The following is a 115343-nucleotide window of genomic DNA, read 5'->3' as shown; positions in this document are numbered from 1 at the left end:
CCACTGAAAAACTTCGATGGCGTCGATCCTAGTGCGTGGGCTCAGGCGCTGTCTTGCGCGCGTGCACGCAAAGAAATTTGTTTGACGTAAGCCTTGGGTGACTGGCCGGTATGCTGGCGGAAACAGCTGTAGAACGCCGACAACGAATTGAATCCGGCAGCGAACGCCAGTTCATCGACACGCAGCGGTGGCGTGGCGCCATCCAGTGCCGCGAGCAAGTGTTGCAGGCGCGCCTGGTTGACGTAGCGGTAGAAGCTCTGGCCCAACACCTGGTTCAACAGATAGGAAATCTGGTTACGGCTGTACCCGCACTCCTTGGCCACCCGTTGCAGGTCGAGCTCCGGATCAAGATACGGCTGCTGGCGCTGGAAATACTGCTGCAGGTCATCGGCCATGAAGCTCAACTGGCGAGGCGACAGGCCCAGCCGGCTGACCGCCGGGCGCTGGCCGGGGGTGGTTTTGCTGACGGGTTGCTCATGCACCAGCGAAGCGTATTCATTGACCCGCCAGATCAGCCCGTCCTTGACGGTGATCGCCTCGCTGGCGCGAAACGACACCAGTCCTTCACCACCGCGCAGGGTGATGCGGTACTGAATGAAGGCGGTGTTGCCGTCCAGTCGAATACGGTCGGAGTGCTCCAGCGCTTCATCCGGATCCCGGGGCATGCTGCTGCGCACATAGTCGCGCAGTTCGGCCAGGCCCATGACCCGGTTCTGGAAAAAGTCGTTGTACTGGACTTCAGGGTGATAGAGCGCCATGACGCCGTCCAGGTCCCGGTGTTTCCAGCGCAAGTGATAGCGCATGACCGTCTCGCCCGTGGCCTGGGTTTGCAGCGGGCCATCATCCTCGGCGTGCATTGAAAATCTCGACGGAAAAAACCGAGCTTGCCCAACTTCCGCTTTGTCTTCAACGACTAAACGGATGCGGGCTTCGGGCCGCCAATATCAAGCAAGCGTGACTTGAATCAAAAAAAGGGTGGCAATCGCCAAACGACCTGAAAAACCACATTCTTTTCACATCCGGATGCTACTTTTAAAGACTGTCACTGGTTGAGCCATTGAAGGTTCTTTCCTCCTACCATGAGCTAAAGGAAGCGCTCGATACTGAAGGCGGGCAACACATGAATAGAGGGTTCAGTAAGGTTACGTTTCCAAACGCCTGCCAGCTGATGCGCTGGCATTTCCATCCCATGGGTTTCGAGGCGAGCATGGACGCGCCGGGCAGCATGATTGCCCGTCTTTTCGATCGTGCCACTGGCGAGACCATGATCGCCATTGCCGGTATTCCTTGCTCCACCGTCATGAATGCCACGGATGTAGAACGAATAATCGAAGCGGTGGAGGATGAACTTGAAGCCTTCGTTCCACCCCAGGCCCTCAGGAGCTATGCCTGAAGCCTGTTCACCCCCCCTGTAGGAGCGAGCTTGCTCGCGATGGTCGTTAACGATAACGCGTATTTACTGGCTAAACGCGGCGCTCTTGAGTCCATCGCCGGCAAGCCGGCTCCTACAGTGTCTCGATTCAGGCGGTGCTTTGGCTTTTACGATGATCGACAAAGAACGCCTTGCCCTTGCCGATCCGGTCGGACGCCTTGGGCATATTCGCGGCCTGGGTGTCTTGCGCATCGACGTACCAATAGCAATGGCTGACGGCACGGGTAATACCCACGTATGCCAGGCGCAGGATCTCGTCCTTCTGGGCATTGTCGTAGGGTTCGCTGTCACCGGCCTTGCCCAGGCCCGCCATCCGGTAAACCTGATTCTTGTAGGGCGAACTGGTCAAGTGTTGGCAGTCGCCCAGTAAAAACACCGCATCGGCCTGGAGGCCCTTGGCACTGTGATACGTCAGTTGCTTGAGCCTGCGAGCCTCATACGGCAAGCTCGAATCAAGATTAACTACAGGCTTAATATGCTCTTCTATCAATGACTTATCGCTACTTTTTCGATAAAGCATCAAGATTGAATCACCCTTTCGGTAATGCTCCATCAGGCGCTGCACCATGCCCTGGTCATCTCGATCAAGGACGTTCACCGGCAGCAATGCCTTGGGCTCACCGCTGGCCTTGGCTTTCTTCCCGGCAATCGCCGGTGCTGCGCGCACGATGTGCTCGGCGGCATCGATGATGTGCTGGTGGCTGCGGTAGTTGTCGCTGAGCATGACCTTGGTGGTGCTCGGCGACGGGAACTCCTTGTTGAACTCCATGAAATAGCTCGGCGAACTGCCGCGCCAGCCATAGATGGATTGCCAGTCATCGCCCACACAGAGCAGCGAGGAACGCTGGGCACCGCGCCCGACGTGCATGGCCGGCCCACGACTGCGGATCTCCGCCAGGCTGGCCCTGATCCAGGAGACGATTTGCGGCGAGACGTCCTGGAATTCGTCGATCATCAGGTGTGACAACGGCCGCAGCAGCTCATCACTGAGCAGCTTGAGGTTTTCCGGCGAATGCTCGCTGAACAGGGCGAACATCCGGTTGTAGGTCATGATCGGTGGTTTCTGATCGAGCAAATGATCTTCCAGCGCCCGCCAGTAAAGGCTCAGGGCCTCGAAGAAGAACCCGTCGGGATCGTCCTTGGCGAAACTCATCTGCCCCACGGCACTGGGCACATCCAGCCCGAGGTTTTCGATGAACCCGGCGGCGGCGACAAAGCAATCGAGCAAGGGTGCGGAAGCGAGCTCGCCCTTGACCTTGTAATCGAAGCCCGGCCCGGCGCTGGCATCCCCCGCCAGAGAGGCCAGAACACGCCTTGATGACTCATAACTATCCAGCCAAATCAATGGTTTACGGCAGAAAGCTTGAAATAGGGTGCGCTTTACTGCCCATTCTGCGCGCACCGTCAGCTTGGCATTGGGCCGCGTGACCTGCGGGTTCTCCCGAGGATCGAACCCCAGCACCACCCAGGCGTCCAGCGTCGGGATGTAGCCGTGACAGTGGAATGCAGAGCCGTTGATATCGAACGACTGGCGATTCGGTTCGATGCCCTTGATGGGCCAGGCACCGGCGCGAAACCACAGGTCTTCAATGACGTCACACAACTCTTCATCACGCTTGGCCGCCAGTTCGGTGACGCCCATGCGTTTCTGCACATCGGGGTGATCCCGCTCCAGCTCCTTGAGTTGCAAGGCATGCCGGGACAATGGCTTGATCAGCTCACGAAAGCGCTCGTCGTTATTGTGCAGACGGTGATAGCAGGCGTTGAGCTGTTGGCGCTGAGCGTCGTTGATGCGCAGGTCGAACGGATTGCTGTCGACCTCCTCGTCACCCTGTGCAGCCCGCAGGCTGAGGTTCTCGAAGGCCTGCAAGCGTTCGAAACCCGCAAGACTGCGCACCATCGGCAGGATCCGCGAGTGAAAGGTGCGCACCAGGTCCCGTGCCTCCTTGAAACTGATAGCGCGGCCCCAGAGCGCAAACAGTTCGATCAGCTTGTTGATGAAGTCCTTTCGCGACTCGCGGGTGAAGGTCACCACCGTCATCGAACTGAGCTCGAAGCCCAGGTAATGGCTCAACAGCAAGATGCGCAGCACCAGCGTGGTCGACTTGCCTGCGCCGGCACCTGCGATCACCGAGGTGGACGGCGTGTCGCTGAAGATCATTTTCCACTGTGCGGCGCTGGGCTGGGCATGGGCCGGCAGCAACCGGGCCACATCTGCCTTCATGCGCTTCTTCAATTCGGCGCTCAACGGCAGGCGCCAATCGTCGAACAGCAGGTCATCGACATTCGGTGGCCGGTGTTCAGTGGAGCGCGAGTCGCGGATCAGCAGGACCTGCCGACCCTCCTCCAACCCCTCGAGCTTGCCTTCCCTGTAGCCGTAATCGACCCCGGCGCTGTGTCCGCTGCGAAAACCATCGGCCTGGCCATGCAACCACGACGCACGATGCTGAGCGTGCAGGCGGGTCAGGCTGTAACCGAAGAATCGGGCGAGCAGTCGCTTGATCAGCGGCATCTCGGCCAGGGGGCGAAGTTCAGGCGGAAGATCGGGGGTGTGTTGCGGCACGCGGACTGACTCCAGGGTGTGAGGCTGTTGAGCGCTATGGTGTCTGCATTTGCCGTCGAGTTCTAGTCAATTGCTTATGACTCATTGGCTTATGCGATGAAGTGAAGGTTGGATGAGAAAGTTCCGAGCCTATTTCATATCAAATCATTCGATGGGAATGCCGCATTTTTTACGCTTTTTATCGATTGTTGCCTGATGGATGATGCCCGTCATCAACCACCGGTATCGCATCGTGGCTCAGGCGCTTGCCCCCATGACGAACCTTTTCTGGAGACGATCATGCTTGAACTCAGACCTTTCAAAACGCTTGGCGGCGCTCACCACGGCTGGTTGGATGCGCATCACCATTTTTCGTTCGCCGAATACTACGATCCCAAGCGCATGAACTGGGGCAACCTGCGGGTCTGGAATGACGACGTGATCGCTCCCGGCACCGGTTTCCCGCAGCACCCGCACCGGGACATGGAAATCATCACCTATGTCCGTGAGGGCGCCATTACCCACCAGGACAACCTGGGCAACAAGGGGCGGACCGAAGCGGGAGACGTCCAGGTCATGAGCGCCGGTACCGGGATCGCCCACAGCGAGTACAACCTGGAAGCGACGCCGACCCGGATTTTCCAGATCTGGATCATCCCGAATGAGACCGGCCTGGCACCGTCCTGGGGCGCCAAGCCGTTCCCGAAAGGCGATCGCGAAGGTTTTGTCACCCTGGCCAGCGGCAAGGAAGGCGACGAGCAGAGCCTGCGCATCCGCGCTGATGCCCGGCTGGTGGCTGCCAATCTGAAGGCCGGTGAAACGGCTGAATACCTGTTGGACAGTGGTCGTCGTGCTTACCTGGTCCCCGCCACCGGGGTTATTGAAGTCAATGGCTTGCGTGCAGAAGCTCGAGACGGTGTCGCGGTGGCCGATGAGCAGGTGCTGCGGGTGACGGCCATTGAGGACAGTGAGATTGTGTTGGTGGACCTGGCGTGACCTGCTGAGGGCAATCGCAAAAAAGGGGCGACCGTGTTGGTCGCCCCTTTTTTATTGTTGCAGCGAATCCTTTGTGGGAGCGGGCTTGCTCGCGAAGGCGGTGTTTCAGTCAGCATTGATGTTGAAGCTGATACCGCTTTCGCGAGCAAGCCCGCTCCCACAGGGTTGAGTGTTTATTTCGCGGAAATGGCACCATCCACCAGCGTTTGCGCCTCGGCCACCAGTTGCTTGAGGTGGTCGTCGCTGACAAAGCTTTCGGCGTAGATCTTGTAGATGTCTTCCGTGCCCGACGGACGCGCCGCGAACCAGCCGTTTTCGGTCATGACCTTGAGACCGCCAATGGCCTGGTCGTTGCCCGGTGCGTGGCTGAGGATGCTCTGGATCGGCTCGCCGGCCAGTTGGGTCGAGGTGACCTGTTGCGGCGACAGCTTGCTCAACAGGGCCTTCTGCTCCGGGTTGGCCTTGGCGTCGACCCGTACCGAGAACGGTTCACCCAGTTCATCGGTCAAGGCGCGGTACGCCTGGCTCGGGTCGCGACCGGTCCGGGCCGTCATCTCGGCAGCCAGCAGGGCCGGAATCAAACCGTCCTTGTCGGTGCTCCAGACGCCGCCATCCTTGCGCAGGAACGAGGCACCGGCGCTTTCTTCGCCGCCGAAGCCCAGGGAGCCATCGAACAGTCCGTCGGCAAACCACTTGAAGCCGACCGGCACTTCGTACAGGCGACGGCCCAGGCGTTTGGCCACGCGATCGATCAAGCCGCTGCTGACCACGGTTTTGCCTACGGCGGCATCGGCGCGCCATTGCGGACGATTCTGGAACAGGTAATCGATGGCAACGGCGAGGTAGTTGTTCGGTGCCAGCAAACCGCCGGACGGCGTGACGATGCCATGGCGGTCATGGTCAGGGTCACAGGCAAACGCCACGTCGAAGCGCTCTTTCAGGCCGATCAGGCCTTGCATGGCATGGCTGGACGAGGGGTCCATACGGATCTGGCCGTCCCAGTCGACGGTCATGAAGCGGAAGGTCGGGTCGACCTGTTTGTTCACCACATCCAGGTCCAGACGGTAATGCTCGGCAATCGCCGACCAGTAGCGCACCCCTGCTCCACCCAGCGGATCGACGCCCAGGCGCAGCTTGGCTTCGCGAATGGCGTCGAAGTCGATCACGTTGATCAGGTCGGCGACATAGGTGTTGAGGTAATCGTGACGATGGGTGGTGTCGGCCTTCAGTGCCTGCTCGTAGCTGATGCGCTTGACGCCTGCGAGCTTGTTGGCCAGCAGTTCGTTGGCCTTGGCTTCGATCCACTTGGTGATGTGGGTATCGGCCGGACCACCGTTGGTGGGGTTGTACTTGTAGCCACCGCTTTGTGGCGGGTTGTGCGACGGCGTGATGACGATGCCGTCCGCCAGGCCGCTGGTGCGACCACGGTTGTAGCAGAGAATCGCATGGGAAATGGCCGGTGTCGGGGTGTACTCGTCGCCAGCGGCAATCATCACGGTGACGCCGTTGGCCGCCAGTACTTCAAGAGCGCTGGCACCGGCCGGCGTGGACAGCGCGTGGGTGTCGATACCGACAAACAGCGGGCCATCGATGCCTTGAGCTTCGCGATACAGGCAAATGGCCTGGCTGATCGCCAGCACGTGCCATTCGTTGAAACTCAAGTCGAACGAGCTACCGCGGTGCCCCGACGTACCGAAGGCAACGCGCTGGGTCGAAATGGCGGCATCAGGCTGGCCGGTGTAATAGGCCGTGACCAGTCGCGGGATGTCGACCAACAATTCTGCCGGTGCCGGTTTACCCGCAAAAGGACTGAGTGTCATGCAAAACCTCTGGAATAGAGTGGTTCAGGAAGTGAGCAGCAGTTTACTGGCAGTTTGACCGCAACGCGATGGGATCGATCCCACACAGTGGAGGTTGTTATTTTTTTGTCACTCACTCGATCGATTCCAGGCGCAGCGCATCCCCCAGCAATCCCAGCGCGGCCGCCAGGTTGTGATCACCGCCGAAGGTATGACTGAGGCGCAAATGCTGCCCATGCAGACCGTGGAGGCTGAACAGTTCGCCCGGTGCGATGACCACCTGTTGCGCCAGCAGGCGCTGGAACACACGACGGACATTGACCCGGCGCAACGAACGCACCCAGATCGTTGCACCGCCTTGCGGCTCGACTAAATGCAAGGCATCTCCCAGTCGCTCCTGCAACAACTGGGTCATTTGACTCTTGCGCTCCTTGAGTAGCCGTCGCAGCACCAGCAGGTGTTGATCGATGCGGCCGCTGCTGTACAAACGGGCGATGGCTTTCTGGCGAATCGGCGACAGTCGAAACGAACGCAGCAGGAAGTGCCGTTGCAGCTCGGCGCTCAAGTGCCTTGAAAGCAGGTAGCCGTAGGGCGCTTCCGGTCCAATGATTTTCTCGAACGCGGAAAACACCATCAGCCGTTCAGGGTCCAGCAAGTCGCGAAAACGCAGGCCACCCGGGTCGAATCCGAGTTCGCCATAACAATCGTTTTCCAGCACCCAACTGTCATGCGCGGCCAACAGCCGGGCAATGGCCTGCCTGTTTTCCTCAGGCGCCAGGCTGCCACGGGGCATGTTGAGGGCCGATGACAGCATCACCAGTCGTACCGGCTCGGTCTCCAGCAACGTTTTCAGCCGGTGCGGATCCAGGCAGCCATCTGCTTGCACAGGCCACTCGATCACCCGCACACAGGCGGCTTGAAACAAACGCAGGATCGTCCAGTCGCACGGCGACTCAACCACTACCGTGGCGTCCTTCAAGCCCAGCACGGCGATGAGGATTTCCAGGACGCCGCGCAGGTCGGCACCGATGTAGACATCATCGGCGTGCCAGTAACGCATGGGAGAGGTGGTGTAGCGTGCGGCCAGGGCGGTGCGCAGCTCGAGCTCGCCGCAGGGTTGCGAGGGCGACTGCGGCTGCCTTGGATACTGGCGCAGCATCTCTCGCTCCAGCAGCAACAAGGGACTGTCGAGCGGCTGCAACAAAGCCGGCTCATCGGCGCTCAGGACCAGCATCCCCGGACGCCTGGCATTGACATAGACAGCTTCGAGCAGATCGCTGCCGCTGTCCTGCGGGTTGAAAGACGACACTGGCAACGCGTAATAACCCGACTTGGCCACCGAAAACACGCGCCCTTCCTTCTCCAGCAGCGAATAGGCGTACTGAATGGTCGAGATCGACACATTGAGGCGCTCTGCCAGCTGCCGCAGCGAAGGCAGGCGGATGCGTGAATCCCCTTCGGACTCATTGATCAAGCTGCCCAGATACCGATAAACGGCCTGATAGGCGAAATCCGTTTCTCGTGGACCTTTCATGGCTGAAGGCCGACCGCACTGGCTGATAGTCCGCTCACCCTCAGTGACCCGCTGACCATTCATCCACCAACGTGTTGCCAGTGTCAGGATCGTCCGCTGCCTCTTGCAACGCGGCGCACTGGATCTGCGCTTCGAGCCCCCCTTCGCCGCTGCCTGGCGCCCGTTCCATGCGATAAAGCCGGCCAATCAGGCTGACGGGCAATCCGCTGACATCAATCATCCATTGCATGATCTGTTCGGCGACCGGCTGCCCCTGCATGGCCCGGTGCAACTCGGGCATGGCCACCAGCATGCCCGGATGGCACTGACGCAAGAATCGCTCAAGCCCCGCACCTTCTTCGATAAACGGCGCAAAAAGCAGACACACCAATTGTGCTTCGCTCAGGCCCAGGTTCTTTTGCGCTTCGGCCGCCGCTCGGGCACGCTGATCGCCCAGTGTCGCCGGGTTGCCGAACACCTCGATGGCCTGCTCGCACAAACGCTCGGGCAAACGCTTGCGGCGCATCATCACCAGGGCGCGTTGCAGGTATTGCGCAACACCTGTCTCATAATCGCGGCCCTGCACGAAGCTCGCTTGCAACCCACGTACGTGCGCCGAGATCGACGCGCTGACGAATTCGTTGTCGCTGATCTGCGCGGACAGTTCGTCAGGCTGGAAGCCGAGAAATTCAGTCAGCAATGACCAGCGCTCCTCCAGGTTGCTGACCAGCAGGTCGTGAATCTCGATGCAGGTGGTGCGACGGCAGGTCTCAAAGCGCTCTTCAGGACGCCATCGGGCCTGGTCGTCATCGGCATAGAACGCCTGATAACAGTCGCTGCCCAGCTCATCGAGCAATGCAAACAACCCCGCGTGGCCGGCCTCGCCCACCGGCGAGGGCTTGAGCCCTGCCTTGGTGGCGGCACGCTTCAAGCCGTCGATGAACTGTTTCTGCTGACGCGGCGTGTCACTGACGAGCAAAGCGTCGACACCACCGTCCCAGCGGGCGATTTGGCCGTAGAATTCGCCCGTGGCCAGATATCCGTCATCCCACAGATCGAACCCGCCGTGCCACGTCCGGCGATGCCCGATCAGCAGCAGGTTCAGGCGGCTGGACTCGCGACCAGCGTCGGAGATCCGCGTCAGGTGATCGAACGGCAATACTTCCCGATCATCGACCATCAGCACCTCGACCCGTGGATCGTCATAGACAAACAGTGCGCTGTTGGTCCGGTGCATGTTTTCCACGGCCGCCCGGCTTGTCCCGTTCAACCGCAACGAGGCGATGCGCAACTGAAATGTCGCTGGCGCCCGCGTGGCGATGGTCAATTGCGCCGCACGCAACAGCGCCAGGCTGTAGCAGTTGTCGCGGGCCCCGGACTGGACCGCCAACACCTTGAAATCGCCAATACGCTCCATGCCCCCCGCCGCCACTGCCAGACGCTGAATCAACAACTGCAATGCAGTGCGCTCGGCACGGGAGAAGAAACCCAGCAATCGCTGCAGCACTTGTTGATAGACATAGTTCATCGCTTGGTCGTGGATGCTGGTCATCTTTATTTACCTGGTACTCGTAAGTTCAATATCGCGCGGACAACACATTCCGCTGGACTGCCTGCACAAATGGAGTCGTCGACTTTATTGCCAAATGCTAGCACTTGAGTTTTCTGGCAATCATTTGAATTGATCGTAACAGCCCTGCTTGCGCAAACTGCAGACATGACTGTAACGCACGGCTGGCAAGGGTTTTATCAATTGGAGACAGTGTCCTAGGAAGCGTCCTACAACGTCCCACAGACACTTATCACAAGAAATAAGGAAAGAAGTTGTTGCTGTCTTTCTGGCTACTACACAACAACTAACTAAATTGGAAGCGTGCACCGAGGGCGCACATTGAAAAGTTTTAGCCTGACACCCAGCCATGACTCATTCCTTGAGATGAAAGTAATCATTCAATTATCAGGGCTTAGTGGCTGATTAGAAGCTACAGATTACGGGCAAAAACCAGTTCAGTTGCTGGACCGGCCTGCGGATCGACGGTTTTTTTAGGGGGGGGGCACAAACGAAAGAGTCCGTGCGGGCACGGACTCTTTGGGGCTTTTGCATCGGCTCTTGGGGGTAAGTGCTACGCCGGTTCGACTTGCAAGGCGACTCGCTCGCGACAAGGGCATTCGTCCATGTAGCGGTGTGCTTCGACCACCTCGGCAAACGGGAAGACCCGAGTCTTGAGCGGCAGCAGCACGCGGTCAGCGGTCAGCTGGTTGATGTCGCGCAAGGCACGTTGCAGTGCGACCTGGTCCTGGGTGATGCCCAGTTCCGGCTTGCCGGTGAAGTTGCCGATGCAGTGCACGAAGAACTGAATGTTCTTCTGGAACGCTGCGCAGGCCGGGAATGGCGTCTGGTTGCCACCTTGCAGGCCATACAGCACCAGGCTGCCGCGAGGCGCCAGCACATCCCCCAGCAACGACATCTGAGGACCGCCCAAACCATCGAAGACCACATCCACACCACGGTTATCGGTGATCTTGTTGATCCGTATCAGCAGATCTTCTTCCTCGGTGACGATGACTTTTTCGGCGCCCAGCGACAAAAGATACTCACGCTCTTCTGCCGACTTGGTTGCGGCAATCACTCGAACACCCAAGGCCTTGCCCAGTTGTACGAACGAAGGACCGGCGCAATGGCTGGCGTCGGTCACCAGGGCGAATTGCCCGGGTTTGACCCGTGCCAGGTCGGCATAAGCAAAATAGGCGACCAGCAGCGGCGTGTAATGCACGCTGGCTTCGATCGGGCTCAGTACGTCCGGGTAACGGGTCAGCGACGAGCGCGGCAGGACAATCAGTTCTCCGTAGACCGGATAGTCGTTCGGGCTTTGGGCCGGGAAACTGGCGACCTTGTCACCTATCGCCAGGTCATCCACACCCTCACCGACAGCCGTGACGATACCGGCCATTTCCTGGCCAAGGCCGGAAGGCAGATGGGCGCGGGACGACGCCAGGTTCTGGCGCCAGAGAGTGTCGTACCAACTGATGCCAATGGCCTCGACGCGCACCTGCACTTCGCCCGGTGCAGGCAGAGCCGCCGCATGCTCTTCGCATTTGAGCACCTCGGCTGGACCAAACTTGTGAAAACGGATCGTGCGGGACATCACAAACCTCGCCAAATGAACCTCTAATGCCTTGAACTCTAGCTGGGCTTTCAACCCAACACTATCAGTGGGTATTAATAGTCGACATGCCTGTCATTGATTCCGCAGCGGCTGCGACATTGTCAAATGCCGCAAGAAACCGAACCCTCCTTTGCAGGAAATCTGAATTACCCGGTGCAGAGTACCAGCCTTTCCCCTTAATATTCCTGCTGGCCATTGTTCTCATATGGCCGCCCACGTCAAGTTTGCTGACTCTGCCAGGACTCCAGATGAATCGTAATGACCTGCGTCGTGTCGACCTGAACCTGTTGATCGTTTTTGAAACATTGATGCACGAACGCAGCGTGACCCGTGCTGCGGAAAAACTGTTCCTCGGCCAGCCGGCCATCAGTGCGGCGCTCTCGCGCCTGCGCGGGTTGTTCGATGACCCGTTGTTTGTGCGTACCGGCCGCAGCATGGAGCCGTCCGCCCGGGCGATCGAGATTTTCGCCCTGCTCTCGCCGGCTCTGGATTCGATTTCCACCGCGGTCAGCCGTGCGGCCGAGTTCGATCCTGCCACAAGTACCGCCGTGTTCCGCATCGGCCTTTCGGACGACGTCGAATTCGCCTTGCTGCCCATGCTGCTCAAGCGCCTGCGTGCCGAATCACCGGGGATTGTGCTGGTGATACGCAGGGTCAACTACATCCTGATGCCAGGGTTGCTGGCCTCCGGTGAGATCTCCATCGGCGTCAGCTACACCACCGACCTGCCGGCCAACGCCAAGCGCAAGGTACTGCGCCGCAGTCAACCGAAGCTGTTGCGCGCCGACACCGTGCCGGGGCCATTGAGCCTGGATGATTACTGCGCGCGCCCCCATGCACTGGTGTCGTTCGCCGGCGACCTCAGCGGCTTTATAGATGAAGAACTGGAAAAGCTCGGGCGCAAACGTCATGTGGTGCTCGCGGTGCCGCAGTTCAATGGCTTGAGCACCTTGCTGGCCGGTACAGACATCGTCGCAACCGTGCCGGACTACACGGCCGACGCGCTGACGGCCGCAGGCGGTGTGCGCGCGGAGGATCCGCCGTTGCCGGTGCGCAGCTTTGAATTGCACATGGCCTGGCGCGGGTCGCAGGATAATGATCCGGGGGAGCGCTGGTTGCGGTCGCGGATTCAAATGTTCTTTGGGGATCCGGATAGTCTGTCCTGATCCTGTTTTGTGTGAAAGCTTGCGGCCCCTTCGCGGGCAAGCCCGCTCCCACAGGGATCACACTGTACTTGTGGGAGCGGGCTTCCCCGCGAAGCCCGCACCTCGGCTTCAAGACTGATTGATGCTTTTTCGGCAACACAGAATTGACATCAAGCCCATTGATAGCCCTCCAACCAAAGGCGCAATCTAGAGGGCTAGCCTTGGCCTTATATCATTCCGGATGATAGTTACCTTCGCCCCATTCGATTCGTGAGATACAAACCCGCCGCGCATCATTCGCCAATCTCAATACATTGGCGGATGCATCCATGGAACAGTCATTCAAACATTTGCGCTTCCCGTTGGCTTTGTTGGCCGTCGTGGTGATCAGCGCTTGCGGCAAGGCCCCGGAAACCGCCGCCTCCCTGCCCGCTGCCAAAGTCAGCGTGGCCAAGGTGCTGGAACAACCAGTCAACGAGTGGGACGAATTCACCGGGCGCCTGGAAGCGCCGGAAACCGTTGAAATCCGTCCTCGGGTTTCCGGCCAGATCGATGAAGTGGCATTCACTGAAGGCGCCCTGGTCAAGAAAGGCGACCTGCTGTTCCAGATCGACCCGCGTCCGTTCCAGGCCGAGGTCCGCCGCCTCGAAGCCCTGGTTGCACAATCGCGCGCCAATGCCACCCGCAGCGAAAACGAAGCCCAGCGCGGTGAACGCCTGCGCATCAGCAACGCCATTTCCGCCGAGCTGGCCGATTCGCGCACCAGCGCCGCCCAGGAAGCACGCGCCGCCGTCGGTGCGCTTCAGGCACAGCTCGACCTGGCCAAGCTCAACCTGAGCTTCACCCGCGTCACCGCACCGATCAGCGGCCGTGTCAGCCGTGCGGAAATCACCGCCGGCAACCTGGTGACCGCCGACACCACGCCGTTGACCAGCGTGGTCTCCACCGACAAGGTCTATGCCTACTTCGACGCGGACGAGCGTGTGTTCCTCAAGTACACCGAGCTCGCTCGCCAGGGCAAACGCGGCGCCACCACCCCGGTGTATATGGGCCTGTCCAATGAAGACGGCAACCCGCACCAGGGCGTGATGAACTTCGTCGACAACCAGGTCAACCCAAAGACCGGCACCATCCGTGGCCGCGCCGTGTTCGACAACAGCGATGGCAGCTACACCCCGGGCCTGTATGCACGCCTGAAACTGGTGGGCAGCGGCACCTACAGCGCCATGCTGATCAACGATGAAGCGGTCGGTACCGACTTGGGCAAGAAGTTCGTGATCGTGTTGGACGGCGACAACAAGACCGCCTACCGCGCGGTGGAACTGGGTCCGAAGATCGAAGGTTTGCGCATCGTGCGCAGTGGCCTGAACAAGGACGACACCATCATCGTCAAGGGGCTGCAGCGGGTACGTCCCGGCTCACCGGTCACCCCTGAAGTGATTCCGATGGCCAGCGAACAAACCCTCGCGGCACTCGCACAACAACGCCAAGCGCTGGAAGCCAGCAACCTGCCCCAAGTCGCGCCTGCCAAGGTCGCGCCGGGCACGGTTGTGAAACTGGCTGCCACGACCCCACGCGGTTAAGGGATTTTTACGATGAATTTTTCCCAATTCTTCATTTCGCGGCCGATCTTCGCAGCGGTGCTTTCGCTGCTGATCCTGATCGCCGGTGCGATCTCGCTGTTCCAGTTGCCGATCAGCGAATACCCGGAAGTCGTGCCGCCGACCGTGGTGGTGCGCGCCAACTTCCCCGGTGCCAACCCGAAAGTCATCGGTGAAACCGTGGCCGCTCCCCTGGAGCAGGCCATCACCGGCGTCGAGAACATGCTGTACATGTCCTCGCAGTCGACCGCCGACGGCAAGATCACCCTGACCATCACCTTTGCCCTGGGTACCGACCTGGACAACGCGCAGGTGCAGGTGCAGAACCGCGTGACCCGGACCGAGCCGAAACTTCCCGAGGAAGTGACGCGCATCGGTATCACCGTGGACAAGGCATCGCCCGACCTGACGATGGTGGTGCACCTGACCTCGCCGGACAAACGCTACGACATGCTCTACCTGTCCAACTACGCGATCCTCAACATCAAGGATGAGCTGGCGCGGCTGGGCGGTGTCGGTGACGTGCAGCTGTTCGGCATGGGCGACTACTCGCTGCGGGTCTGGCTCGACCCGAACAAGACCGCTTCGCGCAACCTGACCGCCACTGACGTTGTCACCGCCATTCGTGAGCAGAACCGCCAGGTGGCCGCCGGTGCATTGGGCGCTCCCCCTGCCCCGAATGCCCAAAGCTTCCAGCTGTCGGTCAACACTCAGGGCCGCCTGGTCAGTGAGGAAGAGTTCGAGAACATCATCATTCGCTCTGGCGACAACGGTGAAATCACCCGTCTGAAGGACATCGCTCGCGTAGAGCTGGGTTCCAGCCAGTACGCCCTGCGTTCGCTGCTGAACAATCAGCCGGCAGTGGCGATCCCGATCTTCCAGCGCCCGGGCTCCAACGCCATCGAGATCTCCAACGAAGTCCGGGCAAAAATGGCCGAGCTGAAGAAGGGCTTCCCTGAAGGCATGGACTTCAGCATCGTCTATGACCCGACGATCTTCGTGCGCGGCTCGATCGAGGCGGTGGTTCACACCCTCTTCGAAGCACTGATCCTCGTGGTGCTGGTGGTGATCCTGTTCCTGCAGACCTGGCGCGCCTCGATCATTCCATTGGTGGCTGTGCCGGTTTCGCTGATCGGTACCTTTGCCGTGATGCACCTGTTCGGCTTCTCGCTCAATGCCCTGTCACTGTTCGGCCTGGTATTGGCCATCGGTATCGTGGTCGACGACGCCATCGTGGTGGTGGAGAACGTCGAGCGGAACATCGAACTCGGATTGACCCCGATTGAAGCCACCAAGCGCGCCATGCGTGAAGTGACCGGCCCCATCATTGCCACGGCGCTGGTACTGTGTGCGGTGTTCGTTCCGGCGGCGTTCATCTCTGGGCTGACCGGGCAGTTCTACAAGCAGTTCGCCCTGACCATTGCGATTTCCACGGTGATCTCGGCCTTCAACTCCCTGACCCTGTCGCCGGCGCTGGCGGCGGTATTGCTCAAGGGCCACGACGCACCGAAAGACCGTTTCTCCAGGGTGCTGGACAAGATGTTTGGCGGCTGGTTGTTCCGCCCGTTCAACCGTTTCTTTGAAAAGGCCAGCCATGGTTATGTCGGCACCGTTGCCCGTGTGATCCGTTCAAGCGGCATCGCCCTGCTGCTGTACGCCGGCCTGATGGTCCTGACCTTCTTCGGATTCTCCAGCACCCCGACCGGTTTCGTACCCGGCCAGGACAAGCAATACCTGGTGGCCTTCGCCCAACTGCCGGACGCAGCGAGCCTGGACCGCACCGAAGACGTGATCAAGCGCATGTCCGACCTGGCCCTGAAGCAGCCTGGCGTGGAAAGCGCGGTGGCCTTCCCTGGCCTGTCGATCAACGGTTTCACCAACAGCCCGAACGCCGGCATCGTGTTCGTGACCCTCAAACCGTTCGACGAGCGCAAAGACCCGAGCATGTCCGCCGGTGCGATTGCCGGTGCCTTGAACGGCCAGTACGCGAACATCCAGGAAGCCTACATGGCGATCTTCCCGCCGCCGCCGGTGCAAGGCCTGGGCACCATTGGTGGTTTCCGCCTGCAGATCGAAGACCGGGGCAACCTGGGCTACGACGAGCTGTACAAGGAAACCATGAACATCATCGCCAAGAGCCACAACGTGCCGGAACTGGCCGGCCTGTTCACCAGCTACACGGTGAACGTGCCGCAGGTCGATGCCGCCATCGACCGGGAAAAAGCCAAGACCCACGGCGTGGCTGTCAGCGACATCTTCGACACCCTGCAGATCTACCTGGGTTCGCTGTATGCCAACGACTTCAACCGCTTCGGGCGCACCTATCAGGTCAACGTTCAGGCCGAACAGCAGTTCCGCCTCGAATCCGACCAGATCGGCCAATTGAAAGTGCGTAACAACAAAGGCGAGATGATCCCGCTGGCGACCTTCATCAAGGTCAGCGACACCTCGGGCCCCGACCGCGTGATGCACTACAACGGCTTCATCACCGCTGAAATCAACGGTGCGGCAGCTCCCGGCTACAGCTCCGGCCAGGCCGAAAAAGCCATCGAGAAACTGCTCAAGGAAGAACTTCCGAACGGCATGACCTACGAATGGACCGACCTGACCTACCAGCAGATCCTGTCCGGTAACACCGCGTTGTTCGTGTTCCCGCTCTGCGTCCTGCTGGCGTTCCTGGTACTGGCGGCCCAGTACGAAAGCTGGAGCCTGCCACTGGCGGTAATCCTGATCGTACCGATGACCCTGCTGTCGGCCATCACCGGTGTGATCGCCTCCGGCGGTGACAACAACATCTTCACCCAGATCGGCCTGATCGTACTGGTGGGCCTGGCGTGCAAGAACGCGATTCTGATCGTCGAGTTCGCCAAGGACAAACAGCTGGAGGGCCTCAACCCGCTGGCCGCGGTACTGGAAGCTTGCCGTCTGCGTCTGCGGCCGATCCTGATGACCTCCTTCGCGTTCATCATGGGTGTTGTGCCGTTGGTGTTCTCCAGCGGTGCCGGTGCCGAAATGCGTCACGCCATGGGTGTGGCGGTGTTCTCCGGGATGCTCGGGGTGACCTTCTTCGGTCTGTTGCTGACGCCAGTGTTCTACGTATTGATTCGTAACTTTGTCGAGCGTGGCCAGGCGCGCAAAGCCGCCAAGGTCGCCCTGAAGCTGGAGTCGCACTGATGAGTTTGAAAGCCTTCCTGCCGAGCCTGCTGGTCCTGGCCTTGAGTGCCTGTGCCGTGGGTCCGGATTACCAGACGCCCAACACCGAGGCGGCCAACATCACGGCCGCCACCGATGGCGCCGCCGGCCAGAAGAACTTTGACCGTTCGCGTTTCGAAGGCATCTGGTGGCAGCAGTTCGAAGACCCGACCCTCAACCAGTTGGTGACACAATCGCTCAAGGGCAACCGTGATTTGCGCGTCGCTTTTGCCCGCTGGAAAGCCGCACGGGCGATCCGCGATGACATCAGTAACGACAACTTGCCGGTCGTCACCAGCCGTGTCAGCAGTGACCTGGGCAAGGGCCAGATTCCGGGCCAGACCACCGACCGGGTCAACAGCGAACGCTACGACCTGGGCCTGGACATGGCCTGGGAGATCGATCTGTTCGGCCGCATCCAGCGCAACCTGGAATCGGCGAATGCCGAGCAACAGTCGCTTGAAGCCGATCTGTACCAGCTTCAGGTGAGCATGATTGCCGAACTGGTGGATGCCTACGGTCAACTGCGTGGAGCGCAACTGCGGGAAAAGATCGCCCTGGCCAACCTGGAGAACCAGCAGGAGTCGCGCAAGATCACCATCAACCTGCGTGATGCCGGTGTCGGCGATCAACTCGATGTGGAACGTGCCGATGCGCGACTGGCGTCTGTCGAAGCCAGCGTGCCGCAATTGCAGGCCGAGCAGGTTCGGGAGAAGAACCGTATCGCCACGCTGCTGGGCGAGCGTCCGGACAAGCTGACCGTGGACCTGAGCCCGAAAGACTTGCCGGCGATTGCCAAGGCTTTGCCGATCGGGAATCCGGGTGAGCTGCTGCAACGTCGCCCGGACATTCGCAGTGCCGAGCGCCAATTGGCGTCAGCCACGGCGCGGATCGGCGTGGCCAAGGCCGACCTGTTCCCGCAAGTCAGCCTCAGCGGCTTCCTTGGTTTCACCGCCGGGCGCGGTTCGCAAATCGGCTCCTCGGCGGCCAACGCCTGGGCGCTCGGCCCGAGCATCACCTGGGCAGCGTTTGACCTGGGCAGCGTGCGCGCCCGTTTGCGCGCCGCCGACGCCGATGCCGAAGGCGCCCTGGCAACGTACGAGCAGCAAGTGTTGCTGGCCCTGGAAGAATCGGAAAACGCGTTCAGCGACTACGGCAAGCGCCAGCAGCGCCTGATCTCGCTGATTCGCCAGAGCGAGTCCAGCCGTTCCGCTGCCGATCTCGCCGAGATTCGCTACCGCGAAGGCACCGCCGATTTCCTCGTGCTGCTGGACGCCCAGCGTGAACGCCTGGCGGCCGAAGACACCCAGGCCCAGGCCGAAGTCGATCTGTATCGCGGCATCGTCGCCATCTACAAGGCCCTCGGTGGCGGCTGGCAGCCTGAGACGGTCGCCAGCAATTAACCCGATGGTTTAAAGCGCTCCTTTGGTTGGCCGCAACCAACCAATTCCTTTGCCCTGCGTCTCATTCGGTCGCGGGGTTTTTTTTGGGTTCTTCACGCATTTCCGGGGAACTGTAGGAGCCAGCCTGCTGGCGATGGACTCAAGTGCGCCGCGTTTATCCAGTTCACACGCGTAATCGTTGACGACCATCGCTGCGATGCGGCGACCCGACAAGCCAGCTCCCACAGGGGACCGCGTCCGAGTCAAAACCAGCGAAAGCCCAAAAAAAGGTTCTTCACGGAACCTTTTTTACCTTTCCAGGGCAATGCAGATCCCTTGTGGGAGCGAGCTTGCTCGCGATGGACTCAAGAGCGCGGCGTTTAGTCGGTAAGCACGCGGTATCGTTAACGACCATCGCGAGCAAGCTCGCTCCTACAGAGGGCGGTTATTATTGGTCTTTGGATTTTTGGTTTTCCTGGACGGTCACGGTGGCCGTGGTCCCCGCCCTGAGTTTGTCTTTACCGGCATAGTCGGCATCGATCTCGATCCGCACCGGCACCCGCTGCGCCAGTTTGACCCAGGTGTAACTGGGGTTGATGCTGGCCAACAGGCGACCGCCCGGCAGGTTTTCCCGGTCGGCAATGGCAAAGGCAATGCTCTGCACTTTGCCGCCGAAGGTTTCGCCACTCATCAACTCGATCCTGACCCGGTCGCCCTCGCCGATCCGCGGCAACTTGGTTTCTTCAAAGTAACCGCTGACATAGAACGAATCGCTGTCCACCAGCGCCAGCAGTGGCCCCCCGGCCGAGGCGTAGTCGCCCTCCCGGGTCAGCAGGTTGGTGACATAGCCCGTCACCGGGGAGACGACATGGGTGCGCTGCAAATCAAGCTCCGACTGGGTCAAGGCCGCGATGGCCAGTTGCACGTTGGCCTGGGCCAACACCAGGTTGGCCTGATTTCGCAGCAGATCCGCCTGGGCCACCGACACATCGGTGTTGGCTTTTTCCCACTCTTCGCCGGAAATCGCCGAACGGTCCTTGAGCGTGCGCCGCCGTTGCTCCTCGCTTTGACGCTGCTTGAGCAAGGCCTCGCTGGCGGTAATGGACGCCTGGGCCTGCCCAAGTGAGGCTTTCGACACCTCGACGGCACGCTTGGCATGCTCCACCGCCAAGGTGTAACGCGCCGGATCGATCTCCAGCAGCGCCTGGCCCTTGTTCACATGCTGGTTGTCCTGCACGGCCAGGCTGACGATTCGCCCCGAAACATCGGCGGACAGGGTCACCACATCGGCACGCACCCGGGCATCCCGGGTCCAGGGGGCACGGGTGTAATGCTCCCAGGCGAACCAGCCCAGGATCAAGGCCAGCAGTACCACCGCCAGCGTCGTGAGTCGGGGAAGGATGTTCTTCAAGGCATCAGACTCCCATCACCAGTATCAACGTGGCGCAAACGCAGACGTACAACGCGCCTTCGAACAAGGCCTCATGCCAGACGAACTGCAGCACACCGAGGCGGCGCAGCACCCAGTCCAGCAACAGGAAAATCGGCAAGCCCAGCAGCAACGCCTGGGCAATCGGGGGCAGATAGGCGCCACCCACTTCCAGATCAATGGGCAAGGACAGGGTCTCCTTCAATGCCGGAGGGTTGAAAGTAGCCGCGATAACGCTCGACGAACGACACCACGATCAACAGCGCCACGCGCATACGGAACACTGACCACAAGCGCTCATGGACATCGGTATGCAGGGCATCCAGTTCGTCACCCAGGGCGTGCAGGCTATCGAGTACCCGGGTCACTTCGACCCCGGGCCGGCCAGCGACCAGCCTGCCCGTTTCCCGGACGGTGGAAAACAGGCGACTTTGCAGATCCGGACTCAACAATGCATTGTTCTGCCCCTGCTGTCTGAGCTGATTCAAGGCAATCCCCAGCGCCATGCAGGCCAGGCTGACTTGAAACCGCTCATGGGATTGTGGCTCCTGCGTTGCCGGCAGCAACCCCAGCATCATGGTCAGGCGATCAACCATGCGGCTCTCGAAAGCAAATTGCTGTTCATCGGTCGGCGCGGTTTTCAGCAAGGCGTACACCTGCTCGCCGTTCTCTTTATAGAGCCGCCTCATGCGCAAATCCGGTCTGAACGGAAAAATCAGCGCATAGACGCTGAACGCCAGCACGGTCGCGCAGGTATAGGCCCCGGCAAATTCGAACCACTGGATGGCGGTGTTTTGACCGATCCCCACGTTCAACGGACCGAGCAGCAGAAAAGTCGTGAGCCCCAGACCAATGCCGGTGCCTGTCGTGGCCGGGCTGGCCAGCCCCACTGCAACGGCATAGAGCAAGGGCGCCAACAGCAAGGCAAGCATCTCGAAATTGCTGACCATCGGCACGAACAGAAACTGCAGGAGCGCCGAGGCCACCAGTGCCAGCCCGAATCCCCTCGCGTAGCTTTGCACGGCCAGCAGCGGTCTTGGAAAGGTCGACATCAGCGAGCAAAGGATGCCCACCAGCACCATCCCGCCTCGCGCACCGTCCCAGCCGGTTTCGATCCAGATCAGGCCGCAAATCAACAGCGCGGAAAAAGCCCGGATGGCATTCATGGTCGCCAGGGTGAAGTCCAGATGCAGCGGATTTTCCCGCCCGCGAAACACGCTGCTGGCCGGTCGCCCGCTCTGGATGGCGTCACTCAATTCCAGAATCTGCTCCAGCTGCTGCAGCAGGCGAGCCTGCTCCCAGCGCAGCGACCAGGCCAGCGAGCGCAAGGTGGCCGGCAGCGGCTCGGTCAATTGTTCGGCCCTGTAGGCCAGCTCATCAAAGCGTTGTTGCAACGACGTGAAGTGATGGCGCTTGTCACTGGAAAGCGAACGCCCTTCCCGCGCCAGCTCATCGAGAAACGCCAGTTCTTCGGCCCGCAAACGTTGAATTTCCTCGGGCAACTCGCCCTCCCAACGCTCGGTCAACAGCAGCCGCTGGTGGCGCAGGGCGGTCAACCGCGCGGTCAACAACACCAGTTGGTTGCCCAGTAGTTGCACCAGGCCGTTGGCACTGCGCAACCGCGGCGCATCGAAGTACATGTGCCGGCGCACGCCCTCCAGACCGCTGATCTGGCCCAACAGCTGCATTTGTCGCTGCTGGAAATCGGCTTCGCTCTCTTCGGTGCGGATGACGGCGCTGGCATGGGTGGCCAGCAACCGGATGATCTTGTCGATCCTGGCGAAGTAGTCACGGGCCACGGCTTCAGGCCTGGCGGTCAGCAGGCTGACCAGACACACACAGGCCACCGCCAGCAAGGTCTCGGTGACGCGGGTCACCGCCAGCAGAAACATGCCGTCCTGATCCGGCACCGCCAGCAAGGCAACCACCACGGCGGTGTAGCCGCTGAGGACAAACGCCTGGGAACTGGTATAGCGCAACAAGGTGCCACCGGCGGTGCACAACGCCAGCCACAATGCCAGGGTGGTGATGAACGGCAGCGGAGCCTGGGGAAAGATCGCCATGATCAACACCGCCACGGCCGCGCCCAACGTGGTGCCGATCACCTGGCCAAAACTGCGGGCCAGCACCATGCCCCCCAGTGGCTGGCTGATGATGACCACAGCCATGATCGACCACTTGGGTTGGTCCAGATCGAACAAAAACGCCAGGTACAGGGTCAACAAACCGGCCGCGATGGTTCGCAAGGCAAACAGCAACACCCCGGGGCCGGGGTTGAGCATGGCTTTGAAGTATTGCAGCAGCGCTTGCATGGGAAAGCCTGTCGGACTGTCTCCAGCAAGCGTAGTCATTTGTGCGGCGCCTCGACAGGAATCCCTGCCGAGGCGATATTCAGGTTTACTGGTTGGCCCGCTCGCCGCTCAGAGGGAAAGCAATGCCTGTACTATTAGTTGCTGCTTTCTGCATCGGAAGTTTAACATTTGAACCATGTTTAGGAGTGCTTAGTGCAACACTTCTGCCGATGGCTGTTGGGTTGGGGTAGAAGATCTTGTTAGCGTCATAAGCGCCTAGTATTTTTTCCGGCGGAATGTCATTTGGGTAGTTGATTTCGTAGGCCTTTTTCCTAAGTTTTGAACCAGGATTAGTTGCCAGCTCTTTATTATAATACATATGAAAACCTTCTATATCTCGACCATCAACGACATACGTATATCCTCCTCTTTTGCCCCCATAATAAGCCGCCCCCAGTCTACCACCACTGTAATAAGCAGAGGTTGATATTCCCTTCCCGTCCAGACCAAGTGCGTTTGCATCTCCGCCAAAACCACCCTGCATTCCATTAATCTGCTTTATATCCGTATATTCCTTGCGCAACTTGAAGCCCTCCTCAAAAATTTCGCTTGGCGGACGCATATCCCCTCGCATGACGACCCCCCTATACACATAACCCTTTGATGGCCCACCAAAATACGTCACCCCTGTTCTATCCATTAATTTTTGCGCAACCTTCGGTCCACGATTCAATCGCATAAACTTGTTTGCAGTTCGATGATTTATAAACTTCCAGTCAACCTTTGAAAGTATCTCCAAGATATCCTTCTCCACAGGAGCGACCCATCTAGGTATTTTTTTACTGCTTCCAGAATGGGATTTTTTGGCTTTTTTTCCGATAAATATTTAGCTACATCATCTGACACACGCCCTGACGAAGCCATCCGCTCGATTACTTCATTGCCAATTTTTTGTATGAAGACTTGGGAATAGCTTTACCAGCCACTTTCCCTATAAATGGCCCGACAAGTTCGAAAATGGCTCCACGTAACGCATTGGCCTTGTGTTGCGCTGCCAGGCCCGGATCGTCCTCCAGTTCACCTCGTACATAAGTTGCCCCTACCGAGCCAAAGCCTAACAACATCGACATTCCCGCTGCTAGAGCACCAGGGCCAGGAATAAATGCGGTGCACATCGACAGCATGGCAAGTGCATCGGACACCAATGCCAAAATGGCATCTGTCATGCGCTCGGCGAAGGTTGAGGTCAACGTGTCTATGGCAGCCTTGACCTGATCACCTTGTCTTTTGTAAAGCTCCTCATAAATCGCTTCGACATCACTGTCTGGCCATCCAAACAGAATAGGTTCATAGGATAACTTTCCATCTATCTTTTTTGCGAAAAATGAAGGAAGGTTAAATATGTTAAAAAAATCCAATGGTTCCAGTTCTAATTTTTCAGGATCGATAAAACCCAGGCTGTACTTGAAGTCATATTCGCCCCGCCCCAAAAGTTCATTCAGAGCAATTCGCATGGACAAATTACCTCGCAGCTCTGGAAACTGCTCGATTGACTTCGTTCTTTGTCTCAATTCGGGAGGGTGCTCGATCACCGTGCTGTTCCCACCCAAAAAAACGAACAACCCCCCTGAATTACTCCAGTCTTGCAAATAAACGGCGTTACTCACTTTGTGAGGAGTACTGAGACCACCATCACGAATCGAGATCGTTTGCGCCTTGATCTTGCCATCAAGAAACTTCTTTGCAATATTCTTGTTTTGCGCCGTGCCCTTACCTTCCTGCAGGAATACTTTCAGGGCGCGTTCCAGTTCTTTTTGCTTGCCAACCCTCCAAAAATCAAAAACATCTGGCTGTGAAAGTATTCCCTGCGCGTGCTCGTTATACAATTCCAGAAGATCCATCTCGTCAACTTGCGCAATAAACTGCGACGTGTAACGATCAGGCCACGATATGGTAATTGATTTGCCGTTCGCTTCTTTTTTATGTTGCCCCGTAAATAATTGTGCCAGATTATATCTTTTCCTAATATGCTCTCCAGGCGTGTGCTTCTCTGGCAACCCTCGAAACCAAACTGTGAATTTGGTTTTATAATTCAGCGTTGACTTTATGTCCTTCGGCAGATTCGAACCAGCAATGGTTTCCTCGATGACTGTCCGTATAAAAACTGAAGGATCGGAAACCTTTTGCAGGCCTTCAAGCGTATTGATGAATCTGTCAGCTGCCTGACCAATCGTCATACCAGGAGCTATTTCCTCGTCCGGGCGACCTGTTGCGTGAGCGTTTAATGAGTGTTGTCCCGCCTCAATTAGCCAACGAGCAGAAGCATGTGCGGATACGCCTTTTTCATTTGTTTGCATGTTACCGCCCAGGCTTCGTTTCCTGCGCACGCCACCATGGATGTCATCAGTTTCCACCTGAGCTGAAGCATGCTCCGTGGTTGAACCTCCTCCTGAATATTCCTCGAACTCCTCGAACTCTTCGTGAGCATCGGCAGCCGCCAACTGGATAATTTCTTCGAGATAATCCTGGTAAGTTACATCGGCACTACCCTGGACGGTCTGTTTTAAAAGCGCCTCGATATCTTCTATCAGCTGTGGATCGTCGCCCGGATCAAGATAGTCGGATTCGCTGATACGCTGTAGAACCCTGGCTGCAAAGTCTGGCTGTTCATCAAGGAGCTCAGTGATGCCCTCTATTGTATTTTCATGAACAACGAATGCTTCATCAGGTTCAAAGTCAGGTTTTGAGTTCGATTGTCTTGCTTCGGCAGTTTCGTCATTGGCAGGCAGAAACCAACTGATGTAAAAGTTGCTGATCGCCATGTAGGCAACAAAGACTCCCGCGGGAACATGCGAATTGCGCTCTATCAAGTCTCCCGTTCGGCTCAGGACCGCGACGCCCGTGCTGAGCAAACGCCCACTCATTGCACTCAGCCAATTGCCCAGTTGCTCTCCCAGTGCGTCCATGTCGGGCATACGGGACCAGAATGAATCGGAGGGCAGAGCTTCGGTTGTCGGGCTGTAGACTTGTTCATTCAGCAGAACTTTAACCACATCCAGATCTTCGGCATAAGCGCTGTTCCAGGGCGTAATGCTGTTGATGGCCCGGGTTAAAACGCCGTCCAACTGTGCGGCAAACTGTTCGAACGAATGGGAGGCGGCATCGGGTTGATGTCCCGACAAATCAGCCGAGGATGCCGGCAGATCTTCGGTTGCCCCCCTGCTCGTCTGGTCGTCTTGTGTCGAAGCCGGTCGACCGATTGCAATATGCCTGCTGTCCAATCTCAACGCCCCGAACGAATCCAGCACATTGCAGACCCACAAAAGCCTGGCAGCAAAACCCTCGGGAATGCTCGAACCTTTTGTGCTGACGTTCAAGTAAAAGTCGGCGTTGCGCTCGAATGCCTGCAAGGTCGATAGCAGAGGCGTGGACTTCTCGGTGGTTGGCTTTGCATCTTGCGCGGGTTCCGATGAGTTCATCGGCGTTGAAAATGAAATCGGTCGCTCGAGCGGGCTTTCCAGCCAGCGAGGGTCGATCAGCCACTCCTGCCAAGTCTGTTTATACTCTTCAGCAGGTTTAAGCTGATTGCAGATCGCCTCTACCTCTATCGCAAAGCGGTCCGGCCACCGCACTCGCTCGCTTTGTAGCGGCTTGCGCAGTTCATCAAGGAACTTGACCAACTGCTGATGCGCGTCCTTGGGAGAAGGCCGAACAACGCACGCGTCTTCAAGCATCATCAGGGCGCTTTTGAGCACGCTTTCACCTGAACGACGAATATAGGTCCGGGCTTGCTGTGTAATTTGCTTGAGAGCCGCCCACTGAGAGTCTGTAAGCAACTCGTTGTTTGCGATTCGTTCATTCACCAGCGCTGTTAAACGATCCAGCTGAGACTGGATAAAGCCAATCACCCGCTCGGTGTTTTGTCCACTCGTAAACCTGATGTTTTCACCCAGCGCCGCCTGCCATTGGCCGGGCGGCAAATGACAAACCACATCAACTATTGTTTTCAAACGATCGTCGTTCGTCGATCCCAATTGTCGGATCGAACGAAACATTGCGTCTGCAAATAGATCGGCAATGGCTTTGCCAGTGTTCGTTTGCAAAATACCGCTTCTCAGAACAGCTAGCATTTCTTGCTCGGTAAGAGACGCCGTCTGCAATTGCGCCTTGAGTTCTGACCACTGCTGTTCGAGATCATCCTGACTGGTGAAGCGATCTTCGAAGGCGTTGCGTGCGAGCATTGGGGGTGAACTATCGACACTAGCGCCCGTGGACCTTGCAGGTGCACGACCGGACTTGTGCAGAACCAGGGGCGTGTTCTCGGTATGCCGGACCTCGTCGGAAACCAACGTTCTATTCATTTGATCGCAGGTTAAAGAGGTTGTGGATGGCGCATGAATGATGCTTGTGACGCTAGGAGGGAGAGGCACTCGGGATTTTCCGTTTCAGTTGACTCAGTCGTCGCGAGCTTAAGCACTGTCACGGTAAACAACTTGTAAAAAACGCTACTGAACCGCCCACCAGGAAGATGGCGACGGCATCTCAGAGCCACACAGGTTTGACTCCCTTCCCAGACTGATCGAAGCTGACACTCTTTTGCTGATGCCTCATCTCCCGGATTTTTGCATGCCCCAGTCCCGCCGCTATCTGTTTATCAGCCTCTTCGCCCTGCTCGTCATCGGTCTTGCATGGTTTTCCCTGCGCGATACCACCCCAGTGGTTCCCGAAGCCATCAAGCACGGTTACAGCGAAGCGCTGGCAGCGGCCCGGGGCGGTCAACCCGGTGCCGCGCGGGTGCTCTATCAGCAGTTGAAGCGTCCGGACCTGTCCCCCAAGCGCCGTGTCTGGCTACATGCCGAGCTGCCCAATTATCCAAGCTCGGTGGCCCTGAAGCTGGCGGATGCCGACTTGCAGAACGAGTCGCCCGAAGTGCGTATCGCCGCGATCAGGAGCATCAGCGCCCTGGTACCGAACGGCCAGCGCAGTCTTTTGCTGGGGCCATTGCTCGACGACAGCGAACAGAGCGTGCGGCTGGCGGCAATCAATGCGCTGCTGGGGTTGTCCCCGGACGAACTCGGCTTGTATTTCGGGCCGCTGGAGCAAGCCATCGATGCCTGGGAGCTCGTGCTCAAGAGCGAACCGCAAAGCGCCGAAAACCAATATCAACTGGCCCGGCTGCACCTGCACAACGCCGAACTCAAGCAAGCGCAACAGGCGCTGGACAACACCCTGCGCCTGGCGCCGGACAACCTGCCAGCGCTGGTGCTGCAAATCGAAGTGCTGGACAAACAGGGCCAGAACGACGCCGCCCGGCAACTATTGGCCAGGCAACTGCAGGCACAGCCCAACTCGGCCTATCTGCAACACGCCCTGGGGCTCTGGCTACTGCATCACGACCAAAGCGAATTCGCCCTGCTCGGCCTGTCCAAGGCCGTTGAGCTTGAACCCGATAACCGGGATTACCGCTACGACCTTGCGACCACGTTGCGCGGTGAGCAGGAACTCGAAGCGGCGCAGATACAGTTGCAGGAAATCGTTCAACGCCATCCGAACGATCGCAAGGCACGGGTGTTGCTGATCAACTACTGGAAGGAAAGCGGGCAGCTGCAAAACGTGCAGATCCTGACGGCACAGCTCGAACAAATGAACCCTGATGATCCGTCGTTGCAGCAGGGGCTCTGAAAGCAAAAGATTGCAGCCTTCGGCAGCTCCTGCAGGGTAGGTGTAGGAGCTGCCGCAGGCTGCGATCTTTTTGCGTTAAAAAAGGTTGAACGCTCGTCCGGGCCAGGGGTCAAGTGAAAAGGCAGCCCGTTGCGGCTCTTCGAAGTGGCTGCCTCATTGTTCCTGGCCACAAGAGGAATCTTATTTGTCTCTAACCAACGAATTGAACCGTACCAAAGCCGCCACCGGTATCGAGGGCCTGGACGATATCCTCGATGGAGGATTGTCCCGCGGTCATGTGTTTTTACTCGAAGGCGAGCCGGGAACCGGCAAGACCACGGTGGCGCTGCACTTCCTGTTGGCTGGCGCGCAAGCCGGCGAGCGTTCCTTGTACATCACGCTGTCTGAAACCGAACGCGAGCTGCGCCAAGGCGCCTTGTCCCATGGTTGGGAGATGGACGACAACGTCCACATCTTCGAGCTGACGCCTCCGGAAAACCTGCTCAATGCCGAACAGCAGCAGACGTTGCTTTACTCCTCCGACCTTGAACTGGGCGAGGCCACCCGCCAGATTTTCGAAGTGGTCGAACGGGTCAAACCGACCCGCGTCGTCCTGGACAGTCTTTCCGAAATTCGCCTGCTGGCACAAAGCTCGCTGCGTTATCGTCGGCAGATTCTGGCCATCAAACATTATTTCGTGCGTTATGACGCCACGGTCTTGCTGCTCGACGACCTGACCACCGAGTCCCTGGACAAGACCGTGCACAGCGTCGCCCACGGCGTGATTCGCCTGGAAGAGTTGACGCCCAACTACGGTGCCGAGCGACGGCGCGTGCGCGTGGTGAAGTACCGCGGCCAGAAATACCGGGGCGGCTTTCACGACTTCACCATCACCGGCGACGGCGTGCATGTATTTCCGCGTCTGGTGGCCGCCGAACATCGCGGTCAATACCTGCGCCAGCAATTGAGCAGTGGCATCCGGGAAATGGATGCGCTGCTGGGCGGCGGTATCGAAACCGGGTCCAGCACCTTGATTCTCGGTCCGGCCGGGACCGGCAAATCGCTGATCTCCATGGTGTTCGCCACCGCGGCGGTGGCCCGGGGTGAAAAGGCCGCGCTGTTCATCTTCGATGAAGAGCTGGGGTTGCTGTTCGAGCGCATGAAGAACATCGGCATCGATTTGCAGGCCCTGCAAGACAGCGGCAATTTGCTGGTCGAACAGGTGGACGCCGCCGAGCTGTCTCCCGGAGAGTTCTCCCACCGGGTCCGGCGCTGTGTCGACGAAGGTAATATCAAGACCGTGGTGATCGACAGCATCAATGGCTATCAGGCGGCAATGCCGGAAGAGAACGCCCTGGTACTGCACATGCACGAGCTGTTGCTGTACCTCAATCGACAAGGCGCCGCGACCTTCATGACGGTTGCCCAGCATGGCCTGGTCGGCGACATGCAGACCCCGGTCGACATCACTTACCTGGCCGATACGGTGATCCTGCTGCGTTACTTCGAAGCCCTGGGCAAGGTACGCCGGGCCATTTCGATCATCAAGAAACGCACCGGCAGCCATGAATCGACCATCCGTGAATACCGCATCAGCGCCCAGGGCATGACCATCGGTGAACCGCTGGAGGCCTTCCAGGGTGTACTGCGTGGAGTGCCCACCTATCTCGGGGCCAGCAACCCCTTGCTTGCGGAAGATATCCGGTGACTGCAGTGCTGGCGACACCCGAGCGCACCATCATCCTTGCGCCGCGAGGGCGTGACAGCCAGATTGCCTTGATGATGCTCAACGAAGCCGGGTTTCACGGGGTAATCAGCCAGGACCTGCCCGGACTGTGCGCCGAGTTGGAACTCGGTGCCGGCCTGCTACTGATTTCCAGCGAAGCACTGCTGGGCAGTGATCTCGAACCGTTGATCCGGCTGATTGAACAACAGCCCGCGTGGTCGGACCTGCCGATCGTGTTGATGACCCACCATGGCGGCCCGCAACAGAATCCGGCATCACGTTTCGGTCCGCAATTGGGCAATGTCACCTTCCTCGAACGGCCCTTTCACCCGATCACACTGATCAGTCTGGTCACCACCGCCTTGCGCGGACGGCGACGACAGTACGAGGCCAGGGATCGGCTGATCGACCTGAGCCAGAGTGAATTGCGCCTGCAAAACACCCTCGAAACCCTTGAGCAGCAGGTGGAAGAGCGCACTGCGCAGTTGCGTCACAACGAAGAGGCGCTGCGCCAGTCGCAGAAAATGGAAGCCGTCGGCCAGCTCACCGGCGGCATCGCCCATGACTTCAACAACATGCTGACCGGCATCATCGGCAGCCTGGAATTGTTGCGTCGACGCCTGGCCCGAGGCCGTACCGAAGATCTGGACAGCCTGATCGACCTGGGGGTGACTTCGGCCAACCGCGCGGCGGCCCTGACTCACCGCCTGCTGGCCTTTTCCCGCCGCCAGTCTCTGGATTCCAAACCCGTTGAGATGAATGCCCTGGTGATCTCCATGGATGAACTGCTGCAACGCAGCATCAACGAAAGCATTCGCCTGGACATGCAACTGGACCAGCAACTCTGGGTAGCCGAAGCCGACCCCAATCAACTGGAAAGCGCCCTGCTCAACCTGGTGATCAACGCCCGCGATGCCATGCCCAATGGCGGCAGGCTGGTGGTCTCGACCTCGAACCGGCACCTCGACGAGGACTTTGCTCAGTCCCAGAGCAATCTCGATGCGGGTGATTACGTCGTGCTCAGCGTGACCGACACCGGTTGCGGCATGGCGCAAAGCATCGTCAACCGCGCCTTTGACCCGTTCTTCACCACCAAGCCCATCGGCCAGGGCACCGGGCTGGGTTTATCCATGATCTATGGCTTCAGCAAGCAGTCAGGCGGTCATGTCGTCATCCACAGCGTCGTGGGCGAAGGCACCACGGTGAGTCTGTTTCTGCCACGCTTTGGGGGTGACCTGCCTCAGGAGCATCCGGCCAATGTCGAACGCTCGCCCTTCACCAACAATGGCGAGACCGTATTGATCGTCGAGGACGATCCGGCGGTGCGGGTGCTGGTCAGCACGGTGTTGAGCGATCTGGGTTATGCCTTCGTCGAAGCCTGTGATGGCGATAGTGCGGTGCCGATACTCGAATCGGCGCAGCGCATCGACCTGCTGATCAGCGATGTCGGCCTGCCCGGCATGAATGGCCGGCAACTGGCGGAAATCGGCCGGCAGCTACGGCCCGATCTCAGGGTGCTGTTCATCACCGGCTACGCCGAGCACGCCGCCGTGCGCGGCGGGTTCCTCGATCCGGGCATGCAGATGATCACCAAGCCGTTCACCTTCGATCTGTTGACGGCGAAGGTCCGGGAGATGATCAGCGCCTGAATGCTTACGAAAGCATGTCCTGCATCAGTTCCTGCAACTTATCCAGATCGAATGGTTTGTCCAGGATCGGCGCCTTGCGCGTGATCGGGCTGTCGGTCTCACGGATTTCCTGGGCATAGCCGCTGATGAAGATCACCTTGAGTTCCGGTCGCAGCTTCACGGCGGGTTCGGCGATCTGCACGCCGGAGATTCCACCGGGCAGGCGGAAGTCGGTGATCATCATGTCCAGGTGGGGTTTGCTCGCCAGGATTTCAAAAGCCTGTTCGCCGTTTTCGGCCTGCAATACGCGATAACCCTCGCCCGACAGGTAAGCGGACAGCACCATCAGAATCGAGGGATCGTCCTCGACAACGAGTACTACGTCTTGTGCATCTTCGCTCATGGGAAGCCTTTGTTCGGTCAATTGCTGCTGATACGACCGTGGGGTCGATCAGAGGTTGCGTTTATCTGGCTGTTTTCCTACAGCGGCAGACAAACGCGAAACAAGGCGCCCTCGCCAATCCGGCTCTGGACGGTAATTGTACCGCCATGGGCGGTCACGATCTGTTCTGAAATAAACAATCCCAGGCCCAATCCGGCGACGGCCTGCCTGGCCGATACGCGCTCGAACTGCTGGAATATGCGCGCCTGGTTTTCTTCGCTGATCCCGATCCCCTGGTCGCGCACGTCTACCAGCGCCTGGCCTCCTTCACTGTATACCTTCACCGAGACCGGGCTCTTGGCCCCGTAGCGCAAGGCATTGGTCAACAGGTTGGATATGACCTGCTCAATCCGAAATTCATCCCAGTTTCCGATCACCGGTTGCTCGGCATCGAGGGTGACCGACGTCTCGGCGGCGTCGATCTGCCGGGAAAAGTTGTGCAGCAAATCGCGAACCAGCGTCGAAAGATCGAACCGTGTCGGTCGGATCGACAGCTTGCCGGTGCGAATGCGCGAGACATCGAGCATATCCTCGATCAGGCGAATGAGGCTTTTGATCTGGCGCTCGTCGCGGTCGACCATGGCGTGCATCTTGTCCAGGGTGAAGGCGGCGGCGTTGTCCCGGGCCAAGTGCATCTTGCGCAGCTGGGTTTCAAGGATCAGGCCGTTGAGCGGCGTGCGCACTTCGTGGGCGACGATGGACATGAAGTCATCGCGCATGCGCACCGCCTGCTCCAGTTCCAGCTGGGTGTTCTGCAGTTGCTCGAGCAGGGCTTCCTGTTCGCGGCGACTTTGCTCAAGGGCCAGCACTTGTTCCTTCATCGCCTTGCTCTGGCGATACAGGTCGACGAACACATTGACCTTGCTCTTGACCGCGTGGATGTCCAGTGGTTTGTGCAGGAAGTCCACGGCGCCGCTTTCATAGCCCTTGAACGCGTAGTTCATTTCACGCCCGGCGGCGCTGACAAAAACGATCGGGATGTTCTTGGTTTTTTCGGTACCGCGCATCAACTCCGCCAGCTCGAAGCCATTCATGCCAGGCATCTGCACATCGAGGATGGCCATGGCGAATTCGTGTTGCAACAGCAGTGACAAGGCTTCGTCGGCGGACAGCGCCTTGTACACAATCCGGTCCTCACGCCTGATCAGCGCTTCAAGCGCCAGCAGATTTTCCGGCAGATCGTCCACGATCAGCAGTTTGGCCTGGATATTACTCAGCATGCGATTCGTTCCATCTCGACAAGCAGACGGCCGATGCCGCGTACAGAAAGTATGTGGTCTGGCCGGTGCATATCCAGCGCAGCCTGGGGCATGGTGGCGACCTGAGCCTCTTGCGGGTCTTGCACGATGGTGATGCCACCGCGCTGTTTGACCTGGGCCAGCCCGTGCGCGCCATCGCGGTTGGCGCCTGTGAGCAGGACTGCAGCCAGCCCGGCGCCGTAGGCATCGGCAGCCGACTCGAACAGGTAATCGATGGCGGGACGCGAATGATGCACTCGAGGCTCCAGGCTCAGGGAAAAGCTACGGTCCCGCTCCACCGACAGGTGATAACCGGGCGCTGCGAAATACAGCGTGCCGGCCTCGACCGCAGTCTTGTCGCACGCCTCCAGCACCGGCATGGCCACCCGGCGGGCAAACACATCCGCCAGCTGGCTGCGGCGTTCGTCCGGCAGGTGCAGCACGACAATGATCGGCAACACAAATCCTTCGCGCAGCGGTCCGAGGATGTTCAACAGCGCCTCAACGCCACCGGCGGAGGCACCGATCACGATCGCTTCGATAGCTGGCAGGCTCGTTGCACTGTTCATTTTTTTCGATAGATCCGTTCTTGTTTGACCAGCGGCTCGAACTCATCGCCAAAAGACGAGAAATCCGGGGTTTCCTTGCTGCCCAATACCAGGAAACCGCGATGGCAGAGGGACTCATGAAACAGTCCGAACGCACGATCCTGAAGCTTTTTATTAAAATAAATCAATACGTTACGACATGAAATTAATTGAGTTTCGGAGAACACACTGTCCGTCGCCAGGCTGTGATCGGCGAAGGTCACGTTTTCGCGCAGTGTCTTGTCGAAAATCGCGTACCCATAGGCCGCCGTATAGTAGTCGGCAAACGAACACTGGCCACCGGCCTGCTGGTAATTGGCAGTGTAGGCGCGGACGTTCTCCATCGAGAAAATCCCTTGCTTGGCTTTTTCCAGAGAGTTCGGATTGATGTCGGTCGCGTAGATGATGGTACGGTCGAGCAAGCCCTCTTCGCGCAACAGAATGGCCATCGAATACACCTCTTCCCCGGTGCTGCATCCGGCGATCCAGATCTTGATCGACGGGTAGGTTCGCAGCAGCGGCACCACTTCCTTGCGGATGGCCAGGAAGTGCGAGGGGTCACGAAACATCTCGCTGACCGGAATGGTCAGCAATTGCAGCAATTGCATGAAAGCGGCCGGATCGTGCAGGACCTTTTCCTGCAGCGCCGAGATGGTCTGGCACTCGAACTGACTCAACGCATGATTGACCCGACGCTTGATCGACGCGCCGGAGTAATCGCGAAAATCGTAGCTGTACTTGAGGTAAATCGCCTCGATCAACAGGCGCAATTCGATTTCGCTGCTGCGCTCCCCTGAAAAATGGCGCTCCACTAGATGCGTTCCATCTTCGGCAACCACACGCGGATCAGCGAAAACAGGCGGTCCAGGTCGATGGGTTTGGCCAGGTAATCGTTGGCGCCGGCTTGCAGGCAGCGCTCCTGATCGTCCTTCATGGCCTTGGCCGTCACCGCGATGATCGGCAATTTGCGCCAACGCGGGACCTTGCGGATTTCAACAGTGGCTTCAAAGCCATCCATTTCCGGCATCATCACGTCCATCAACACCAGATCGATGTCCTCCACTTCATTGAGTCGTTCAATCGCTTCCCGGCCATTGCGACCAATGACCACGACTGCGCCCTTTTGCTCCAGCGCGCTGGTGAGGGCGAAAATGTTGCGCACATCATCATCCACCAGCAGCACCTTGCGCCCTTCGAAGACCCGGTCGCGACTGCGGGCGACCTTGAGCATCTTCTGCCGGTCATGGGACAACCGCGATTCGACTTTGTGCAGAAAAAGTGTCACCTCGTCCAAAAGCCGCTCCGGCGAACGCGCGCCCTTGATGATGATCGAACGCGAATACTTGCGCAGTTCAGCCTCTTCATCGCGGGTCAGGTTGCGCCCGGTATAGACGATGACGGGCGGAAAGGAGCAGATGTCTTCGGTGGACATGCGCTTGAGCAGGTCGTTGCCGAGCATGTCAGGCAGCTTGAGGTCGATGATCATGCAATCGAAGACCGACGCGCGCAGCAGGTCCAGTGCCTCCTGCGCCAGGCCAACGGCGGTGATCTCTATGTCATCGTCGCCGATCAGGCGGGCAATGCTGTCGCGCTGCAGGTCGTCGTCCTCGACCAGCAGTACACGTTTGACCTTCTGGGTCAGCTTGGCCTCCAGGCGCGCAAATACGTCCTTGAGTTCCTCGCGGGTGGTGGGTTTGACCGCATAGCCAATGGCGCCCATGTGCATCGCCGCTTCGACCCGGTCCTCGACCGAAATCACATGCACCGGGATGTGCCGGGTTTCGGCGTGCTCCTTCAGGCGTTGCAGCACGGTCAGGCCGGAATGATCCGGAAGCCGCATGTCCAGCAGGATCGCGTCGGGGATGAACGCCTTGGCCAGGTCGTAGCCTTCGTCGGCGCCATGGGCCACCAGGCACTGATAACCCAGCTCATGGGCAAGATCGTAGAGGATGTGCGCAAAGTTCGACTCGTCCTCCACCACCAGAATGCAGCGACTGGTGAACGGCCCCTTGTGGCGATCGTCGTCGAAACGCGCAATGTCGACTTCGGCCACCAATGGCGACAGCGTGGGCGGCACTGCATTCGGCGCGGCCGCCACCGCAACGGCCCGCATCGGTTCGACAGGCTCCTCGCCCGGTTCCACGTACTGCTGCGGCATGACCAGGGTAAACACACTGCCCTGCCCCGGTTTGCTGGTCACGCTGATGGAACCGCCGAGCAGCGCGGCCAGATCGCGGGAGATCGACAAGCCCAGCCCGGTGCCGCCGTAGCGCCGATTGGTGGTGCCATCGGCCTGACGGAAGGCTTCGAAAATGCTGTCGTGCTGATCCGCCTCGATGCCGATCCCGGAATCGCGGATGCTGAACGCGATGCCGTCATTCGGCGCCGCGGCGACAGACAGGCTGACGCTGCCGCTTTCAGTGAACTTCACGGCGTTGGACAACAGGTTCTTGAGCACTTGCTCCAGGCGCTGGCGGTCGGTGAACAGCATCTGCGGCGCGTCGTCGAGCAAATCCACGTGGAAATCCAGCTGCTTGGCCGTGGCCAATGGCTGGAACAGGTCGCGCAGGCCATCGACCAGGCGTGCCACGCTGGTGTTCTCCGGACGGATTTCCAGCTTGCCGGCCTCGACTTTGGAGATGTCCAGAATGTCGTTGATCAGGTTGAGCAAGTCATTGCCAGCGGAGTAGATCGACTCGGCGAACTTCACTTGCTCGGCCGTGAGGTTTTCTTCCGGGTTTTCCGCCAGCAGCTTGGCCAGGATCAACGAGCTGTTGAGCGGCGTGCGCAGTTCGTGGGACATGTTGGCGAGGAATTCGGACTTGTACTTGCTCGAACGCTGCAATTCCAGCGCGCGCTCTTCGAGCTGGATCTGCGCCTGATTGAGTTCGGAGTTCTTCAGGTCCATGGCGTCGCGTTGCTCGGCCAGCACTTGTGCCTGCTCGGCGAGTTGTTCGTTGGTCTGCTCCAGCTCCACCTGCTGGGTTTCCAGGTGCGCCTGGGACTCCTTGAGCACCCGCGACTGTTCTTCGAGCTCTTCGTTGGCGGTCTTGAGCTCTTCCTGCTGTACCTGCAACTTTTCATTGAGCTGCTGGGTTTCGGCCAACACTTCCTGCAAGCGCTGGCGATAGCGTGCGGACTCGATGGACGTGCCGATGTTGCTGGCAATCAACTCCAGCAACGCGACATCGCGGTCATTCAGCGGACGCAGGAAACCCAACTCGATCACGCCATTGACCCGGTCGTCGTCGCTGGTCGGCACCACCAGCACACTGCGCGGCAATCCGTCACCGAGGCCGGAGGTGACCTTGAAATAATCCCCCGGCACCTCGTCCAGGCGAATCAGCCGCGCCTGCTGCGCCACCTGGCCGACAATGCCTTCATCGCTGTAAATCTGCTGCTCGCGCTCTTCCTGTTCGCGGGAAAAACCGTAGCTGGCAATGCGTCTGAGACCGCCGTGGTCTTCCCGAACATAGAGCGCCGCCACGGCGGTACCGAGGTACTGCGCGCAAAACTGCAGGATGTTGCGGCCCAGCAGGTTCAGGCTCAACTGCCCCAGCACCTGCTCGGCGAGCTCGGTCTGACCGTTGCGCAGCCAGGCCTGTTGCTCCAGGCGCTGGGCACTGGCTTGTTGGGATGCGAGATTGACACTGTAGCTTTGAGAAAGGCTGAGCAAATCGCGGCGCCCGACATACGCCAGCAAACCACTGACGCCGGCAATGAACAACAGATAGAGGCTGATACTCCAGACCGTGGTGCGCCGCACCTCATCATTGCGCGTGGTGCGCAACTGTTGTTCGGAGTCGATCACCTCCTCGAACTGCTTGCGAATTTCATCAGTCAGGCGTTTGCCCCGCCCGGCCTTCACCACCGAGCGATAATCACCGCTGCTGCGCTGCAAATCGATCAACGATTGCGCATAGCTGGCCCACTCCTGTTGCAATGCCTGCAACCGCAGCAAGCGGTCAGTCTGCACCGGGTTGTCGGCGGTCAGTTCGAGCAAGGTGTTGAGGGCCACGGCAATCCGCGGCTTGGCGGTTTCGTAAGGGTCGAGGAAGTGCTCGTCGCCACTGAGCAGGAAACCGCGCATCCCGGTCTCCAGGTCCACGGTCAGCTTGACCGCCTCATTGGCGTTATTGATCACCCGGTCGGTGTGTTCCACCCACTGGATCGTCGACAGCAGATAGGTGATCAGCGAAACGAAGAACACCGCGCTGATAAGGCCCAGCCCCAACGGCAGGCTGATATTGCGGCTCAGGAGTTTACGAAATCGTTGCTCATCAACCGAGGACGCAGAGGTCATGGGGCAGGCCTTGTCGAACTGTCAGAATGCAAGGAGTTTGCCCCAAAACTGGCACATGGATCCATTTTTCTGACATGTTTTCACACATAGGCCTACATTGCGCTGCGCCCACCTAAACGGCGGGTTATCCTTGCTGATCTGCGTTGCATGCTTTTTTGCGCCACCTCGGGAACTTGTCCGGATCTGCCACTTACTGATGCAAGAGGCCGGTGATTTCCAGCGACCGGCAATGCCAATCTTTTCAGGAAGTCCACTATGTCATCCGCCAACGCCTACACCATCCTCGTCGTCGAAGACGATGCCATCGTGCGCATGCTGATTGTCGACGTACTCGAGGAGCTGGAGTTCAAGGTGCTGGAGGCCGACGGCAGCGTACACGCGCTGGAGACGCTCAGGGACTCCAAGCAACGCATTGACCTGATGATGACGGATGTCGGCCTGCCGATCATGGATGGCCGCGAACTGGCCAAAGAAGCACGTGTCTTGCGTCCTGCCCTGCCCATTCTGTTTGCCAGCGGTTATGCCGAAAGCATCGACGTGCCCGCCGACATGCACGTGATCGGCAAACCCTTCTCCATTGATCAGTTGCGCGACAAAGTCAAAGGCATTCTCGAGTGACCTGGCGATCCACTGTGGTTTAATGCGCGCCTTTTTTGTCCCTGCCCTGTCTTCGCTTCAAGGAAATTCCGTACATGATTGAGCCCCGCGCAACCAAAGTCCTGGTCATTGGTTACGTCTGGCCCGAGCCCCGTTCTTCGGCGGCCAGCGGGCATGTCATGCAGATTCTCGAGGTCTTCCTGGAGCAAGGCTGGGACATCACCTTCAGCAGCCCGGCAGGTTTCGGCGAACAGCGCGCAGACCTGACGGCGCTGGGTATTCGTGAAGTCCCCATCGAGCTGAACAACAGCAGTTTCGACACCTTCATCAGTGAACTGGCGCCGGACATCGTGTTGTTCGATCAATTCATGATGGAGGAACAGTTCGGTTGGCGGGTCGAAAAGTATTGTCCCGATGCGTTGCGCGTGCTGGAAAGTTGCGACTTGCAAAGCCTCAGGCATGGTCGGCATCAACGCCTCAAGGAGCGCTTGAAGGCCAGTGAGGACAACAATGACTTCAGCGGTCTGTTTGCCCCGGCGTCGCGTGAAGAGTTTGAACACATGGCCAACACCGATCTGGCCAAGCGCGAGATCGCCTCGTTTTATCGTTGTGATTTGACGCTGATGGTTTCCGAAGTGGAAATCGAATTGTTGGTCGAGCAGTTCAGAATTCCGCGCAACTTGCTGCACTGGTGCCCGTTGATGGTCGATCTTCCGGGCGGCGCGCCAGTAGAGTACGAAGATCGCGCGCATTTCCTGCACATCGGCAACTTTCGCCATGCGCCCAACTGGGATGCCGTGCTCTGGCTGAAAACCGCGATCTGGCCGCTGATTCGCGCGCAACTGCCTGATGCGCAGTTGCACATCTATGGCGCGTACACCCCGCCCAAGGCCACTGCCCTGCACAACGCGGCACAGGGCTTTCATGTGCTTAACTGGGCAGAAGATGCCTTGCAGGTGATGTCGAAGACTCGGGTGTGCCTGGCACCGCTGCGTTTCGGCGCCGGCATCAAAGGCAAGATCGTCGATGCGATGCTCTGTGGAACACCCAATGTCACCACGCCAGTGGGCGCCGAAGCCATGCACGATCAAGAGCCCTGGCCCGGTGCCATAACCCGTACGGCGCGCGAGTTCGCCGACAGCGCCGTGCGGCTTTATCAGGACAAGGCGCAGTGGCTTGTCGCCCAGGCCCAGGCCCGTCACCTATTGAGCAGCCGCTACCCGCAGTCCACCCATGGCCCTGCGTTGATCGAAAGGCTGATCGAATGCCAGAGGCATTTGCCACAGATCAGGCGCGATAACTTTACAGGCAGCATGTTGCGCCATCATCAACACAAAAGTACCCAGTACATGGCGCAATGGATCGAGGAAAAAAATCGCAATCAAGCACACACCTTGTAGCGCTCGCCCATATCCCCATCAAAACGCCGACAGAATACTCACTGAATTCCGTCGGCGTTTTGCATTTCAGGGTGGCTAACCTATTCAAGGCACCGCGACGCTGTAGATAAGTAACACCACTCCCTTTGTCACTCCGGATAGTTTCGGGCTGCCTTGAACTTGAAGCCTTCAGGTTGCCAGTGCATTCAGACAAAGGAGAAACAATGACAGTCAAAAAAACGGAATTTATCTACAAACAGAACTGGATGAGCAACATCCTCGACGTAGACAGATTAAGACTCACCGATATTGTCTGGCCCTGCACCCATAACGCCGGGATGGACAAAAAAGCACCTGATTTTGATGATGTGACCGGTAACTGGACCACTTGCCAGAGCGATTCATTTGCCTGGCAACTGGCCAATGGCGCACGGGCCTTGGATATTCGCCTCGAATACGCGGAAGATCCGCAAGCGGTTTTTTACTTTCAGCACAGTGGCCATCGCTCGGGTCGGGTACTGGACGAATTAATCGAGGCAGTGCTGTCGTTTCTTGATGACAACCCGGATGAATTCCTCGTACTGGACTTTCATGAACTCAGGGATGGCAGCAAGCCTTTCGATTATAAAAAGCTCAACGACCAACTGGTGCGGCGACTCGGGATGCGGGTCATACTTCCCGCCAACAGGCATGCCACCGTGGGCGAACTCAAGCACTCCAGTACAAGTCGGCGAGTTGTCATGGCGGCGCCATTCAGGCCTGGTCTGGACGATAACTATTTCTGGCCGCGTATCCCCCACAAATGGCGCGACAGTTCATTTACCAGTTCCGGCGATCTGCGGACCTATATTGCGAGAACCCTGAAAAATGCGTCTTACGACACATTTTTTTGGTCATTGTCGGCAACTGCCTACACGCTATTTGGCGGGCCAAGGAATATCAAAGAAGAGATCAACGACTGGTTCAATACCACCGCAGACTGGGTGACGCGTTGCAGCATCATCAATACCGACTTTTTCGACACATCTGAAATTGTCCGTTACTGCTGGAGTGCCAGCAGCATGAAGGCCGTTTACGGCCCCTCACTGCACAAAACATGATCGAGGCGAGAAAACAGCAAAGTGCGCACAACTCGCGCTCGCTGGCCTGCCGCTACCCAACATCCCGTATGAAGTTGATGATTGACCGCGCGCGTCCCACGACAAAATACTTGATCGCCTTCAATCAACACTACTTTGGCGCAACTTGTTATTCATCAATCAATGCAAGGACGCATTAATGAACAATACGACCCGAGACGATTACGCACTCAATAACTGGATGAGCGCTACACCGGCAATCGATAACCTCTCGCTTGGTGAACTTACGCTACCCGGCACACACAATGCAGGGTGCGACCGGCAAGCGAGCTATCCACTGATCCCCGGCGCGCACTGGCTGGCCTGCCAGCACGATTCGTTCGCAGCTCAACTCAACAACGGTTCACGCGCACTCGATTTACGACTGGACTTTGACGGCCCGGCCACAGAGTTTGAAAAATTCCGATTCCAGCACAATGGCTATCGCTCATCTCGTAACCTGTTAGCTTTATTTGCTGCAGTGAATCTGTTTTTGCGCGATAACCCTGACGAGTTTGTGATTCTGGATTTCCATCAACTCAAGGACGGGCAACAATCGTTCGACTATGCACTCTTCAACGAGATGATGCTCCGTTATCTTGGCGAGAGAATAATCCCTACCGGCAATAGAGGCCTGCCACTTGGCGAGCTAAAGAAAATCAGCGGCAAGCAGCGAGTTCTGGTAGCGGCCCAACAACATCCGGAGTTAAATCCCGCCTGGTTCTGCGAGAAAATCGAACACAAATGGAGCGGGATTGGCGACACAAGTGTCAAGGAACTGGAGCAGCACATCACGAACGTGTTGAGGTCGCCACCTCCCCGTACCAGCTTGTGGTCACTGTCCGCCACTAGCTACTCAAAAGCTGGAGGCCCCGTCGATATCCACGATGAACTGGATAACTGGTTTGACCCCACCACCCACGACCGAAGCGAAAGGTGCAACATTATCAATGTCGATTTCATGGAGGAGTCGCAACTGGTTGCCTACTGCCGTAGCGCGAGCTTGATAAATGCCAGAAAAGCCAGAAATCCCGGATAGTACCGAAAGCCGAGAAGGCTCCTGTCAGGTTTCGCAACGTCGACAACTGGCATTAGCCCCCGCACAAGAGGCATGATCAGGACACGATAACAAGAAAAGTGTATCGACATGCCCCGTAATGCCAGAGTCACCGATCCTTCCTACGAATTGATGGACGACCACAACGGCTTGTCCATCATTTACCGCCAGCATGGTTTCCCCTGCCTGTTGGTGCGCTGGCATTTCCACAAGGAATACGAGCTGCACCTGATCGTCGCCAGTTCCGGCAAGGTATTCATTGGCGACTATATCGGCAACTTCTATCCGCAAACCCTGTTCCTGACCGGCCCCAACCTGCCCCATAACTGGATCAGCCAGGTGGCCGAGGACGAAGTGGTGCCCAAGCGCGACGGGCTTCAACAACATTTCCAACTTCAACCGGCGCTTCCAGCAGCTCAAGGGCATGACGCCTTCGCATTACCGGCGATTGGTGGTGCAGCGGCTGACCGAGCAAAACCAGGGATAGCCGCTGGTCGCAACTGGTAGTTTTGACAGTGGTTTGGCCGTGATGGGTTATCCATGCTTGCAGCAACCCAGTCATCCACATCGAGACCTCGGTCCATGCGCCTTGCCACCCCAAAAAACATCGACGAATACGCACGCTTCGACAAACCGGGAGACACCCAACAGTGGACGGGCGAAGGTGAAATAAAACAGGATGACATCATCAAAGAGAACTGCTGGTTTTCAACCCGCGCCCGTCGGGATTTTGGGCAGCAACTTGCGCCGTCGATTGACGTCCGGGTGCTGATCCGCCTCCGCGGTCTTCTTCCCGGCGAAACATTGATTGCTGAGCATCCCGCTGGTGTCCACGAGATCCAGGGGCTGCCTTTTCGTCAGCACAGCTCGTACCTGATTACAGGTGCAAAAGCCGATGCGGATGGAAAATTCTTCGTGCAGTTTAAATTGGCCACCGGACAAACCATGTCGATTGAGTCAATCCAGGTACAAGCGCCCGTGCGGCGACGCAAAGTATGGACTCGCATTTCAGCATTTCTCCATCAGTGCAAAATAGTATCAGCCAAAGTGCTGCCAACAACATGATGGGGGCCATCGGCACCGGCAATATCCGGCCCGGTGCAATCACCATGAGCCTCGGCTCGTCAGGCACGGTGTGGCCCTTGCCGATCAGCCGAATGTCGCCCCGGAGGCCGCAGTCACCACGTTCTGTTCTTCCAGTGGCGGCTGGCTGCCATTGATCTGCACCATGAACCTGACCAACGCCACCGGCCTGATTCGCGACCTGCTGGACCTCGACATCGATCAGTTCAACGCACTGGTTGCCAAAGCCCCCATTGGTGCCGAAGGCGTGAGCATGCTGCCGTTCTTCAACGGCGAGCGGGTACCCGCCCTGCCCCATGCCAGCGGCAGCCTGTCGGGCCTGACCATGAGCAACCTGACCCGGGCCAATCTGTGCCGCGCGGTCGTCGAAGGCACGACGTTCGGTTTGCGTTACGGACTGGACCTGCTACGCCACAATGGCTTACAAAGCCGCAGCATTCGGCTGATCGGTGGCGGTTCGAAAAGCGCGGTGTGGCGGCAGATCGTCGCCGACATCATGAATACCCCCGTGATCTGCACGAAACAAAGCGAGGCCGCGGCCCTGGGTGCGGCAATCCAGGCGGCCTGGTGCGTATCCTGGACAAACGGAAACGGACTCAGCCTGGCGGACTTGTGCGAGCGTTGCGTAAAACTCGACCCGGCCGGTGAAACCCTGCCGGTCTCCGACAATGTACAAGCCAGTCAGCAGGCTTATGAACGCTATCGACAGCAAGTCGCAACCCTTTGAAGAGTGAACAACTATGTACCTGGTGTGTGGCGAAGCGCTGTTCGATTTTTTCAGTGAAGACGACGCCGGCGGTCTGGCGTCCAAAGTGAATTTCAAAGCCATCGCCGGTGGCTCGCCGTTCAACGTGGCAGTGGGATTGCGCCGGTTGGGCGTGGATTCGGCGCTGTTGGCCGGGTTGTCCACCGACTACCTGGGCCGACGCCTGTTGCAGGTGCTGCAGGATGAAGGTGTGCGCCAGGACTTCCTGCTGGATTTCGCCGCGCCGACCACCCTGGCGATGGTCGCCGTAGGCGCCAATGGCTCGCCGCAATACAGCTTCCGTGGCGAAGGTTGCGCCGATCGACAGTTGAAACCGGAGCACCTGCCGGCACTCGGGCCTGAAGTGCGCGGCCTGCATATCGGATCGTTTTCCCTGGTGGTGCAGCCGATTGCCGACACCCTGTTGGCATTGGTGCGCCGGGAAAGTGGCAAACGCCTGATCAGCCTCGACCCGAACGTGCGCCTGAACCCGGAACCGGACATTGAATTGTGGCGTAAACGGATCGCGACGCTGGTGCAATTGGCCGACCTGATCAAGGTCAGCGACGAGGACCTGCATCTGTTGTACCCAGGCCAGGACCCGGCGCAAGTGATCGAGGGCTGGATGCAGCATCGCTGCCAGCTGGTGTTCCTGACCCGGGGCGGCGAAGGCGCGACCGTGTTCAGCCGGGTTCACGGCTCGTGGTCGACTCCAGCCTGCGCGGTAAAAATCGCCGACACCGTAGGCGCGGGCGATACCTTTCAAGCGGCGTTGATTGCCTGGTTGACCGAGCAGCAACTGGATTCCGTGGAGGGTGTGAAGCAACTTGGCCGCGAGCAGATTGACGGCATGCTGAAGTTTGCGGTGCAGGCGGCGGCGTTGACGTGCAGCAAGACCGGGCCGGATCTGCCTTATCGGGAGCAGCTGGATCTGCGCTGAATTCGAGGGCCACTTCGCGAGCAGGCTCGCTCCCACAGGGTTCGGGGTCGCTCATGACATTTGTGTCGACGCTTGGGCAATGTGGGAGCGAGCCTGCTCGCGATGGTCTTAACTGATACACAGGATCGCGCCCTCGCGACAGGCGGCGTTCAGCCGGGTTAACCCTCGTTTAACCGTGCGGTCCAACACTTCACTGGACCGCACGCCCTCAGACTGTTCTGACGCCCGGTGCGGCAGGTTCGACAGGCCACACATCGAACTGACTTCCCGTACGCACTGGAGATCGCTGATGAACACTCACATCCTGCTGGTTACCGTCGCCCTCGCCTACACCGCGTTTACTGGCCTGGCCCAGGCCAATGACACCGCTACCTCTCAGGCCGTGCCCTATCACTACGGCATGCCATTGCATGTCAGCAAAGTGATTTCACTGACCGAGCCAGACACCCTGGAGTGCAAAGTGGTGAAGGCCGACATGAAGTACATCGATGACACGGGAAAACCCGCAGAAATCACCTACCGTAAACTTTCCGACGCCTGCGAGAACCAAGGCTGACCGAAACGTCTGATTTGATACCTGGCAGTATTCCTTTGAGGGCTGCGGCGCTATGCTCTAGCGCCCCCCTCACTGCCCGCAAGGATTGGCCATGCAGTTTTCGTTTCGCACCTTGTCGATGTTTACCGCCGCCTTATGCCTTTTATTGAGCCTGGTCTGGGGTTTGGCACCTCAATGGCTACTGTCGCTCTGGGGTATCGAATTTTCATTCGTGGCAGGATTGGTCGCGCGCCGCACCGCCGTGCTGTTCGCAGCGTTTAGCGTGCTCTCTTACCTGGTTCGCAACGCATCCCCTTGCGCAACCCGCAATGCGCTGAGCCTCGGCTTCGTCGTCGGCTGCTGGGGATTGGCCGTGCTGGGTTTTGCCGAATGGCTCGCCGGCCATGTCGGGCCGGGCATGTTGCTGGCTGTCGGGCTTGAACTGGCGCTGGGCCTGGCATTCTTCCAGACCCGGCACGTGTCGGTGGAACTCGAAACTGCAGGTTAAAGCGCTTTGCCCAGTATGGAGTGTGGCTCGACTTCTACGTGATGCTGTCCGGAACGCAGTTGGGTAATCAACTCGTTTATTTCCCGACAACCATTGAGTCCGGAGGCATCGATGCCGGTGACATTTAGATCGAGATGATCGGTTTGCCCGTCGGCATAAACCTTCACGGTCATCAACAGATCCGGTGACAACGTGCACTCGCAACGCTTGGGTAAAAAGCTGGTTTCGATAATACGGCGAAGTTCCAAGGCAGAAAGAAACATGGCGACCCTCTCCTTTGTGAGACTGCCAATCAACATCAACGCTCGCTCGTATGCTCTCTCATATAAAAGCCCGGCAAGCTTCAAGGACAGCTACAGCATAAAACATACCCCGGATTTCGGAGTGCAGCTCATCGGCAATTCAAGGGTTTAGGTCAGTCACCTGTAAAACCTGCCGTGCAGTTTGCAATGTACGCCCCTGGCGCCCCCTGCAGTTTGCACGTTTGGCGCCGCGGGTTTGCATTCGTGCCACACGACAGTGAAAATGCCGCCCTTCACTTCAAGCAAGGAGGCATCATGAATTCTTTGGCCGTTAACGCTGGCGCTGCGCTGTTCGCACTGGGGCTTGCCAGCGTGGCGCACGCTGCCAAACTCGAAGACACCGCGCCCTATCCGAAAGCCGAGAGCGGGTTTACCCGCCAGGTGATTCACCTGGCGCCACAGCCCCGGGAAGACGACTTCCAGGTCGAGATCCTGGCCGGCAAAACCATGACCGTAGATTGCAACCGCCCTCGTCTGGGCGGCATTCTCGAAGAGAAAAACCTCGAGGGTTGGGGCTACCCCTTCTATCGCCTGGAAAAAGTCATTGGCCCGATGAGCACGCTGATGGCCTGCCCGGACGGCACGAGCAAACAGGGTTTTGTGCCAGTGGTCGGTGACGGCTTCCTGCTGCGTTACAACAGCAAGCTGCCGCTCGTGCTGTACGTGCCCAAGGACATCGAAGTGCGCTACCGAATCTGGTCGGCGTCGAACAAGGTCGAGAAGGCCATTCAGGAATAACCCGGGCATCTGTTATCGGCCTGCACCAGAGTCATGCCGGCGCGCTGCTCAACGCGGCGCGCTCGGCCACATGCCCCAGGCTGTCAAAATTGATGTTGGCACCGGAGTCGATGGCGACCAGCGTCTGGCCGCGTCCCCCGCTGCGTGCCACGTACTGTTTGATTCCGGCCACGGCCAGCGCACCGGAAGGTTCGGTGATCGAGCGGGTATCGTCGTAGATATTCTTGATGGCGGCGCAAAGCTCATCATTGCTGACCGTCACCACCTCATCAACGCAAAACCGGCAAACCTCAAAACCGTAAGCGCCGATCTGCGCCACCGCCACCCCATCGGCAAAGGTGCCGACCTTGGGCAGGATGACTCGCTCACCGGCCAGCAACGCGGCTTGCAGGCACGCGGAATGCTCCGACTCGACGCCAACGATGCGCACCTGCGGCCGCAAGTATTTGATGTAAGCGGCGATGCCTGCGATCAGCCCCCCGCCACCCACCGGCACGAAAATCGCGTCCAGCGGCCCTTGATGCTGACGCAGGATTTCCATGGCCACCGTGCCTTGGCCCGCGATCACATCCGGATCATCAAAGGGCGAAACAAAGGTGCGCCCGCTTTCCGCGGCCAGCTCCAGTGCATAGGTCAGCGCAAACGGAAAACTTTCGCCATGCAATACCGCATCGGCGCCCCGGCTACGAACTCCGATCACCTTCAATTGCGGCGTCGTGCAAGGCATTACGATAGTGGCGCTGATTCCCAACTCCCGCGCAGCCAGCGCCACACCCTGCGCATGATTACCGGCAGAAGCCGTGACCACGCCGCGAGCCTTTTGCGTATCGCTCAGTTGCACCAGCTTGTTGTAGGCGCCGCGGATCTTGAAGGAAAAGGTCGGTTGCAAGTCTTCGCGCTTGAGCAGGACCTGGTTGCCCAGTGCCTCGGACAAGGCCGGTGCCGCTTGCAAAGGCGTGCGCACCGCCAGTTCATACACCGGCGCGGCAAGGATTTTTTTGACGTAGCGTTCAAGCAAGGCTTGCTGGTCGGTTGTAAAACTCATGGTCGTCTCCTGACATTGATCGGGGCCCGGGAGACAGAAAGTAAAAACCCGCCTCGAGGGCGGGTTGGGTGCTGCAGTCGTGAGCTAGCCCGCCAAATGAGGAATGGCGGTAATAATGCTTGGCTGGCAGCGCAATACGGTGGAAGTCATGGCTCGAAATTAGCCGGGCGTTGATGGCAAGTCAATGGCAAATTTGTGCAGATCCCTCTAGGCTGCCGATTCCAGTCATTGCCCAAGGAAGGAACAGATGAATTCCATTGCCCTGCCCCTTATCGCCCTGATCGCCTTTGCCGGCTATACCCTTTCGGTGATGCTCCAGGCCGAACAATCGCTGATCGACTTCGGCATCAGCTTGATGTCACGTCCAGATACCGCCCAGGTGGTGATCGATCTTTATTTGCTGGCGACGCTGGCGGGTATCTGGATGTACCGGGATGCGCGAAAGCGCGGGCTGTCGACGCTTTCGGTGTTGCCCTATCTATTGATCACCGCTGTGTTTGTGTCGGTTGGGCCATTGTTGTATCTGGTGGTACGCGGGGTTCAGGATCGCAAGAAATTGCCTGCCGCGACTCGACAGTTGTAGAAACCTTGAAATTGCTTTCGCGAGCAAGCCCGCTCCCACACGGGTCTTGCGCCCACTGGAGTCCCCTGTGGGAGCGGGCTTGCTCGCGAAGGGGTCATCAGATTCGACATCATCATTGCCTGACTCACCGCCATCATTTCGCCAACCGCTTGAGCCCCACCACCATCGCCCCCGCCCCGATCATCATCGTCGACAGCAGCAAGGGGTAGGAAACCCACCACGGCGTTCCCGCCGTCATCATGCTGAACTCGGACATGCCTCCGATGCTCGCAATCAGGTTCAATGGCAAAAACACCACGTTGATCAACGTCAGCTTGCGCAGCAGGTTGTTCATGCTGTTGTTCATCAGGTTGCCCCGGGCGTCGATGAGGCCGGAGAACACCGTCGAATAGATTTCCGCCTGCTTGTAACACTGGTTGTTTTCGATGATCAGGTCATCGATCAGGCTGATGGCCTCGGCGTTGAAGCCCTGCTTTTGCGCATGATTGCGCAGTCTATTCAGCACGGCGCCATTGCTGTGAATCGCATTGATGTAATAGATCAGGCTCTCGCTGAGGTTGAACATCTGGATCAGATGCTGATTCTGCATCGAGGCGTTGAATTTCTGCTGCAATTCCCGGGCGATCAGCTTGATCACCTTCAAGTGCCCCAGATAGTGGTGGATGTTGTTGAACAGCAGATCGAGCAGGACATCCAGTGGCGTGTCGAGCGCCTGGCGCTTGCCGAGCCCGTTGAGCGGTGCGTCATCGGTGGCGATCACCAGCAAGCGCCCCGGAGAAAACAGCAGGCCACAGGACGACACCTGGAACCCCAGGTTGTCGGCGCCGGAGTAACTGTCCGGACGCTTCCAGATCAGGAACAGGTTGTCGGGATGGAACTCGATGCGCGACACCTCGTCAGGGTCCAGCGCCGAGGCCAAGGCGTGTTCGTCGAGTTTGAAATGACTGTGCAGCAGGTCGCGCTCGGCCGCATCGGGGTGACTGAACAGCACCACCTCGGCATCCAGTCGCTCGACGGCCTGCAGCATTCCACCGCTCAACTGAAAACTCTTGATCATCGCTGCTTCACCAGGCCTGGCCGCGACGTTTAAGCTCCAGACGCCGAACGAACTCTTCCAGCACCAGTGAATACAGATCGTCCTGCAGGTAGGCGTCTTCGATGCCGGCGTCCATGTTCGGGTTGTCGTTGACCTCGATCACCACCACTTTGTCGCCGGATTGTTTGAGGTCGACCCCGTAGAGACCGTCGCCGATCAGGTTGGCCGTCTTCACCGCCAGTTCCACCACCGCGCGCGGCGCTTCGTGAACCGCCAGGGTGCGGCATTCACCGTTGATGTCCTGGCCCTTGGCCTTGTGGTTGTAGATTTGCCAGTGGCCCTTGGACATGAAGTACTGGCAGGCAAAGATCGGTTTGCGGTTGAGCACGCCAATGCGCCAGTCGTACTCGGTGTAGAAGAACTCCTGGGCCAGCAACAGCACCGAATGTTCGAACAGTTCGGCGGTGGCTTCGAGCAACGCCTGCTGGCTCTCGACCTTGATCACGCCCCGGGAGAAACAACCGTCGGGGATCTTCAACACCAGCGGAAAGCCCAGTCGTTCGCCAACCCGCTCAAAGTCTTCCGGTCGCTCCTTGTAGAGGATTTCAGTGGCGGGCATGCCCAGTTGATGACTCTTGAGCAGATCGGTCAGATACACCTTGTTGGTGCAGCGCAGGATCGACGTCGGGTCGTCCATCACCACCAGCCCTTCGCTCTCGGCTTTCTTGGCGAAGCGATAGGTATGGTTGTCGACGCTGGTGGTCTCGCGGATCAACAAACCGTCGTATTCGGCAATCCGTGCATAGTCCTTGCGCTCGATCAAATCGACATCGATGCCCAGGGTCCGGCCGACCCGGACGAAGTTGTCCAGCGCCCTGGCATTCGACGGTGGCAGGGCTTCCTCGGGATCGTGGAGGATGGCCAGGTCGTAGCGGGCCAGCCGCCGTGAGCGCGGCTGGCGCCAGATCTTGCGACTGAAACTGTCGAGGGAGTGGGCAAACTGATCTTCCTGATCCTCCCGCAACTTGTGCAACGCACCCGACTTGATGCCTTCGATATGCCAGCCGTTAGTTTGGCGAAATTCAACTAACAAGATCGGACAGGCAAACACTTCAAATAACTGTCTGGCCAAATCCTGCAAGGGTTCAATATTGGTCTTGCCGAAATACAGCGTCAGGGTAAACCCTTCGGTGTCACTGTAAGCATGATGACTGAGGGCTTTTTCCAGGGTTTTATCCAGGTCGTCAAGAGCCAGGCCATAGAGGGATTTTCGGGTCAGTTCGCTGATGGTTCGCACCGACGGAATGACCTTGTGCCCACGGGCCTCAGCCAGCAGCGAGCAGTAATAACCGTGTCCCAGGTACTTGTAACTACGACACAGGTTGATGACCTGCACGCGCTTGCCCTGCTCATTGTCGCGGGTTTGCTCCAGATATTCCTGGGCGGTGACGATGTCCTCGCTGGGAAAATAGGAGGCCCAGTCTTCCTTGCGTTCGACGATGATAATCAACTGGCTGGAAGTTTTATTGGAATCATTTAAATAAGTTGCCGAAGTGATTGCTGTCGGCAAAGTTTGCTCGGATACTTCGCGCCAATGACCTTGTACCGCTGACATAGTGATTGATCCGTTGGAGAACAAGACCTTTCCTATTAAGCACGAACTTTTTCGAAAGTCCCGTTTCGTTACGTAACTTTTACGGTGGTCAGTATGAATACAGTTTTTCGTTTGGCGGTAATAGAAGACTTACCCGAACTGCTGCAACTTGAAGAGCAATGCTTTACCACCGATCGGCTCAACAGTCGCAGCTTTCAATGGATGATCAGCCGCGCCAACGGGCAACTGCTCGTGGCCCAGCGCGGCGAGCATCTGCTGGGTTACGCCCTGGTGCTTTTCCATCGAGGTACGTCGCTGGCGCGCCTCTATTCGATAGCCATCGCGGCTCAGGCGCGGGGCAATGGCCTGGGCAAGCAACTGCTCGATCGCACCGAAGCCATTGCCCTGGAACACGATTGCGCCTATCTGCGTCTGGAGGTGCGTATCGACAATCCGGCGGCGATTGCCCTGTATGAACGTAACGGTTACCGGCGCTTTGCCCTGATCCACGACTATTATCAGGACCACGCCGATGCGTTGCGCCTGGAAAAGCGCATCCTCCAGCACCGCGAATCACGCAACATCCAAGTACCCTACTACCCACAGACCACCGATTTCACCTGCGGTCCGGCCTGCCTGCTCATGGCCATGGGCGCGTTGCAGCCGAGGCGTTTGCTGGAGCGGCGTGAAGAACTGCAAATCTGGCGCGAGGCAACTACCGTGTTCATGACCTCCGGCCACGGTGGCTGCAGCCCGCAAGGCCTGGCATTGGCGGCCTGGCGCCGCGAATTTCGGGTGCGCCTGCAACTGAGCAAGGCCGGGCCGTTGTTCCTTGACGGGGTGCGCGATGAGCATAAAAAAGACGTAATGCGCCTGGTGCACGAAGAGTTCACCGCGCAGCTGCTTGCCAGTGACGTCCTGTGCGAGATCGGCGAGCCACTGAATCTTGCGCAACTGCTGGAGCATGGCGGGCAGCCATTGGTGCTGATCAGCAGCTATCGCCTGACCCGCTCCAAATCGCCGCACTGGGTGATAGTGACAGATTGCGATGAAGAATTTGTCTATCTGCACGATCCCGATGTGGACCACAGCCAGCATCGCCAGGCCATGGACTGCCAGCACCTGCCGGTCAGCCATGGGGAGTTCGAGAAGATGTGCAGCTTCGGCCGGGACAAATTGAGGGCGGCTGTAATTGTGTATGGACAGAAGCAGTAGCTGCTTTTGTGGTCGCTCCAACAGCCTTCGCGATCCCACACTTGAAATGCATTCCCCTGTGGGAGCGGGCTTGCTCGCGAAGGCGGCGTGTGAGTTTCACTTCAATCCGACCTTATACAACGCACCATCCTCTTCATCGGTCAACACATACAAATACCCATCCGGCCCCTGCCGCACGTCGCGAATACGCTTTCTCAACGCCCCGAGCAAGCGCTCCTCGTGAACCACCTTGTCGCCATCGAACTCCAGGCGGATCAGCTCCTGGCTGACCAACGCGCCGATGAACACATTGCGTTGCCAGGCCTTGAATCGATCGGCATCGTAGAACGCCATGCCGCTAAGGCCCGGGGACTTTTCCCAGACATGGTTCGGGGCAACGGTGCCTTCAACGGTTTCACCCCTGGCTTCAGGAATCGGTTTACCGGAGTAGTTGATGCCATGGGTCGCCAGCGGCCAGCCGTAATTCCTGCCGCGCTCGATGATGTTGATTTCATCGCCGCCCAGAGGGCCATGTTCGTTTTCCCACAGCGTGCCGTTCCACGGGTTGAGCGCCGCACCTTGCGGGTTGCGCTGGCCGTAGGACCAGATTTCCGGGCGCACGTTGGCCTGACCGACAAAGGGGTTGTCCTTGGGCACCGTGCCGTCCGGGTAGATTCGCACCACCTTGCCTTGCAGCTTGTCGAGGTCCTGGGCGGTCGGGCGCTCGTTGTTTTCCCCCAGCGTCACGAACAGATAGCCGTCTCGATCGAACACCAGCCGCGAACCGAAATGGTTGCCTTGCGAGAGTTTGGGCTCCTGGCGCAGGATCACCTGGAAGTCCTTGATTGCCGTCAGATCGTCGGAGAGCCGGCCGCGCCCCACCGCAGTACCGGCCTTATTGTCCTCTCCCCCCCCTTCGGCATAGGACAGGTAGACCATCCGGTCCTTTCTGAAATCGGGTGACAACGCAACGTCGAGCAAGCCCCCCTGCCCCTTGGTCCAGACCGTTGGCACGCCATTGAGCGGTGCCGACAGCTTGCCATCGGCGGTGACCAGCCGCAGGTTGCCGGGCCGCTCGGTGACCAGCATGCTTTTACCATCCGGCAGGAATGCCAGCGCCCAGGGGTGCTCCAGTCCCGTCACGACAGGGGTCACCTCGAGTGTGCCCTCTTCGCTTTTCATCGTCTGGGTGGGCGCGGCAAGCACAGGGACAGTGGCGGTGATCAATACGCTGGTACAGAGGATTGCCAATGAGTTTTTACGCAACATGCAGACTCCTTTTCTGATGATCATGAGATCTGAAAAAAACCTGGGCACACGTCATGCCGGCCGCTCAACGGTTGCCGGTGCCAGCATCTCGTGGCGCAGGATTGGGAATGAATGTCGGTGGGCTGGCGGGAGCGCTGCGCTCGGGATAGCGATTCCCGATGCCGCCGTTGTCCAGTGTCGGAGGGCGCGGGACCGGCACGGTACTGGGCCCGCGAATGGCCGGGGCACTGGGTCGGGTGCCTTGCATGCTGTTGGGGTTGGCCCGGTTGATCGGGCTGCTGTAAGGATTATTGTTGGTGTTGCCCGGCAGATTCTGGGCCATACGCAGCGAAGCAGAGGTATCGGCCTCGACCATTGGGCCCAGTACAGCACTCAGGGCCAGCGCAATGGCGCCAGACACGTATCGGTTCATGGCGGTGCCTCGCTACGTCACGTGGATAAGAACTTCGATATCACGCTACGCCCGGGGTTCGTATTTGTTAACAAAAACCTCCCCGGCAAGATGTAACACGACGTTGATCCGGTTAAAGGAACGGCCCCAAAGACCACGGAAACTTTTGCTCGAGGCCGCAGGTCACCTGAACATCACTCGCGAGTAGACGACCATGGCACGGGCAATCTGGAAAGGCGCAATCAGCTTCGGACTGGTGCATATCCCCGTGGCGCTGGTCTCGGCAACGTCTTCCCGGGGCGTCGATTTCGACTGGCTCGACAGCCGCAGCATGGACCCGGTGGGCTATAAGCGTGTCAACAAGGTCACGGGCAAGGAAGTCACCAAGGAGCACATCGTCAAGGGCGTGCAATACGAAAAAGGCCGGTACGTGGTGCTCAGTGAGGAGGAGATCCGCAGCGCTCACCCGCTCTCGACCCAGACCATCGACATTTTTTCCTTTGTCGACGGCGAGCAGATTCCCTTGCAGAACATCGACACGCCCTACTACCTGGCACCCGACAAGCGCGGCGGCAAGGTCTATGCATTGCTGCGCGAAACCCTGAGCAAAACCGGCAAGGTCGCCCTCGCCCATGTGGTACTGCACACCCGACAGCACTTGGCCGCGCTGATGCCGCTGGAGTCGGCGCTGGTGCTGGTGATGCTGCGCTGGCCGGCGGAAGTTCGAAGCCTCGATGAGTTGGCGCTGGGCAGCGAAGTGACCCGGCCGGAACTGGCCAAGGGCGAACTGGACATGGCCAGGCGCCTGGTGGAGGACATGAGCGCCCAGTGGACGCCGCAAGACTATCGGGATGGTTTCGAGGACAAGATCATGGCCCTGGTGGACAAGAAGGCCCATGAAGGCAAGATTGAAGACGTTGAAACGGCCTCTGGTGAAGAGCTACGTAAAACGGCGGATGTCATTGACCTGACCGAACTGCTCAAGCGTAGCCTGGGCAGCAAGGGTGCCGGCAAAGCAACGGCCAGGCCCAAGGCGAACAGCAAACCGGCGGCGAAGAAGAAAGCCGGTAAGTGATTGGCGGGATGTCCCGGCCTCTGCGTCGGAACACCGCCCGGACATACCACTCAGATCAGAATGATGACCACCAGCAACCCCGCGAAGATCGACCACTTTTCGAGGTAGTAAAGCTTGCGGTTGCGTTTCTTCAGTTGTTTGCCGTGCAGGCGAACCTTGTAAATCTTGCCGAACAGGCGGTTGAGGCCGCCGGTCTTGTCGCCCGCCTCGTTTGGCGCACCCGACGCCGACATGACATGGCGACTGAACCAGCGATTGAATGCCGCTGCCCATCTGTATTTCATTGGCCGCTCGACGTCGCAGAACAAAATGATGCGGTTCTGCTGCGTGGTGTTTTCTGCGTAATGAATGTAGGTCTCATCGAACATCACCGCTTCGCCATCGCGCCAATGGTAGTCCTGGCCATCGACATTGATATAGCAACCCTCGGCGTTGGGGGTTTCCAGCCCCAGGTGATAACGGTACGAACCGGCATACGGGTCGCGGTGGCGCACCAGTCTGGATCCCGGTGGCAACTCGGCGAACATTGCCGCCTTGATCGAACCAATGCCCTGCACCAGTTCGGTGGTGCGCGGGCAGAGCTTCATGGCCGATGGATGGCTGTCGCCGTACCATTTGAGATAGAAGCGCTTCCAGCCGGTCTTGAAAAACGAGTTGAAACCGACGTCATCGAATTGGTTCGAACGTTTGATCTCACCGGCCCGAAGCAAATTCTGGCCTTCGGCACGAATTTCTTCCCAGTGCGCCTGCAGCGGACTCAGATCGGGGAAGTCGGCCGGGTCGAGATAGGGTTTGTTGGGGATTTTGGAAAACAGATAAAGAAAGCAATTGATCGGCGCCAGAAACGTCGAGTGATCACTCAACTGGCGGCCCAGTTTATGGCGCACTTGGCCACGCAGGTGGACATACGCAATAGAGACAACGTAGATAACGGCAATGATCAGTTTCACGGAAATCGTCACACGTCAGAAGAAAACAAACTGCGCCCTTTACCGGAATGCCGGTCTCCGGGTCTTGTGCAGCGGCTGAAAACGAAACAGCGGCCCTGTAGCACCATTGAGCTACACCGACGATCGGCGCTTTGCCGACAGATGGCATTTTAGCCACAGTTTGTAACCAATAGTTAACCTGTAACTGTGAAAAACTGTCCACAAAATCCGCCGAAACGTCACTGCGGCCTCAACGCCCTATCGTTTAAAGAGCCAGACCAGTACAATCGCCGCCAAACTTTACGCGCCACCAGGTTGAAAGCGGGAAATTCCCCTTTCAGCGCACGTCGACTCGGGCCAGGCGCGCCACATGCTGCTGTCCACTTAATGCCAGATTGAACTTCCACTGCCGATCGGGATGAATGTCCCGCGGACCGGACAGTGGAAACGGGTACTGAACCGGTACTGCCGCAACCCTAGCTACTCTGAATGCTTCGCAGGAAAAACCTTTGATTTCTACAGCTAACATCACGATGCAGTTCGGCGCCAAGCCGCTCTTCGAAAACGTTTCGGTCAAGTTCAACGGTGGCAACCGTTACGGCCTGATCGGCGCCAACGGTTGCGGCAAGTCGACCTTCATGAAGATCCTCGGCGGTGACCTGGAGCCGTCCGGCGGCCAGGTCATGCTGGAGCCGAACGTGCGTCTGGGTAAATTGCGCCAGGACCAGTTCGCCTACGAAGAATTCACCGTGATCGACACCGTGATCATGGGTCACGAAGAGCTGTGGAAGGTCAAGGCCGAGCGCGACCGTATCTATTCGCTGCCGGAAATGAGCGAAGAAGACGGCATGGCCGTGGCCGAGCTGGAAACCGAATTCGCCGAAATGGACGGCTACACCGCCGAATCCCGCGCCGGTGAGTTGCTGCTGGGCCTGGGTATTCCCCTGGAACAGCATTTCGGTCCGATGTCCGAAGTCGCTCCGGGCTGGAAGCTGCGCGTATTGCTGGCCCAGGCGCTGTTCTCCGATCCGGAAGTGCTGTTGCTCGACGAACCGACCAACCACCTGGACATCAACACCATTCGCTGGCTGGAATCGATTCTCACCGTGCGCAACAGCACCATGATCATCATTTCCCACGACCGTCACTTCCTCAACAGCGTCTGCACCCACATGGCCGACCTGGACTATGGCGAGCTGCGCCTGTTCCCGGGCAACTACGACGAGTACATGACCGCGGCGACCCAGTCCCGCGAGCAATTGCTGTCGGACAACGCCAAGAAGAAAGCCCAGATCGCCGAACTGCAAACGTTCGTCAGCCGCTTCTCGGCCAACGCCTCGAAAGCCAAGCAGGCCACTTCCCGCGCCAAGCAGATCGACAAGATCCAGCTGGCCGAAGTCAAGCCATCGAGCCGCGTGAGCCCGTTCATCCGCTTCGAACAGACCAAGAAACTGCACCGCCAGGCCGTGACCATCGAGCAGATGTCCAAGGGCTTCGACGGCAAGACCCTGTTCAAGAACTTCAGCTTCACCGTCGAAGCCGGCGAGCGCGTGGCGATCATCGGCCCGAACGGTATCGGCAAGACCACCCTGCTGCGTACCTTGATGGGTGAGCTGACACCGGACGCCGGTTCCGTGAAGTGGACCGAAAGCGCGGAGCTGGGCTACTACGCCCAGGACCACGCCCATGACTTCGAAGACGACGTCAGCCTGTTCGACTGGATGGGCCAGTGGACCCAGGGCGAGCAGATCATCCGTGGCACCCTGGGCCGCATGCTGTTCTCCAACGACGAGATCCTCAAGTCGGTCAAGGTCATTTCCGGTGGTGAGCAAGGCCGCATGCTGTTCGGCAAGCTGATCCTGCAAAAGCCGAACGTACTGGTGATGGACGAACCGACCAACCACCTGGACATGGAGTCCATCGAGGCGCTGAACCTGGCGCTGGAAAACTACCCGGGCACGCTGATCTTCGTCAGCCACGACCGTGAGTTCGTATCGTCCCTGGCCACCCGCATCATCGAGTTGAGCCCGAACGGCGTGACCGACTTCAGCGGCACCTATGACGACTACCTGCGTAGCCAGGGTGTAGTTTTCTAAGACCAGCCTGTAGGAGCGAGCTTGCTCGCGATGGACCCAAGATCACCACGTTTAGTCAGTAAGCGCGCGTTATTCTTAACCTCCATCGCGAGCAGGCTCGCTCCCACAATTGAATGCAGGCCCCTGTGGGAGCGAGCCTGCTCGCGAAGGCTGATTCAAGAACGCTGAAAAGCAAAAACAGTTAGCCTGCTTCCTTTTACCCCACCACCGCGCCATGATGCAGCTCTCCCACCGCCGCCCGCGAACGAGCCCTCATGTCTGTGCAGCAAGTGCCCCCGCAAAGCTCCATGGCGATCACCCTGCAGATCGTCTCCATCGTGTTCTATACCTTTATTGCCTTCCTCTGCATCGGTTTGCCGATTGCGGTATTGCCAGGTTATGTCCACGAGCAACTGGGGTTCAGCGCCATCGTGGCCGGGCTGACCATCGGCTCGCAATACCTTGCCACCCTGCTCAGTCGCCCGATGGCCGGGCGCATGTCGGACAGCGTCGGCACCAAGCGGGCGATCATCTATGGCTTGTCCGGGATTGTGCTCAGTGGCCTGCTGACGCTGCTGTCGACTCTGTTGCAAGGTTTGCCGTTGCTAAGCCTGCTGATCCTGATCGCCGGGCGCTTGTTGCTGGGCATTGCCCAAGGCTTGATCGGCGTCGGCACCATCAGTTGGTGCATGGGTCAGGTGGGCGCCGAGCACACCGCGCGGTCGATTTCCTGGAACGGCATCGCCTCCTATGGTGCGATTGCCATTGGTGCACCGCTGGGCGTGGTCATGGTGCAACAACTCGGTTTCGCCAGCCTGGGCATCGCCCTGTCGCTGCTGGCCCTGGCTGCACTATTGCTGATTCGCAACAAGCCCTCGGTGCCGGTGGTACGCGGTGAACGCCTGCCGTTTTGGGCGGTGTTCGGACGCATTGCGCCGTTTGGCGCGAGCCTGAGCCTGGCTTCCATCGGCTACGGCACCCTGACGACTTTTATAACCCTGTATTACGTCAATCGCGGCTGGACCGGTGCCGCCTATTGCCTGACCGTGTTCGGGGTCTGTTTCATTCTGTCGCGGCTGCTGTTCATTTCCGCCATCAGCCGATTCGGCGGGTTCACCTGCGCCATTGCCTGCATGTGCATCGAGACGGCGGGCCTGGTGCTGCTGTGGCTGGCACCGTCGACCGGGTACGCGCTGATTGGCGCCGGCCTGACCGGCTTCGGCCTGTCGCTGGTGTACCCGGCGCTGGGTGTCGAGGCCATCAAACAGGTGCCCAATTCCAGCCGGGGCGCGGGACTAAGTGCCTATGCGGTGTTTTTCGACCTGGCGCTGGCGATCGCCGGCCCCTTGATGGGCGCGATCGCATTGAACATGGGGTATTCGTGGATTTTCTTCAGTGCCGCGTTGTTGTCGGTGATCGGCCTGGGACTGACCCTGCTGCTCAAGCACCGCGCCATGGCTTGACCCTCTGTAAGGAGCTATTGATCAGCCGTCTGCATCCCCGCCCGGGTCGCCCTGCCCAGGGTGCGCGAGAAGAAGCTTGCGGCTTCAGAGATCAGGTTGCGATGAATGTCTTGCCGATCGACGCCATCGGCATCGGTACACAACGCGGGCATGATCGCTATCTGCTCGTCATTGCACGGCGCCATGAAGACGAAGTGCCCTGCCCCCGCCAGTAACTTGAAGTCAGGCGCCGTCGGCAGCTTGCGCGCCAGTGCTGCGGCGTTCTTGTCCACCGCCACCAGCTTGTCGCCATCGCCGCTGTAAAGCAGCACCGGCACGTGCACATCAGCCAGGGTGTGGCGACCGAACTTCAGGCTCAACGGCGCCATCAGCATCAAGGCGTGCACGCGTGGGTCCGCCACCGGCTGCAAGTCGTCGCGGTCGACAATCAACTCGCCTTGGGTATTGCAGGCGTCGCGGTCGTCCGGACGTTCCTGGCAATAACGGCGCAAGCGATCCAGGTCCGGCGTGGCGCCGGACAAAATCAATGCGGTCTCGCCACCGGCCGAATAACCAATGACGCCAACCTGATCGGCGTTGACGAAGGGGGACAACATGCGGTCGCCCAGGGTGGCAGTGATGGCTTCGGAAATCTGAATCGGCCGGCCGTACAGGTTACTCAAAGTACCGAGGCGGCTGTGGTCCCTGGAGTTGTCACCGGGGTGGATCACCGCCACCACGACGAAACCTTTGCGTGCCAGCGAGGTGGCGAGGTCGTGCAAGGCCAGGGGGGTTCCGGTGTTGCCGTGGGACAGCATCAGCATCGGGAACCGGCCTATCGCGACCCTGGTGTCCTCCCCGGCTTCGACGGTGTAACCCTCGAGTTTGCTGGTGTGCTCCCAATCACTGGAAGGATAGAAGGCGATGGCGCGCATCGGCTGCAGGTCCAGTGGGTCGAGAAACGTCATCTCATGAAAGCCGACGCTCCAGTGCGGATGCGGTGCAGGCGCGGCGTGCACTGTATTCAGGCTGCAGAGCAGGCAAATCAGTAAAGTTGCACAAAGACGCACCATGAGATGCCCACCTTGTTACCGGACTTGAGACGTACACCCCGAATTGCATAAGTCGGGCCCCCCGAAACGACCAGAAACAAAAAACTCCGTAGCTGGTACTTGCGTAGCCAGAATACAGAGTTTTTTGGGCTTTACCTGAACGGCTGCGAACTTTTACGCAGGCCTTACGCAGCAGCGAACAACTGCTCGCTGATTTGCGCGTGAGCAGCGCTCATGGCTTTGCTGCGTACGTCGTCACCGTAAGCCAGGCCTTCGGCGCGGACGATTTCGATGTCGGTGATACCGATGAAACCGAACAGCAACTTCAAATATTCTTCGTGGGCAACACCGGTTGCCTGACCGGCGTGCATGCCGCCGGAAGTCGAAACGATCACCACTTTCTTGCCGCCGCACAGGCCTTCAGGGCCGGCTTCGGTGTAGCGGAAGGTCTGGCCGGCGACGGCGATGCGATCGATCCAGGCCTTCAACTGAGTCGGGATGGTGAAGTTGTACATCGGTGCAGCGATCACCACGGCATCGGCGGCCAGGAATTCGGCCAGGGTCGAGGCGCTCAGTTCGGCTTCGTGCTGTTGTGCGGCGTTTCGCAGTTCAGCGGTGGTGCCGGCGGCCACCAGGGTAGTGGAAGAGAAATGGCTGATGGCATCAGCGGCCAGGTCGCGGTAGGTCACTACGGCGGTTGGCTCGGCGGCTTGCCAGGCCTTTACGACTTCACCGCTCAACTGACGGGAAGCGGAGTTGTCGCCCAGGATGCTCGAATCGATATGCAGCAGTTTCATGTGGGATCTCCAAGTGAGGATCGCCCACAAGGGCGATCTGATGGGACTAATCCTACAGACGAAACCAATAGCTGATTAGTCGGCAACAATGCGATAGTTCGTCCCACAGATAGAACAATCGGATGCACATCATGCAAGACCTCAACGACCTGTATTACTTTGCCAAAGTCGTGGAAGCCGGCGGATTCGCGGCAGCCGGACGCTTGCTGGGCATCCCCAAGTCCCGACTGTCGCGGCGCATCGCCGAACTGGAAGAACGCCTGGGTGCACGTTTGCTGCAACGCACCACCCGACAGCTGAAACTGACCGCTGTGGGTGAACGCTACCTCAGGCACTGCCAGGCGATGCTGCTGGAAGCGGAAATGGCCGACGAGGCCGTGGCCAGCATGTCCAGTGAACCCCGCGGGCGTTTGCGGGTGTCCTGCCCGGTCGGGTTGGCCCACGAAATATTACCGGGGGTGATCAGCGACTTTCTCGAACGCTTTCCGCAAGTCCAGCTGGAGGTCATGCTGCTCAACCGCCGGGTTGACCTGGTGAACGAAGGCATTGACGTTGCCCTGCGTGTGCGGGAGCTAGGCGATGAAGACCCGCTGCTGGTCACCCGCCGCCTGCGTCAGGCGCAGATGCTGATGGTCGCCAGCCCCGGTTTCCTCAAAGGTCGTGAGATCAATCACCCCGAAGATCTGAAAAGCCTGCCGGTGCTCGGCGCCTTGGAACCCGACCGCCTGGTGCACATCCGCCTGCTGGATCAAAACGGCAAGAGTTGTGAACTCGCGCTCGAGGCCCGGCTGGGCATCGATGACTTTATCGTGCGCAAGGCCAGCACCCTCTCCGGCATCGGCTTTACGATGCTGCCCATGATGTATTGCGAACAGGAGCTGGAAAACGGCTCGCTGGTGCAGCTGTTGCCCGAGTGGTCCCTGCCCGGTGGCTGGCTGCAGGCGGTCTATCCTCATCGACGTGGGGTGATGCCGGCGGTACGCGCCTGGATTGACCACCTGGTCGAATCCTTCAATGCCTGTGGGGAACGATTGTTATGAAAGCTGGACGGATGAGCGAAGAGGACGTCGCGAAGTTCTGCCTCGCCCTGCCCGGTGCACGGGAAGATTATAAATGGGGAGGCGTGCGGGTGTTTTCGATTGCCGGGAACAAGATGTTCGCCTTGCAGGGCCTGAGGGGTGATTCCCTGGCCTTCAAGGTCGACAAGGACTTGTTTCTCGGTCACTGCGACCGTCCGGGCATTCACCCGGCGCCGTACCTGGCCCGCGCCCAGTGGATCATCATGCAAACGCCCTACCCGCTCGGCAGCGAAGAACTGCAGGGCTTGCTGCAGCGCTCCCACCAATTGGTGGTGAGCAGACTGCCCAGGCGCACTCAAGTCGGACTGCTACTGTAGGGCTTTGTTTAAAAGGTCAAGGCGAAAACATGTGCGCCGAGAAACAGGCGATCGATCCAGAACACCTGGTGCAATAGCACTATGATCCAGAACACCAACTGGTACGAGACTTTGCGGGTTTTATGGCGAAACGCCTGCTGAGCCAGCAATGCACCGGGCCAGCCGCCGGCGAGCTCCAGCGCATGCAGGACGTTCTCCGGCGTACGCCATTGCTCGGCGCGTGCCTTGCGCTTATCGCTCCAGTACAGGAAAAACGTCACGACGCTGACGATGCCGTAGGCCGCGAGGGGAATCAGCGACTCCCCGTGCAGCCATAACGACAGCGAACCCGACAGCGGCAACGTGCACAGGACTGCAAACAACAGCCACTTCAGCCGTGGATGGCGGAACTGTCCCCCGGACGGGCGTCCGGGGTTGTTGCGCGAGCGCGAGTCACTCACGGCTTGACCGCGCTCCAGTCGACCCAGCCGAACTGCCAGGTCGCCAGGATGATCAGGCCGAACACAATGCGATACCAGGCAAACGCCGCATAACTGTGGTTGGCGATGAACTTGAGCAGCCCGCGGACCGCAATCATTGCAAAAATGAACGCCGTGACGAAGCCGACGGCGAACACCGGGAAATCCGCCGGGACAAACAGTTCACGGTACTTGTAGCCCGAGTACACCGCTGCGCCGACCATGGTGGGCATCGCCAGGAAGAACGAGAACTCGGTAGCGGTCTTGCGCGACAGGCCGAACAGCAAACCGCCGATGATCGTCGAGCCCGACCGCGAAGTGCCCGGAATCATCGCCAGGCATTGGGCGAAGCCGACTTTCAAGGCATCTTTCCAGGTGATGTCATCCACGGATTCGGCGTGTACTTCATGCTGGCGGCGCTCTGCCCACAACATGACGATTCCGCCCACGACCAGCGCCGTTGCCACGGTGATCGGATTGAACAGGTAATGGTGAATCAGGTCGGCGAAGATCACGCCCAACACCACGGCCGGCAAGAACGCGATCAACAGGTTCGCGGTAAACCGCCGGGCGCCCGGCTGGGTTGGCAGACCGATTACCACGTCGAAGATCTTGCGTCGAAACTCCCACACCACCGCCAGGATGGCACCCAGCTGAATGATGATGTTGAACGCCATCGCCCGCTCGCCCCCGAAGCCGAGCAAGTCGGCCACGATGATCTGGTGGCCGGTACTGGAAATGGGCAGGAACTCGGTAAGTCCTTCTACAACCCCAAGAATCAATGCCTGAAAGGCGGTCCAAAGATCCATCAATCCCCCAAAAGGCTATGCACGCCGGCATGCCCCGTTAATATTTTTTCAAATGCTTTTTGCGATCAGCCTGGCTGAGGTCTCCCGCGCATCAAGGATCACCACAGAACCGTTAAAATCCTGTGAAAAAACCACCTTGAATCAGCTTTACCCGTGCGGGGGGGCGAAATCCTATCAGACAAGTCCGATCGGCGGTTACAATCCGCCCCTCTTTGATTTCCCAAAGGTATCTCCATGTCCGGGCTTGAACTGTTTGCCGCCGCCCTCGGTGTCATTGCCGTCTGGCTGACGGTCAAACAGAACCCCTGGTGCTGGCCTATCGGCCTGGTCATGGTGCTGCTCTACAGTTGGATCTTTTTTGAGGTGAAACTGTATTCCGACATGCTGCTGCAAATTGTCTATGCCGCCTTGCAGCTTTACGGCTGGTGGCAGTGGACACGGGTTGGCGACACGACCCATGGTCGCGAAGTCAGTCGCCTCGACGCTCGAACCGTGGTGTTGAGCCTGGCCATTGGTGCCGTCGGCAGTCTGTCGCTGGGAGCCGCCATGGCCCACTGGACCGACGCTGCACAGCCCTGGCTTGATGCGGCGCTGACCGGGTTCAGCCTGGTGGCGCAGGTCTGGATGGCGCAAAAACGTGTACAGTGCTGGCCGTTGTGGATCGCTCTGGATGTGATATTCGTCGGGTTGTTCGTCTATAAGGGCATGTACCTGACCGCCACCCTGTACGGGTTGTTCGCCGTCATCGCCGTACAGGGCTGGCGCGAATGGCGTGCCGACCCGGCATTGCGCGCATGAAAGTCCTGGTCCTTACAGGCCCTGAATCCAGCGGTAAAAGCTGGTTGGCAGCCGAGTTGCAACAGCGTTTCGGCGGAATGCTGGTTGACGAGTACGTGCGCTGGTTCATCGAGCAGAATCCGCGGGACACCACGTTGGCCGACATTACGCCCATCGCCCGCGGTCAATTGGCATGGGAAGACCAGGCGCGGGCACAACAGCCACCTTTGCTCATCCTCGACACGCACCTGCTGAGCAATATTCTCTGGAGCCAGACCCTGTTTGGCGATTGCCCCGCCTGGATTGAACAAACGCTACTGGCCCGGCATTACGATTTACACCTGCTGCTGTCACCGGAGCACGTCGAGTGGACGGATGACGGCCAGCGTTGCCAGCCCCGATTGAGTGAGCGCCAGGCATTTTTCGAGCAGACCCTGGCGTGGCTTGAACACCACGCACAACCGGTTCAAGTGCTGCACGGAGATTGGGCAGAACGCCGAATCCAGGCACTGAACGCCGTGACCCGATTGCTCGGCGCCTGACCGGCGTTTGGGGCATTTTCCCCATCCTCCCCCTGCTGTGGGGGGGGAAGTGTCCGATCCTGAAACAACGTCCCTACCTGAAACTACCCATCTCAACACCCCTCATCGTTTGCCTACAGGATGTGTTAAGGCATTGTTACAACAACGCTAGAACCCCTGTTTCAGAGGGGTTGGTACGCAATTACGGGCTGCCAGCGCAGGGATTCGTCTCACCGTTGGTACACCCTCGACAAAGGGTTCCCGAACCAAGTCTGTAAGCCATTGAATCAACTCGATATTCAAAAGGCGGCACAGCTTTCGCTGTATTCCTCACACAGCTGACCGGGGCCAGCTTACAAATGAAGGAATGAATGTCGTGGAGATATTCAAAAAAAAGGCTTGATGTGCCTCCTGCTGATCGCGAGCGCTGCTGGCACTGTTCTAAGTTTAAACGTTCGAGCCGAAGGCAACGGTGTCATCGTGCTTGACCGTACCGTTCACCCAACGCTCATCGGTCGCAGCGGCGGCAGGGATCCGAACCCGGCCACCATCAGCGCCAACCCTTCTGCCCGCGTCACCGGCGAACTCAGCGACGCCGACATCGCCGGGGTAACCACCGGAACGACCCCTCATAACAGCTTCGGGCAAAACCCGGGCGGCATGCACGGCCTGAATGTCATCACCAACCCCAACGGTTTGCCCGGCATGTCCGTCGGCCACAGTGGTGGCAGCGGCGGCACCATTTCCGGAACCATCAACCGCGCCATGAGCAGCGGCCTCAGCCCACTGGGCAGAATCACGGGGGGGCAATGAGATGGATCGTTCCCTTCTTTTAACTGCCCTTTTACCTGCCCTGCTACTTGCCCTGCTCGGCGGCACCAGCGTGATGGCCGATTCGGGCGTCAGTTCGGTGAACAACGCCATCCTCCTGGATTCCGGTACCCAATACCGAGGCAACTTCAGCGTCAACCAGGCGGCGGGTGATCAACAGCAGCAGGCCAACGTCCGCGCGATCGCCATTGGAACCGAAACCGGGGCGACCACCAGCGTCAGGCAGAGCATCACCACGCCGGCCAATCCGTCGATGGATGCGACGGCCAATATTGGTGGCACCTCTTTCAGTAATGGCAACGGCGTACTGGGCGTCAACCAGAGTGCCGGGGCGAACAACCAGATGGCCAACGCCCTGCGCATCAGCATCGGCGCTGCACCACAAGCCATCGACGACAGTGCTCTTTCTCAACAGAACGTGGCGTTGCTACCGAGCTCGGGAGCAACTGGCACCCAAAACGGCAGTCGCCAGGTCGTGACAAGCGACCAGGCCTTTACCGGCAGCCGGGGCGTGATCCAGGTGAACCAGAGTGCCGGGGTGGGGAACCGAATGGCTAACACCCTGAGTATCCGGGTCTCTGACTGACCCCGATACAGTGCGAATGGGGAAGTATCAACACTTGACCAACTAATGAGCACGGAGAATCACCATGAACCCGACAACTGCTCTCAAACCACTGGCTTTCGCCCTGGCAGCAGTGATGGCATTCGCAGCCCAGGCAGCCGGTGTTGATGATCCCGAACAGGCCAATGGACAGGGCAGCAACCAACAGCCTAATGGCCCGTCGCTGGAACAGATTCTGCAGATAACCGCAGGTGCCGGGGCCGCCGTGCTGGACTCGCAGGAAAGCAGTGACAGCGGAGTAGTGAACCGGGGCACCCAAAACGACGCTAAAATCGATAACTCCCTGAACAACTCCAATGGCAACATGGGCGCCAACGTTGCAGCCGGTAACGGCAACCAGCAAGACAACGCCGCCGCCCTTGCCACGGCTGACGAAGCCTTCATCTTCGGCAGCGCGGTCGCCGTCTCCAGCGCGACTCAGAGGAACACCGGCAACACCGCCAGGAACCGCTCCAACACCAACAACACATCGCTCAATAACGCGGGCAACAGCGGTTCCGGCAACATCGGCATCAACGTGACCACCGGCGACTTCAACCAACAGAAAAACAACCTGGCAATTGCCGTTTCCGGCGGCCGTGTAGCGGTAGCCGCGGCGGCGGCCAACCAAAGCACGTCCGGGCTGAACGTCACCAACAACGCCAGGACTGAATTCGTACCCGTGGGTGTACTCGGTCTGTCCGGCATAACCACTCAACAAGTGATGACGCCAGAAGGCTGGAGACCTCCTGTAACCAACAATGCTTCGATCACGAGTTCGATGAACAACTTCTCCGGAAACGGCGGAGCCAACGTATCGTCCGGCGTCGGCAACCAGCAAAGCAACTCGCTGTCCATCGCCGCAGGCTGTAAATCATGCCCATAATCGCGACCGCCATGAAAGCCCCGGCGACGGCGCTTTTCCTTGGTCTGAAGGCGTATCGTCCATGCGTAAGACGGCCCTTTTCGTTCTGCTGTGCCTGTCTGGCCTGACCCAGGCTGCACAGATGCCGGTTGCCGCCCTGCCGGGCGGCGTGCTGGTGTACAAGCACGTACAGAGTTTGCGTGAGCGCAAGTTCAGCGACATCGTCGAACAGAAAACCGATTTCAGCTGCGGCGCCGCCGCGCTGGCAACGATCCTGCGCCAGGCCTATTGGCTCGACGTCGATGAGGAGCACATCATCAAAGGCATGCTGGTCTTCGCCGACCAGGACCTGGTCCGTACCCAGGGTTTTTCCATGCTGGACATGAAGCGCTACATAGAAAGCATCGGCATGCGCGCCAGGGGTTACAAGATCCCGCCTGAAAGACTCGATGCCGTGACGATTCCGGTGGTAGTACTGATGGAAACTCGTGGCTACAAGCACTTCGTGGTGTTGCAGCGGGCGGACAAGAACTGGGTCTACATCGGCGACCCGGTGCTCGGTCACAAACGCTACTCCCATGATGATTTTGTCAAAGGCTGGAACGGCATTGTCTTCGCTATCATCGGTCCCGGTTACGACAAGACCAATGCGTTACGCAGTCCACCGGAACCGCTGACTGCCAAGAACAAGATGGATAATTTCAACCCGGTCAAAGATGCTGAATTGATGGAATTTGGTTTCATACAGAGCGACTTCTTCTAATCGCCAATAAGATGACAGGGGGCAGGATGCTCCGGGAGCAGCAAATGAAAACCTCGTATTGGGTGGTCACTGCCTGTCTGGCAGCGACCACTTCAGGTTTTGCTGATGAGTTCAGACCCATCGAAATCAACGACCAGGAACTGGCCGAGTTGCGTGGCCGGTATGTAATGCCGGGGCGGATCATCAGCTTCGGTGTTGTCATGAGCAGTACCTGGCGCAACGCCAGTGGTGACCTGATCGGGGCAACCACCTCGATGCGTCTTCAAGCCGAAACGGTCAAGCCCGAGTTCTACGTATCAACCATCAAACACAGCGGTAAAGGCGGTTCGCCCAACTCGGGTACCGGTCGTGTAACGGGTGGCGCCGGACTGAGCACCTCTCAGGGCATTACCCAGGTCACACGGGCTGCAGGTGATGACAACCGCTCAAACAACAAGATCGCCATCAACGTCAAAGAGGCCAGTACGGCCCCTGCGCCGGTGCCTAGCCGGGGCCAGGCGCTGATAGCCGGTCAAACCATCACCGGCAGCAATGCTGCAGGGAGTGTCGCCGTGTCCGCGACCGGCGGCGGTGTTCAGCTGGCCATTACCGCCAACAACAACCAGGGCTCAAGCCTGCAACAAGTCGCCCAGGGCGGATTACTTCAAGACACCCGATTGCTGGGCAGCAGCAATGTGGTCAACAACATGACTCGACTCAACGTCGTGCTCGACAATAAAAGCCCGAGTGCTGGTGCATTGGGCTACAACCTGAACCAACTCACTGCATTACGAACCTTGGGGTATTGAACTACGCTGAATCACGACCATTGGGCACAAATGGACGGCTTTTTCATGTACCGATCGGTATCACTGCGTACAGTTATATGCTTGTGTACTCTACTCCCGGTGGCGTTGGTGCAGGCAGCACCTGACCCGGAACTGGAGGCTCTCAAACGAGAGCTTCTGGAGTTGAAACAACGATACGAAGTCCAGCAAAAAGCTCTGGCGGTTCTCGAACAACGGGTCCGCCAGGTCGAAGAACAGCCCGCGCCCCCACCTCCCAAACGGCTGGCCAAGTCACCAGCGGACCTCAAGGGCAATCCAAACGTCGCCACCGGCACCGGTGCCGCGGCGGCTTCAGGGGGGGCCGCCGGAGGCAGCGGCAGTTCGTATGGACAATCGCTGGCCGAAGACTCACAACCGGCGCAAAGCGTTTCAAACCTGTATGACGAGGCCAGCGGGTTCTTCGGCGGTGGCAAGTTCAGCGTCGAAACCGGGATAACCTACTCCAGGTACGATACCCGCCAACTGGTCCTCAACGGTTTTCTCGCCCTGGACTCGATCTTTCTCGGTGCCATCAACCTGGACCGGATCAAGGCCGACACCTGGACGCTGGACCTCACCGGCCGCTACAACTTCAACAATCGCTGGCAGTTCGACCTGAACGTGCCGGTGGTCTACCGCCAGTCCACGTACCAGTCCGGTGGCGGCAATAGCGGTGCCGCCAACGTCACGACCGAAGATACCGTCAAGGAAGACCCGACCATTGGGGACGTCAACTTCGGTATCGCCTACAAATTCCTCGACGAGTCGGCCAACACGCCGGATGCCGTGTTGACCTTGCGCGTCAAGGTACCGACCGGCAAAGACCCGTTCGGCATCAAGCTGGTTCGGGTGGACGAAAACTCCAACCTGGCCGTGCCTGAATCCTTGCCTACCGGTAACGGCGTCTGGTCTATCACGCCGGGGATCTCTCTGGTCAAGACCTTCGATCCGGCAGTGCTGTTCGGTAGCCTGTCGTACACGCACAACCTGGAGGAGTCTTTCGACGACATCAGCTCCAACCCGGCGCTCAAGACGCCGGGCAAAGTACGCATTGGCGACAGTTTCCAGATTGGCGCCGGTATTGCGTTCGCCTTGAACGAAAAGATGAGCATGTCGTTCTCGGTCTCTGACCTGGTGCAACGCAAAAGCCAGCTCAAGGAAGATGGCGGGGATTGGCAGTCGGTGGTGTCCAGTGATGCCAACGCCGGTTACTTCAACATCGGCATGACCATTGCGGCCACCGACCGCCTGACCATCGTACCCAACCTGTCCATTGGCATGACGGACGACGCCCCGGACTTCCAGTTCAGCCTGAAATTCCCTTACTACTTCTGACCAGGCTCTTCACGCAATCCAGGAAAACTGTAGGAGCCAGCTTGCTGGCGATGGACTCCAGTGCGCCGCGTTCATCCAGGTCACACGCGTAATCGTTAACGACCATCGCAGGCAAGCCAGCTCCCACAGGGGGCCATGCCCACGTTGAAACTGCAGGAGCCAGCCTGCTGGCGATGGACTCAAGCGCGCCGCGCCAGCAACTTCCATTGCAGCGGTCTTTTTGTTTGAAGCAGGAGTTCAACGAATCTGATGCTTGTGCAACAACCGGTAGAAAGTCGGGCGCGACACGCCCAATACTTTGGCGGCGACACTCAGGTTATCGCTGTGACGGTTCAATACATCGCACAACGCCTGGCGTTCGGCCCGGGTCTTGTATTCTTCGAGGGTGCCCATCGGCGCGGCAATTGCGTGTTGACTGATCAACCCCAGGTCGCGAGCCTCGATCTGCCGGCCTTCGGCCAATACCAGTCCGCGACGTACGCGATTGGCCAGTTCACGCACATTGCCTGGCCAGTCGTGTTTGCCCATGGCAATCAAGGCGTCTTCGCTGAAACTGCGGGGGCGACGTCCGGTTTCACGGCTGTAGAAATGGGAAAAGTGATTGGCCAGCATCGATAAGTCGCCATGGCGCTCGCGCAGCGGAACGGTCAGCACTTGCAGTACGTTCAGGCGGTAATACAAATCTTCGCGAAAGCGTTTCTTCGCGATAGCGGCTTCAAGGTCGACATTCGTCGCCGCCAGCACCCGCACATCGACCGGAATCGGCTGACTGCCGCCCACCCGCTCGATGTGCTTTTCCTGGAGGAACCGCAACAGATTGGCCTGCAACTCCAGTGGCAGGTCACCGATCTCGTCGAGAAACAGGGTGCCACCGTTAGCGGCTTCTATTCGTCCGACCTTGCGTTGATGTGCGCCGGTAAACGCGCCTTTCTCATGACCGAACAACTCGGACTGGATCAAGTGTTCGGGAATCGCACCACAATTGATCGCGATGAAGGGTTTGCTGTGACGCTGAGACAGGCGATGCAGGGTTCGTGCGACCAATTCCTTGCCAGTGCCGCTTTCACCGCGAATCAATACCGGAGATTCGGTCGGGGCCAGTTTGCTCAACAGTTTTCGCAGTTCACGCACGGGTTTACTGTCGCCAAGCAATTCGTGCTCGGACTGGTCAACATGCACCGTACCCTGCCCACGCAACCGCACCATGCCAAATGCCCGGCCCAGCGTTACCTGAACCCTGGACACATCGAATGGCAAGGTATGAAAGTCAAAAAACCACTCACAGACAAAGTCGCCGACATTTTTCAGTCGCAGCACTTCCTGGTTGAGTACGGCTATCCACTCTGCGCCACTGCGGCTGATCAACTCCTTGACGGGCTCCGGGTGCTCAAGGTGATACGGCTGCAGGCGTATCAAGCCCACGTCACAGGTTCGCTCAGCGGCGTGCTCCAGCGTGCAGCTGTCAACCTCCCAACCGATATCGCGCAATCCAGGGAGCAGACGATAGCAATCGTCACAGGGGTCCACCACTAATAGACGTCGTGAAGCTGGCACATCGCTCATGACTGTTCCTTGGCGCCAAAATTTTAGAAAATTTATTAAAAACAATCATTTGGCAGACCTGGCTGTAACGTTAGCAAGAACTTGACAGCCCCTTGTACCGTTTGACTATAGGACTGCAATAAATACAGTTATAAGAAGCGCCTTTGATAGTTACCTAACGACTCTTTCCTTTCATTCAGCTTTCAATGCCGGACTCATTCTTGAGCCCATGAAATAAAGTCGAAATTTCTTTTGATTGTGTGTGACCCGGACCCCGGTTGCGGGCATCAGTACAAGTAACCAGCCGAACGGTAAGCCCAACCGACGGCACATCACTTGATTGGGCATACAGAGAGAAGATCCTATGAACGCCCCGCTCCGTATCAACGAAGCACTTCTGATTGCCGACCGCGCATTCAAACCATTCAAATGCGTGGCCTGGGCTCCACAAGACGGTAATGGCGAACTCAGCCTGACCGTTATCGATCGCACCAGCACCAGCATTGGCCGCAAGCAGATCCCAAGCAGTGCTTATTCCGATCCTGCACAACTCGAACTGCTGCTGGAACAGGCCCGCGCCGAATTGAGCGAGGAAGGTTACACACTGCAGTCGTGGTCGATGCCGCACTGATCGTTTTGCGGATTACCCCGGGGTAATCCGCGCCCTCCCCCCGCCTTTTAGTTGGGCTGATGGTTCTCGCCCATACGCACTCATTGCCCCGTTAGTTTGAACTTTTGTGCGCCTGATACTTTGCAGGCTTGCCATTGGTTCGAAAAGACACTGTTGTGGCACACAGCGACTCTCCGTCTGTTAGTTCATACCGTTGTGCATCTCCCCATTCAGGGATTGAATGTTCTCCTTATAAAGTCGCCACCCAGACTTCTGGATAAGGACGACTCGCAAGGAGATGCGGTTCATGCCAATCCAGTCCGCCATTGCCCGCCCCGCCGTCCGGAACACTGCCGGCACTCTCGATACGACGTTTGCAGGCAACGGCAAAACCCAGGTGTATTTCGCCGACAGCCTTTGCAGCATGGCCAACGACGTCGCAATCGATGCCCGGGGCCGTATGCTGGTGGCGGCAAAGGTCGTCATGGCCGAGGGCAGCCGCTTTGGCCTGGCACGCTTGCTGGAGGATGGTTCGGCAGACCTTGCGTTCGGCAGGCAAGGCAGTGTCATCGGGCAATTCGAACCCGGATTCGAAGCCATGGGCGCCAAAGTTCTGGTCATGCCCGACGGCAATATCCTGTTGGCTGGCCTGCAATACGATAACGCACACCGCACGCTCCCGGGTCTGGCATTGTTCGATCAAGAGGGGCGCCTGGTTGAAAGCTTTGGCGATAATGGCCGCCGCGTCGTGCGATTGCCTGGTGGTCTGTCTCTCGGTATGCGCGATATCTGGCTGCCTCCCGGTGTGCCGGGCGCTGAAGCCTGCGATGTCGGCGTACAGCGAGACGGCCGGATCCTGATTCTGGCCAACCATCACTTCGAACAGGCCGATCACGTGGGCCTGTTGATACGGTTGGATGTCGAAGGCTCGCTGGACTGCTCGTTCAATGGCCGTGGCTTTGTGGTGGTCCGGCACCTGCTGATGAATACCTGGCTCAGCAGTCTGACGGTACAAGGTGACGGCCGGGTTCTGGTGGGTGGGTCGATCAACTTTCCTGAAGAAGGCTTGCTGGCGCGCTACCACGCCGACGGCCGCCTCGACGACAGTTTTGCCGTGGATGGATTCCTGACGTTCAAGGCGCGTGGGCATGGCGCCCGGGTCAGTCAGGTGGTCCAGCAAATCAACGGCGACGTCTTGTGTTTTGGCAGCAGTCGCGAACCGATGCACTGCCTGACTTTCAAGATGCACAGCAACGGCCGCCCCGACAACCACTGCAACGGCGGCCAGCCGCAGCGTCTGGTAATTGGCCACAACGGCTGCCAGTGGAATACCGCGCAGTTACAGCCCGATGGCGGTGTGCTGACGGCGGGCGCAACCATCGGCGGCATCGATGCAGACTTCATTGTCGGGCGATACCTGCCCAACGGCCTTCCCGATCGCCGTTTCGGCAAAGGCAGCGGCTATACACGAACTCGCCTGGGCCCGAGCCTGGATACCGCCACCTGTGTCGCGGCGCAGGCCAACGGAAACATCGTCGTCGGCGGCTATTCACTGCATGGAAACTACAAGGCGGTCATCGCTCGCTATCAGGGGTAGGCACGTGCATTTTTCCTGCGCTTGATCTTCTCACCCGCTTGCGGCAACTTGCGCGCTTCTTAAAACAAGGAGCAGCCGATGTCCGGTTCAATGGCCCAGGCGTTCGCGCACAACTTTCTCGGGCATTCACCCCGTTGGTACAAGGCCTGCATCGTCGGCTTTCTGATTCTCAATGCCCTGGTAATGTGGACCGCAGGCCCGGTGGCGGCCGGCTGGCTGCTGGTGCTGGAGTTCATCTTCACCCTGGCCATGGCGCTCAAGTGTTATCCGCTGATGCCCGGCGGCCTGTTGTTGGTCGAAGCCCTGCTGCTGAAGATGACCACGCCCCAGGCGCTGTATGACGAGTTGCTGCACAACTTCCCGGTGATCCTGCTGCTGATGTTCATGGTGGCCGGTATCTACTTCATGAAGGACTTGCTGCTGTACCTGTTCTCACGCCTGCTGTTGGGCGTTCGCTCCAAGGCCGCGCTGGCCCTGATGTTCTGCTTCTTGTCGGCCTTTCTGTCGGCGTTCCTCGATGCCTTGACCGTGACTGCCGTGATCATCAGTGCCGCCGTAGGCTTTTATTCGGTGTATCACCGCGTCGCCTCGGGTAACGACCCGCGCCAGGACAGTGAGTACAGCGACGACAAACATCTGCCGACCCTGCATCAGGGCGATCTCGAACAGTTCCGCGCCTTTTTGCGCAGCCTGCTGATGCACGGTGCCGTGGGCACCGCACTGGGCGGTGTGTGTACGCTGGTCGGCGAGCCGCAGAACCTGCTGATCGGCCATGAAATGGGTTGGTATTTCTACGAATTCTTCACCAAGGTTGCACCGGTATCCCTGCCGGTACTGGTTGCAGGCCTGGTGACATGCGTCCTGCTGGAAAAGCTGCGCTGGTTCGGATACGGCACGCTGCTGCCGGATAACGTCCGTGCGGTGCTGGCCAACTACGCCGCCGAAGACAATGCCGAGCGCACCGCCCGCCAACGTGCCGCACTTCTGGTGCAAGGCGCTGCCGCATTGATTCTGATCGCCGGGCTGGCGTTTCACATCGCCGAAGTGGGCTTGATCGGTTTGATGGTGATCGTGTTGATCACCGCGTTTACCGGCATCACCGACGAACACCGCCTCGGCACCGCGTTCAAGGACGCCATGCCGTTTACCGCCTTGTTGGTGGTGTTTTTCGCCGTGGTCGCGGTGATTCACGACCAGCAATTGTTCTCGCCGTTGATCCAATGGGTACTCGCACTGCCGGCGGACCAACAACCGGGCATGCTGTTCATTGCCAACGGCCTGCTGTCAGCCATCAGTGACAATGTGTTCGTCGCGACTATTTACATCACCGAAGTGAAGCGCGCATTCATGGCGGGTGAGATGACCCGCGAACATTTCGAGACACTGGCCATTGCGATCAACACCGGCACCAACCTGCCGAGCGTGGCGACGCCCAACGGCCAGGCAGCGTTCCTGTTCTTGCTGACCTCGGCGATTGCACCGCTGGTGCGTCTGTCTTACGGGCGGATGGTCTGGATGGCGTTGCCGTACACCGTGGTCATGGGCTTGCTCGGGTGGTATGCGGTGAGCTACTGGCTGTAATCCCCCGCCCCTGTGGGAGCGATCTTGCTCGCGATGGCGTCGGCACATTCACATCCAAGTGTCTGACAGACCGCTTTCGCGAGCAAGCTCGCTCCCACATTACCCGAGTCGGTGCCAGACGCGACCGTCACGGGTGAGCAATTCTTCGCCGGCCTTCGGGCCGTTTTCCCCGGCGGCATAGCTCTGCACGCTGGCGTCCTGCTGCCAGGCATCGAGGAACGGCTGTACGGCGCGCCAGCCGTTTTCAATGTTGTCGGCGCGCTGGAACAACGTCTGATCGCCGGTCAGGCAATCGTAGATCAGGGTTTCGTAGCCCGTGGACGGCTGCATCTCGAAGAAATCCTTGTAGGCAAACCCCAGTTCGATGTTGTCCATTTTCAGGGCCTGACCGGGACGTTTGGCCAACAGGTCGAACCACATGCCTTCGTTCGGCTGGATCTGAATGCGCAAATATGTCGGCTGCAACTCATCGACCTCGGTATCGCGAAACTGCGCATAGGGCGCCGGCTTGAAACAGATGACGATCTCGGTGTCACGCACACTCATGCGCTTGCCGGTGCGCAGGTAGAACGGCACCCCGACCCAGCGCCAGTTATCGATCATGACCTTGAGGGCCACATAGGTTTCGGTACTGCTGTCGGGTGCGACCTTGTCTTCCTGGCGATAGCCCGGCAGCACCTTGCCGTCGATTTCACCCGCGGCGTATTGACCGCGCACCGAGTTGGCGCGGGCCTCCTCGACCGTCCAGGGTCTGATCGCGCCGACAACCTTGGCTTTCTCGCCGCGTACCGCATCGGCGCCAAACGCGGCGGGCGGCTCCATCGCCACCATCGCCAGCAACTGGAACAGGTGATTGGGCACCATGTCCCGCAGCGCGCCCGTGTGCTCATAAAAACTGCCACGGGTTTCCACGCCGACGGTTTCAGCGGCGGTGATCTGCACGTGGTCGATGTAGTGATTGTTCCAGAACGCTTCGAACAGGCTGTTGGAGAACCGGCTGACCAGAATGTTCTGTACGGTCTCTTTGCCCAGATAGTGATCGATCCGGTAGATCTGCTTTTCCGTCATCACCTTGAGCAGGCAGGCATTCAAGGCCTCGGCCGTTTGCAGGTCGGAGCCGAAGGGCTTTTCGATCACTACCCTTCTGAAGGCCTCGGAGGTTTCTTCCAGCAAACCGGCGGCACCGAGTCGGCGCGCCACCTCACTGAAGAAACGCGGCGCGGTGGCCAGGTAGAACACCGCATTGCCGGTTCCGCTGTCGGCGATTTTCGCCGCCAGCGCTTGATAAGTGCTGTCGTCCAGGAAATCGCCCTGGACGTAGCTGATGCCTTTGGCAAGTCTGGACCAGACTTCTGGATCAAGGGTGTGATCACCCTTGCCAGCCATCTCGTTGCGAATGAAGTCTTCGAGCTTTTGCGCAAAACCTTCATCGCTGATGGCGTTGTGGTCAACGCCAATGATCCGCAGTCCATCCCCGAGCAGCCCGTTGCGCTTGAGGTTGTACAGCGCCGGCACCAACAGACGCTTGACCAGGTCGCCATGGGCGCCAAACAGAAACAGCGTCGTCGCGGGTGCAGGCTCAGCCTTGGATTTCCTGCGGATCACGTGGGTCATTTTTTCGAGGTCTCCACGTGGCCGCCGAAGCCGAAGCGCTGGGCCGAGAGGACCTTGTCGCCAAAGGTGCCCTGGCCGCGCGAGCGGTAGCGGGAAAACAGCGAGTTCGACAGCACCGGCACCGGCACCGCTTGCTCCATCGCTGCTTCGATGGTCCAGCGACCTTCACCGCTGTCGGCCACCGACCCGGAGAAACCGTCGAGCTTCGGATCACTGGCCAGGGCGTCTGCGGTCAGGTCGAGCAACCACGAGGACACCACGCTGCCACGACGCCAGACTTCGGCGATGTCGGCGACGTTCAGGTCGAAACGCTGGTCGGCTGGCAAGCTCTCGCTGTTTTTGGTTTGCAGAATGTCGAAGCCTTCAGCGAAGGCCTGCATCATTCCGTATTCGATGCCGTTGTGGATCATCTTCACGAAATGCCCGGCGCCAGCTGGACCTGCGTGAATGTAGCCACGCTCGGCACGATCGTCGTCGGACTTGCGGTCCTTGGTACGCGGGATGTCGCCCATGCCCGGGGCCAGGGTTGCGAACAGCGGGTCGAGACGCGTAACGGTCGCGGCATCGCCGCCGATCATCATGCAGTAGCCACGCTCCAGACCCCAGACGCCGCCGGATGTTCCGACGTCGATGTAATGCAGGCCTTTTTCCGACAGGGTCCTGGCCCGACGGATATCGTCCTTATAGAAGGTGTTGCCGCCGTCGATGATGGTGTCGCCAGCTTCGAGCAAGGTGCTCAGGGTGTCGATGGTCTCTTCGGTCGGTGCGCCTGCCGGCAGCATGACCCACACCGCACGCGGCCTGGCCAGGCCAGCGACCAGCGCAGGCAGATCCGTGACGCCGGTGGAACCCTCAGCGGACAGGGCTTCGACAAAGGCGGTATTGCGGTCGTAAACAACGGTGGTGTGCCCGTTGAGCATCAGGCGCCGCGCAATATTGCCGCCCATGCGGCCCAGTCCAATAATCCCGAGTTGCATGTGCTGATGCTCCCTACTACAAATAAAAAGTGTGTCAAAGGTTATAGCCCAACGCGACTCATGAGGTTAGTCCAGAGCGTTGGCGTGAAGTTTCCGGGCATTGTGCCCGATCCTGATGGATAACGTCGGGAATCAAGCCGAAGACACAACGACAATAAAAAATAAAAAAGTTCCATTCGGGAGCAAAAGAAATCAAAATCGGCGCCGATAGTAGATCAGCCGTTGATTACGACGCGGCTCTACAGTTGAGACACGCCATTTGCGAGGTGAGCAATGGGCACATTACATACCGCACTGCCAGCACAAACCCTTTACGTCACTATCCGTCGCGATGAGTTGCGCCAGTTGAAGGACGAACGCGATCAATTGAAACAGGAGCTGGCGCAGTTGCGACTGCTGCTGCAAACGGGTCAGACGCAGCCCCTGGCTGCGGTGCAACGCGCCCCACTCACCTGATTCCCCCGTCTCAAGCGGGAGCAGTCTGCACTGCTTCCGCACCGGCTCACGCCCTGCCATCTGCGGCAACTCACGAAATTTTCACAATTGTCTCACGATAATTACGCGTTTCAGGCCGCCCGGTTCCGTGCGGCCGTCGTTCGTCGTCCGCGATTTCCAAGTCCCGGCGGTGGTAGTGAATTCTCGGCTGGAGCGCTGAATGTCTTTGTTCGAACGCAGCAAAACGACTGCGGCAGGTTTTGATTGGGCCGGATTTGTCTGGCTGTTTGTATTCTTCTGGTACTTTTCCGGCATTACCCAACTGTTGATCCAGCTGACGGGCACCTCCGGGTTTTCCGGATTCCGCCAGGCCTTCGTCATGAGCGCGATCTGGCTGGCACCGATGCTGCTGTTCCCCAAACAGACCCGTGTCATGGCCGCCGTGATTGGCATCGTGCTGTGGGCATGCTCCATGGCGAGCCTGGGCTACTTCTTCATTTACCAGCAGGAATTCTCCCAGAGCGTCATCTTCATCATGTTCGAGTCGAACGTGGCTGAAGCCGGCGAGTACATGACCCAGTACTTTGCCTGGTGGATGATCCCGGCGTTCCTGGCCCACACAGCATTTGCCTATTTCCTGTGGACTCGCCTGCGCCCGGTGTACCTGCCCCGTGGCAAGGCCATCGTGGCGGCGCTGGGCATTGTCGTGGCGGTGGTCGGTTATCCGCTGATCAAGCAAACCTTGCGCACCGGCAGTTTCGCCGAAGGCTTCGACAAGTTCGAAACCCGCATCGAGCCGGCGGTGCCATGGCAGATGGCCGTGGCCTATCACCGTTACCTGGAAACCCTGGCCGGCATGCAGGACATGCTCAACAGCGCCAGCAGGATTGCACCGCTGCACAACCTCAAGGACGCCATGGCCAACACGCCTGCGACCCTGGTGCTGGTGATCGGCGAGTCCACCAACCGTCAGCGCATGAGCCTGTACGGTTACCCACGGCAAACCACGCCGGAACTGGACAAGCTCAAGGATCAACTGGACGTTTTCGACAACGTCATCACCCCGCGCCCCTACACCATCGAGGCGCTGCAACAGGTCCTGACCTTCGCCGACGAAGAAAACCCGGACCTGTACCTGTCGACGCCATCGCTGGTCAGCATGATGAAACAGGCCGGTTACAAAACCTTCTGGATCACCAACCAGCAGACCATGACCAAGCGCAACACCATGCTCACGACCTTCTCCGAACAGGCCGACGAGCAGGTGTACCTGAACAACAACCGCAACCAGAACGCCGCGCAGTACGACGGCGACGTGATCGAACCGTTCAACAAGGCCCTGGCCGACGGGGCACCGCGCAAACTCATCGTCGTGCATCTGCTCGGCACGCACATGAGCTACCAGTACCGTTACCCACAGGCCTTCGACAAGTTCCAGGACCGCAATGGCGTACCGGCCGGCGTACGTGACGATCAGGTGCCGACGTACAACAGCTATGACAATGCTGTGCTGTACAACGACTTCGTGGTGTCCAGCCTGATCAAGGACTACGCCAAAACCGATCCGAACGGCTTCCTGCTGTACCTCTCCGACCATGGCGAAGACGTGTTCGATTCCGCGGGTCACAACACCTTGGGGCGCAACGAGAACAAGCCGACGGCTCCGATGTACACCATTCCGTTCATGGCCTGGGCTTCGCCGAAATGGCGGGCCGGCCATGACTGGAACCTCGCCGGCGATCTGTCGCGTCCTTACAGCAGCTCGCACCTGATCCACACCTGGGCCGATCTGGCAGGCCTGAGCTTCGACGAACTCGATCGCAGCAAAAGTGTGGTCAGCGACAGTTTCAAGGCCCGGCCATTGATGATCGGCAACCCCTATGAACGTGAACAGCGCGCGTTGATCGACTTCAGCCTGATGAAGCCGAAAACGTCACCCGCGGTCGTTCAGCAGTAATCCTTTCAGGGTCCGCTTGCGGCCCCTTTTTCATGGGGCGGCCAGCGGTGAAGTTAATTCCCATTTAAGCGAATCGGCGGATAATGCCATTTCGACACTGCTTCATTGATTCATGGACGAAAGGCATCCGACAACTTTAGTGGGAGGCATACCATGAAACGCACCGCCGTGATCCTCGCCGGCCTGATGGCGCTGGGTTCGACCAGCGCATTCGCCGAAGGTGGAGCCGAACGCATGCGCTATTACTTCGAAAGTCTGCGACTGGCCCAGCAAGAAGCCCTCGGCCATCCGATCCAGAGCACCGAACTACGAGTGCCTGACGATCAAACCGCACAAATGACTGAAACCTACAGACCGAAATGATCCTCTGACTGCGGCTCTACAGTCGCAGAAGACCGTTTGGGCGTCCTGATGGACGCCCTTTTTTTGGGTTCTACACACATTTCCGGGACACTGACACTGTAGGAGCCAGCCTGCTGGCGATGGACTCAAGCGCGCCGCGTTCATCCAGTTCACCCGCGTCATCGTTAACGACCATCGCTGGCAGGCCAGCTCCTACAGGGGACCGCGTTTATCCGGTTCACACGCGCTATCGTTCACGACCATCACTGGCAAGCCAGCTCCTACAGGGGAGCATGCCCAAAAAACGTTCTGTCGATTTAGAGGCTCTTGGTCCAGAACAGCATGCGTCCATGGGCCGGGTCGAACATGCCGGCGGCGAAACCGGCTTTTTCATACGAGCCCTGCGCCACGGCATTGCCTTCCAGCACTTCCAGGGTGAGCTTGCAGCAGCCACGCTGACGGGCGATGTCCTCGACCTTTTGCAGCATCTTCTGGCTCAAGCCCAAGCCGCGAAATTTTTTCACCACCGACACGTCGTGCACATTGACCAACGGCCGGCAGGCAAAGGTCGAGAAGCCCTCGAAGCAATTGACCAGCCCGGCCGGCTCGCCCCCGACAAAGGCCAACACACTGAAAGCATGGGGGCGCCTGGCAAGCTCTGCCGGGAGTTGCTCCAGTACATGGGCTGGCAGCGGCTGGCCGCCCCCCATCGGGTCCTCGGCGTAGTGGTTCAACACCAGACAAATAGCCTCGGCATGCACCGGATTGGTGTAACTGGCCTGAAGCACAAGAATTTCTGCGGAGTCCATTTCCATCCTCGATCACACATGAAGTAGCCCCCAGCCTGTATTTCACGCTGAAGTACCGGCGGACCATAGCGCGAGCACCCGGGTATCTACAATCACCACCGCGTAATTCTTTGGCGATCAAACTCCCCAGATCAACGCTTCCGTCCACCCCAGCTCGGCAAAATCCTCGGCTCGCAAGTGCGACTCGCCGGCGCAGAAAAACTCGTCGAGTTGCGGTGGCTTGACCGTGGTGCCGCTGAGCATGGCGTGAACCTGACCGCGATGATGGATCTGGTGTTCGAACAAATGGGACAGCAGGCGCAAACGGCTGTCGTATTGCGGCGTGTCGCGGGCGATGGTCACTATTTTGCCGAGGCTGGCGTCGCGCAGCTGTTCGCAGTAAGCGATCAATCGGCGGTCGACATGGGCCTGTTCACGAACAAGGTCCGACGCGATGAGGCAGGGTTCGTCCTCCTTGAAAAACACCCGGCAATCGGGATGCGGATCGTCACCGCGCATTTCGCGCTCCAGCGCATCCACATAAAACCAGTCGCAGGTGAGAATGTGGTTGAGGGTCGCGCGGATACTGGGGAAGAAGCTGACCCGGGCGGCGATCAACTCCTGCGGGCTCAACTGCCTCCAGGCCTTGGCCAGTCGGTGGTTGGCCCAGGCATTCTGATAAGCCATGGTCAGCAGGTGGTGCGACAGGGGCTGATTCATGTGTGCTGCTCCCGATCAGACTTCGGCAAACCGTTGCAACTGCATTTCCTGCAATCGACTGAGGGTGCGGCGGAACGGGAATTCCAGATAACCCTCGGTATAAAGCGCTGCCATCGGCACTTGGGCCTCAACGTACAGCGGCACCTTGCGGTCGTAGCACTCGTCCACCAGCGCGATGAAACGTCTTACGCCGTCGTCATGCACCGACAATTGCGGCAGCTCGCGGTCCCCCGCTTCCACCCGCTCGACACCGTCCTCGGTACCGCGGGCGATGCGCCCGGCACGTTTTTGCGCGCTGAGGTTAGGTACGTCCCCCAACAGAATAGCGTCGAAGGTATCGCACAGGGCGATGAAATCCATGGCCGCGAAGGGTTGCTCGCACAGCGCGGCGTAACGGGTCCAGAGCACGGTCGGGCTGGCCTTGACCACTTCCAGCGAGCGGTAACCGACCGGGACCGGCTCGCACGATTCCGACTGGCCGTCGCTCAACGCCTGGAACACCTCACCCAGCGCACCGGGCTTGCCTGGTTCAGCCACCCAATAGCGCTGCGAAACGGCCCCCGGATGCAGGCGATGGTCTTCTGCGCCATTCACCGCGATCACCTGCATGTGTTGCTTGATCGCGGCGATGGCGGGCATGAAACGGTCACGATTGAAACCGTCGGCGTACAACTGGTCCGGCGGCAGGTTGGAGGTGCAGACCACCACGACGCCCTGCTCGAACATCACCTGGAACAGGCGTCCGAGAATGATCGCGTCGCCGATGTCATTGACGAACAACTCGTCGAAACACAGCACGCGCACGGCTTCGGACAACTCACGGGCCAACGCCTTGAGCGGGTCGGCGGTGCCGGTCAGTTGAAACGAACGCTGGTGCACCCAGCCCATGAAGTGGTGAAAGTGCTGGCGCCGCGCCGGTACTCGCAGGCTTTGGTAGAACTGGTCCATCAACCAGGTCTTACCGCGCCCCACCGGTCCCCACAGGTATACGCCGGTAACGGGTGAGCGGCCTTCATGCAGCGCTTCGTGGCATTTTTGCAGCGCCCACACGGCATGCTCCTGGGCCTCGTCCTGGACGAAGCCCTTTTGCTCGATCGCGTGCTGCCAGGCGCTTAAGGGGGATTCGATAGTCATGGGCGGCAGTATGCCATTGCGCAGTGATGACGTGACCGGCGATCGGCGGTTTTGTGCAGGGAAGAAATGCACCTTGACGATTTAAATTATCACCATCATATTTAATACATGTCTTTAGTCATCTATAAATCCTGCCGTCATCCCTCTGGAGTTGTCCCATGCATTACAAAGTTTTCGGTCGTAAAACCGGCTTGCGAGTGTCCGAACTGGCCCTGGGCGCCGGCAATTTCGGTACCGGATGGGGCCATGGCGCCGAGCGTGACGAAGCCAGGCGCATTTTTGATGGTTACCTGGAAGCCGGCGGCAACTTCATCGATACCGCCAATGGTTATCAGGGCGGGCAGTCCGAGGCCATGCTCAGCGAATTCATCCAAGCGGAACGGGATAGCCTGATCATCGCCACCAAATACACCCTGGGGACTACACCGGCGGCCGGTATTTCCCACACGGGCAACAGCCGCAAGAACATGGTGCGCGCTGTCGAAGAGAGCCTGAAACGACTGAAGACCGATCACATCGACCTGTTCTGGGCCCACATGAGCGACGGCGTCACCCCCATGGAAGAGATCCTGCGCGGCTTCGACGACCTGGTCAGTGCCGGCAAGATTCACTATGCCGGGCTGTCGAACTTCCCCGCGTGGCGCATCGCCCGCGCCGACCTGCTGGCCGAAGTCCGTGGCTTTGCGCCGATCGCTGCGATCCAGGTCGAGTACAGCCTCGCCGAACGCACCGCCGAGCGCGAACAACTGCCGATGGCCGAAGCCCTTGGCCTGGCCGCGACGCTGTGGTCGCCACTGGGTGGCGGCTTCCTGACCGGTAAATATCGCAACAGCGAAGGCGACAACCGCGCGAACAAGCTCGGCGTGCTGATTCATGCAGAAAAAAGCGCCCGCGAAACCGCCCTGCTCGACACCTTGATCGACGTCGCCGCAGAACTCGACGCCAGCCCGACCCATGTGGCGATTGCCTGGTTGCGGGAAAAGGCCAAACGCTCAACCACGGCGCTGATTCCGATCCTCGGGTCGCGGACTCGTGAACAGTTGGATGCCACGTTGGGGGCGCTGGATGTGCAGTTGAGCACTGATCAACTGGCGCGGCTGGACGGCGTCAGTGACGTAGCCAAAGGCGTTCCGCACGAATCCATTGCCGGTTCGTTCGCGCGGTTCAGTGGTGGTCAGGTGCTCGACTTGCCAATCGTTCCAGTCGCCTGACACAAATCCAAACTGTGGGAGCGGGCTTGCTCGCGAAGGCGTCTGGTCAGTCGACATTGTTGTTGGCTGACACACCGCTTTCGCGAGCAAGCCCGCTCCCACATTTCGACCGTGTACTACTTATCAACCTTATGCCTGGCCGCATACAGACACAGCATCTCCATCGCCAATGTCGCCGCCGCCAATGAGGTGATCTCCGCACTGTCATAGGCCGGCGCCACTTCCACCACGTCCATGCCCACCAGATTGATTCCGCGCAGGCCGCCGAGGATCTCCAGCGCCTGCACCGCGCTCAGGCCGCCGCACACCGGTGTTCCGGTACCCGGAGCGAATGCCGGATCGAGGCAGTCGATGTCGAAGGTCAGGTACACCGGGTTATCGCCGACCCGCGCGCGAATCGCCTCGACAATCGCTTCGCAGCCACGGCGATGCACCTGTCGCGCATCCAGCACTTGAAAGCCCTGGTGATCGTCGTTGGTGGTGCGCAAGCCGATCTGCACCGAGCGTGACGGATCCACCAGTCCTTCCCTGGCCGCGTGCCAGAACATGGTGCCGTGGTCGATACGCTTGCCCTCTTCGTCCGGCCAGGTGTCGCTGTGGGCGTCGAAGTGGATCAGCGACAATGCCCCGTGCTTGCGGGCATGGGCCTTGAGCAGCGGATAGGTGATGAAATGGTCGCCGCCAAAGGTCAGCATCGCCGTGCCGGCATTGAGGATGTGCTCGGCGTGGGCCTCGATGCATTCCGGCGTCGATTGCGGCGAACCGTAATCGAAATTGCAATCGCCGTAGTCGATCACCGCCAGATGGTCGAACGGGTCGAAGGTCCACGGCCAGTGCCGTTCCCAGGCGATACCGGCGGAGGCGGCGCGAATGCCCCGTGGTCCGAAGCGTGCGCCGGGGCGGTTGCTGGTGGCGGTGTCGAAGGGTACACCGCTGACCGCCACGTCGACCCCGCGCAAGTCACGGCTGTAGCGGCGACGCATGAAACTGGTGATACCGGCGTAGGTACTTTCGGCGGCCGTGCCATAGAGGCTGTCACGGGTAAGGGCTTGATCGTTCTGCATCGGGACGTCCATTGAAGGCTCCTTTTTTGTTATTGGCGACTACGGAAAGTGGTCCACAGGCGGGTGCGCTGACGCAGGTCCTTGAGGTTCATGCTGCGGTCGGCGTACAGCCGCTCACGTACATCAGCCAACGGATAGATGTCCGGATCGGTGCGCACCGCTTCATCCACCAGCGGCGTGGCGGCCTGGTTCGCCGTGGCGAAGAACAGGGTGTTGGTCAGTGCCGCCACGGACTCGGGGCGCAACATGAACTCGATAAAGGCACGGGCGGCTTCGGGGTGCGGCGCGTCCTTGGGAATCGCCAGGTTGTCCTGCCAGACGAGGGTGCCCTCCCTGGGAATCCGGTAGGCAATTTCATAGGGTTTGCCGGCCTTGCGCGCCTGGTCTGCGGCCATGCTCGCGTCACCGTTGTAGGTCAGCGCCAGGCACACGCTGCCATTGGCCAGGTCGCTGATCTGCCGTCCGGTGGCGACGTACAGCACGCTCGGCTGTAGCTGATGCAACAACGCCTCGGCGGCTGACAGATCGTTCCTGTCGGTGCTGTAGGGATCTTTACCCAAGTAATGCAGAGCGAGTCCGATCACCTCCTGGGGCGAATCGAGAATGGCGATGCCGCAATCTTTCAACTTGCTCGCGTACTCGGGTTTGAACAGCAGGTCCAGGCTATTGAGCGGTACGTCCGGCAAGCGCTGCTTGAGCGCCTCGACGTTCATGCCCAAACCCAGGGTGCCCCAGGTATAAGGCACACCATAGCGATTGCCGGGATCGACGGCGGCGAGCTTTTCCAGCAAATCCGGATCGAGGTTGGCGTAACCCTTGAGGCCTTCGTGGGGAATCGGTTTCAGCGCCCCGGCCGCAAGCCCCCGGGCCAGCACGCTGGAGGACGGCACCACCACGTCATAACCGCTGCCGCCGGTGAGCAATTTGGTCTCCAATACTTCCGAAGAGTCAAAGGTGTCGTAGCGCACATGGATGCCGGTTTCCTGCTCGAACCGTTGCAGGGTTTCGGGGGCGACGTAATCGGCCCAACTGTACAGATTGACCACCTTGTCCTCGGCCTGGGCCGATGCAGCCATGGCAAGGAATAACGCGGGTAAACACAGCTTGAACATGGGAGCCATGACGAACACCTGACCGGAGGAAGTGGTTGCAGGATGCGTCGTCGGATACATTGGTAAAATATCAAGTTAATTAACCTGACTTTATGACGGAGTAATGTTTGATGCTCGGCCAACTGCATGATCTGGACCTGCACCTGTTGCGTCTGTTTGTCAGCGTGGTGGAGTGCGGCGGATTCAGCGCCGCCCAGGGCCAGCTGGGGTTGAGCCAGTCGAGCATCAGCCAGCAGATGGCCAAGCTGGAAACCCGCCTCGGCTATCGGCTGTGCAGTCGCGGTAAAGGCGGGTTCAGGCTCACGCCCAAGGGCGAACAACTCCTCAGCGCCACCCGTGGCTTGTTCCAGTCCATCGAAGCCTTTCGCCATCAATCCAATGGCGTGGCCGGGCGCCTGATCGGCGAAGTGCGTCTGGGCCTGTCCGAAGCCCTGGATCAATCGGTGCTGCAGCGGGTGGCCGAGGCGATCCGGCGCTTTCGTGAACGGGACGAATCGGTGCGCATCGAGTTGATCAGCGCAATGCCCGGCGAGATGGAGCGCTTGCTGCTGCAACAGCGGCTGGACCTGGCCATCGGCTACTTCTCGCAGGTGCAAAGCGCGTTTGACTACCGCGAACTGTTCATTGAAACCCAGCACCTGTATTGCGCCCCCGGCCATCCGCTGTTCACCAGCGCGCAACCGGACGATCAGGACTTGCAGGCCTGCGACCGGGTCGATCACCCCTACCGTTTCCTGCGCAGTGACGAGCCTTTTCAGGGCAAGCGCTGTTCGGCGCGTTCGGAACAGGTCGAAGGCACCCTCGCCTTCATCCTGTCCGGCAAGCATATCGGTTATCTGCCCAGCCACTTTGCCCGCACCTGGGAAGACAAGGGATTGCTGCGGTCGGTGCGCAGCGACATGAGTTTCGACGTCGCGTTTCACCTGGCCCGGCACCGGGCGCAGGTGGCCGGGGATGCGCAGAAGGCCTTCGAAGAGGATCTGCTCGCGGCGTTTGTCTGAATCCGCCGTGGTCTACGCTGTAACAATGCCGGACATCCACATGCAAAAATGCACAGATAACCTGCACTTATCCGGCTTGTACACGGCAAATTTGCACTGTTACGATCCGCCATCGCTCGCGCGCGAGCATCTCGATAAAGAACAATAAAAGCAGGGAGTTAGTGATGACTGCTCAGGTTACATCGAATGGGCCGCTGTCCATGGATGCCATGCAAAACGAAGTGCTGGCCGAGGTTCGCAACCACATCGGTCACCTGACCCTCAACCGCCCCGCCGGCCTCAATGCCCTGACCCTGGACATGGTGCGCAACCTGCAGCGCCAGCTCGACGCCTGGGCCCAAGACCCGCACGTGCATGCGGTGGTCCTGCGCGGTGCTGGCGAAAAAGCCTTCTGCGCCGGCGGCGACATTCGTTCGCTGCATGACAGCTTCAAAAACGGCGACACCCTGCACGAAGATTTCTTCGTCGAGGAATACGCCCTCGACCTCACGATCCACCATTACCGCAAACCGGTGCTGGCACTGATGGACGGTTTTGTCCTAGGCGGCGGCATGGGTCTGGTGCAAGGTGCAGACTTGCGCGTGGTCACCGAAAAAAGCCGTCTGGCGATGCCGGAAGTCGGCATCGGCTATTTCCCGGACGTCGGCGGCAGTTACTTCCTGTCGCGCATTCCCGGTGAACTGGGGATTTACCTGGGCGTCAGCGGTGTGCAGATTCGCGCCGACGATGCGCTGTATTGCGGCCTGGCCGACTGGTACCTCGAAAGCGCCAGGCTGGGCACACTGGACGAAAAACTCGACCAGCTCCAATGGCATGACACGCCGCTCAAGGACCTGCAAAGCCTGCTGGCGACACTCGCCGTGCAGCAACTGCCCGACGCTCCGTTGAGTGCACTGCGCCCGGCCATCGACCACTTCTTCGCCCAACCCGACGTGCCGAGTATTGTGGAGCAACTGCGTCAGGTCACAGTCGCCGACAGCCATGCGTGGGCCGCCAGCACCGCCGACCTGCTGGAAACCCGCTCGCCGCTGGCCATGGGCGTCACCCTGGAAATGCTCCGTCGCGGACGCGAGCTGCCCCTTGAACAATGTTTCGCCCTTGAGCTGCACCTGGACCGCCAGTGGTTCGAGCGCGGCGACCTGATCGAAGGCGTGCGCGCCTTGCTGATCGACAAAGACAAGACACCACGCTGGAACCCGCCCACTCTAAAGGCGCTGGACGCCGAACACGTGGCGAGCTTCTTCAGCGGTTTTGACCGGAACGAGGGCTGAGCCATGCACGATATCGAATTGAGCGAAGAGCAAGTGATGATCCGCGACATGGCCCGGGATTTTGCCCGTGGCGAAATCGCGCCCCATGCCCAGGCCTGGGAAAAGGCCGGCTGGATCGATGACGGTCTGGTGGCGAAGATGGGTGAGCTGGGCCTGCTGGGCATGGTGGTCCCCGAGGAATGGGGCGGCACCTATGTCGACTACGTGGCCTATGCACTGGCGGTAGAAGAGATTTCCGCCGGCGACGGCGCTACCGGCGCTTTCATGAGCATCCACAACTCCGTGGGCTGCGGGCCGGTGCTCAACTACGGCAGCGAAGAACAGAAACAGACCTGGCTGGCGGACCTGGCCAGCGGAAAGGTCATTGGCTGCTTCTGCCTGACCGAACCCCAGGCCGGTTCCGAAGCGCACAACCTGCGCACCCGCGCCGAACTGCGCGACGGCCAATGGGTGATCAACGGCGCCAAGCAATTCGTCAGCAACGGCAAGCGCGCCAAACTGGCGATTGTATTTGCCGTGACCGATCCGGACCTGGGCAAACGTGGCATCTCGGCGTTCCTGGTACCGACCGATACCGCCGGTTTTATCGTTGACCGCACTGAACACAAAATGGGTATCCGCGCATCCGACACCTGCGCCGTCACCCTGAACAACTGCACCATCCCCGAAGCCAATCTGCTGGGTGAACGCGGCAAAGGCCTGGCCATCGCCCTGTCCAACCTCGAAGGCGGTCGTATCGGCATCGCCGCCCAGGCGCTGGGCATCGCCCGCGCGGCGTTCGAAGCGGCGCTGGCCTATTCCCGTGACCGGGTGCAGTTTGGCAAGACGATCAATGAACACCAGAGCATCGCCAACCTGCTGGCCGACATGCACATGCAACTGAACGCCGCACGGTTGATGATCCTGCACGCCGCGCGCCTGCGCACGGCCGGCAAGCCCTGCCTGTCGGAGGCATCACAGGCCAAGCTGTTTGCGTCGGAAATGGCGGAAAAGGTCTGCTCGTCCGCGATTCAGATTCATGGCGGGTACGGGTATCTGGAAGACTATCCGGTGGAGAAGTACTACCGGGATGCTCGGATCACGCAGATCTACGAAGGCTCGAGCGAGATTCAGCGGATGGTGATTGCCCGTGAACTGAAGAACTATCTGGTTTAAAAGCAAAAGATCGCAGCCTTCGGCAGCTCCTACACAAAGCCCTTTAGGAGCTGCCGAAGGCTGCGATCTTTAGGCTGTAAACTGGTTTGAAGCCTTAAAGGCATCGCTGGCAAGCCAGCTCCCACAGTGTTCTCGGTTGTTCACACATGTTGTGTACACCCCGGACCCTGTGGGAGCTGGCTTGCCAGCGATAGCGTCAGCAAAGACGCCGCATTACTTACCGACGAACTCCGCCTCACGCTTGGCAATGAACGCCGCCATGCCTTCCTTCTGATCCTGCGTCGCAAACGCCGCATGGAACACCCGACGCTCAAAGCGCACGCCTTCGGCCAGGCTCACTTCAAAGGCACGGTTGACGCTTTCCTTGACCATCATCGCAATCGGCAACGATTTTTTGGCGATCAACGCCGCGACTTTCAGCGCTTCGTCCAGCAGTTCGTCGCTTGGCACGATCCGCGCCACGATGCCGCAACGCTCCGCTTCCACGGCATCGATCAAACGCCCGCTCAGGCACATTTCCATGGCCTTGGCCTTGCCCACGGCGCGGGTCAGGCGTTGGGTGCCGCCCATGCCCGGCAACACGCCCAGGTTGATTTCCGGCTGGCCGAATCTGGCGTTGTCGCCGGCCAGGATGAAGTCGCACATCAGCGCCAGCTCACAACCGCCACCCAGGGCAAAGCCGTTGACCGCCGCGATGATCGGCTTGCGGCGGTTGGCGACGCGGTCGCTGTCGCTGAACAGGTCGTCGAGGTAGATCTGCGGGTAGGTCAGCTCGGCCATTTCCTTGATGTCGGCACCCGCGGCAAACGCCTTTTTCGAACCGGTCAGGACGATACAGCCGATGTTCGCATCCGCCTCGAAACCATCGAGGGCCTGGTTCAGTTCGCTGACGATCTGCGCGTTCAACGCGTTCAACGCCTGAGGACGGTTGAGGGTGATCAGGCCAACGCGGCCGTGGGTTTCCAGCAAAATCGTTTCGTAGCTCATAAACAACTCCTGTTTCACATAAGGCCAGATCCCTTGTAGGAGCTGCCGCAGGCTGCGATCTTTTGATATTTAAAATCAAAGTCAAAAGATCGCAGCCTCCGGCAGCTCCTACAGGGGTCTGCTTTTTATAAGTTGCGCGAAATGACCATGCGCTGAATGTCGCTGGTGCCTTCGTAGATCTGGCACACCCGCACGTCGCGGTAGATGCGTTCCAGCGGGAAGTCGTTGAGGTAACCATAACCGCCGAGGGTTTGCAGCGCCGAGGAGCATACCTTCTCGGCCATTTCCGAGGCGAACAACTTGGCCATCGACGCCTCGACCAGGGCCGGCTTGCCGCTGTCGCGCAGGGCCGCGGCGTAGTGCACCATTTGCCGCGCCACGGCGATCTGGGTGGCCATGTCCGCCAGGCGGAACGCCACGGCCTGATGCTCGATGATCGGCTTGCCGAAACTCTCGCGCTCACGGGCGTAGTCGCGAGCCGCTTCAAACGCGGCACGGGCCATGCCCACCGATTGCGAGGCGATGCCGACGCGGCCACCTTCCAGGTTGGCCAGGGCGATCCTGTAGCCTTCGCCCTCCTCGCCCAAACGGTTGGCCACCGGCACCTTCACGTCTTCGAAGAGGATCTGGCAGGTGTCGGACGCATGCTGGCCGAGTTTGTCCTCGACCCGCGCGACTTTATAACCCGGCGAATCGGTCGGTACGATAAACGCGCTGATGCCACGTTTGCCGGCGTTCGGATCGGTCACCGCAAACACGATCACTACCCCGGCATTCTGCCCGGAGGTGATGAACTGCTTGCAGCCGTTGAGCACGTAGTGGTCGCCTTCCAGACGCGCACGGGTTTTCAGGCCGCTGGCGTCGGAACCCGCCTGGGGCTCGGTCAGGGCAAAAGCGCCGAGCATCGCGCCGCTGGCCAACGGCTTGAGGAAGCGCTCCTTCTGCTCGTCGTTGCCGTAGTTGAGGATCGGCACACAACCCACGGAGTTGTGCACGCTCATGATGGTCGAACAGGCGCCATCGCCGGCGGCGATTTCTTCCAGCGCCATGGCGTAGGCCAGGTAACCGGTGTCGCATCCGCCCCACTGCTCCGGCACCAGCATGCCGAAGAAGCCCAGCCCGGCCATCTCGCCGATGGCTTCCTTGGGGAAGCGGTGTTCGCGGTCCCACTCGGCGGCGAAGGGTTTCAGCCGTTCCTGGGCAAAGTCCCGGGCCATGTCGCGGATCTGTTGTTGGTCGTCATTGGGGATCATGGTGAATCCTTGAATCAGGTTACAACGCAGCCCCCTGTGGGAGCGGGCTTGCTCGCGAAGAGGCCGTGTCAGTCGACATCATCGTCGGATGACACACCGCTTTCGCGGGCAAGCCCACTCCCACATGGGATAGCGTCAGGTTCAGTACAGGCATTCCACGGCCATTGCCGTCGCTTCACCGCCACCGATGCAGATCGCCGCGACGCCGCGCTTCAGGCCTTTCTGGCGCAGGGCCGACAGCAAGGTCACGAGAATCCGCGCACCGGACGCCCCGATCGGGTGGCCCAAGGCACAAGCGCCGCCGTGCACGTTGAGTTTCTCGTGGGGGATTTCCAAGTGAGTCATCGCGGCCATGCCGACCACGGCGAAGGCTTCGTTGACTTCCACCAGATCGACGTCATTGAGCGACCAGCCGGTTTTCTTCATCAATTTCTTGATCGCACCGATTGGCGCCACCGGGAACAGACCCGGGGTGTCGGCGAACGCGGCGTGGCCATGGATCACCGCCAGCGGCTTCAGGCCTTGTTTCTGTGCCTGGGACTGGCGCATCAGCACCAATGCCGCCGCACCGTCGGAGATCGAACTGGAGTTGGCTGCCGTCACCGTACCGCCTTCTCGGAACGCCGGTTTCAACGAAGCGATCTTGTCCAGCTTGGCTTTTGGCGGCTGCTCGTCGTTGCTGATCACCACCTGCTCTTTGCCCACTGTCACGGTGAGCGGGACAATTTCGGCTTTGAAGCTGCCGTCCTTGATCGCCTGTTGCGCACGGGTGGTCGAGGCGATGGCGAACGCGTCCTGGGCTTCCCGGCTGAAGCTGTTGGTTTCGGCGCAGTCTTCGGCGAAGGTGCCCATCAGGCGGCCCTTGTCGTAGGCGTCTTCGAGGCCGTCCAGGAACATCGAGTCCTGCACCCGGCCATGGCCCATGCGGTAGCCGGCACGGGCACGGTCCAGCAGGTAAGGCGCGTTGGACATGCTTTCCATGCCACCGGCGACCACCACGTCGGCACTGCCAGCCACCAGCATGTCGTGGGCCAGAATCGCCGCTTCCATGCCCGAACCGCACATCTTGTTCAGGGTGGTGCAACGGGTCGATTTATCCAGCCCGGCACCCAGTGCCGCCTGACGCGCAGGGGCCTGGCCAAGGCCGGCCGGCAGAACGCAGCCAAACAGCACTTCGTCGATGCTGTCAGTGGAAACGCCGGCACGTTCAACGGCGGCTTTGATCGCGGCAGCACCCAGTTGCGGTGCGGTCAGGCTTTTCAGTTCGCCCTGGAAACCACCCATCGGGGTGCGGACGGCGCTGACGATTACAATCGGATCGTTGGACATTGTCATGACAAATCCTCCTTATTTGGCGGCCATGCGCAAGGCACCGTCGAGACGGATCACCTCGCCGTTGAGCATGCTGTTTTCAATAATATGCCTGACCAGCCCGGCATACTCGCCCGGTTTGCCCAGACGCGGCGGGAATGGCACGCCAGCGGCCAGGGAGTCGCGAACTTCCTGGGTCATGCCGGCCATCATCGGCGTCTCGAAAATGCCCGGGGCGATGGTCATCACGCGGATACCGAAGCGCGCCAGTTCACGGGCCGCCGGCAACGTCAGGCTGACGATGGCCCCTTTGGACGCCGAGTAGGCCGCCTGACCGATCTGGCCGTCGTATGCCGCGGCAGACGCAGTGTTGATGATCACGCCGCGTTCGCCATCGGCATCCGCTTCGGTTTGCGCAATCGCCGCTGCCGCAAGGCGCAGCATGTTGAAGCTGCCGATCAGGTTGACGTTGATCACCTGGCTGAAACTGGACAGCAAGTGCGGACCGTTCTTGCCGAGAATCTTCTCGCCACGCACGATGCCGGCGCAATTGACCAGACCATTGAGGCCGCCAAAGGCTTCGACCGTCGCCTGCACGGCCGCTTCGGCCGCCGCTTCGTTGCTGATGTCCGCCACCACGCTATGCGCGCCAAGGCGCTGGGCCTGGACTGCAACGGCCTCGGCATTCATGTCCACCAGCATCACTTTCGCGCCTGCGGCGACGAGCACCTCGGCCGTCGCTGCGCCGAGGCCGGAAGCACCACCGGTGACGATAAAAATCTTGTTCTGGATCTGCATCATTGTTTCCCTTTCAAGCTGGAAGGTTCTTCGCCGCAGCCTCTTGAGCCTTGGCGATTTCCTGGTTGCGCAAGATAAAGCGCTGCAATTTGCCGCTTGGGGTTTTCGGCAACTCGCTGACAAATTCGATTTCACGGGGGTAGGAATGCGCCGCCAGGCGCTTGCGCACGTGCTGGCGCAACTCTTCGGCCAACGCAGGTTCTGCGCGGTATTGCGCGCTGAGCACGACGAACGCCTTGACCAGTTCGGTGCGCTCCGGATCGGGTTTGCCGACCACGGCGGCCTCGACCACGGCCGGGTGTTCGATCAGCGCACTTTCCACATCGAACGGGCCGACCCGGTAGCCGGAGGTGGTGATCACGTCATCGCTGCGGCCGACGAAGCTGATGCTGCCGTCCGGATTCCACTCGACGGTGTCGCCACTCAAGTAGTAGTTGCCGACAAAGGCCTTGGTCGGCCCGCCTTCGTAGCCGGCGAACCAGCACATCGGCGACTGGCTGCGGTCGATGGCCAAGATGCCGGGCTGGCCAACGCCGAGTTCCTTGTATTCGTCATCGAGGACCGCAATGCGGTGGCCCGGCGAGGTAAAACCGGCGGCACCCATGTGAATCGGGTGTTCAAGGCCATGGTGGTTGCACAGCACCATGCCCAACTCGGTCTGGCCGTAATGGTCGTGGATGACCACATCGAGGTTGTCGGCGAACCAGCGGATCACTTCCGGGTTCAGCGGCTCGCCGGCGCTGCTGACGATGCGCAGCTTGCCCTTGATCGACCTGGCGAACTCATCGCCGCCGGCAATCAGCAAACGGTAGGCCGTCGGGGAACCCGCGAGGTTGGTAATCCCGTACTTGTTGATCACCCGGCAGGTGCTTTCGAGGGTGAACGGGCCATCGTAAAAGGTGATCGGATGCCCCATCGACATGGGCCCGGTGACACCGTAGTAAATGCCGTAGGCCCAACCCGGATCGGCGACGTTCCAGAAGGCGTCTTCCGGGCGCAGGTCAACCGCGTCGCGGATGTAGCTCTGGAACGCAACGATGGCCTTGAGCGGCACCGACAGCGCTTTCGACGGGCCGGTGGTGCCCGAGGTGAACATCATCAGGAACGGATCTTCGCCAGTCAGCAGCACGGGTTCGCAGTGGGAGGAATGGTTGGCCAGTTCGGCCCAGAAACTGCTATCGCCACGCACCAGGCCCTGCCCTTTGGGGCCGGTGACGGTAACGATGGTCGGGCAGTCGGCGACTTCGGCGAGTTTTGGCCGGTTCACCGCGTCGGTCACCACCACTTTGGCGCCAGAGCAGCTCAGGCGGTGCTCGATGGCTTTGGGGCCGAACGCGGTGAACAGCGGTTGATACACCGCGCCGATGCGCCAGGCGGCGAACACGGTGATCAGCAATTCGATGTTGCGTGGCAGCAGGCCGGCGACCTTGTCGCCCTTCTTCACGCCCTGGGCCAACAGGTAATTGGCGAAACGCGCGGCCTTGTCCTGCAAATCAGTGAAGGTGTAGGTCGCACTGGCGCCGTCGCGCCCCTCCCAGAACAGCGCGATGCGACCCGGCAAGGCATGCCGGTCACAGCATTCGACACAGGCGTTGAGTGCCGTCAGATCGCCTGCGAGTGTGGCGTCGACTGTGTGCTGATAGTTGAACTGATCTGTAGCAGACAAGTAATCGCGCATTGCCAGAATCCCTTTGTGTTTCTTATTAGGTTGGGGGGAACCGTAATCAACAGGGAAATACTCGCTCTGCCAGGGGTGGCGGGCAATGGTCAAAGTTATCAAGTTGCCTGACTGCTTTGGCCAAAGCCCTCAGGCATCAGGAAGTGAAGCGCACCCCCGGTTTAGCGCGCTCGTCCACGGTCAGCTCGAACACATCCGGGCGAGCGTAGTGACCGACCACGTCATAGTCGTAGCGGGCGCGCACCAGGTCGTCAGTATCGATCTGCGCGGTCAGAAGACCTGCGCGATCTCGCATCGGTCCGGCGAGGATGTCGCCCATGGGTCCTACGATCACGCTGCCGCCAGCGATCAACGGCCGATCCGCCGGCCAGTTGGCGATGTCCAGTCCCAGGGCCTGGGGCGATGCCTGGACCTGACAGGCGCTGACCACGAAACAACGCCCCTCATGGGCGATGTGGCGCATGCTGACCTGCCACATTTCCCGTTCGTCCACGGTCGGCGCGCACCATACCTCCACGCCCTTGGCGTACATCGCCGTGCGCAGCAGCGGCATCATGTTTTCCCAGCACACCACCGCACCGATGCGCCCGACCTGGCTGTCGATCACCGGCAGCGTCGAACCATCGCCCTTGCCCCAGATCAGCCGTTCAGTGCCGGTGGGCATCAGCTTGCGGTGTTTGGCCACCAGCCCGGCCTGCGGATCAAAGTACAAGGCGGTGCAGTACAAGGTGCTGCCGGCGCGTTCGATGACGCCGATCACCAGATTCGCCCCGGTGCGTGCGGACAGGCCGGCCAGCGCCTCGGTTTCCGCGCCGGGCACGTCGATGGCATTGGCAAAATAGCGGGCAAAGGCTTCGCGACCTTGCGCCAGCCGAAAACCAAGCTGGGTGCCAAAGCCCTCGCCTTTGGGATAACCACCCAGCAGCGCTTCCGGCATGACCACCAGCGCGGCGCCGGATTCGATGATCGCGTGCTCATAGGACAGGATCTGTTCCAGGGTGTCGGCCTTGCCACCGGGCAAGGCGCCAATCTGCAAGGCCGCAACGATTGATTTGGGCATCACGAAAACTCCATTCGCATCAGGGGTTGCTCATTCTCCGGCGCCACGTGATCATCAATAAAGACCGATTCACTGCTGAATGATATGAACCAGATGAATATCACCAACATCGACCTCAACCTGCTCAAAGTCTTCGAAGCGCTGCACGAAGAGTCCAGCGCCAGCCGTGCCGCCTTGCGCCTGGGCGTGACGCAATCGGCCGTCAGCGCGGCCTTGCGCCGCTTGCGCGAGGTGTATGGCGATCAACTGTTCGTACGCACCGGGCGCGGCCTGGCACCCTCGCTCAAGGCCAATCAGCTCAAGCCGGTGGTCAGCGAAGCCCTGAACAAATGCCGGCAGAGCCTGGCGATGGTCGATCCGGCTGCGCAGCAGTACGAAGGTCGCTCGGTCACCGTGGGAATGTCGGACGATTTCGAAATTGCCTACGGCCGACGACTGATCGAGGAAATCGCCCGGAGCGCGCCGAAGTTGCGCCTGATTTTCCGCCAGACCCACAGCCAGATCGTTGCCCAGGCGTTGATGGAACGCAGCATTGACCTGGCGATCACCGCGGGCGGGTTTGCCGAGCGGTTGCTCAGCCGTCAGGTGCTGGGAGAAGGTGGTTATCTGTGCCTGGCGGACCCGTCGAGCCTGGTCGAGGGCCAGCACAGCATCAGTCTTGAGGAGTTTGTGGCCCGCGAGCACATTCTGGTGTCGTCCGGCGGTTTTATCGGGATTACCGATGAAGGATTAGCGGCGCTGGGCCTGAGTCGGAGGGTGTGCGCCTCGACCACGCATTTTGCCGCGCTGCCGCATTTGCTCAAGGGCAGCCAGGCCGTGGCGACCATTCCGGCCCATGCCGCCCGAAGCATCGCGACGCTCAGCGGCCTGGCACTGCTGCCCTGCCCTTTGGCCTTTCCGCGCTACCCGATCGAGCTGGGCTGGCGCACCAGCACCCAGCTTGACCCGGTCGTGTTGAAAGTGCGCGAGGCGATTGTCGCGAGTTTCGCCTGACAGCCGATGTTATTTGTTGGCCGCCATCAGGCGATTGACTTCACTGCGCACCATGTTGGCGTATTCCGGGGGCGACATACCGTCCAGTTCGGCGCGCACCCATTCGGCCCACTTGCCTTTGCGCTTGGCCCGTTCACCAAACAACCGTGCGGCCTCGCCCTTGGCTTTGCCCAGGTTGTTTTGCCAGAGTTCGAACAGACGGGATTTCTCGTCTTCAAGCGCAGCGCGCTCGGCGAGGGGTTTGTCGGCCAGATTGAAGCTCATGGGAATTTCCTGCTGCGTAAAATTGGCGACATCTTACACTGTAGGGCGAAATGTCCTGCGCCGGTTTTTCAGCTAGATGACCTTCCCGGGTAAAATAGCTGCAACTTTTCCGACGGCCGCAGACTCCATTGTTCACTGTCCACTTACCCGCAAGGAGTACTTCAATGGCCCGCAAAACCGCCGCGCAAGCTGCCGAAGATCAAATCAAGGATCAAGCGTTCAGCGAACTTCAATCGTTGATCGAAGAGTCGGAAAAACTGCTGAAAAGCAGCGCCTCACTGGTCGGGGAAGAAGCGGATACCCTTCGCGGACAAATCGCCCTGAAACTCCAGCAGGCCAGGGATTCGGTGACCAGCGTGCGCAACCGCACCCTGCCCGCGGTCGAGGCCACTGAAACCTATATCGGCGGGCATCCATGGCAAACCGTGGCGATTTCCGCCGGGTTCGGTCTGGTGGTGGGGTTGTTGCTGGGGCGTCGCTGAGCGTTCCGATCAAAAAACGCAAACCCTGTAGGAGCGAGCCTGCTCGCGATGGACTTGAGGGCACCGCGGGGAATCAGATTTCCCGTGTAATCGTTAACGACCATCGCGAGCAGGCTCGCTCCTACAGGGGTTGCGTTAATTAGACATTATTTGCCAATACCCCGAATCAATCCCCCGCCAGCTCCCGCAGGTTCGCCAGCGTCCGGGCATCCAGTTCAATGCCATTGGCCAGCGACCTGGCGCGCTGAAGATGACGCCGGTCACCCGGCAAACGCTTCAGGCCGACACCGTGCATTTGCCGCACCAGTTCCTGGCTGCGTTCGGCAAAACTTTGCCCCGCTGCCTTGTCCGGATCAATCACGATCAGCAATTGGCCCGTCCAGGGCGTCTTGGCGCCTGGGTGGTTGTTCCAGTCGAACTCGAAGGAAAAATTGCCGCCGGTCAGTGCCGCCGCGAGCAACTCGACCATCATCGACAACGCCGAGCCCTTGTGTCCGCCAAAAGGCAGTAACGCGCCGCCCTCAAGAATTGCTTTCGGGTCGGTAGTCGGCTGGCCGAGGCTGTCCACACCCATCCCTTGCGGCAAGCGTTCACCCTGGCGTGCGGCAATTTGCACGTCGCCATGGGCAATGGCACTGGTGGCGAGGTCAAAGACAATCGGTTCGCCGCCAGCCCGTGGCGCGGCGAAGGCAATCGGATTGGTACCGAACAGTGGTCGGTCGGCACCGTGGGGCACCACGCAGGTCATGCTGTTGACCACGCTCAACGCTACCAGCCCTTCATACGCGAAGGGTTCGACATCTGGCCACAAGGCCGCGAAATGGTGCGAATTACGGATCGCCAGCACTGCAATGCCGGCACTTCGGGCTTTCTGCACCAGTAATTCGCGTGCCGCCGCCAGGGCCGGTTGCGCAAAACCGTTATTGGCGTCGACCCGCACAAACCCCGAAGCCACATCTTCGACCACCGGAACGGCCTGGCCATTGACCCAGCCGCTTTGCAGCGTCGAAACATAACCCGGGATCCGGAACACCCCGTGACTGTGGGCGCCATCGCGCTCGGCGCCGGCGCAGTTTTGCGCCAGTACACGGGCAACCTCGGCCGAGGTGCCATGACGCAGAAAAATCTTTTCCAGCAAAGCGCTCAGCGCTTCGAGTGACAGGTGTGACGAGACGGCAGTAGAGGCGTGATCGTGTGGCGCAGACATCTGAAGCTCCAGAATGATTATTGGAGGGAACAACAGCGTACAAAGACCCGCCGATTAACAACGCGCGGCGAGTGACCTGTCAACCTTTCGCTCAGGGGCGACGAGGTAAATCCGTTTCACCAATGCCCACGCCCCGTGCGTTATCTATTTACCACCTGCATCCGCGCACCCGCTTTTAGTCTCGATGCTCAACCCACAGGCGCCCTTGAGTGGCACCTTGAGCGAGACTCGACGATGTCTACACCCGTAACTCCGCTGTTTTTCCCCGAAGCACTGTCGTTGCCCGGCCTCTGGCGAGAGCTGGGCCAAACCCACGGGCTGACGCAAAAGGATTTCCAATGGTTCAGCCATATCGAACTGGCCAGCCAGGCCCTGCGCGATGAGCAGACGCCGCCCATGCTGGCGAAAAAAATCCTTTTGAAGATCCCTGGCCAGGAACCCGTGGCACTGGCCGGCAGTTTTTTGCTGACCGCGACGCCGGACGACAACGGCGTGATTCTCTACACCCCCTACGCCGGTATACAGAAATTCACCAGTCGTTCGGCCCTGACCGAACATCTGACGGCACGCCTCAAAACAGCCGACGAAGACGATGAACTGCTGGCCTTCATGGCGCTGGCACAACGCAAGGCCGTGGTGGCTGCCGACGATATCGGGCTGGAGTTTCAAACCATTGAAGGAGACGTGTTCGAGGACCAGCGCAACACCCTCTCCCGCCATCAGCAGCTCAACGACCAGGCCCTGCTCGATGAACTCAAGGCACTACCGTCCCTGACGTCGCTGCTCGATGCATTGCTGGCTGCACAACTGACCGCGTCTTTTCCCGACGTGGATCAGAGCCAGACCCGGGTGAACTTCTATCTGGCAGCGACTGACGGGAACGAGGATGCAAGCCGTCCGTCGCGACCTTGGGTCAATTCCCTGTCGCTGAGTGACGCCGTGCTCCTGCACTATCGCCATCAGCGTTGGCCCTCCGGGCAGACCCATGAATTTTCCCACCCGAAAAAGTCCCTGCTAAACACAGACCAGGGGCACTGGGAGACGGCGGTCACGACTGTCTCGCGCAAACTGGTCAGCCTGCTGATCGGGCAGCTCGAACAATACTGGGACGCGGCGAGCGCCAATGGCGCCTCGCGTCGCGCACTCTTCGGCCGGGCCATCGCCGATCAGGCGCGCGTGCAGCTGCTGCTCAAGCGCGAAGCCGGGATCATCACCCCGAAGCAAAGCCAGGACCTGCACGCGTTGATCTCGACAGCCAGCCGGACGAACACATCAATGACGGTCGAAACCGTGCGCCTGTGGGAGTACCCGGCCAATTACGTCGAGCTGGCCGGTTCACTGATGGTCAGCGCCAGTCATGCGTTTCTCTACACGCCCACCGAAGGTTTGCAGGTGCTCAAGGACTATCAGGACTTGCGCGATACCGTGCGCAGCAAGTTCGGCGCGGCCGGTCACGAGGACGAACTCTATGGCCTGCTGAGCCTGGACGAACGCCAGCGATTCATTGGTTTTGACCGGCCGAATGTGACCGGGGAAGCGATTTCCGGCGCGATCTTCAGCAAGCTCTTCGACGCCATCGTCACCAAGCAACTGCAAAACACGGAATACAGTCTGCAGGTGTTCCGCCACAGTGACGGCGCCGTGGACATCCAGGCCCTGTTCGACAAGGCGCTGGATATCCGTTCGATGATCAACGAGCGGCTGCTGAAGCTGGAGACTGACGGACGCTGGAGCACGCGGCCGGTGTTGTCCGGCGACCAGCATCCGTCCATGGTGCTGGCCGATACGGCGGCAGCGTTCGTCAAGAGCTTCAGTGACATCGAAACGCTGATCAACGCCGACTTCGCCGCACAACCGATCGCTTCACTGGCGTTGCAGCGGGTCTACCTGGAAAACTTGCAGCCGCGCCTGGCCCATGCACTTTCTGTCGGCATCCGCGGCGAGGCAAGCCTGCGCACCCTCAGCGCGACATTGACGGATGCGGACCGGGCCATCGTCGATACAGTGTTCAACCCGGATCAGGCCGAAAGACATAACCGTCGCTCGTTGAAGGGCTTCCGACCCGATGCCTATTCACTGACCCTTGAGTGCTCCGGTGTGCGGGATGTCCTGCCGCTGGCCCATTGCCTGCTCCTGACCGAGCGCGGCGGACTCGATCCCTCGCATTCCGGCCGAACGATTCTGTGGACGCCCGCCGAGGGGCTGGAGGTATTTGACAACATCAGCCGTGCCAGGCAAGAACTGAACCGGCGCCTGCTCGACCCGCAACAACGCATGGCGCTACTGGAAAACCTCACCCCGAGCCAACGCCAATTCCACCAAAGCTACTCACTGGGTGCGCTGCGGCTGATTGAAGGATCAGTACTGGAGCAAGTCGCACGATCATCCATCGATCACTTTCTGGCTCGCTGCGAACACGCGCGCAGCCTGGAACTGAGCGACACGAAGCAGAAAAAGGCGCTGAAAGCGCTGACCACCGCCGGGATCAACACCCATTTGCGCAGAGCCACCTCGATCGCCCGGGCGATCACCCTGCAACAGTCACTGCCCACATGGCTTGGCATGGCCCCGCTTGAAGATCAGCGGCTGCACGTTGAACTGCTGGAGCAATACCGCAACAGCGTCGAGGAGGACAAAGACTACCTGCACGGGATCACTCCCCTCAGGTCGTATGTGCATGAACGGCTGACGACGTTGCTCGGCAATCGCTTCCCGGCCATTACGCTGGACCCCGACGATATTCAAATCATCCCCGACCTCAACCTGACCGGTCCCGCCCGCAGCCTTACCGAGTTCGCCCTGAACCATGTCAATGCCGCGCAAGGTTCCGGATTCCAGGTTTCCTCGACAACTCCTCAGGCGCTGCCCGAGGGGCTGGACCAGGCCGCGGTCCGTCAACTGCTGCAGTCATTGAACATTGTGCAAAGCTACGCAGCACAGGTAACGCAGACATTGTCCAGTGCAACGGCCGACGCCGAGAGCCGGATGCAGCGCTTCGTCAAGCAACTGCCCTGGCAACTGCTGCAACACGCCCACGAGCTGAAGCTGTTGCAAAGGCTATCCGGCTGCGCGTTCGATTTGCTTCGACAGGTGCTCGACATGCCGGACGCCACGGCCCGGGCAACCGTACAGGGAGCACACGCGATTGCCCGGCCACTGGAGCTGATCAAGACCACCGGCGCCGCCGCGGTCAAAGCGTTGGGCCTGTACCTGGTGAGCCCCGGCAACGCAAAGGCCGGGCCGCAGGTCCTCTATGCCCCTTACCACCCTGGCGGCTCGCCTTTTATCGAATTCGACACTGAGGCCAGCCTTGTCTCGGCGCTGAACACGCCGGGGCCCTTGCAGGACATGTTGCTACGGCGCCTGCCGGACAGCGAGCAGTCCGCCTTCCGCAACCTGTTCAGCTCGACCGTTGGGCAATTGAGTGAGATCACCCTCGGGTCCAGCCCCATCGACGGCAACTTGCTCACCCACCTGTTCCACGACAACACCCGACTGCTGTCGCAGATGCTGAGCACCCAGTCACACGCCGCAAGCCAAACGGACTGGGAGGCCGTCAAACAACTGTTTGGCGCCGGCATTCACCGCATCCTCGGCCTGTTGCCGGGCAAACTCGCTTATGCGCAGTTTCTCTGGGGCGCCTACAAGGATGCCCTCAACTCCGCAGAAGCCCTGCAGGATCATCACTGGAAAGTTGCGCTGGAGGAGTTCATCGCCGGTGCGGCGCAACTCATCTCATTGGGCAGGCTGTCGCTCGAAGGATGGACCGACACAGCCCAAGCAACCCAGGAAAGCCTTGGCACACCCGTCGCCACACCGGTCAGCGCGCCAAAGTGGTCCGAGATCGATTCGACGGCACCACTGCGCACACGGCTGCAACCGTTCGAAACCACGGTCGAACTCAAGAACCTGACGAAAAACAGCGCTGACGGCACCTACCTCGATGCGGCGAGCAAAAAAACCTATGCCCCCATCGCCGGCAAGGTGTACGGCGTAGACAAGACCGGGCCGGCCTGGCGAATGATCAGGGACAAGGAACAGGGCCCGGTACTGCTGACCGCGCCAGACAAGCGACTGGTGATCGACCCGGACATCCATACGGTGCACTTCGGCAAGGCCATGTCAAAAATGCACAACCAGTTGGCCCATGCCCATGTCGCCAGCGAGGTGCTGAATATCGAGGCCCGGGGGATGGAAGACATTCGCGCCAGGCATCCCGAAAAAGCCCGAATGATCGTGCAGGCCATCGACATGGCGCGCTATTACGCGTTCAACAGCCTGCACAACATGACGCAACTGCGCAGATTCGTCCCCGGTACCCGGCTGGACACCTTCCTCAAAGATTTCTTTGGTGTCGGCCAGGTCAACGCAGCGCTGCTCGACAAGATCAAGGACGCCATCCTCCCCATCTGCAATGCGTTGGTCGACCCCGATGAAGACTGGATGAACTCCCATCGTTTTATCGTGGGCTCAAATCGGGACCCGCAGGACAACTGCATCGCGTTTGTCCTGGACAAGGATCTACAGCGCCACGTGCATTTCACCGAAAGGTTCTTCGATCAACAGCTCGACTGGTACAAATCCTGTCTGACTGAGCCCTTCAACGTCGACGGCCACAGCCAGGCCGCCACGCTGATACACGAATTCGCTCACCTGTTTTCCGCGGCCGTGGACATTGCATCCCTTGAAGCCCGGCGCCCTTTCAGCGACCTGGTAGCGCCGATCACGGCCTACGGTGAAGCCATGAAAGAGTCCCAACTGAAATTCCAGCGAGAAGCCTTGTCGCTGAACACGCCGAAGGAGGAACTGTTTGCGCGTTGGAACAGCGGCCTGCAATCGTGGATCAGCCTGGATTCGATCCCGGCGGCCTATCACGTCGGCAAGGCCATTCTCAGGTTAACGGGCAGCACGACCATGGAAAGGGCACGGGAAGCATTCCTGGACGGGCAAAATGCGAACTTCAGGACTGACGTCATTTTGCACAATGCCGATTCGCTCGCGTTCCTGATCTGCGAAATGGGCCGGCAACTGGACCCGGTGTCGGTCACATCGGCCTCCGGAAACTGATCCGCCAATCACAGGGCGCAGATCCCCGGATCTGCGCAGCACATCGGCCGCGATGGCACTGTGATGATTTTTTTGATCTTTTTTTCACGCGCCCTATGGATACTGCAAGTCGACAACAGGCTATCCAGAGGCGAAGCGTTGAAAAAAAGTTACACATTGATGGTTAAATGCCATGACTGATGTTCTCGCAGACTGCCCCCAAGGTTAGAATGCACGAAATCAGGATGAGCCAATGACCGAACCCACGCTCTCGGAAGCCGAATACGACGCCATCACCGATGCCGCTGCGCATTGGTGCATGCGTCTGCACGCCAATGACTGCACAACGCAGGAGCGCCAGGCGTTCGAACAATGGCGTAATGCGCATCCGCTCCATGCCTTCGAGTACGAAGCGATGCTGGAAATATGGGATGTGGCCGGCGACCTGCCCCGCCCCGCCCCCGTCCTGCCGCTGGTTCGCCCCCAGCCCGAAGCCCCGTGGCGACGCCTGGCCATTGCCGCGGCAGTTTGTGCCCTGGCGCTGCCTTTGGCCGGATATGGCGGCTGGCACCTGGGCTGGGTACCGAACGCGTACCAGCACTTCCAAGCCACCGACAATGTTCGTACGGTCACCTTGAAAGATGGCAGCCAGGTGGAGCTGAACCTGGGCAGCGAGCTCACGTACAGCAACTACAAGGATCAGCGGCAAGTCACGCTGAAAAAAGGCGAAGCGTTCTTCAAGGTCAGCCATGACACCCGCCACCCTTTTGTGGTCAAGGCCGCCGAAGGCCGGATTCGCGTGACCGGCACTCAATTCAACGTCTGGATGTATGAAGACCAGGTCAAGGTCAATCTGATCCAGGGTTCGGTACTGGTCAGCAGCAACACCGACCTGCCCGGCGACGGTTTGCGCCTCGACCCGGCGATGCAGGCCAGTTATCGTCGCGGCGACTTCACTCCCCGCATCAGCCAGACCTATGACAATGACAATTCGCTGGCCTGGCGCCAGGGCAAGCTGGTGCTCGACGATCTGGCACTGAGCGATGCGCTGCCATTGATCAATCGCTACCTGGACAAACCGCTGATGGTCGCCGACAACAGCACCGGCTCGATCCATATCGGCGGCATCTACAACATCAAGGATATCAACGGCCTGGTGAAGTCCCTGCCGCGGGTCCTGCCGGTCTACCTGACCCGCAATGACAACGGCAATCTGGTGGTCAACGCGATCCCGCAAAAACCCCCGAAAAACTGAAAAGGCCGCCACCCTTGCGGGGTGCGGCCTACAGTGTTCCCGTAAAACTCCATTACCTCAATGCGCGACGACCTTGGCATCCTGCTGGCGGATCGTCTGTACCTGATACTGCGGATCGGACGTGATCTGTTGCTCGGTGAAGGGCAGCACGCTCCATTGCTTCTGCGAAAAGGCCTGCGTCTGATCCCGTGAAAATTTCGAAGCGGGGTCACTCGACAACGAAAACGCCAGCAGCCCCTTGGCTTGCGGTCCTTTTTCGTCAAAGGTCACCACTTGCAGGTAACTCGTACCACTGACCACCTCGCGCTTGCCATCGCTGCGCGGCACGCTCTGGATAGCGTTGTAGACCCCCAACGTACCCGGCCCGCCATGGATCGGCGTCTGTTGCCCGCCGCTGCTGACCACCTGGATGTCGCCCCAGCGAGTGTCCGGCTTGAGGCCTGACGCCTTGACCTGCTCAGCCGAAGCCAGCATCGCTGTGCGTAGCGCCTTGGCCACTGGCGGGTGATCGACGGCGAGTCCACTCGGGGTGTGTTGCGGGTCCTGCGGATCGAACGCCACGCGCCATACGTCCGGCACCGACTCCAATGCCTCCATGACATTCTGGAAGTGCACCAAGCCCAGACCGCTGCCCAGGTTGGCCTTGCGGTCCCAGGCCTTGAGGCTGGCACACAGTGGCGCGAGGGTTTTGGCATCGGCAGCGAGATCCGCCGCGCAGAATTGCAGCAGGTCCGGCATCACTTGAGCCGCCTGATAGACCTGATCATCCATGACCATGTGCTGCAAGTCCCCCACCGCGACCTTGCCGGCCCCGGCCAGCGTACTCAAACGGTCCAGGGCAAAGCGTGAACGCAGGCCCAAAGGCTGGCCATCCTGGCTGATCAGCGGCGAATAGCCGGTCAGCGGTTGCGCCGGATTTGCCATCCATGCCGAATCGTTGGAATGCTGGACAAAATCCTTGCGCAGCAGCTGCGGCAACTTATCCGCTGCATAGATGCCCTGTTGTGGCGCCTGCGGGTCGATGTCCCAGGCACAGGCACTGTTGGAGCCGTCAAGAATGATCATCTGCAGGCCGATCCGCGGATCGCTGCATTGTGCCAGCTTGTCGACGCTGACGTTGGGCACCACCGAGAGGTTCATGTACAGCGTCTGCCCCTGATCGTCCGCCGCCAGCGTGTTGACCCACGGAATGCCCTGAATCTTGTGCACCGAGTCCTGGAAATCCTTGAGGTTTTCGGCACGGTTCATCGCATACCACTGCTGCAGGACGCGATCGTTATCCAGGTTGGCGTCGCGCAGGCTGAAGGCGTACTGATGATCCCAATCCAGTTTTCCCGGCCATTGCACCACCGGACCGAACTTCGAGCTGTAGACCACACGGGAAATCGCCTTGACCTGCCCGTCCGCCTGCCTGACGTTGACGGTCACAGTCTGCTGGTCCATCGGCAAGGACTGGCCGTCGAGCAGGTAACGGGTCGAATCCTTGGGATCGAGTTGCAGGCGGTACAGCGTGAAATGCCTGGACGAATCCACGGTGTGGGTCCAGGCCAGATGTTGATTGAAACCGATGTTGATCAGCGGCAGGCCGGGCAACGCCGCGCCCATCACGTCCAGTTTGCCGGGAATGGTCAGGTGCATCTGATAAAAACGCATGCCACCCACCCACGGGAAGTGCGGATTGGCCAACAACATGCCGCGTCCGTTAAAGGAACGTTCGCTGCCGATCGCGACCGCGTTGCTGCCGCGGTCCAGGGCAAACCTTTGCATGCGCGTGGCGGCCACCTGGAACGCTGCCTGGGCGCTCACCCCCCGGGCCACGCCTTGGGGTGGCGTGGCCCCGGCCAGGGCTTCGGCGAACTGGCCGACGCCACCTTCGACCAACAGGCGCCGGGTCAGCTTGACCAGATCCGACGGGGTGATGTCCCGCACCCAATCGCCCTGGCACTGTTGCGGCAGACCCTGGGCACGACGTTCGCTGAGGGAACGGTTGAACCCCGCTACATAACCTTCAACCAACTCACGCACCGGCGGAGTCTGGGCCTGCCAGAAACCGGCGACGGCTTGCGGAGTGTTGAGCCAGGTGAAGAACAGATCGCTGACCAGGTTCTCACGCGCCTCGACGGTGAACTGATCCGGTCCGAAATAGCGCGAACGCTCGCCGTTCACCGTAGTGATCTCGTTCGCCAGCAGGCACAGGTTGTCCTGGGCGTAGGCATAGCCGATGCCGTAGCCCAGCCCGCGCTCGTTGTCGGCGCGGATGTGCGGCACGCCGAAACTGGTTCGGCGGATATCCGCGCTCGTTTGCGCAAGCGTATCGCTTGCGCTCGCCGCAAGGCTCAGCCCCAGGCTCAACCCCAGAGTCACACCCGCCAGGCTCAACCTGGTTAACTGGCTGGAAATAATCACGCTCGCTCCTGATCGAAAAAACGATGGCCGCCGTTGCGCGCAACCACGCGCGCAGTGCCTCCCTGTAGGGACGAAGCTCACATCATTAATTTAGGGTTTTGCCGCGCATTGGCGTGCGAACTGACAGGCTGATCACACGACGTCGACAAAATTTCTACATTCGAGCCTTCATGATTTGGGCAGCTCATACGTCTAAACTTGTAAGAGCGCCCCATTTTTCCTGATCAGGCTCTGAAAAGGAGTTTTGCAATGTACAACTCGCAACTGCCAACGGACGGTAGCAACGCGCCAAAGGGTACTTCCATGGGAGTCGGCGTATTCGAGCCGCGTACCGATCGCCACGGCAACGAGCGGATCCGGATCCTGCTCAAAAGCTATGGCCTGCGCACCAGCCTGATCCGCCTTAAAGTCATCGATGCCCTGCTGACGGCCGCCGAAAGCGACCGCAGTCTTGGCGTGCGAGGGGTGCACAGCCAATTGCTGGACCTGGACATTCCCCTGTCCTTTCTCAGCGTGCGCGAAGTGCTAAAGCGCTTGTGCAGTGAAGGCGTGATTGTCCTCAACCCCGACAAAAGCTACAGCCTGCATCCACAGGCTGCCGCCATCCTGCGCAACCAGTGAGCGAATGATCAGGTCTTGACCTTGCGGCGCATCACGCCATTGATGACGACCACAATCACCGCCACGCCAATGGCGATGTACTGGAACATTTTTTCGCTGATGACGCCGGTGTTCTGCAACCAGGAAAGGCCAAACATGATCCCCAGCACCACCAGGGAGATCAGAATCGAGTATTTCAAACGTTGCGACTGAGTCATTGCGGGTTCCTGAATCTGAAAATGTATCCGGTTTGTATCAAGACGCTTGCCAGGCACTTACCCTGTTCCCAGGATAAGCGGCCACAAGCGGGGTCACATGTTACAGCCGATGAAGAGTTTTAGCTTCATTGCGGCAATAACCATGAGGACTTTCAAATGTTGCGTCGAATCACAAAGTCATTGCCAGGCTGGGCACAGAGTTCCACCAGCCAGTCGACAAACACACGCACCCGCCGGGATAACTGGCGGTGCGGCGGATAAAGCGCCGTCAATGGCATGCCCGGCGGCGGCACGTCCCGCAGCACTTCACACAAACGCCCTTCCTGCAGTTGCCGGGCCACGTGATAGTACGGCGTCTGCACCAATCCATAACCGGCCTCGCACGCCGCCAGATAACCATCGGCACTGTTGACCGCCACCTGCTTGGGCAGGTCGACCAACTGCACCTGGCCATCGACGACAAACTCCAGCCCATAGCGCTTTGCGTTGCTGCTGGAGAAGTACTCGACCACCTGATGCCCGTGCAGATCATCCAGGGCTTGTGGCGTTCCGTGCCGCTGCAGGTAGTCAGGGCTGGCACAGGTCACCTGGTCCATCATCACCAGCGGCCGCGCCACCAGCGAATCGTCCAGCGTCGAACCGCCGCGCAACACACAATCCACCCCTTCGCGAATCAGGTCGACCGGCCGGTCATTCAAGCCGATTTCCAGTTCGATCAACGGAAAGCGGGCCGTGAACTGCGGCAGCGCCGGAATCACCACCAGGCGCCCCACGCCCGCCGGCATGTCCACGCGCAACAGCCCCTTGGGATTGTGGCGTGCGGCACTGAACACCGCTTCGGTCTCTTCGAGATCCGCCAGCAAGCGTACGCAACGCGGGTAATAGGCCGCACCGTCGAGCGTCAGGCTGATCTGCCGTGTAGTGCGTTGCAGCAGTTGCACCCCCAGATGCGCCTCCAGTTGCTTGATCAAGATAGTCACCGACGCCCGGGGCAGTTGCAGGCTGTCGGCGGCCTTGGCAAAGCCACCCAGTTCGACGATTCGGGTAAAGACACGCATGGCGTTGAAACGGTCCATTGCTGGTTCCACCGACAGATTGTTTGGATTTTACGAATAGTGATAACCGTTTTAGCCGGTTTATCTTGTTTCTGTCGAGGCGAACAATGGCCGCTCACTTCACAGGGAGCTGATTTCATGCACACACGTCAATTGGGAAAGAACGGTCCGCAGGTGTCGGCCATCGGCCTTGGCTGCATGGGCATGACCGACTTCTACACCACCGGCACCGATACCCGCGAAGCCACGGCTACCCTGCATCGCGCGCTGGAACTGGGTGTCAACCTGCTCGATACCGCCGATATGTACGGCCCGTACACCAATGAAGAGCTGATCGGCAAGGCCATTGCCGGCAAGCGCGACCAGGTGTTCCTGGCCAGCAAGTTCGGTATCGTCCGCGATCCGGCAAACCCCGGTGCCCGGGGCGTCAACGGTCGGCCGGAATACATTCGCCAGTCCATCGACGACAGCTTGAAACGCCTGGGCGTGGACACCCTCGACCTGTATTACCAGCACCGTATCGACCCACAGGTGGCCATCGAAGAAACCGTCGGCGCCATGGCCGAACTGGTCAGTGCCGGCAAAGTCCGATACCTGGGATTGAGCGAGGCCTCGGTGGCGACCCTGGAACGGGCGCACAAGGTTCATCCGATCAGTGCGCTGCAGAGTGAATACTCGTTGTGGAGCCGTGATCAGGAAGAAAACGGTTGCCTGACGGCCTGCCAGCGCCTGGGCGTTGCCTTTGTGCCTTACAGCCCGCTGGGCCGAGGGTTTCTGACCGGCGCATTGAAAAGCCCGGATGATTTCGCGGCTGACGATTATCGCCGTTTCAGCCCGCGTTTCCAGGGCGAAAATTTCGCCAGGAACCTGCTGCTGGTGCAGCAGGTTCAGGCGCTCGCGGCAGACAAAGGCGTGACCGCGGGCCAACTGGCGCTGGCGTGGGTGCTGGCCCAGGGTGACTACCTGATTCCGATTCCGGGCACCAAGCAACGCAAATACCTGGAAGAAAACGTGGCCGCTCTGCAGGTGAGGCTGAACGCTGAAGAACTGCTGGCGCTGGAGTCGGTCTTTGCGGCGAATGCCACCGCTGGCCTGCGTTATCCGGAGGAAGTCATGAAACTGCTCGACCGCTGAGATAACGAAATATCTGTAGGAGCGAGCCTGCTCGCGAAAAACCTGAGAGCGCCGCGGGGTGTCAGGCTCCCCGCATCATCGTTGACCTCCATCGCGAGCAAGCTCGCTCCTACAGGTATGCGTGAAGAACCTTTTTTGACCCGAGGATCACGTAAACACGCGCCTGCGCCATTTCAACCTGACGATTTTGTAATGTCCCCCTCATCTGCCTGACAGCTCTGATCTACCATCATCGAACAGCCGATCTTTGTAGTACTTCGAAACACTCCTTGAATGCCTGACCGGAAAAAAGGGTCAGAATGCGTTTTTTTGCCCGTTAGCCGAGACGAATCCCATGCGAAACCCTCTGCGTCTGATCGCCCTGAGCGCCCTGTTCATGTCCTCTCTGGTCCAGGCCGCCGACCTCATTCCGATCGAGGTTCATCGCGACGCCAATTGTGGTTGCTGCAAAAAATGGATCAGCCATCTTGAGGCCAATGGTTTCAAGGTCGAAGACCACGTCGAAGCCAACATGAGCGAGTTCAAGCAACAGCACGGCGTGCCGCCACGCCTGGCGTCGTGCCACACCGCGTTGATCAACGGCAAATTCGTCGAAGGCCACGTCCCGGCCGACCAGGTCCTGGCCTTGAGCAAGCGCGACGATCTGTTGGGCGTCGCGGCCCCCGGCATGCCCATGGGTTCGCCCGGCATGGAAATGGACGGCATGAGCGATGCCTATCAGGTCATCGGCCTGAAAAAGGACGGCACTGACCTGGTGGTTGCGGACTACCCCGCCCATTGATGCCAGGCGCGTACCTCGGGCTGTTTTTCGCGGCATTCGGTGCCGCCACGCTGCTGCCGTTGCAATCCGAAGCTGTGCTGGTCGGCCTATTGCTCAGCGACCGCTACTGGCTCTGGGCACTGCTGGCGGTGGCAACGTTCGGCAATGTTCTGGGGTCGCTGCTCAACTGGTGGCTGGGGCGCGGGATCGAACGGTTCCGCGAGCGGCGCTGGTTTCCGGTAAGCCCCCGGCACCTGGAAAAAGCCCGGCTGCATTACCAGCGCTACGGCCATTGGTCATTGCTGCTCAGTTGGCTACCGGTGATCGGCGATCCGCTGACACTGGTCGCCGGGGTCATGCGCGAGCCATTGGGACGCTTCCTGCTGATCGTCACCCTGGCCAAAGGCGCCCGCTACGGCGCGTTGGCCGTAGCGACGCTGGGCTGGATGGGTTGAACCATCGAGGGCGGCGATTGCCTGTGTTTAATGCCGCCCTAATCGAGCCGATCCAGCATCGGCGGATTTTCCATGGAGCTCACCCATGTCGCACCCCTTCCCCCGCTGGTTGCCCGGCCTGTTGTTGACCGCCGCCCTGCCCGCCATCGCCCACGCCCAAGCCCAGGCCCAAGCGCCGGAATACGGCCCTGAGCTACAAGGGTTCGACTATCCCTACACGCTCAAGCACTTCGCCTTTGAATCCCAGGGCCAGTCCCAGCAAATGGGCTATATGGACGTCGCCGCCAACGGCAAGGCCAATGGCCGCAGCGTGGTGCTGATGCACGGCAAGAATTTCTGTGGCGCCACCTGGGACAGCTCGATCAAAGCCCTCAGCGACTCCGGCTATCGGGTCATCGCCCCGGACCAGATCGGCTTCTGCAGCTCCAGCAAGCCGGAGCACTATCAGTACACGTTCCAGCAACTGGCGACGAACACCCAGCAATTGCTCAAGGCATTGGGCATTCAGAAAGCCACCCTGCTGGGGCACTCCACCGGCGGCATGCTCGCCACTCGCTATGCCTTGCAATACCCCGAACAGGTCGAGCAATTGGCACTGGTCAACCCCATCGGCCTGGAAGACTGGAAAGCCCTCGGCGTGCCCTATCGCACGGTAGACCAATGGTATGAACGCGAACTCAAGCTCAGCGCCGACGGTATCCGCAACTACGAACGCACCACCTATTACGGCGGCCGCTGGAAGCCGGAATTCGATCGCTGGGTCGACATGCTCGCCGGCCTCAACAAAGGCCCGGGGCATACGCAAGTCGCGTGGAACTCGGCGCTGATCTACGACATGATCTTCACTCAACCGGTGTACTACGAATTCCAGAACCTGAAGATGCCGACCCTGCTGTTGATCGGGACGTCCGATACCACCGCCATCGGCAGTGACATCGCCCCGCCCGAGGTCAAGGCGAAGATCGGGCACTACGACGTCCTAGGCAAACAAGTGGCCAAGCTCATTCCCGGGTCCACGCTGGTCGAATTCCCTGGCATGGGCCACGCGCCACAGATGGAAGAGCCGGCACAATTCCACCAGGCCCTGCTCGCCTGGCTGAACAAGACCAACCCCGTGCGTTGAAGAGGTAAGGCTGATGCCTGTGCAGATTGCAGTGCTTGATGATTGGCAGGATGTGGCGCGGGATGTGGTGGACTGGTCGGCGCTGGACAGCGTCGGCCAGGTGAGTTTCCTCCATGACTATCCCGCCGACAACCAGACGCTGGCCGAGCGTCTGGCCGGGTTCGAGGTGATCTGCGTCATGCGCGAGCGCACGCGCTTCGACGAAGACCTGCTGCGCCGCCTGCCCAGGCTCAAACTGCTGGTGACCGGCGGCATGCGCAACGCCGCCCTGGACCTGAAAGCTGCCGCCGCGTTGGGCATCCAGGTCAGCGGCACCGACAGCTACAAACACGCCGCGCCTGAGCTGACCTGGGCGCTGATCATGGCCGCCACCCGCAACCTGGTGGCCGAAGCCAATGCCTTGCGTGCCGGCCAGTGGCAACAA

99 protein-coding genes and 2 pseudogenes (1 of these 101 cut by a window edge) are annotated in these 115343 nt (G+C 59.5%); 55 read left to right on the top strand and 46 right to left on the bottom strand.

What is annotated here, in order from left to right; genetic code table 11:
• Positions 1–41: 41 nt before the first annotated feature.
• Positions 42–857 carry a helix-turn-helix domain-containing protein gene (locus tag PPUTUW4_RS12940; RefSeq protein WP_015095052.1) on the bottom strand — a complete coding sequence of 272 codons (816 nt, stop codon included), beginning with the start codon at positions 855–857 and terminating at the stop codon, positions 42–44.
• A 263-nt stretch (positions 858–1120) separates the two neighbouring features.
• Between PPUTUW4_RS12940 and PPUTUW4_RS12935 the strand changes: the two genes are divergently transcribed.
• Positions 1121–1393, top strand: a complete 273-nt coding sequence (locus PPUTUW4_RS12935) for a DUF1652 domain-containing protein (protein WP_015095051.1) — start codon at positions 1121–1123, stop codon at positions 1391–1393.
• Between the two features lie 127 nt (positions 1394–1520).
• Here PPUTUW4_RS12935 and PPUTUW4_RS12930 read toward each other — a convergent pair whose 3' ends face one another.
• Positions 1521–3995, bottom strand: a complete 2475-nt coding sequence (locus PPUTUW4_RS12930; protein ID WP_015095050.1) for a UvrD-helicase domain-containing protein — start codon at positions 3993–3995, stop codon at positions 1521–1523.
• A 279-nt stretch (positions 3996–4274) separates the two neighbouring features.
• Between PPUTUW4_RS12930 and PPUTUW4_RS12925 the strand changes: the two genes are divergently transcribed.
• Positions 4275–4970 carry a pirin family protein gene (locus PPUTUW4_RS12925; protein WP_015095049.1) on the top strand — a complete coding sequence of 232 codons (696 nt, stop codon included), beginning with the start codon at positions 4275–4277 and terminating at the stop codon, positions 4968–4970.
• A 173-nt stretch (positions 4971–5143) separates the two neighbouring features.
• On the opposite strand, the gene pgm is transcribed toward PPUTUW4_RS12925, so the two are convergent.
• The 4 genes from pgm to PPUTUW4_RS12905 all read right to left on the bottom strand — a co-directional run bounded on the left by pgm (position 5144) and on the right by PPUTUW4_RS12905 (position 11428).
• Positions 5144–6790: a phosphoglucomutase (alpha-D-glucose-1,6-bisphosphate-dependent) gene (pgm, locus tag PPUTUW4_RS12920; protein ID WP_015095048.1), complete on the bottom strand. Its 1647-nt coding sequence runs from the start codon at positions 6788–6790 to the stop codon at positions 5144–5146.
• A gap of 112 nt (positions 6791–6902) precedes the next feature.
• On the bottom strand, positions 6903–8303 hold the full coding sequence (locus tag PPUTUW4_RS12915) for a PLP-dependent aminotransferase family protein (protein ID WP_015095047.1): 1401 nt from the start codon (positions 8301–8303) through the stop codon (positions 6903–6905).
• Between the two features lie 40 nt (positions 8304–8343).
• Positions 8344–9834: a hypothetical protein gene (locus PPUTUW4_RS12910; RefSeq protein ID WP_015095046.1), complete on the bottom strand. Its 1491-nt coding sequence runs from the start codon at positions 9832–9834 to the stop codon at positions 8344–8346.
• A gap of 571 nt (positions 9835–10405) precedes the next feature.
• Complete coding sequence (locus PPUTUW4_RS12905; protein ID WP_015095045.1) at positions 10406–11428, bottom strand: zinc-dependent alcohol dehydrogenase family protein; 1023 nt, start codon at positions 11426–11428, stop codon at positions 10406–10408.
• Positions 11429–11697: 269 nt separating this feature from the next.
• On the opposite strand from PPUTUW4_RS12905, the gene PPUTUW4_RS12900 reads away from it, so the two are divergent.
• The 4 genes from PPUTUW4_RS12900 (at position 11698) to PPUTUW4_RS12885 (ending at position 18790) form a co-directional block, all read left to right on the top strand.
• Entirely contained in the window at positions 11698–12615 is a 918-nt protein-coding gene (locus PPUTUW4_RS12900) for a LysR family transcriptional regulator (RefSeq protein WP_015095044.1), read from the top strand.
• A 308-nt stretch (positions 12616–12923) separates the two neighbouring features.
• Positions 12924–14177 carry a multidrug efflux RND transporter periplasmic adaptor subunit MexE gene (gene mexE / locus PPUTUW4_RS12895; RefSeq protein WP_015095043.1) on the top strand — a complete coding sequence of 418 codons (1254 nt, stop codon included), beginning with the start codon at positions 12924–12926 and terminating at the stop codon, positions 14175–14177.
• A 12-nt stretch (positions 14178–14189) separates the two neighbouring features.
• Positions 14190–17369, top strand: coding sequence for an efflux RND transporter permease subunit (locus PPUTUW4_RS12890; RefSeq protein ID WP_015095042.1), 3180 nt, complete (start codon positions 14190–14192; stop codon positions 17367–17369).
• On the top strand, positions 17369–18790 hold the full coding sequence (locus PPUTUW4_RS12885) for a TolC family protein (protein ID WP_041474859.1): 1422 nt from the start codon (positions 17369–17371) through the stop codon (positions 18788–18790). The genes PPUTUW4_RS12890 and PPUTUW4_RS12885 overlap by 1 nt, the downstream gene beginning before the upstream one ends.
• Before the next feature lie 427 nt (positions 18791–19217).
• Here PPUTUW4_RS12885 and PPUTUW4_RS12880 read toward each other — a convergent pair whose 3' ends face one another.
• The 5 genes from PPUTUW4_RS12880 to PPUTUW4_RS12865 all read right to left on the bottom strand — a co-directional run bounded on the left by PPUTUW4_RS12880 (position 19218) and on the right by PPUTUW4_RS12865 (position 26730).
• Positions 19218–20180, bottom strand: coding sequence for an HlyD family secretion protein (locus tag PPUTUW4_RS12880; protein WP_015095040.1), 963 nt, complete (start codon positions 20178–20180; stop codon positions 19218–19220).
• A 4-nt stretch (positions 20181–20184) separates the two neighbouring features.
• A complete protein-coding gene (locus PPUTUW4_RS12875; RefSeq protein WP_015095039.1) occupies positions 20185–20385 on the bottom strand; it encodes a DUF1656 domain-containing protein in 201 nt (66 codons plus the stop codon).
• Complete coding sequence (locus PPUTUW4_RS12870; RefSeq protein WP_015095038.1) at positions 20375–22510, bottom strand: FUSC family protein; 2136 nt, start codon at positions 22508–22510, stop codon at positions 20375–20377. Before PPUTUW4_RS12870 ends, PPUTUW4_RS12875 begins: the two co-directional genes overlap by 11 nt.
• A gap of 85 nt (positions 22511–22595) precedes the next feature.
• On the bottom strand, positions 22596–23288 hold the full coding sequence (locus tag PPUTUW4_RS29215) for a hypothetical protein (RefSeq protein ID WP_144443092.1): 693 nt from the start codon (positions 23286–23288) through the stop codon (positions 22596–22598).
• A 133-nt stretch (positions 23289–23421) separates the two neighbouring features.
• Positions 23422–26730, bottom strand: a complete 3309-nt coding sequence (locus PPUTUW4_RS12865) for a hypothetical protein (protein WP_041474858.1) — start codon at positions 26728–26730, stop codon at positions 23422–23424.
• 385 nt (positions 26731–27115) lie between these two features.
• On the opposite strand from PPUTUW4_RS12865, the gene PPUTUW4_RS12860 reads away from it, so the two are divergent.
• The 3 genes from PPUTUW4_RS12860 (at position 27116) to PPUTUW4_RS12850 (ending at position 31525) form a co-directional block, all read left to right on the top strand.
• On the top strand, positions 27116–28171 hold the full coding sequence (locus PPUTUW4_RS12860; protein WP_015095035.1) for a tetratricopeptide repeat protein: 1056 nt from the start codon (positions 27116–27118) through the stop codon (positions 28169–28171).
• 184 nt (positions 28172–28355) lie between these two features.
• Positions 28356–29858 carry an ATPase domain-containing protein gene (locus PPUTUW4_RS12855; RefSeq protein ID WP_041474857.1) on the top strand — a complete coding sequence of 501 codons (1503 nt, stop codon included), beginning with the start codon at positions 28356–28358 and terminating at the stop codon, positions 29856–29858.
• Positions 29855–31525: a response regulator gene (locus PPUTUW4_RS12850; RefSeq protein WP_015095033.1), complete on the top strand. Its 1671-nt coding sequence runs from the start codon at positions 29855–29857 to the stop codon at positions 31523–31525. The genes PPUTUW4_RS12855 and PPUTUW4_RS12850 overlap by 4 nt, the downstream gene beginning before the upstream one ends.
• A 4-nt stretch (positions 31526–31529) precedes the next feature.
• Here PPUTUW4_RS12850 and PPUTUW4_RS12845 read toward each other — a convergent pair whose 3' ends face one another.
• The 5 genes from PPUTUW4_RS12845 to PPUTUW4_RS12825 form a co-directional block, all read right to left on the bottom strand.
• Positions 31530–31907, bottom strand: coding sequence for a response regulator (locus PPUTUW4_RS12845; protein WP_007970583.1), 378 nt, complete (start codon positions 31905–31907; stop codon positions 31530–31532).
• 77 nt (positions 31908–31984) lie between these two features.
• Complete coding sequence (locus tag PPUTUW4_RS12840) at positions 31985–33166, bottom strand: hybrid sensor histidine kinase/response regulator (protein ID WP_015095032.1); 1182 nt, start codon at positions 33164–33166, stop codon at positions 31985–31987.
• Entirely contained in the window at positions 33160–33753 is a 594-nt protein-coding gene (locus PPUTUW4_RS12835; protein ID WP_015095031.1) for a chemotaxis protein CheB, read from the bottom strand. Before PPUTUW4_RS12835 ends, PPUTUW4_RS12840 begins: the two co-directional genes overlap by 7 nt.
• Positions 33750–34583, bottom strand: coding sequence for a protein-glutamate O-methyltransferase CheR (locus PPUTUW4_RS12830; RefSeq protein WP_015095030.1), 834 nt, complete (start codon positions 34581–34583; stop codon positions 33750–33752). Before PPUTUW4_RS12830 ends, PPUTUW4_RS12835 begins: the two co-directional genes overlap by 4 nt.
• Positions 34583–38074 carry a response regulator gene (locus PPUTUW4_RS12825; protein WP_015095029.1) on the bottom strand — a complete coding sequence of 1164 codons (3492 nt, stop codon included), beginning with the start codon at positions 38072–38074 and terminating at the stop codon, positions 34583–34585. Before PPUTUW4_RS12825 ends, PPUTUW4_RS12830 begins: the two co-directional genes overlap by 1 nt.
• A gap of 255 nt (positions 38075–38329) precedes the next feature.
• On the opposite strand from PPUTUW4_RS12825, the gene PPUTUW4_RS12820 reads away from it, so the two are divergent.
• The 10 genes and pseudogenes from PPUTUW4_RS12820 to PPUTUW4_RS12780 all read left to right on the top strand — a co-directional run bounded on the left by PPUTUW4_RS12820 (position 38330) and on the right by PPUTUW4_RS12780 (position 46036).
• Positions 38330–38692 carry a response regulator gene (locus tag PPUTUW4_RS12820; RefSeq protein WP_015095028.1) on the top strand — a complete coding sequence of 121 codons (363 nt, stop codon included), beginning with the start codon at positions 38330–38332 and terminating at the stop codon, positions 38690–38692.
• Between the two features lie 74 nt (positions 38693–38766).
• Positions 38767–40071: a glycosyltransferase gene (locus tag PPUTUW4_RS12815; protein ID WP_015095027.1), complete on the top strand. Its 1305-nt coding sequence runs from the start codon at positions 38767–38769 to the stop codon at positions 40069–40071.
• 203 nt (positions 40072–40274) lie between these two features.
• On the top strand, positions 40275–41150 hold the full coding sequence (locus tag PPUTUW4_RS12810) for a hypothetical protein (protein WP_015095026.1): 876 nt from the start codon (positions 40275–40277) through the stop codon (positions 41148–41150).
• A 178-nt stretch (positions 41151–41328) separates the two neighbouring features.
• The gene (locus tag PPUTUW4_RS12805) at positions 41329–42207 is read left to right on the top strand and encodes a hypothetical protein (protein ID WP_015095025.1); all 879 of its coding nucleotides are present in this window, start codon (positions 41329–41331) and stop codon (positions 42205–42207) included.
• A gap of 108 nt (positions 42208–42315) precedes the next feature.
• Positions 42316–42597 (top strand): annotated as a pseudogene (locus tag PPUTUW4_RS12800) (AraC family transcriptional regulator); the annotation flags it as partial.
• A gap of 210 nt (positions 42598–42807) precedes the next feature.
• On the top strand, positions 42808–43290 hold the full coding sequence (locus PPUTUW4_RS29210) for a hypothetical protein (protein ID WP_015095024.1): 483 nt from the start codon (positions 42808–42810) through the stop codon (positions 43288–43290).
• A pseudogene (locus tag PPUTUW4_RS12795) lies at positions 43281–44035 on the top strand (FGGY-family carbohydrate kinase); the annotation flags it as partial. The gene PPUTUW4_RS29210 and the pseudogene PPUTUW4_RS12795, both read left to right, overlap by 10 nt.
• A 13-nt stretch (positions 44036–44048) precedes the next feature.
• A complete protein-coding gene (locus PPUTUW4_RS12790) occupies positions 44049–44993 on the top strand; it encodes a carbohydrate kinase (protein ID WP_015095023.1) in 945 nt (314 codons plus the stop codon).
• 289 nt (positions 44994–45282) lie between these two features.
• Entirely contained in the window at positions 45283–45549 is a 267-nt protein-coding gene (locus PPUTUW4_RS12785; RefSeq protein WP_015095022.1) for a DUF2790 domain-containing protein, read from the top strand.
• Between the two features lie 91 nt (positions 45550–45640).
• Positions 45641–46036, top strand: a complete 396-nt coding sequence (locus PPUTUW4_RS12780; RefSeq protein WP_015095021.1) for a hypothetical protein — start codon at positions 45641–45643, stop codon at positions 46034–46036.
• Here PPUTUW4_RS12780 and PPUTUW4_RS12775 read toward each other — a convergent pair.
• Positions 46033–46299 (bottom strand): DUF1652 domain-containing protein, encoded by a 267-nt coding sequence (locus tag PPUTUW4_RS12775; RefSeq protein ID WP_015095020.1) that lies wholly within the window; start codon positions 46297–46299, stop codon positions 46033–46035. The genes PPUTUW4_RS12780 and PPUTUW4_RS12775 overlap by 4 nt on opposite strands.
• Positions 46300–46593: 294 nt before the next feature.
• On the opposite strand from PPUTUW4_RS12775, the gene eco reads away from it, so the two are divergent.
• Complete coding sequence (gene eco / locus PPUTUW4_RS12770; protein ID WP_015095019.1) at positions 46594–47076, top strand: serine protease inhibitor ecotin; 483 nt, start codon at positions 46594–46596, stop codon at positions 47074–47076.
• Between the two features lie 31 nt (positions 47077–47107).
• On the opposite strand, the gene ilvA is transcribed toward eco, so the two are convergent.
• Positions 47108–48121 carry a threonine ammonia-lyase, biosynthetic gene (gene ilvA / locus PPUTUW4_RS12765; protein ID WP_015095018.1) on the bottom strand — a complete coding sequence of 338 codons (1014 nt, stop codon included), beginning with the start codon at positions 48119–48121 and terminating at the stop codon, positions 47108–47110.
• A 247-nt stretch (positions 48122–48368) separates the two neighbouring features.
• On the opposite strand from ilvA, the gene PPUTUW4_RS12760 reads away from it, so the two are divergent.
• Complete coding sequence (locus PPUTUW4_RS12760) at positions 48369–48704, top strand: DUF2834 domain-containing protein (protein ID WP_015095017.1); 336 nt, start codon at positions 48369–48371, stop codon at positions 48702–48704.
• Positions 48705–48837: 133 nt separating this feature from the next.
• Here the strand turns inward: PPUTUW4_RS12760 and PPUTUW4_RS12755 are convergent, their stop codons facing one another.
• Positions 48838–49761, bottom strand: coding sequence for a magnesium transporter CorA family protein (locus PPUTUW4_RS12755; RefSeq protein ID WP_015095016.1), 924 nt, complete (start codon positions 49759–49761; stop codon positions 48838–48840).
• 7 nt (positions 49762–49768) lie between these two features.
• Positions 49769–51355, bottom strand: a complete 1587-nt coding sequence (locus tag PPUTUW4_RS12750; RefSeq protein ID WP_015095015.1) for a RimK family protein — start codon at positions 51353–51355, stop codon at positions 49769–49771.
• Between the two features lie 93 nt (positions 51356–51448).
• On the opposite strand from PPUTUW4_RS12750, the gene PPUTUW4_RS12745 reads away from it, so the two are divergent.
• The gene (locus PPUTUW4_RS12745) at positions 51449–52549 is read left to right on the top strand and encodes a GNAT family N-acetyltransferase/peptidase C39 family protein (RefSeq protein WP_015095014.1); all 1101 of its coding nucleotides are present in this window, start codon (positions 51449–51451) and stop codon (positions 52547–52549) included.
• Between the two features lie 96 nt (positions 52550–52645).
• On the opposite strand, the gene PPUTUW4_RS12740 is transcribed toward PPUTUW4_RS12745, so the two are convergent.
• Both PPUTUW4_RS12740 and PPUTUW4_RS12735 read right to left on the bottom strand, forming a co-directional pair.
• The gene (locus PPUTUW4_RS12740; RefSeq protein ID WP_015095013.1) at positions 52646–53797 is read right to left on the bottom strand and encodes a PQQ-dependent sugar dehydrogenase; all 1152 of its coding nucleotides are present in this window, start codon (positions 53795–53797) and stop codon (positions 52646–52648) included.
• Between the two features lie 64 nt (positions 53798–53861).
• Positions 53862–54209 carry a hypothetical protein gene (locus PPUTUW4_RS12735; protein WP_015095012.1) on the bottom strand — a complete coding sequence of 116 codons (348 nt, stop codon included), beginning with the start codon at positions 54207–54209 and terminating at the stop codon, positions 53862–53864.
• A 193-nt stretch (positions 54210–54402) separates the two neighbouring features.
• Here PPUTUW4_RS12735 and PPUTUW4_RS12730 point away from each other — a divergent pair, with 193 nt between their 5' ends.
• Positions 54403–55263, top strand: a complete 861-nt coding sequence (locus PPUTUW4_RS12730; protein ID WP_015095011.1) for a Ku protein — start codon at positions 54403–54405, stop codon at positions 55261–55263.
• Positions 55264–55313: 50 nt separating this feature from the next.
• Here the strand turns inward: PPUTUW4_RS12730 and lpxO are convergent, their stop codons facing one another.
• The gene (gene lpxO, locus PPUTUW4_RS12725) at positions 55314–56213 is read right to left on the bottom strand and encodes a lipid A hydroxylase LpxO (RefSeq protein ID WP_015095010.1); all 900 of its coding nucleotides are present in this window, start codon (positions 56211–56213) and stop codon (positions 55314–55316) included.
• Between the two features lie 488 nt (positions 56214–56701).
• Between lpxO and PPUTUW4_RS12720 the strand changes: the two genes are divergently transcribed.
• Positions 56702–58288, top strand: coding sequence for an ABC-F family ATPase (locus PPUTUW4_RS12720; RefSeq protein ID WP_033044478.1), 1587 nt, complete (start codon positions 56702–56704; stop codon positions 58286–58288).
• 254 nt (positions 58289–58542) lie between these two features.
• Positions 58543–59730 carry an MFS transporter gene (locus PPUTUW4_RS12715; protein ID WP_015095009.1) on the top strand — a complete coding sequence of 396 codons (1188 nt, stop codon included), beginning with the start codon at positions 58543–58545 and terminating at the stop codon, positions 59728–59730.
• A 14-nt stretch (positions 59731–59744) separates the two neighbouring features.
• Here PPUTUW4_RS12715 and PPUTUW4_RS12710 read toward each other — a convergent pair whose 3' ends face one another.
• Positions 59745–60782, bottom strand: a complete 1038-nt coding sequence (locus PPUTUW4_RS12710; protein WP_015095008.1) for a hypothetical protein — start codon at positions 60780–60782, stop codon at positions 59745–59747.
• Between the two features lie 164 nt (positions 60783–60946).
• Complete coding sequence (locus PPUTUW4_RS12705; RefSeq protein WP_015095007.1) at positions 60947–61558, bottom strand: FMN-dependent NADH-azoreductase; 612 nt, start codon at positions 61556–61558, stop codon at positions 60947–60949.
• Positions 61559–61689: 131 nt separating this feature from the next.
• Here PPUTUW4_RS12705 and PPUTUW4_RS12700 point away from each other — a divergent pair, with 131 nt between their 5' ends.
• Both PPUTUW4_RS12700 and PPUTUW4_RS12695 read left to right on the top strand, forming a co-directional pair.
• Positions 61690–62598, top strand: coding sequence for a LysR substrate-binding domain-containing protein (locus tag PPUTUW4_RS12700; RefSeq protein ID WP_015095006.1), 909 nt, complete (start codon positions 61690–61692; stop codon positions 62596–62598).
• A complete protein-coding gene (locus PPUTUW4_RS12695; RefSeq protein ID WP_015095005.1) occupies positions 62595–62954 on the top strand; it encodes an MmcQ/YjbR family DNA-binding protein in 360 nt (119 codons plus the stop codon). Before PPUTUW4_RS12700 ends, PPUTUW4_RS12695 begins: the two co-directional genes overlap by 4 nt.
• A gap of 8 nt (positions 62955–62962) precedes the next feature.
• Here PPUTUW4_RS12695 and PPUTUW4_RS12690 read toward each other — a convergent pair whose 3' ends face one another.
• Together PPUTUW4_RS12690 and PPUTUW4_RS12685 are read right to left on the bottom strand one after the other, a co-directional pair.
• On the bottom strand, positions 62963–63394 hold the full coding sequence (locus PPUTUW4_RS12690) for a DUF1294 domain-containing protein (RefSeq protein WP_015095004.1): 432 nt from the start codon (positions 63392–63394) through the stop codon (positions 62963–62965).
• On the bottom strand, positions 63391–64221 hold the full coding sequence (locus tag PPUTUW4_RS12685; RefSeq protein WP_015095003.1) for an undecaprenyl-diphosphate phosphatase: 831 nt from the start codon (positions 64219–64221) through the stop codon (positions 63391–63393). Before PPUTUW4_RS12685 ends, PPUTUW4_RS12690 begins: the two co-directional genes overlap by 4 nt.
• 234 nt (positions 64222–64455) lie before the next feature.
• On the opposite strand from PPUTUW4_RS12685, the gene pnuC reads away from it, so the two are divergent.
• From pnuC to PPUTUW4_RS12645, 8 genes are all read left to right on the top strand, one after another.
• Positions 64456–65019, top strand: coding sequence for a nicotinamide riboside transporter PnuC (gene pnuC, locus PPUTUW4_RS12680; RefSeq protein ID WP_015095002.1), 564 nt, complete (start codon positions 64456–64458; stop codon positions 65017–65019).
• A complete protein-coding gene (locus tag PPUTUW4_RS12675; RefSeq protein WP_015095001.1) occupies positions 65016–65540 on the top strand; it encodes an AAA family ATPase in 525 nt (174 codons plus the stop codon). Before pnuC ends, PPUTUW4_RS12675 begins: the two co-directional genes overlap by 4 nt.
• Positions 65541–65921: 381 nt before the next feature.
• Positions 65922–66332 (top strand): hypothetical protein, encoded by a 411-nt coding sequence (locus PPUTUW4_RS12670; RefSeq protein WP_015095000.1) that lies wholly within the window; start codon positions 65922–65924, stop codon positions 66330–66332.
• Between the two features lies 1 nt (position 66333).
• Positions 66334–66936 (top strand): hypothetical protein, encoded by a 603-nt coding sequence (locus PPUTUW4_RS12665; RefSeq protein ID WP_015094999.1) that lies wholly within the window; start codon positions 66334–66336, stop codon positions 66934–66936.
• A gap of 64 nt (positions 66937–67000) precedes the next feature.
• On the top strand, positions 67001–67840 hold the full coding sequence (locus PPUTUW4_RS12660; RefSeq protein ID WP_015094998.1) for a hypothetical protein: 840 nt from the start codon (positions 67001–67003) through the stop codon (positions 67838–67840).
• Positions 67841–67901: 61 nt separating this feature from the next.
• Positions 67902–68582, top strand: coding sequence for a C39 family peptidase (locus PPUTUW4_RS12655; protein WP_015094997.1), 681 nt, complete (start codon positions 67902–67904; stop codon positions 68580–68582).
• Between the two features lie 26 nt (positions 68583–68608).
• Complete coding sequence (locus tag PPUTUW4_RS12650) at positions 68609–69370, top strand: hypothetical protein (RefSeq protein ID WP_015094996.1); 762 nt, start codon at positions 68609–68611, stop codon at positions 69368–69370.
• Between the two features lie 45 nt (positions 69371–69415).
• Entirely contained in the window at positions 69416–70723 is a 1308-nt protein-coding gene (locus PPUTUW4_RS12645; protein WP_015094995.1) for a transporter, read from the top strand.
• Positions 70724–70960: 237 nt separating this feature from the next.
• On the opposite strand, the gene PPUTUW4_RS12640 is transcribed toward PPUTUW4_RS12645, so the two are convergent.
• Complete coding sequence (locus PPUTUW4_RS12640) at positions 70961–72286, bottom strand: sigma-54 dependent transcriptional regulator (RefSeq protein ID WP_015094994.1); 1326 nt, start codon at positions 72284–72286, stop codon at positions 70961–70963.
• Between the two features lie 343 nt (positions 72287–72629).
• Between PPUTUW4_RS12640 and PPUTUW4_RS12635 the strand changes: the two genes are divergently transcribed.
• From PPUTUW4_RS12635 to nhaB, 3 genes are all read left to right on the top strand, one after another.
• Complete coding sequence (locus PPUTUW4_RS12635; protein ID WP_007970062.1) at positions 72630–72896, top strand: hypothetical protein; 267 nt, start codon at positions 72630–72632, stop codon at positions 72894–72896.
• Between the two features lie 286 nt (positions 72897–73182).
• A complete protein-coding gene (locus PPUTUW4_RS12630; protein WP_015094993.1) occupies positions 73183–74472 on the top strand; it encodes a hypothetical protein in 1290 nt (429 codons plus the stop codon).
• A gap of 78 nt (positions 74473–74550) precedes the next feature.
• Complete coding sequence (gene nhaB / locus PPUTUW4_RS12625; protein ID WP_015094992.1) at positions 74551–76053, top strand: sodium/proton antiporter NhaB; 1503 nt, start codon at positions 74551–74553, stop codon at positions 76051–76053.
• 99 nt (positions 76054–76152) lie between these two features.
• On the opposite strand, the gene zwf is transcribed toward nhaB, so the two are convergent.
• Positions 76153–77667, bottom strand: a complete 1515-nt coding sequence (gene zwf / locus PPUTUW4_RS12620) for a glucose-6-phosphate dehydrogenase (protein WP_015094991.1) — start codon at positions 77665–77667, stop codon at positions 76153–76155.
• Positions 77664–78644 (bottom strand): phosphogluconate dehydrogenase (NAD(+)-dependent, decarboxylating), encoded by a 981-nt coding sequence (gene gnd / locus PPUTUW4_RS12615; protein ID WP_015094990.1) that lies wholly within the window; start codon positions 78642–78644, stop codon positions 77664–77666. The genes zwf and gnd overlap by 4 nt, the downstream gene beginning before the upstream one ends.
• A 273-nt stretch (positions 78645–78917) precedes the next feature.
• Between gnd and PPUTUW4_RS28060 the strand changes: the two genes are divergently transcribed.
• The 3 genes from PPUTUW4_RS28060 to PPUTUW4_RS12600 all read left to right on the top strand — a co-directional run bounded on the left by PPUTUW4_RS28060 (position 78918) and on the right by PPUTUW4_RS12600 (position 81399).
• Positions 78918–79100, top strand: coding sequence for a DUF6026 family protein (locus PPUTUW4_RS28060; protein ID WP_083884563.1), 183 nt, complete (start codon positions 78918–78920; stop codon positions 79098–79100).
• A gap of 199 nt (positions 79101–79299) precedes the next feature.
• Complete coding sequence (locus PPUTUW4_RS12605) at positions 79300–81036, top strand: phosphoethanolamine transferase CptA (protein WP_015094989.1); 1737 nt, start codon at positions 79300–79302, stop codon at positions 81034–81036.
• Positions 81037–81189: 153 nt separating this feature from the next.
• Positions 81190–81399, top strand: a complete 210-nt coding sequence (locus PPUTUW4_RS12600) for a hypothetical protein (RefSeq protein WP_015094988.1) — start codon at positions 81190–81192, stop codon at positions 81397–81399.
• Positions 81400–81695: 296 nt separating this feature from the next.
• Here the strand turns inward: PPUTUW4_RS12600 and PPUTUW4_RS12595 are convergent, their stop codons facing one another.
• From PPUTUW4_RS12595 to zapE, 3 genes are all read right to left on the bottom strand, one after another.
• On the bottom strand, positions 81696–82187 hold the full coding sequence (locus tag PPUTUW4_RS12595) for a GNAT family N-acetyltransferase (RefSeq protein ID WP_015094987.1): 492 nt from the start codon (positions 82185–82187) through the stop codon (positions 81696–81698).
• 117 nt (positions 82188–82304) lie between these two features.
• Positions 82305–82886 (bottom strand): DinB family protein, encoded by a 582-nt coding sequence (locus PPUTUW4_RS12590; protein WP_015094986.1) that lies wholly within the window; start codon positions 82884–82886, stop codon positions 82305–82307.
• A 15-nt stretch (positions 82887–82901) separates the two neighbouring features.
• A complete protein-coding gene (gene zapE / locus PPUTUW4_RS12585) occupies positions 82902–84020 on the bottom strand; it encodes a cell division protein ZapE (protein ID WP_015094985.1) in 1119 nt (372 codons plus the stop codon).
• Positions 84021–84178: 158 nt separating this feature from the next.
• Between zapE and PPUTUW4_RS12580 the strand changes: the two genes are divergently transcribed.
• The gene (locus tag PPUTUW4_RS12580; protein ID WP_015094984.1) at positions 84179–85231 is read left to right on the top strand and encodes an aldo/keto reductase; all 1053 of its coding nucleotides are present in this window, start codon (positions 84179–84181) and stop codon (positions 85229–85231) included.
• 116 nt (positions 85232–85347) lie between these two features.
• Here the strand turns inward: PPUTUW4_RS12580 and speB are convergent, their stop codons facing one another.
• Both speB and PPUTUW4_RS12570 read right to left on the bottom strand, forming a co-directional pair.
• On the bottom strand, positions 85348–86307 hold the full coding sequence (gene speB, locus PPUTUW4_RS12575; RefSeq protein ID WP_015094983.1) for an agmatinase: 960 nt from the start codon (positions 86305–86307) through the stop codon (positions 85348–85350).
• A gap of 17 nt (positions 86308–86324) precedes the next feature.
• Positions 86325–87416, bottom strand: a complete 1092-nt coding sequence (locus PPUTUW4_RS12570; protein WP_015094982.1) for a polyamine ABC transporter substrate-binding protein — start codon at positions 87414–87416, stop codon at positions 86325–86327.
• 101 nt (positions 87417–87517) lie between these two features.
• Between PPUTUW4_RS12570 and PPUTUW4_RS12565 the strand changes: the two genes are divergently transcribed.
• From PPUTUW4_RS12565 to PPUTUW4_RS12555, 3 genes are all read left to right on the top strand, one after another.
• Positions 87518–88408, top strand: coding sequence for a LysR family transcriptional regulator (locus PPUTUW4_RS12565; protein WP_015094981.1), 891 nt, complete (start codon positions 87518–87520; stop codon positions 88406–88408).
• A gap of 164 nt (positions 88409–88572) precedes the next feature.
• Entirely contained in the window at positions 88573–89679 is a 1107-nt protein-coding gene (locus PPUTUW4_RS12560) for an enoyl-CoA hydratase/isomerase family protein (protein WP_015094980.1), read from the top strand.
• A 3-nt stretch (positions 89680–89682) separates the two neighbouring features.
• A complete protein-coding gene (locus tag PPUTUW4_RS12555; RefSeq protein ID WP_007970104.1) occupies positions 89683–90834 on the top strand; it encodes an acyl-CoA dehydrogenase family protein in 1152 nt (383 codons plus the stop codon).
• 213 nt (positions 90835–91047) lie between these two features.
• Here the strand turns inward: PPUTUW4_RS12555 and PPUTUW4_RS12550 are convergent, their stop codons facing one another.
• From PPUTUW4_RS12550 to PPUTUW4_RS12525, 6 genes are all read right to left on the bottom strand, one after another.
• Positions 91048–91821, bottom strand: coding sequence for an enoyl-CoA hydratase (locus PPUTUW4_RS12550; protein ID WP_007970103.1), 774 nt, complete (start codon positions 91819–91821; stop codon positions 91048–91050).
• A gap of 125 nt (positions 91822–91946) precedes the next feature.
• Positions 91947–93074 (bottom strand): acyl-CoA dehydrogenase, encoded by a 1128-nt coding sequence (locus PPUTUW4_RS12545; protein WP_015094979.1) that lies wholly within the window; start codon positions 93072–93074, stop codon positions 91947–91949.
• Between the two features lie 141 nt (positions 93075–93215).
• Entirely contained in the window at positions 93216–94409 is a 1194-nt protein-coding gene (locus tag PPUTUW4_RS12540; RefSeq protein WP_015094978.1) for an acetyl-CoA C-acyltransferase, read from the bottom strand.
• 12 nt (positions 94410–94421) lie between these two features.
• The gene (locus PPUTUW4_RS12535; protein ID WP_015094977.1) at positions 94422–95183 is read right to left on the bottom strand and encodes an SDR family NAD(P)-dependent oxidoreductase; all 762 of its coding nucleotides are present in this window, start codon (positions 95181–95183) and stop codon (positions 94422–94424) included.
• A 13-nt stretch (positions 95184–95196) separates the two neighbouring features.
• Positions 95197–96861, bottom strand: coding sequence for an AMP-binding protein (locus PPUTUW4_RS12530; protein WP_015094976.1), 1665 nt, complete (start codon positions 96859–96861; stop codon positions 95197–95199).
• Between the two features lie 136 nt (positions 96862–96997).
• Complete coding sequence (locus tag PPUTUW4_RS12525; protein ID WP_015094975.1) at positions 96998–97921, bottom strand: carbon-nitrogen hydrolase family protein; 924 nt, start codon at positions 97919–97921, stop codon at positions 96998–97000.
• An 84-nt stretch (positions 97922–98005) separates the two neighbouring features.
• Here PPUTUW4_RS12525 and PPUTUW4_RS12520 point away from each other — a divergent pair, with 84 nt between their 5' ends.
• Positions 98006–98914: a LysR family transcriptional regulator gene (locus tag PPUTUW4_RS12520; protein ID WP_015094974.1), complete on the top strand. Its 909-nt coding sequence runs from the start codon at positions 98006–98008 to the stop codon at positions 98912–98914.
• A 9-nt stretch (positions 98915–98923) separates the two neighbouring features.
• On the opposite strand, the gene PPUTUW4_RS12515 is transcribed toward PPUTUW4_RS12520, so the two are convergent.
• A complete protein-coding gene (locus PPUTUW4_RS12515; protein ID WP_007970091.1) occupies positions 98924–99178 on the bottom strand; it encodes a hypothetical protein in 255 nt (84 codons plus the stop codon).
• Between the two features lie 164 nt (positions 99179–99342).
• On the opposite strand from PPUTUW4_RS12515, the gene PPUTUW4_RS12510 reads away from it, so the two are divergent.
• Positions 99343–99660 (top strand): DUF883 family protein, encoded by a 318-nt coding sequence (locus PPUTUW4_RS12510; RefSeq protein WP_015094973.1) that lies wholly within the window; start codon positions 99343–99345, stop codon positions 99658–99660.
• Between the two features lie 166 nt (positions 99661–99826).
• Here the strand turns inward: PPUTUW4_RS12510 and PPUTUW4_RS12505 are convergent, their stop codons facing one another.
• Positions 99827–100867, bottom strand: coding sequence for an Ldh family oxidoreductase (locus PPUTUW4_RS12505; protein ID WP_015094972.1), 1041 nt, complete (start codon positions 100865–100867; stop codon positions 99827–99829).
• 234 nt (positions 100868–101101) lie between these two features.
• Between PPUTUW4_RS12505 and PPUTUW4_RS12500 the strand changes: the two genes are divergently transcribed.
• On the top strand, positions 101102–105934 hold the full coding sequence (locus PPUTUW4_RS12500) for a DUF6543 domain-containing protein (RefSeq protein ID WP_015094971.1): 4833 nt from the start codon (positions 101102–101104) through the stop codon (positions 105932–105934).
• A gap of 232 nt (positions 105935–106166) precedes the next feature.
• The gene (locus PPUTUW4_RS12495) at positions 106167–107168 is read left to right on the top strand and encodes a FecR family protein (RefSeq protein ID WP_015094970.1); all 1002 of its coding nucleotides are present in this window, start codon (positions 106167–106169) and stop codon (positions 107166–107168) included.
• 57 nt (positions 107169–107225) lie between these two features.
• Here PPUTUW4_RS12495 and PPUTUW4_RS12490 read toward each other — a convergent pair whose 3' ends face one another.
• The gene (locus PPUTUW4_RS12490) at positions 107226–109574 is read right to left on the bottom strand and encodes an acylase (protein WP_015094969.1); all 2349 of its coding nucleotides are present in this window, start codon (positions 109572–109574) and stop codon (positions 107226–107228) included.
• A 249-nt stretch (positions 109575–109823) separates the two neighbouring features.
• Here PPUTUW4_RS12490 and PPUTUW4_RS12485 point away from each other — a divergent pair, with 249 nt between their 5' ends.
• Positions 109824–110195, top strand: a complete 372-nt coding sequence (locus PPUTUW4_RS12485; RefSeq protein ID WP_015094968.1) for a hypothetical protein — start codon at positions 109824–109826, stop codon at positions 110193–110195.
• 8 nt (positions 110196–110203) lie between these two features.
• Here the strand turns inward: PPUTUW4_RS12485 and PPUTUW4_RS12480 are convergent, their stop codons facing one another.
• Both PPUTUW4_RS12480 and PPUTUW4_RS12475 read right to left on the bottom strand, forming a co-directional pair.
• A complete protein-coding gene (locus PPUTUW4_RS12480; protein ID WP_015094967.1) occupies positions 110204–110392 on the bottom strand; it encodes a hypothetical protein in 189 nt (62 codons plus the stop codon).
• A gap of 152 nt (positions 110393–110544) precedes the next feature.
• Complete coding sequence (locus PPUTUW4_RS12475) at positions 110545–111468, bottom strand: LysR family transcriptional regulator (protein ID WP_015094966.1); 924 nt, start codon at positions 111466–111468, stop codon at positions 110545–110547.
• A gap of 117 nt (positions 111469–111585) precedes the next feature.
• Between PPUTUW4_RS12475 and PPUTUW4_RS12470 the strand changes: the two genes are divergently transcribed.
• From PPUTUW4_RS12470 to PPUTUW4_RS12450, 5 genes are all read left to right on the top strand, one after another.
• Positions 111586–112581, top strand: a complete 996-nt coding sequence (locus PPUTUW4_RS12470; protein ID WP_015094965.1) for an aldo/keto reductase — start codon at positions 111586–111588, stop codon at positions 112579–112581.
• Positions 112582–112915: 334 nt separating this feature from the next.
• A complete protein-coding gene (locus PPUTUW4_RS12465) occupies positions 112916–113362 on the top strand; it encodes a DUF411 domain-containing protein (protein WP_015094964.1) in 447 nt (148 codons plus the stop codon).
• Positions 113362–113796, top strand: a complete 435-nt coding sequence (locus PPUTUW4_RS12460; RefSeq protein ID WP_015094963.1) for a YqaA family protein — start codon at positions 113362–113364, stop codon at positions 113794–113796. The genes PPUTUW4_RS12465 and PPUTUW4_RS12460 overlap by 1 nt, the downstream gene beginning before the upstream one ends.
• Positions 113797–113881: 85 nt before the next feature.
• On the top strand, positions 113882–114919 hold the full coding sequence (locus PPUTUW4_RS12455) for an alpha/beta hydrolase (protein ID WP_015094962.1): 1038 nt from the start codon (positions 113882–113884) through the stop codon (positions 114917–114919).
• Between the two features lie 13 nt (positions 114920–114932).
• Positions 114933–115343, top strand: partial view of a D-2-hydroxyacid dehydrogenase family protein gene (locus tag PPUTUW4_RS12450; RefSeq protein ID WP_015094961.1) — the beginning only. It continues 543 nt past the right edge of the window; 411 of the gene's 954 nt are visible here — the first part of the coding sequence; its start codon is at positions 114933–114935; the stop codon falls past the right edge of the window.

Source organism: Pseudomonas sp. UW4, assembly GCF_000316175.1.
Classification (GTDB): domain Bacteria; phylum Pseudomonadota; class Gammaproteobacteria; order Pseudomonadales; family Pseudomonadaceae; genus Aquipseudomonas; species Aquipseudomonas laurylsulfatiphila.
This window is presented reverse-complemented; position numbering and strand designations above follow the sequence as displayed.

Excerpts from the sequence above, each read along its gene's own strand:
- PPUTUW4_RS12940 (WP_015095052.1), bottom strand. The coding sequence starts at position 857 with ATGCACGCCGAGGATGATGGCCCGCTGCAAACCCAGGCCACGGGCGAG.
- PPUTUW4_RS12935 (WP_015095051.1), top strand. The coding sequence starts at position 1,121 with ATGAATAGAGGGTTCAGTAAGGTTACGTTTCCAAACGCCTGCCAGCTG.
- PPUTUW4_RS12925 (WP_015095049.1), top strand. The coding sequence starts at position 4,275 with ATGCTTGAACTCAGACCTTTCAAAACGCTTGGCGGCGCTCACCACGGC.
- pgm (WP_015095048.1), bottom strand. The coding sequence starts at position 6,790 with ATGACACTCAGTCCTTTTGCGGGTAAACCGGCACCGGCAGAATTGTTG.
- PPUTUW4_RS12915 (WP_015095047.1), bottom strand. The coding sequence starts at position 8,303 with ATGAAAGGTCCACGAGAAACGGATTTCGCCTATCAGGCCGTTTATCGG.
- PPUTUW4_RS12910 (WP_015095046.1), bottom strand. The coding sequence starts at position 9,834 with ATGACCAGCATCCACGACCAAGCGATGAACTATGTCTATCAACAAGTG.
- PPUTUW4_RS12905 (WP_015095045.1), bottom strand. The coding sequence starts at position 11,428 with ATGTCCCGCACGATCCGTTTTCACAAGTTTGGTCCAGCCGAGGTGCTC.
- PPUTUW4_RS12900 (WP_015095044.1), top strand. The coding sequence starts at position 11,698 with ATGAATCGTAATGACCTGCGTCGTGTCGACCTGAACCTGTTGATCGTT.
- mexE (WP_015095043.1), top strand. The coding sequence starts at position 12,924 with ATGGAACAGTCATTCAAACATTTGCGCTTCCCGTTGGCTTTGTTGGCC.
- PPUTUW4_RS12890 (WP_015095042.1), top strand. The coding sequence starts at position 14,190 with ATGAATTTTTCCCAATTCTTCATTTCGCGGCCGATCTTCGCAGCGGTG.
- PPUTUW4_RS12885 (WP_041474859.1), top strand. The coding sequence starts at position 17,369 with ATGAGTTTGAAAGCCTTCCTGCCGAGCCTGCTGGTCCTGGCCTTGAGT.
- PPUTUW4_RS12870 (WP_015095038.1), bottom strand. The coding sequence starts at position 22,510 with ATGCAAGCGCTGCTGCAATACTTCAAAGCCATGCTCAACCCCGGCCCC.
- PPUTUW4_RS12865 (WP_041474858.1), bottom strand. The coding sequence starts at position 26,730 with ATGCTCGCACGCAACGCCTTCGAAGATCGCTTCACCAGTCAGGATGAT.
- PPUTUW4_RS12860 (WP_015095035.1), top strand. The coding sequence starts at position 27,116 with ATGCCCCAGTCCCGCCGCTATCTGTTTATCAGCCTCTTCGCCCTGCTC.
- PPUTUW4_RS12845 (WP_007970583.1), bottom strand. The coding sequence starts at position 31,907 with ATGAGCGAAGATGCACAAGACGTAGTACTCGTTGTCGAGGACGATCCC.
- PPUTUW4_RS12840 (WP_015095032.1), bottom strand. The coding sequence starts at position 33,166 with ATGCTGAGTAATATCCAGGCCAAACTGCTGATCGTGGACGATCTGCCG.
- PPUTUW4_RS12835 (WP_015095031.1), bottom strand. The coding sequence starts at position 33,753 with ATGAACAGTGCAACGAGCCTGCCAGCTATCGAAGCGATCGTGATCGGT.
- PPUTUW4_RS12825 (WP_015095029.1), bottom strand. The coding sequence starts at position 38,074 with ATGACCTCTGCGTCCTCGGTTGATGAGCAACGATTTCGTAAACTCCTG.
- PPUTUW4_RS12820 (WP_015095028.1), top strand. The coding sequence starts at position 38,330 with ATGTCATCCGCCAACGCCTACACCATCCTCGTCGTCGAAGACGATGCC.
- PPUTUW4_RS12815 (WP_015095027.1), top strand. The coding sequence starts at position 38,767 with ATGATTGAGCCCCGCGCAACCAAAGTCCTGGTCATTGGTTACGTCTGG.
- PPUTUW4_RS12810 (WP_015095026.1), top strand. The coding sequence starts at position 40,275 with ATGACAGTCAAAAAAACGGAATTTATCTACAAACAGAACTGGATGAGC.
- PPUTUW4_RS12805 (WP_015095025.1), top strand. The coding sequence starts at position 41,329 with ATGAACAATACGACCCGAGACGATTACGCACTCAATAACTGGATGAGC.
- PPUTUW4_RS29210 (WP_015095024.1), top strand. The coding sequence starts at position 42,808 with ATGCGCCTTGCCACCCCAAAAAACATCGACGAATACGCACGCTTCGAC.
- PPUTUW4_RS12790 (WP_015095023.1), top strand. The coding sequence starts at position 44,049 with ATGTACCTGGTGTGTGGCGAAGCGCTGTTCGATTTTTTCAGTGAAGAC.
- PPUTUW4_RS12785 (WP_015095022.1), top strand. The coding sequence starts at position 45,283 with ATGAACACTCACATCCTGCTGGTTACCGTCGCCCTCGCCTACACCGCG.
- PPUTUW4_RS12780 (WP_015095021.1), top strand. The coding sequence starts at position 45,641 with ATGCAGTTTTCGTTTCGCACCTTGTCGATGTTTACCGCCGCCTTATGC.
- PPUTUW4_RS12775 (WP_015095020.1), bottom strand. The coding sequence starts at position 46,299 with ATGTTTCTTTCTGCCTTGGAACTTCGCCGTATTATCGAAACCAGCTTT.
- eco (WP_015095019.1), top strand. The coding sequence starts at position 46,594 with ATGAATTCTTTGGCCGTTAACGCTGGCGCTGCGCTGTTCGCACTGGGG.
- ilvA (WP_015095018.1), bottom strand. The coding sequence starts at position 48,121 with ATGAGTTTTACAACCGACCAGCAAGCCTTGCTTGAACGCTACGTCAAA.
- PPUTUW4_RS12760 (WP_015095017.1), top strand. The coding sequence starts at position 48,369 with ATGAATTCCATTGCCCTGCCCCTTATCGCCCTGATCGCCTTTGCCGGC.
- PPUTUW4_RS12755 (WP_015095016.1), bottom strand. The coding sequence starts at position 49,761 with ATGATCAAGAGTTTTCAGTTGAGCGGTGGAATGCTGCAGGCCGTCGAG.
- PPUTUW4_RS12750 (WP_015095015.1), bottom strand. The coding sequence starts at position 51,355 with ATGTCAGCGGTACAAGGTCATTGGCGCGAAGTATCCGAGCAAACTTTG.
- PPUTUW4_RS12745 (WP_015095014.1), top strand. The coding sequence starts at position 51,449 with ATGAATACAGTTTTTCGTTTGGCGGTAATAGAAGACTTACCCGAACTG.
- PPUTUW4_RS12740 (WP_015095013.1), bottom strand. The coding sequence starts at position 53,797 with ATGTTGCGTAAAAACTCATTGGCAATCCTCTGTACCAGCGTATTGATC.
- PPUTUW4_RS12735 (WP_015095012.1), bottom strand. The coding sequence starts at position 54,209 with ATGAACCGATACGTGTCTGGCGCCATTGCGCTGGCCCTGAGTGCTGTA.
- PPUTUW4_RS12730 (WP_015095011.1), top strand. The coding sequence starts at position 54,403 with ATGGCACGGGCAATCTGGAAAGGCGCAATCAGCTTCGGACTGGTGCAT.
- PPUTUW4_RS12715 (WP_015095009.1), top strand. The coding sequence starts at position 58,543 with ATGTCTGTGCAGCAAGTGCCCCCGCAAAGCTCCATGGCGATCACCCTG.
- PPUTUW4_RS12710 (WP_015095008.1), bottom strand. The coding sequence starts at position 60,782 with ATGGTGCGTCTTTGTGCAACTTTACTGATTTGCCTGCTCTGCAGCCTG.
- PPUTUW4_RS12705 (WP_015095007.1), bottom strand. The coding sequence starts at position 61,558 with ATGAAACTGCTGCATATCGATTCGAGCATCCTGGGCGACAACTCCGCT.
- PPUTUW4_RS12700 (WP_015095006.1), top strand. The coding sequence starts at position 61,690 with ATGCAAGACCTCAACGACCTGTATTACTTTGCCAAAGTCGTGGAAGCC.
- PPUTUW4_RS12695 (WP_015095005.1), top strand. The coding sequence starts at position 62,595 with ATGAAAGCTGGACGGATGAGCGAAGAGGACGTCGCGAAGTTCTGCCTC.
- PPUTUW4_RS12685 (WP_015095003.1), bottom strand. The coding sequence starts at position 64,221 with ATGGATCTTTGGACCGCCTTTCAGGCATTGATTCTTGGGGTTGTAGAA.
- pnuC (WP_015095002.1), top strand. The coding sequence starts at position 64,456 with ATGTCCGGGCTTGAACTGTTTGCCGCCGCCCTCGGTGTCATTGCCGTC.
- PPUTUW4_RS12675 (WP_015095001.1), top strand. The coding sequence starts at position 65,016 with ATGAAAGTCCTGGTCCTTACAGGCCCTGAATCCAGCGGTAAAAGCTGG.
- PPUTUW4_RS12670 (WP_015095000.1), top strand. The coding sequence starts at position 65,922 with ATGTGCCTCCTGCTGATCGCGAGCGCTGCTGGCACTGTTCTAAGTTTA.
- PPUTUW4_RS12665 (WP_015094999.1), top strand. The coding sequence starts at position 66,334 with ATGGATCGTTCCCTTCTTTTAACTGCCCTTTTACCTGCCCTGCTACTT.
- PPUTUW4_RS12660 (WP_015094998.1), top strand. The coding sequence starts at position 67,001 with ATGAACCCGACAACTGCTCTCAAACCACTGGCTTTCGCCCTGGCAGCA.
- PPUTUW4_RS12655 (WP_015094997.1), top strand. The coding sequence starts at position 67,902 with ATGCGTAAGACGGCCCTTTTCGTTCTGCTGTGCCTGTCTGGCCTGACC.
- PPUTUW4_RS12650 (WP_015094996.1), top strand. The coding sequence starts at position 68,609 with ATGCTCCGGGAGCAGCAAATGAAAACCTCGTATTGGGTGGTCACTGCC.
- PPUTUW4_RS12645 (WP_015094995.1), top strand. The coding sequence starts at position 69,416 with ATGTACCGATCGGTATCACTGCGTACAGTTATATGCTTGTGTACTCTA.
- PPUTUW4_RS12640 (WP_015094994.1), bottom strand. The coding sequence starts at position 72,286 with ATGAGCGATGTGCCAGCTTCACGACGTCTATTAGTGGTGGACCCCTGT.
- PPUTUW4_RS12635 (WP_007970062.1), top strand. The coding sequence starts at position 72,630 with ATGAACGCCCCGCTCCGTATCAACGAAGCACTTCTGATTGCCGACCGC.
- PPUTUW4_RS12630 (WP_015094993.1), top strand. The coding sequence starts at position 73,183 with ATGCCAATCCAGTCCGCCATTGCCCGCCCCGCCGTCCGGAACACTGCC.
- nhaB (WP_015094992.1), top strand. The coding sequence starts at position 74,551 with ATGTCCGGTTCAATGGCCCAGGCGTTCGCGCACAACTTTCTCGGGCAT.
- zwf (WP_015094991.1), bottom strand. The coding sequence starts at position 77,667 with ATGACCCACGTGATCCGCAGGAAATCCAAGGCTGAGCCTGCACCCGCG.
- gnd (WP_015094990.1), bottom strand. The coding sequence starts at position 78,644 with ATGCAACTCGGGATTATTGGACTGGGCCGCATGGGCGGCAATATTGCG.
- PPUTUW4_RS28060 (WP_083884563.1), top strand. The coding sequence starts at position 78,918 with ATGGGCACATTACATACCGCACTGCCAGCACAAACCCTTTACGTCACT.
- PPUTUW4_RS12605 (WP_015094989.1), top strand. The coding sequence starts at position 79,300 with ATGTCTTTGTTCGAACGCAGCAAAACGACTGCGGCAGGTTTTGATTGG.
- PPUTUW4_RS12600 (WP_015094988.1), top strand. The coding sequence starts at position 81,190 with ATGAAACGCACCGCCGTGATCCTCGCCGGCCTGATGGCGCTGGGTTCG.
- PPUTUW4_RS12595 (WP_015094987.1), bottom strand. The coding sequence starts at position 82,187 with ATGGACTCCGCAGAAATTCTTGTGCTTCAGGCCAGTTACACCAATCCG.
- PPUTUW4_RS12590 (WP_015094986.1), bottom strand. The coding sequence starts at position 82,886 with ATGAATCAGCCCCTGTCGCACCACCTGCTGACCATGGCTTATCAGAAT.
- zapE (WP_015094985.1), bottom strand. The coding sequence starts at position 84,020 with ATGACTATCGAATCCCCCTTAAGCGCCTGGCAGCACGCGATCGAGCAA.
- PPUTUW4_RS12580 (WP_015094984.1), top strand. The coding sequence starts at position 84,179 with ATGCATTACAAAGTTTTCGGTCGTAAAACCGGCTTGCGAGTGTCCGAA.
- speB (WP_015094983.1), bottom strand. The coding sequence starts at position 86,307 with ATGGACGTCCCGATGCAGAACGATCAAGCCCTTACCCGTGACAGCCTC.
- PPUTUW4_RS12570 (WP_015094982.1), bottom strand. The coding sequence starts at position 87,416 with ATGGCTCCCATGTTCAAGCTGTGTTTACCCGCGTTATTCCTTGCCATG.
- PPUTUW4_RS12565 (WP_015094981.1), top strand. The coding sequence starts at position 87,518 with ATGCTCGGCCAACTGCATGATCTGGACCTGCACCTGTTGCGTCTGTTT.
- PPUTUW4_RS12560 (WP_015094980.1), top strand. The coding sequence starts at position 88,573 with ATGACTGCTCAGGTTACATCGAATGGGCCGCTGTCCATGGATGCCATG.
- PPUTUW4_RS12555 (WP_007970104.1), top strand. The coding sequence starts at position 89,683 with ATGCACGATATCGAATTGAGCGAAGAGCAAGTGATGATCCGCGACATG.
- PPUTUW4_RS12550 (WP_007970103.1), bottom strand. The coding sequence starts at position 91,821 with ATGAGCTACGAAACGATTTTGCTGGAAACCCACGGCCGCGTTGGCCTG.
- PPUTUW4_RS12545 (WP_015094979.1), bottom strand. The coding sequence starts at position 93,074 with ATGATCCCCAATGACGACCAACAACAGATCCGCGACATGGCCCGGGAC.
- PPUTUW4_RS12540 (WP_015094978.1), bottom strand. The coding sequence starts at position 94,409 with ATGACAATGTCCAACGATCCGATTGTAATCGTCAGCGCCGTCCGCACC.
- PPUTUW4_RS12535 (WP_015094977.1), bottom strand. The coding sequence starts at position 95,183 with ATGCAGATCCAGAACAAGATTTTTATCGTCACCGGTGGTGCTTCCGGC.
- PPUTUW4_RS12530 (WP_015094976.1), bottom strand. The coding sequence starts at position 96,861 with ATGCGCGATTACTTGTCTGCTACAGATCAGTTCAACTATCAGCACACA.
- PPUTUW4_RS12525 (WP_015094975.1), bottom strand. The coding sequence starts at position 97,921 with ATGCCCAAATCAATCGTTGCGGCCTTGCAGATTGGCGCCTTGCCCGGT.
- PPUTUW4_RS12520 (WP_015094974.1), top strand. The coding sequence starts at position 98,006 with ATGAACCAGATGAATATCACCAACATCGACCTCAACCTGCTCAAAGTC.
- PPUTUW4_RS12515 (WP_007970091.1), bottom strand. The coding sequence starts at position 99,178 with ATGAGCTTCAATCTGGCCGACAAACCCCTCGCCGAGCGCGCTGCGCTT.
- PPUTUW4_RS12510 (WP_015094973.1), top strand. The coding sequence starts at position 99,343 with ATGGCCCGCAAAACCGCCGCGCAAGCTGCCGAAGATCAAATCAAGGAT.
- PPUTUW4_RS12505 (WP_015094972.1), bottom strand. The coding sequence starts at position 100,867 with ATGTCTGCGCCACACGATCACGCCTCTACTGCCGTCTCGTCACACCTG.
- PPUTUW4_RS12500 (WP_015094971.1), top strand. The coding sequence starts at position 101,102 with ATGTCTACACCCGTAACTCCGCTGTTTTTCCCCGAAGCACTGTCGTTG.
- PPUTUW4_RS12495 (WP_015094970.1), top strand. The coding sequence starts at position 106,167 with ATGACCGAACCCACGCTCTCGGAAGCCGAATACGACGCCATCACCGAT.
- PPUTUW4_RS12485 (WP_015094968.1), top strand. The coding sequence starts at position 109,824 with ATGTACAACTCGCAACTGCCAACGGACGGTAGCAACGCGCCAAAGGGT.
- PPUTUW4_RS12480 (WP_015094967.1), bottom strand. The coding sequence starts at position 110,392 with ATGACTCAGTCGCAACGTTTGAAATACTCGATTCTGATCTCCCTGGTG.
- PPUTUW4_RS12475 (WP_015094966.1), bottom strand. The coding sequence starts at position 111,468 with ATGGACCGTTTCAACGCCATGCGTGTCTTTACCCGAATCGTCGAACTG.
- PPUTUW4_RS12470 (WP_015094965.1), top strand. The coding sequence starts at position 111,586 with ATGCACACACGTCAATTGGGAAAGAACGGTCCGCAGGTGTCGGCCATC.
- PPUTUW4_RS12465 (WP_015094964.1), top strand. The coding sequence starts at position 112,916 with ATGCGAAACCCTCTGCGTCTGATCGCCCTGAGCGCCCTGTTCATGTCC.
- PPUTUW4_RS12460 (WP_015094963.1), top strand. The coding sequence starts at position 113,362 with ATGCCAGGCGCGTACCTCGGGCTGTTTTTCGCGGCATTCGGTGCCGCC.
- PPUTUW4_RS12455 (WP_015094962.1), top strand. The coding sequence starts at position 113,882 with ATGTCGCACCCCTTCCCCCGCTGGTTGCCCGGCCTGTTGTTGACCGCC.